The sequence below is a fragment of the Wolbachia endosymbiont of Bemisia tabaci genome, from assembly GCF_003999585.1.
GTDB lineage: Bacteria > Pseudomonadota > Alphaproteobacteria > Rickettsiales > Anaplasmataceae > Wolbachia.
Map to the genome: position 1 here is coordinate 638,994 of NZ_CP016430.1, position 112,845 is coordinate 751,838.

A 112,845-nucleotide genomic window follows, 5' to 3' on the forward strand; every position below is an offset into this window, starting at 1 on the left:
GTATCAGAGATCCTTTTTCTTTTTATCGTGAACTAAAAGGTTCATTAGCCATTTTTATAAAGCTCACTTTCAAAATATTTATTAACTGTATATTCTACTAATACACTGAACATTCCTATTATTGGAATAAAAAATAATATACCTATAAATCCAAAATATGAGGTGCATATGACAACTCCTAAAATAATGATAGTTGGATGTATATGAACTTTTTTTCCTATTAATAAAGGCACTAATATGCTTGAGTCTATTAATTGACCAACACTAAATAATAGCAAGACAGCAGTACTTTCAAACCATCCACTAAATTGAGTAATGGCGCTCAAAAATCCGATAATAGTGTATAATAATGGCCCTATATAGGGTATAAATGTTAATGTTCCTGATAAAATTCCAATAGCTACAGAATGCTTCAGCCCAATTATGCTAAGGCCCACGGAGTAAAAGATCATCATGACTATACATACGTTTAACTGTCCCTTTAGGTAATTAGATATAATGAAATCTACTTTGGAAAAATAACCTGCAGCTTTTTCTCTGTAAAGAATGGGAATTAGTTTATTAACCTTTTCTACAATTGCAGGCCAATCACGTAATACATAAAAAAACACCGCAAGCGTAATAGCTATTAATGATACCATGTAAATCAAATTAAAGCTTGAATTTAGCACTTGAATTATAAGATTACTGCCCATGCTAAGAGCATTTATAAAATAAGATACATAATCACTGTAATTTTCTACTAGATTTTTAGACAAGTGATCAAATAAACTATCTTCAGTTTTTATATTAAGAAATTCTAGCACAGAAGGAATCACTTTAAGCTTTAATGAAGGTATCTTATTCACTAAGAAATTTAATATTAAAGTAATTTGAAAATATATAATAGGTAAAACAAATGTGATAACTAATATAAAAGCTATCAATAAGGTAAGTATTATAAAAACTACAGAACATGAACGTGGTATTCTATATTTTTCAAACTTGGTTACTAGCGGGTTAAATAGATGTGCAACAAAAACGGATATTAGACACGGAACAATCATAGGACGCATCAAAAATAATGCTCCTATTATAAAAAGTAGTACACAACAAATAGTTATATGACGTTTTTGCATGTGTTCAGAATAGTTAATTTACCGAAAAATATACAGTTTTTTGTAAGTATTATCTATTCATTATTTTATTAGGCATGAGATCAGCCAAATTTTCACTCAATTGCCAACTAGATAAAACTCCGTTATGCGGGTTATCTGTAAAGCCTCTCAGATTAACGATCTTAATCGAATTTCTATTTAACAATAGATCATCTACTGCCTTTGCCAATTGTACAGGATATGGTATTAAGGTGTCTCTTTCATGGTTAATGACTACTATTGGTATATTATCATTTTGTAGCTTTTGTATATTGCTTACTATATCAAAATCTAAATTTAGGACCTTAAGCATCTTTTTCAATAAGCATGAGGGCAGTACACTTAAAATTTTTGCTTGAGGAATTGGAAAATGCTTTATTGCATTATGAAAAGAGCTGAAAGTGCTAGTAAAAATAACGCCTCTAAGTTTAATATTTTTATCTGTAAAATATTTTAATACTTCTGATGCAACTGCTCCTCCAAAGGAATGGCCGAAAAGTATGATGTTTTCAGGTTTTACACCCTTGTCCATTAATTCATTGATTTTTTTTATCGAAGACTGAGATAAGCTTTTATTCTTATTTATAAATGGAATCATGAGTATTGATATAGACAAAAAAGTGCAAATCAAAGCTGCTAATATTGCTGAATTCGCTGTCCTAGACGTCATTGGGTTGGTAAATAATATCAGAGCGGGTGATAATATCGATATTCCTAAAAATAAGAAACTAGCTATTGCGTAAGTTATATAGTTTTGAAATGCAATTGGGTATTTATATGCATGAGTGTAGAAATTAGACCTATGGAGATATGTAGATCTATCTTGTATATACCTGGACGCATTTTTATAATTATCACCTATTCCATGAAAAAATATAAGATGTATCTCATTTTCTTTATTATACTTAGCAACGTGCATTATTTCCCTCTAGCATATATTACACCTAGTAAAAGAATATTCTTTTTGAGAATTGGATCAAACTTTTTTAAAATGCTAGATAACTTGTATTAACAACGAAAATGATAAGCATGTACACTAACAGACTTGAGGAATACAAGATAGCAGCATTAATAGTTGCAGCAGGAGTAGGCAGTAGATGCAATGCCAAAATCCCTAAACAGTATATAAAACTGGCAGGTAAGTCTGTTTTATTTCACACAATTAGAAAATTCTTAGCTAATCAGTACATAAGTTACATAAGAGTGGTAGTAAATGAAAGTCAAAAAGATTTCTATAAAGAAGTTACGTCATCAACTATAGATACTAAATTGCTGAGTCCAGTATGTGGAGAAAAAAGCAGGCAGAGTTCAGTTAAACTTGGACTGGAGAGTTTGCAAAAGATCAATCCAGATTTTGTTATTATACATGATGCTTGTAGGCCTTTTGTATCAAATATTCTAATAAATAACTTGATTGAATCTATGATTAATGGTCAATATACAGGAGTAGTTCCAGCAATAGAAGTCGAGGATACTATATCATTGGTGAGTAATGATTTCGTTGAATCTACGATTTCAAGAGAAAAACTTAGAGCCATACAAACCCCTCAAATTTTTAATTTCAGAGAATTATTATCGTGCCATCAGTCAGTCAAAGAATTTACTGATGATTCATCACTAATGGTGGAGCATAAAAAACATGTTGCGATTATTGAAGGTGAGAAAAAGAATTTTAAGTTAACTACAAAAGAGGATATCAATATGGCAAAACTTCTCTTTGGAGAGCCAAAATTCCGTGTCGGAACCGGTTATGATATACATAAATTTGTTAAAATTCAAAATGATGCTAAGAGCTTTATAAAAATTTGCGGTGTGGAAATTGAGCATAATATGGCAATAGAGGCACATTCCGATGGTGATGTTGCAATACATGCAATCGTTGATGCAATACTCGGGGCACTAGGATGTGGCGATATAGGAGAACATTTTCCTCCTAATTCCTCTAAATGGAAGGATTGCAATTCATCTCATTTTCTTGACTTTGCTGCTAAAAAAGCACAGGAAAAAGGATATAGCGTGTCTAATTTAGATATTACTATAGTTTGTGAAGAGCCTAAAATATCGCCTTACAAAGCAGGAATGAAGGAATTCATATCAAAAATATTAGAAATTAATGGTGAATTCGTAAATATCAAAGCAACCACAGCGGAAAAATTAGGTTATATTGGAAGAAATGAGGGAATAGCAACGTATGCTTCTGTGCTATTGCGTGCAAATTTTTATTGAAGGTAGAAACGAAATAACTTACTTGACAAACTCCACCATTTCACTTCCATTGCAAGGAAAGTGGGAAGGTTTGTCAAGAAATTTCTATGAGCTACTTTCGACATTAATGGCTGATTCAAGTCTTCTATTCAAAATTTTCAATATAAAATCCAATTCATTTGAGTTGTTATAACGTATCATGACTTTACCCTTAGAATTACTGTCATTAATTTTGATCTTTAAACCAAGCTGAGAAGATATAGCTCCTTCTAATGCTACCATATCTTGATTTTTAGTACAATTATGCTCTTTTCGGTCGTTATTTTGTTGTAAGTCTTTTATCAATTTTTCAGTTTGTCTAACGCTCAGGCCCTGAGAAACTATTCTTTCTGAAATACTTTCCGCATTTTCAACATTAATCAATGCTCTTGCATGACCCATAGACAATTTTTTCTCGTTGATCATTGTTTTTACTCCATTAGGGAGTGACAGCATTCGTATCATATTGGTTATGTGACTGCGGCTTTTACCTAAAGTTAAGGCTAATTCTTCGTGTGTATAGGAGAATTCATCTATTAGTTTTCTGTACGCCTCACCTTCTTCTATTGGATTAATATCTTGCCTCTGTATGTTTTCAATTATCGATACTTCTAAGCATTCCTTGTCATTTAAATCTTTTATGATAACCGGCACACTATCAAGATTTATGACCTTACTTGCTCGCCAACGACGTTCCCCTGCTACTATTTCATAACCTTCATTATTTGGATCTTTGCGCACCACAACAGGTTGTATTATACCATTTTTCTCTATCGAACCTGCAAGTTCTTTTAATGACTCCTCATCAAAATATTTTCTCGGCTGAAATTTGCTCGGGTGTAGTAATGAAATAGGTAACCGATCTTCTTTATTACCATAATTATCGCCTATGAGGCCAGCAAGACCTCTACCTAAGCGCCTATTGTCCTTCACGCTGCACCCTCACTTATCAGCTTTTTCTCTTTACAGATGCTCATGTGTTTCTTTAAAATTTCTTTTGCCAAACTTATATATGCTTGTGCACCAGGACACTTAAGATCATATACAATAGCAGGTTTTCCATGAGAAGGCGCTTCTGATAACCGTACATTACGTGGAATAATGGTCTCATACAAGGGGATAATAGTTTTATATACTTTATCATTTAAATATTGGCAAATATCATTTTTGATCTGCTCACTAAGTTTGTTGCGTCTGTCATACATTGTGAGCAATATTCCTTCTATTAACAGGAAAGGGTTTAGGTTATTTCTTTTTATCAGCTCTACAGTCTTAACTAAATGGCTCAATCCTTCCAGAGCGAAAAATTCACACTGAAGAGGAACAATAATCGAGTCAGCAGCGGTCAGAGCATTGATAGTAAGCAGACCAAGTGATGGAGGACAATCGATAATTATGTACTCATAATTATTAAGTACTTTCTCTAGCGTATCTTTTAGTACGAATTTTCCCTGCTCAAGTTGTGATAGCTCAATTTCTGCAGCTGATAAGTCAACCACTGATGAAATCAGTGATAGATTTGGAATTTCCTTTATATTGAAAATTGCCGATTCCACCAATTCACTTTCGCTGCTCAGCAGTATTTTATATATATTTTTTTCTTCCCTGCTACGATAAGAAATCCCAAGTCCTGTACTAGCATTTCCTTGAGGGTCAAGATCTACCAGTAAAGTACTTTTTCCCACAGCAGCAAAGGCTGTTGATAAATTTATACTAGTTGTAGTCTTACCAACTCCACCCTTTTGATTTACTATTGCAATGATCTTGCTCACGCCTTTTATCTTATGTATAAAATAACTCTATTGTATATATGCAAGAAATTTTTGCATTAGAAAAATTTTTTTGTTGCCAATCATGCTCAAAGTAAACTGCCTTTTTTTGTCTTGTGTAACACACTTTGGACCTTATTTCCTAACTCATTCAGAGTAAATGGTTTGGGTAAAAAATGGAAGTCTTCTATATTGATTTCATTGCTCTTTAAAAAAGCATCCTCTGCATACCCAGAAATAAAAATAACTTTGATGTTTGGCCTATGTATCAATGTTTCTTTAACTATTTCTGGACCACTTACCTCTGGCATGATTACATCAGTGATTATTAGATCTATGTGTTGATTTTTTTTTCTAATGATCTCTAGTGCCTCGCTACCTATACTCGCTTCTATTACATTAAATCCTTTTCTTGTAAGAGCCTTAGCAGTAAATTCCCTTACTGAATCTTCATCTTCAATTAATAAAATTATACCATTACCTTTAATCTCTACCGGTTTCTCTATTTCTTTACTATCTTCCTCTTCATCATTTTCATCCGATATGTAAACTATGGGCAAAAATATGCTAAATCTAGTTCCATGATTCACTTTGCTAGCAACATAGATGTATCCTTCGGTTTGTTTAATAATGCCATATACAGTAGAGAGGCCAAGACCTGTACCAGAAGTAATATCTTTGGTAGAAAAAAATGGATCAAATGCCTTTTCAATTATATCACTCGTCATTCCACATCCAGTATCAATCACTTCAATCACAACATAATTCCCATGTTCAATCGTTTCCTTATCTGGAGAAAACATATCCTGAGGTGTAGAATTTAATGAATCAACCTTTTGATTAAAGGTTCGTATAGTTAACTTTCCTCCCTTTTCCATAGCAGCACCAGCATTAACTGCTAAGTTAAGCATAACTTGCTCTAATTGTCCTTGGTCAGCCCTAACAGCACCCAAATCGCTACCATAATAAATATTAAATTTTATATTTTCACCTATTAATCTTTTGATCATTTCATAAAGATTAGCTATCGTACCATTTACATTAATAATCTTTGGCTGCAAAGTCTGTCTTCTTGAAAAAGCAAGCAGTTGTCTTACTAAATTTGACCCACGTTTTGCATTTTGCTGTATCTGTATTATATCTCCAAAAGATGGATCGCTAGCTGAGTGCTGGAGTAAAAGCAAATCACAAAATCCTATTATTCCGGTTAATATATTATTGAAATCATGTGCAATACCACCTGCTAACTGCCCTATAGCTTGCACCTTTTGATAATGCTCAAGTTTTATCTCTAGTTTTTTACGTTCAGTATTATCAATAAAATAACAAAGTATGAACATCACTTTATTATGAAGAAACTTATTAAAATATATTTTCATGTTATTACCGCCATTGAGCTGCACATCAAAGGACGCATTATTTATCCTATTACTTGAAAAATATTCACGCACTTTCATATGATAATCATCTGATATCAATGCAAAGATAGAACCATTATTTGACCCCGCAAGTTTTACTAATGCTATATTTTTTTTTATAAAATTGCCATTTATGTCGCATTGTGCAATAGCAATTGACGAATTTGTAAAACAAGGGTGTAGTTGATAATCAACAATATTTGATTCAGTTGGTGTTATAAAGCCGTGTATATAGCTATGATTGTATTTATCGCAAAATATAGCAGTACTCATATAAGCCTTAAATGGAGCACCGCTTATAGTAAAAAACATAATTTCATTTTTGGTTATTGTATCGTCATACTTAGATTGAGATATAAAATCATTGATTGAGCTACCTTTTTCTAATTTTTTTAGTTCAAACATGTCTAAAAATCTTTTATTTACAGATAAGATACCTCCTTTTGTATTTGCAACGTAAGTTGCTATATTGTGTTTCTCTATCAACTCTTCATATACCTGCTCTTTATTTACCTGTGTTGCCTTCAGTACAAAATACCCATTCGGTCTTGCTATTGGGGCTAATGATAAATTTAAAGTCTTATTACTATTTATAGCAATTTGTGGATTATCCGGTATTGGTTCAGAGAGCAAAAGAAAGTTAGATATTCTACTCTTCTTGCTTAAGGAAATGCATACTTTTACAGAAGTATTATTTCTTAACGCATGATAGAGTGATTTTCTGTCTTTTTCTGAAACATCTCCTGCTTCAAGAATTTTATCTAGCGTAACATCATCGTTTATGTGATCTTTAAACCTTTCGTAGAACCTCGCATCAGCATAAATAATACCCTCATCTTTATGTAAAATGAGACAAAACTCTGTATTATGATTCAGCGCATTTGCAAATATTGCATTTTGAAACTCTATGATATTAAGTAGATACTTGTAACGTTTTATACTATATACCACAAAGAGAGTCATTAGAGTACTAATTAATAAATTAATCTCTATATTAACATGCTGACTATATACATTAGAAAAATAGAGTACTGATATTGCTAGTGGAGGTAAGAGCATAATGACTGCCATCACAATAATTGACATCCCATAATTTCTTAGTATGAAGTCAACTCTGTTCTCTTTTTTGTTATCTATGTATCTTTTACTCATTATTATTGTTTGGCATCCTTGCACATATAAAAATATTCTACTATATTGATTTAATTATTATAGATTTATTAACGTCCTTGATGGGTAGTTACTATCCCAATCTAATTAAGTCCTGTGAACATAGAGTACAATAATATTAATAAGCCAATAGAAGGGATTATGGAAAAACAAAAGACACAAGCATTTGAATGGTTCTGTGCACTGAGAAACAAGATCACCGAATCTTTCTTATCAATTGAGGTACAGTCATTCACAGAACCAAAAATCGAAAAAAGAAAGTGGAACCGACCAGGTGGAGGAAGTGGTGAATCTACAATTATCTTTGGTAATATTTTTGAAAAAGTTGGAGTAAACGTTTCAAGAGTATACGGAAAGCTCGAAGACTCAGCCATTAATGAAATTCCTGGTGCAAGTGAAAGCAATGGAGAGTTTTGGGCAAGCGGTATATCTTTAGTATCTCACATGCAATCTCCCCTTATCCCTGCAGCACATATGAACACAAGGTTGATATATACCTCAAAACAATGGTTTGGTGGAGGAATGGACTTTACTCCAATTTATAAGGATGAGGGAGATTGCAAGTATATTCACGAATCAATTAAAGCAACTTGCGATGAGTTCAACATCGAATATTATCCGAAATTTAAAAAGCAATGTGATGATTACTTTTTTTTACAACATAGAAAAGAGCCACGTGGTATTGGTGGAATTTTTTATGACAATCTAACTTCTGGCAACTGGAAAAACGATTTTGAGTTCACAAAAGCAGTAGGTGAAGCCTTTTTAGAAATTTACTTACACATCATACACAAACATATGCAAAAATCTTGGACAAAAGAACAACGAGAAGAACAATTGATAAAACGTGGCAGATATGTGGAGTTCAATCTTCTTTATGATCGTGGTACAAGGTTTGGTTTAATGACTAATGGTAACCCCGATGCAGTTATGATGTCGATGCCGCCTCTTGTCAAGTGGGTGTGAAAAGCGGTTATTAATATAAAATAAATCGTTATAGTTTAAAATTGTACCACAATGGTGGGCTTTTATATAGAGGGGTACAATCATGGGTATAGTAGATAGTTTTTTAATTAAATCCGCTAGAAATAGCAATATAAGAGGCGTGAGGCTAGCTTTAAGTCTTCATAATATAGTAAACAGCTTTGAAAAACTCTTTTCTAGAATTAATCCTTTTAGGAACAAGGGGTCATTTGACTTGAATAATGATCAAACTTTAAATCTAGCTTTAGAGTATGCAGTAACAAATCTTGATCATAATGTAATGACGTTACTTATTAGTGCTGGAGCAAATATTAATGAAATAAATAATAGTATAGGAAATGTAATCCTTCAATACAAAATAGCATCAGAAGCGATGCAGTACGGAGATAAGGACAGTCTCAAAGATCGTAAAGAAAAATGTTGTTTAGTGCTTGGTGAGCTAATAAAAAAAGAAAGAAAAGAAATATTGGAGATTTTGAAACAAACGGAAAGTTGTGACAAGCTTAAAGAGGAAGTAGAGATAAAATTTAAGGCCAACTCACCTAAAAAACCTCCTAGGATTTTTGAGCATGATGATATTTTACTTTTAAAAGAGCCCATTTATGATGAGGTATATGACGCTAAGGTTAGTAACTCATTAGAAGAGTTGAGCGTATCGGAAGAATCCATTTATGCTGAAGTATATGATTTGCATAAAAGATCTACTGAAAATTTATCATTGAAAGATAGTGGTTGTTCTAGTATATCAGGAGAACCTGTTTATGAAGATGTAGATGATTTCTCAGAGCAAAAAAAGCCCACTAGCTTAAATCATAAAGAGCAACCAGAGCCTATTTATGCTAAGGTAGATTTATCGAAAAAGAGATCAGAAAGACAAGCAAAACATATAAAAGATAATTCTGGGACTTATCATGGATTAGTGCAGGATAAAGTGAATAATTTGCAAGTAAAACTAAATGAGCAAAGTGCTAATAAGCCAGCGAGTCAGCAAATCAAGACCAAGGCTGGCTTTAACGTAAAGGAAATAAGGCAAAATTTTGAGCGTAGAGATTCTGGATACGATTCTGGCTATGATTCAGATACAAAAGTTGAACAAAAATTAGAATTAGGATCTAAAGCTCCTAAATCTGAGATAGGTTCAGTAAGCATTGAACATGGGGTAATAGGAGGCTATCGATATAAAATCACTGATATATCACTCTAACTGTGTGATTCAAAATAATTGGATTGACTTTATATGTATAATCGATATAACTCAATTAGATTCAAGTCGACTCTTTCGTCTAGTGGTTAGGACACCACCCTTTCACGGTGGTAACACGGGTTCAAATCCCGTAAGAGTCACTCAAACAGAATGAAAATAACTAAAGTTTTGAATGAAAAAAATTAGGCTTTATGTTGAAGAAGCTTTATCACAAAATGTAAGTTTGGCGCTTCATCCACGACAAAGTCACTATATTTACAATGTAATGCGGCTTAAGAAGCATGATAACCTCTATCTTTTTAATGGAAAGGATGGAGAATGGTTAGGAGAAGTAGTGAATATATCAAGTAAATCGACAAAAATTATAATAAAAGAACGCACTAAACAACAACAACATGAAAAAAATCTATATTTGTATTGTGCTCTGGTAAAAAGCGGCGCCTTAAGCAACATAGTAAGACAAGCAACTGAAATGGGAGTAACCTGCATTCAATTTATTTCAACAGAACGTACAGTAGTAAAAAACATTAACCTAAGTAGAGCGAAATTACAGGCAATTGAAGCTGCGGAACAATCCGGTAGGACAAGTATACCACAGATTTTTCTTCCTATTAATTTTTGTGAATTATCCGATTCTCAGAATAAAAATTTTGTTTTGTGTGATGAAACAGGTGAAGGACAACCTCCTAATAAAGTTCTAAAAGGCAAGAAAAACGTTGCTATTATTGTTGGCCCCGAAGGTGGTTTTTCATCTTGCGAACTTGATTCTGCCAATAAATTTTGTCAGAAACTGAGTCTAGGAAAAAGAATTTTGAGAGTTGATACTGCTGTAGTTGCTGCATTAACCTTCACCAATTGGTATAGCTAGATTTTTTAATATGGCTAGTGCAACTTGACACTCTATATAAAGAAATCTGCATTATATTTTTCCTAAAAGAAATAAATGAAACTTGCATTTTTCCGAACTATCGATACTCTTAGTAAAGAAGTCGGGGCGTAGCGCAGCCTGGTAGCGCATTTGGTTTGGGACCAAAGGGTCGGGAGTTCAAATCTCTCCGCCCCGAGATTAGAAAAATTACAAGAGCACTGTAACCTAAGAGCAATTTTTATCAGCAAGTAAATGATTGACAGCAGAATGAAGCTTTTTTCATATGAATCACTGCATATCATATTCTATCGCTCAAGTTTATAAAATAATTGACAATGTTAATTTTCTAATTTATAAATGGATTTTGAAGTGATTACCGAAGGAGGTGTAGAGTTTGATTGAAGTATCAGTCCATTATGGTGATGTAGATAGAGCTCTTCCAGTGTTGAAAAAAATAATTCAAAAGGAAGGAAGAGGGCTCAAAATGAAAAAAAAATATCACGAAAAGAAATCAGAGAAAACAGCTAAAAAAAAAGCTGAAGCAAGGAAAAAGAGGTATCAGCAAGAATGCAGAAGACAGCGTTATGGTTGGTAGTTTTTACTAAGGTTAATAATTAGTTATCTTATGAATATTCACGAATATCAAGCAAAGGAAATTTTACACGAGTTTAATGTCCCGGTACCAAAGGGTTTTGTTGCTACATCTGCAGAAGGAGTAGAAACTCAAATAAATCAACTAAAATCTGATGTGTTTGTGGTTAAAGCTCAAATTCATGCAGGTGGTAGGGGTAAGGCTGGTGGCGTAAAGCTAGCAAAGTCAGTTGAAGAAACTCAACAGTTTGTAGAGGACATGATTGGTATGACTTTAGTTACTCATCAAACAGGGCCAAGCGGACAGCAGGTAAAGAGAGTATACATTGAAGAAGGTTCAAGCATTAAAAAAGAGTACTATTTGAGTCTAGTAGTCGATCCAAAGCTTAGCAGGCTAGTATTTATATTTTCTTCAGAAGGTGGAATGGATATCGAAGAAGTGGCAAAAAATTCTCCTACAAAAATTGTGAAGTTTGATATTGACCCTGCTACTGGTTTTACAAGTCTTGATAACAATAAGCTTTGCAATAGCTTTAATCTGAGTTCAGAACAAATAGGAAAGGTAACGAATATTGCAAAAAATATATATGATGCGTTTATTACAACTGATGCGAGCCAGATAGAAATTAATCCACTAGTTGAAACGAATGCTGGAGGTTTTATTGCACTTGATGCTAAAATTAATTTTGATGACAATGCTCTATACCGTCATTCAGAAATCGTGAGCCTACGTGATTACGATGAAGAAGTCAAAGAAGAAATAGAAGCTTCAAAGCATGGTCTCAGTTATATAAAAATGGATGGCAATATTGGTTGCATGGTGAACGGTGCAGGTCTTGCTATGGCAACAATGGATATAATAAAGTACTATGGAGCAGAGCCTGCTAACTTTCTAGATGTTGGTGGTGGAGCAAGTAAGGAAACTGTCACTGAAGCATTTAAAATTATATTATCTGATAGTAATGTACAAGGGATTTTGGTTAATATATTTGGCGGTATAATGCGTTGTGATATCATTGCAAATGGAATAGTTGAAGCTGCAAAAGAAATAGATATTAAGGTCCCTTTAGTGGTTAGATTATCAGGCACTAACTCCAAAGAGGGAAAAAGAATTTTAGAAGAGTCGGGATTAAATATTATTGCTGCAGATGAGCTAGATGAAGCCGCGCAAAAGATAGTAAAAGAGGTAAAGTAAAGCATGTCCGTTTTAGTAAATAAAGATACAAGGTTAATATGCCAGGGTTTTACTGGTGCACAAGGTACGTTCCATTCAGAACAAGCTATTGACTACGGAACGAAAATGGTTGGCGGTGTAACTCCTGGAAAGGGTGATAGCACTCACCTTAATTTACCAGTTTTTAATACTGTAGCAGAAGCTAGAGAAAAAACTGATGCGAATGCTACTGTGATATATGTACCTGCTAAATTTGCAGCTGATGCAATACTTGAAGCAATAGATGCAGAGATAGAATTAATAGTTTGCATCACAGAGGGCATTCCTATACTTGACATGGTAAAGGTAAAGCACGCTCTCGCTGGTTCAAACAGTCGATTGATTGGCCCAAACTGTCCAGGGGTTATTACACCCGAAGAATGCAAAATAGGAATTATGCCAGGACATATTCACAAACGTGGACATATAGGAATTATGTCTCGCTCTGGAACTTTAACTTATGAAGCGGTAGCACAAACAACCGCTGTTGGTCTTGGTCAGTCAACATGTATAGGAATTGGAGGCGATCCTGTTCATGGCATGACGTTTGTTGATTGTATGGAGTTGTTTTTAAAAGATGATGACACTCATGGTATTGTAGTTATTGGTGAAATAGGTGGAAACGAAGAAGAAGATGTATCACATTTTATAAAGGCGGAAAAAACTAAAAAACCAATTATTGGATTTGTAGCAGGCCAAACAGCACCTCCAGGAAGACGTATGGGACACGCTGGAGCTATTATTTCTTCAAGTGGAGGAAGTGCTGGTGCGAAGTTAGAAGTTATGAAGAGTGCTGGAATTGCAATTGCAGAAACTCCTGCGGTGATTGGTAAAAAAGTTTTGGAAGTAATGAGTCGGTGCTTGTCCTAGATCATAAAAATCCTATATCGCCAGTCATAAATATATTTCCTGACCACTCAATCAGTAACTTACCTCCTGGTAAATTTACTGAAGTTTGTTTAGTAGCCAAACACTTACGAAGTACAGATGCAACAAATGCCGCACAAGCTGCACTACCACATGAAGCAGTAATACCTGTTCCTCTTTCCCAAACTCTTAAGTTTATTTCTCCAGATTTTTCTATTTTTGCAATACTAACATTTGTTTTCTGAGGAAATAATTCGTGATTTTCTAGCTTTGGTCCTAAATTCTGCAATGGTATTTCGCTTATGTTATCAACAAAAAAAACTATATGAGGGTTACCAATATTTACTGCAACTGGCTCTTTCAGCATTTCAACCTCTATAGGTAGATAAAGGGAATCGTATTCACAAGAAAGAGGAATTTCATTCCATTTAAGCAGTGGTTTACCCATATTGACCTTTATTGATTTATCACCTACTTTAAAACATTCTAAGATACGATTATTTATCAGCTCAATAGTGATATATTCAGTACCTTTTTCTAACATTATCAAATATCCAACACAGCGTGCTGCGTTTCCACACATTTCAGCTCGACTACCGTCAGCATTGTAGATATGCATAAAGCAGTTTGCAGCATTAGACATTGTTATAATTATCACTTGATCACAACTGCCTTGATCAGCAATTTGTCTATAATTCCAGTCTAAATTCTTTGCTGAACGTGAGTCTATGATAACAAAACTATTGCCAGTACCGTGCATCTTTACAAACGGGATCTTGTCTGTTAGGTTACTTACCATTATAGCAAAATTATATAAGTGAAAATTTTTCTTCTAATTACAGCTGTTTTGTATTCTATAGTTTTCTGTAATGTGAGTGCTAAGTCAATACCGGAGAACAGCAAAATGCTCTTTTGGCAAACTGGAGTTAGAAAGGGAGCAAATGTTTTCAATAGAAAAGTTGATAGTGACTTAATCAAAGCAGCAAAGGAATACAAAATTGGTTTTATTCGTCTTGCTCCTGACAAATTTGAAACTACGCAACGTGACTTCCTCTTAGGTAATGCAGACAGTTATCAGGGCCTGATTCTCAAAGACCTGAAAGTTCTGAAAGATGTTTTAGATGCTTTTCATCAACAAAAAATACCAGTAGTGTTAACGATGCTTAGCTTACCTGGATCTAGGTGGAAGCAAAATAATAACGATAAAGATGATTTACGTTTATGGTCAGATCAAGCTTTTCAAAAACAAGCAGCAAAATTTTGGCAAGATCTTGCGAAAGAGCTTAAAGATCATCCTGCTATTGTTGGATATAATATCTTAAATGAACCACATCCAGAAAGGCTTTATAATACTGCAGATTCGGCTATTTATAACGTAGAACAAAGCAAAGTTCAGAAGAATCTATTTGGCTTTTATAGCAGCGTGGTAAACAGTGTCCGCCAAGTTGACTCAGAGACCCCAATAATACTTGATAGCAGCAGTTATGATGACTCTAATACTTTTAACAAATTTGAACCAGTTGATGATTCTAATATTCTTTATTCTTTTCACATGTATGAGCCCTTTGCTTATACAAATTTAAAATTAAACCAGGATAACTTTGCCTATCCTGGACATGTTCAATCTTTTGATGGAAAAAAAGTAGAGTATTGGAATAAAGATAAGTTAAAATTATATATAGAACCTGTAAAAATTTTCCAAGAGAAGTATAATATACCAGATTATCAGATCCTTGCTGGAGAGTTTGGCGGACATCGCTGTTCAAAAGGATTAGAGCACTATTTTCGAGATCTTACTTCTATTTTTAATGAATATAATTGGCACTTTGCTGTTTATGGCTTTCGAGAAGATATGTGGGATGGAATGGATTATGAATTGGGAAGTAAAAAGCTTTCATGAAAAGATTGGCAAGCAATTGAAGAGGGTAGGATGGAAAAAATTATTTGCCAGATAATCTAATTTTTAAGATATTAAAAAAAGAATGGTCAAGTCAGCTCGCTGGCCATTCGTCATAAAAAAATATTTCTTCTATTGGCTTTCTGTTCTTTTCTTTAACTTCGGCACCTTCTTCCTCGTAACCAACCGCTATCACTGACATTACATTAAAATCATCAGGTACATTAAACCTCTCTATTATTTTGTCTTTGTCAAATCCGCCCATCTGATGAGCCATTAAGCCTATAGCTGTAGCCTGTAGCATAAGTGCGTAATTTGCTGCACCAGTATCATGCTTAGCCCAAAAATTTCCCCCTTTGTCTGGCTTTCGGAAATTTTTAGCACTTAAAGATATGATTAACACTTGTACATCTTTTGCCCACTTTTGATTAGATTCATCAAGGCAATCGAACAATTTTTTCCATGCGCTTTGATTGTTCTGTTTGTTGCATATCACATATCGCCAAGGTTCATCACCAAAACACGAGGATGTTAGCCTTACAGCTTCTATTAAAATATCCATTTTTTTTTGAGATATTGCTTTTGTAGGATCGTATGAACGTCCACTGTGTCTTGCTTTCATCAACGATAATAGATCTTGTTTACTCATCATTTTTAAATAGTGCATAAATAATTCATTGTAGCGCAATATGAGCAAAATTTAAATTGCAAAACCTCTTATACACATATATTACATTTAGTAAGTTATTTCTATTGGGAAGATATGTTTATAACACAATCAAGCAGTAAGTCAACACTGGTTGAAATATTGTCTTGGGTTTTACTTTTATTCTTGATGGCTCAAATAAGCGTACCGTTGCAGCCTGTGCCTATCACATTGCAAACTTTAGGAGTAATGCTCATTGGGCTTAAATTTAACCGCAGAACAGCATTCTATTCTGTGCTTACATATCTATCACTTGGTGCAGCAGGATTTCCTGTTTTTGCGAATTTTTCTGGTGGTTATCACATTTTTCTTGGACCAACAGGTGGATATTTAATTGGCTGTTTAGCTGCTGTTATGGTAATGAACAAAGTAAATGAATTACTGAACTCTAAATATAAATCATTTGTGTGTAATTCTTTAAGTTGTCTGGCCGGTACAGCTGTAATCTTTATTTGTGGTGTTAGTTGGCTTTCTGTTTACTTTGGTCTGGAACGAGCAATAATGGTAGGTGTTTTACCATTTATCCTTCCTGGTTTGGTAAAAATTTTTCTACTTGTAGCAGCTTTGCAATATTTGAAAAAATGATAAAATTTCGTCCTCATCATTTCATGTGCACTCTTGCATTTCAAGGATATGGGTATTCTCAGGGTTTTGTAGAAAATTACAAAAAGATAGCAAGTAAAGTAATTAATGATCCTAATACTAAAATCGAAGTAGTTGATAATCTTGACACTATTTGCAGTGTTTGCCCAAACCAGACTAAACAAGGTAAATGTACCACACAAGCTAAAGTTTTAGAGCTAGATAGAAGGCATATGGAAATTTTAAGAATGAAAATTGGCGAGATTTTAACCTGGAATGAAGCAGTAAAAAGAATTAGAAAGAAAATGTCTTTAGAGAAATTTGACTACGCATGTGAGGAGTGTAATTGGCAACCATATGGAATGTGTAGAAGTGCTCTTTTAACTCATTCTAAATAGTATCTGCCAATTAATAATATCTTTATTATTATATTAGATAAGTAATGTAGCATTTATGAATTTGTAATGTGTTGCGTATAGTTCAAAGAAATAAGATTTACTGGTTACGCGCTGCAGCCAATGCCACAACACTAGGATCTATGTTTGTCTGCATGTTAATTTGCGTTGTGATTTTATGGAGGTCTTCTGTTACCTATGCTAGTGAAAATTTGGAGATACAGAAGGTCTTTGATAGTGTTGTCAAGCATATAAAAGCTGATAAAAAATATAAAGATCTTGATGTTATCGAGAGAAAAAGTGACAAATTTAATATCAAAATTTCGCAGAATTCTGGCAAGAATTTTGACATATACTCTATTTTAAAAAAAGCAAAAGATTCCTTTGAGTTAGGAGATAGTGAAACAGCTACTTCTCTCCTCAATCAGATTATCGCAAAATTTCCTTATCATGAAAGTGCTTTAATTGGACTAGGGAATATCTATTACGCTAACAAAGAATTTAAAAAAGCTGTAGAGATTTACACAAGACTGTTAAAAGAATATCCTAGCAACCCTTATGTATTAAAGAACTTTCTGACGATAATCTCACAATATGATCCTAATTTAGCATTGAGTGAAATGTTGAAATTGTATGATACACTCAGAAATAGCGCCCCTTTATCAGCAAATTTAGGTTTGATCTATATGAAAAAAGGGGATTACGTAAAAGCTAAAGAATATATGAAAGCAGCAATTTCTTTAGATCAAAACAATATTTTTTATACCTATAATTTAGCTGTTATTCTAGATAAGCTCTCAGATTTTAAAAATGCCACAGCATGTTATTCAAAATTGTTGAACATGTCAAAAAATGCAAGTGAAAGAATACCTTTATACAAGGTAGCAGCAAGACTAAAATTTATACAACTCCATAGTGCGCACCCAGCGATTCCATAAGAGTTGATTGTATCGCTATTTTTGTTTACAACAACAACATTGAACTATAGAATTATATCTAGAGGGGCAATTAGCTCAGCTGGTAGAGCATCTCGTTTACACCGAGGAGGTCGGCAGTTCAAGTCTGTCATTGCCCATTAGCCTAGTTGAATATTAATATTACAATTATTTCAATCAAAGTATAGAAAATGCAAGACAACATAGTACCAGTTTCAATAGTGAAAGAGCTAGAAGATTCTTATCTCTCCTATGCAATGAGTGTGATCATAAGTCGAGCTATACCTGATGTGCGAGATGGATTTAAACCTGTTCATAGGCGCATATTATACGCAATGTCGAGGGCTGGGTTCGATGCCGGTAAACCGTATAAAAAAGCAGCTCGTATAGTCGGGGATGTAATGGGAAAATATCACCCACATGGTGACATGGCTATCTATGACTCCTTGGTCAGGATGGCTCAAGATTTTTCTCTTCTTTTACCGCTTATCGATGGGCAAGGTAACTTTGGTTCAATAGATGGAGATCCGCCAGCTTCAATGCGATATACAGAAGCAAGGCTCCACAGAGTATCGCATTTTTTACTGAATGATATTGATGAAGATACAGTTGACTTCAGATCAAACTACGATGGAAATGAAACAGAGCCTGTTGTATTGCCTGCAGAATTTCCGAATCTATTGGTAAATGGTGCAAGCGGTGTTGCAGTTGGTATGGCAACCAATATTCCTTCTCACAACCTTGGAGAAATAATAGATGCTTGTATGTTATATATAGATAATCCTGAAGTTACTTTGGATGAGTTACTTGAAGTGATGCCAGGACCGGATTTCCCAACTGGAGGAACGATTCTTGGAAGGTCTGGAATAAGATCAGCATTTGCAACGGGTCGTGGATCAATTGTTGTGCAAGGCAAGACTCACATGGAAGACCTGCCACAAGATAGGCAAGCAATAGTGATTGATGAAATACCTTACCAGGTAAATAAAGTAAAATTAATTGAGAAGATAGGTGAGCTTGTAAAAGAAAAAAGAATTGATGGCATAACAGAAATTAGGGATGAGTCTGATAAGTCTGGTATTAGAGTAGTAATTGACCTCAGAAGAAATGCTGAAGCAAGTTTTATACTTAATCAAATATTGGGACTCACTCCACTAAGAAGTAGTTTTAGTGTTAACACTTTAGTCCTCAACAACAACAGGCCTGCTTTGATGTCGTTGAAAGAAATTATAGCTGCTTTTATTGATTTTAGAAAAGAAGTATTAATCAGGAGAACAGAGTTTCGTCTAAGAAAAACGAGGGAAAAAGCTCATATATATATAGGGCTCTACATTGCGGTCCTCAGCATAGATGAAGTGATAAAAATCATCCGTGGTGCAAAAGATCCTGCGGAAGCAAGTAGAGAACTTTTAAATAAAGAATGGAAAACTTCAGCTGAGATAAGCACAATTATTGGATTAATCTCAGACAGCACGAGCTTTTTGAAAGACGGAGTGTATAGATTAACTGAGCTGCAAACGAAAGCTATTCTTGACATGAAATTGCAACGTTTAACAGGCCTTGAAAAAGACAAATTAGAAGCTGAGCTAAGTTCAATGATTAACCTGATAAAAGAATATATCGCTTTTCTTGGTTCAGTAGAGAAGTTGATGAAAGAAATAAAAAACAATCTACAAGAAATAAAGAACAGATTTACTGTGCCGCGAAAAACTTCAATAGAAGAATCAGATATGGACATCGAAGCTGAAGATCTAATTCCACAAGAGGATATGGTAGTGACTGTAACTATGAATGGTTACATCAAACGTGTGAAACTCTCTCATTATAAAACCCAGCATCGTGGTGGAAAGGGAAAGCTAGGACAGGGATTAAAAGAGGAGGACGTAATTACAAAATTATTTGTTGGAAATACCCACACTAGTCTTTTATTCTTTTCTAATACTGGTCGAGTTTACAGATTAAAGGTTTATAAACTACCTCTTGCAGAACCAACTGCACGTGGAAGAGCACTTGTTAATATATTTCCGCTTAGCGATGGTGAAACAATAACTAACATTATGCCGCTTCCAAGTGAGAATGACGAAAATCAAAATATAGTTTTTGTTACTGCTCATGGGAACATAAGGCGTAACTCCTTAGCGGATTTTCACTATATTCCAAGCAATGGAAAAATAGCAATAAAGCTCGACGAAGGGGATAAGTTAATATCAGTTAAAGTATGTAGCGAAATTGATCATGTTCTACTTTCAACAACACTTGGAAAAAGCATCAGATTTGTTGTAAGCGATGTGCGTCAATTTAAGAGTCGTAATTCAGATGGCGTAAGAGGTATCAAACTTGCAAAAAATGACAGTGTGATATCCATGACCATACTAAACGGCATAGGTATTGTAACAGAAACAAAGGAGCTTTACTTAAGAGTTCCGCTTGCAAAAAGGGTGGAAGCTGTAACCAACAACTCAATTGATTCTAAATTGGAAAAAACTTTGAATGATTTAGGAATAGATAACAAACTGTTCTTAAAACTTGCAATGAATGAGGAGTTCATATTAACTATTACTGAAAATGGCTTTGGTAAAAGAACTTCTGCATACGAGTATAGGGTAACAAATAGAGGTGGTGTTGGTATTACAAATATCCTTACTACCGATAGAAACGGTAATGTTGTTGCTAGCTTTCCAGTTGAACAGGGTGATAATATTATGCTTATTACAGATAAAGGAAAGTTAATTCGTATTTCAGTAAATGATATCAGAATTGCAGGACGTAGCACTCAAGGAGTCACTCTGTTTAAAACAGAGAGTAGAGAAAAGGTGGTGTCAGTAGCGAAAATTGAGGATCCTGATTCCACTGAAGATAGTATTTCCGAAATTGAAAACTCTGTTTCTTCTTAACTGTATAGCAAAGATTAAGCAAATAGTGCAAATTTCTATTGATTAATCTATAGTATTTAAATTAAAATATATATCTATGTTCAAGTAGAGATTGATGGATAAGAAGTTAACTAAAAATAAAAAATCATTGACGAATGAGAAGAGTAAAAAAACATCTCTTGTTAAAGATTTTGCCAAAAATAAGAGTAGAAGAGATTTTATCATATTAACTACGTGTTCCATGGCAGGTATAGGAGCTGCAAGCGGTCTTTGGCCATTGGTTAAGTCTATGAATCCTTCTGCTGAGGTTTTAGCGATGTCTACGGTTGAGGTTAATCTATCTGATATTCAAGAAGGACAAGGAAAAAAGGTAAAATGGCAAGGTAAGCCAGTATTTATCCGTAAGCGCACAAAACAAGAGATTGAGGCTGCAAGAGACATAGATGTAGAAAATTTGAGAGATCCTGAATCAGATGAAAAAAGAGTATACAAAGGGAAAGATGAATGGTTAATTATGATTGGAATATGCACCCATCTTGGATGTGTACCAGTTGATCACGCTACAAAGGACGGCAACGGTTGGTTCTGCCCTTGTCACGGTTCATACTATGACACGTCAGGCCGAGTAATTGGAGGTCCCGCACCAAAAAATATGGTTATACCTGACTACTTTTTTCCAAGTGAAAATGTTGTAGTAATTGGCAAGAAGGCTTAACGGATTTGCACAATTAAGGTAGCGAAATATTGTATTTCAAGAAGCACACTGTCTTCGTGGGTAAAGCTTCAATTAAAAAAACCTGCATTTTACCAAGATTTTGAGTTATATATCTGTACCAACTCTTTATTATTGCTCGATGTATCGTTACTGTAGATATTTTCTTTGGCCATATTTTTGATAATTCTTATAAAATCATTATTATTACTATAACATATCAGGATGAGTTGGTGCTTTCCAGTCATCTATGTTATCACCACTAATTATTCCTATTTTTAATTTTTTAACTTCTTTTTTTTTACGTTGTTAAAACTTTCTTTCAAAATTCCAATATTATCCCTATTATCCGTAACTAGACCTTCAACCCTATCTATGTCATTAAACCATAGATCCATACTTTCTTGATTATCCTTCAACACGATATTCAATTCAGGAACAAATGTATCGTTTAAATCTTTAACTAATTTATCTAGAATTGTATGGACATAACCAACCGACACATTCTTTTCTTTATTGCTCTCAGAAGATTCAGGCTTAATTTTAACCTGTATGTCGTCTATTATTACTGCTAGAGTTAGCTTCGCCTATTTTACTTAATAATTCAAAGTCTTTTCCTGCTGCCTTCATACTGTAATCGCTCGTATTAACTCCTATAAAAATTAAAATTTTGAAACTAACTAGCTACATTGAAATGGTATTTAGAGACTGATATCAGTCCCTACCTTTTTTCTTATATGAATTCAGTATCAGCATATACAGACTGTGATTCCCATTCCACATCCTCAGCACCTACTGCTTGTTCGTTTTTGTTAAGTTTCTCCAACAGATTATCAGGTACATCATAAAACATACTATTTGCTATCTCCTGTGTTTCCTCTTCGCTACAAGCTACTATGTTCTTTTGCAACGCTTTATCGTAAAGTGAATCGATAATACTTCCTTCTCTATCTGAGAAATAGTATTTACCACTTTCGTCTCGCGTTACGTATTTATACAATACAGGTTGTGCAAGGAATTGTGGTCTACCATATTTAAAGCCTTCGTATTCTATATTAGTTACTACGTTTACTAGCTGATCATTAAGGTATATAAGAGAATTATCAGTGGCATCTTGTTTATACCGGATATTAGCTTCCAGACTTTGTCCCGATTCATTAAGACAAATATAAACTCTGTCATGAAATTGACACAAGTTTACGTTGAGCGTTAGCACCTCTATACTTTCATCATTCAGCGGTATAAAAGCAAGTTTAGCAATTTTGTATGGTTTACTCACATCAGCATTATCTCTGCCAGAAAAAGAGCTTTCTAAACAAACATTTTTGCTTGCATGGCATACCATTCCTTCTCTTACTACAAGAGATTTTCCGGGTACCATCTTAAAAATCTTTTTTTCTCCACTCATAAGTATTATCCAATAAATTTAATTATAACTATTCTAGCATTTATTGATTAATTTTTTATTGAATTGATATATATCGAGATTAATATAACAAACATTATACTTCTTGTATAATCTAAAAAAAACAACAATATAATACAAACAATCACAATTGCGGATTAACCAACAGCTCTCTTGGATAACTATATTAAAGGTTACAATATACCAAAGATAAAATAGTAGGTACAATGAGGTTTAAAAAAATAAGCAGGTTGGGAGATGTTGGCTAAAAGAAGTTAAGAAAAAAGCTAGAATTCGTTTTAGCCCTTATCTACATTTCAGTTCCACCAACAGTTATCGAATCGACCTTAAGTGTTGGCTGACCAACTCCAACAGACACATTTTGTCCGTCTTTTGAGCACGTACCAACACCAGGATCTAACTTTAGATCATTACCAATCATTGATACTTTTTTCAACACTGTTGGCCCATCACCAATTAGTGTTGCTCCTTTCACTGGCTGTGTAATTTTACCATTTTCTATTAGGTAAGCTTCTGAAGATGAGAAAACAAATTTTCCTGATGTTATATCAACTTGTCCACCACCAAAATTTACTGCATATAGGCCTCTTTTTACACTGGATATTATTTCTTCTGGTGCATATTTTCCTGCCAACATATAGGTGTTTGTCATGCGTGGCATAGTAACTTCTTTGTAACTTTCTCTTCTACCATTACCAGTTGGATTTACACCCATAAGTTTAGCGTTCATATGATCTTGCATATATCCTTTTAGAATTCCATCTTCTATAAGCACATTATAGCCAGGTAAAGTACCCTCATCGTCTATGCTAATAGAACCACGCAAATTAGGTAGAGTTCCATCATCAACTACAGTAATGTTACTGGCTGCCACCTGTTTACCCATAGAATTTGAAAATGCCGAGATTCCTTTACGGTTAAAATCGCCCTCAAGTCCATGACCTACAGCTTCATGCAATAATATCCCTGGCCAACCTGAACCTAAAACAACTGTCATCTCTCCAGCCGGAGCTGGAATTGCCTCAAGATTTACCAGCGCTTGCTCTAACGCTTGGTTTGCAACTTCTTTCCACTTCTTCTCAGAAACAAATTTATTATAAGATTCTCTTCCACCATGCCCTGCAGAACCTTTCTCCGCTCGGCCATTTTTCTCTACGATGACTAGTACATTAAAACGTACCAAAGGCCTAATATCGCTTAACCTGTGATCATCTTTTATTATTTGTACAACTTGCCACTCTCCATTTAGAGTTATTTTTACCTGCTTCACGCAATTATTCTTCGACCTTACATACTCATTAACCTCATTAAGTAGTTTAATCTTTGAGCTCAGGTCCATTTCATTTATGGGATTAATCGTTGAATACAGGCTTTTTGCCTCCTCATTTAAGTTTACTGAATTTGTTTTGCTTAAAGATGCTGAACTTTTTACCATGGAAGCAGCTTTACTAATTTCTTTTTCGCTAATCTCAGAAGAGCAAACAAAAGACGTACTATCTTCACAAAAAGACCTTAGACCAAATCCTCTTCTGGTATTCAAATCCATATGTTTTAATATATTATCATCAAAAATTAGGGATTCTGATTGGCAAAACTCTAAAAATAGCTCACCACCATCACTATTGCTCAAAGCGTTGTTGACTATTTTATATACATTATTAATATTAACATTGTTCTGAGCAAAAAATATTCGATCTAGATTTGGCATTACTTTTGAGCTAAAAACTATTTGAGTATATTATTTTATTTTAACATAGTAAATCACAAAAAGCCCGGGTGGTGGAATTGGTAGACGCGCTAGCTTCAGGTGCTAGTAACTTTTTAAGTTGTGGAAGTTCAAGTCTTCTCTCGGGCACTCTATATTAATTTTTGAGTTAATTAATGCTATAATATAACATATTTACTATACTTAAGTTTATGAGTTGCGACAAAGAGAGGCTTGTTTACAGAAAGAAAATAAGAACTTATTCAAAACGCTTAGTTACTGCACTATCTATTGCTTCTTTGAGTGGGTACATAGCAGCATTAGCCCTAAATATTTCTTCCTTAAGCTTGTATTTTACTATTGTCAGCACTATACTAAGTGCACTTTCGCTTGCTTTAAATATATGGTCATTAACTGATCATTTCAGGCAGCGTGACCTTAATAAGCAACTCGATACTTCTCGGCAAGAGAAATTAATGAAGATCTACCTCGACATTAAATCTAACGTTTCATTTTTAATAGGAGGAATAATATATATATTGCCTCTCGAATCTCCTATTATTCCTTTCATTTCTACTGCTTTTTTTATTCTAGGTTGTACCTTTATGGCAGCCAATTTCATTCGAACTATGATTAGTCAGCCGCAAATAGATGAAACCAAAACCTCAAAGCTAGTGAACATTCAATCTGCAATAGCTCCCTGTATTATTACATGTTAATAAGTTAGCTTATTTAACTTGACAAATTACGCCACCCCCCTTACTATGATAGTGAGAGTATTTATCCTTGTTTTTAATCTCTGCAGATTTAACAACAAAATCCAGTAAAAAACTCAGGTATATATTGGCAGATTACATAAAATTATAGCGGCTGCATGTCTTTTTTATTTTTTCTACATTCAGCCAAAACACGCTTATTTTAAGCGTTAGCACATTATTACAACGCCAGTTTAAATTATTATAGGGTCAAAACTCGCTATACGGGGGTTCTTTTGTCTTTTTTTACTTAGTAAATTTCTTAATATTTGTAGCTAAAGTAATTCAGCGTGGGACACACAACCGCACTAACGTTTATTTTTGAAGGTACTATTTATATAGTAGATGGTCACTGGAATCCAGCTTTTTCATAATCATCAAAACATTGATTACTTTTATACTTGTAAATTTAACTAGATCCCAGTGTCTAGCACTGGGATGACAGCATTATAAAGGAATCAATGTCAGATACTTGAATGACATCACTATAAAGTAGATTCCTGTGCTGAAATAGAGGCTACTTAAGTGACAAGATAGATAGAATTGGCATGAATTGGATTTGAGTAACTCAAATGACCAATGAAAACTGTAACCCTAAACATTATTATGCACTAAATGATAATTTTCATACACTTGTCATGGTAGTCGTGAAAGAAATAATTCATACAATAAGCATGAATGAAATAATTGACATGATTTGGAAATTTATATATTATAAAGTATTAATAGTTAGTTAATTTGTAGGTGTAATATGGCTAGAAATATTTTGAATGAAAATGAGTACCACGCTTTAAAGCAGTTGTTTTTAACATTTGATATTCAAAAGGAGGATGTGGTAAATTCTGATATTGAGAATATTAAGAAAAAGTTTAGTAAACAATATCGTGAATTATCGTTAAAATATCACCCAGATAAAAATCCAGGCAATAAAGAAGCAGAGGAGCAATTTAAGGTTATTGCACAAAATAAACCATTTTTTGAAGAATTTGTAATAGAGCCGTTGGAGAAGGGTTTAAACAAAAGGAACAATTTAATGAAAGAATTACGTGGTAAGTTATGGAACCATAGTTATAAGGAATTGCAAAAATATCTAGATGATAAGAGTAGAAATAGAGCCTTGAATAAGCAGCATTCAATTAACAATAATATAATTGCTTATTCAAAATATTCTTCTTATTCAAATCCCTTAGGAAGTATTTTAGTATCCTTCACATCCATTGCATTTTTTATAAGCAATGGTGTTACCTATAATGTCCCCTTAGCAGTAGGTTTTTTTGCTCCTTTTTGTTAGCAAATTTGTTTTGAGTTCAGCTATCGCGAGCATTTATATTAGAAATGGAAAAGAGTTTAATAAGCAGACTAATATTCTATTATTGTTTAACTTTGACCAAGAATGCAAAGATTTTTCAGAAAGCGATAGAACTAAATTAAAGTGGCTAAAAAATTCACTTATTTTGAGCAACATAATCTGTACATCTTTAATGTTTTCCGGTGTGGGATTAGATTTAGTTGCCAACGGCTTTGGTATAACTAACTCTATGATGTTATCCGGATTATTACTTTCATTACCATTCACGCTTTTAATTGTTACTTCACCTATTTTAAATGCTGCAAGTGAGTATACTTTCAAAAAGACAGTCATAAATTCAATTGAGGAGCAATTTAAAGGTAGTGATCCACTTTTAGAACAGCTAAATAGTACCATAAATCCCGATAGTGTTCACGCTTATGGAAGAGAGCAAGTTGTGTAATGCGTTTATTGTCCTTGGGTGAATTGATAGCTATTCTCCATACTCAAATCTCTGGCTAAAAATAACGAGCCACAGATTAGTATGGTTTTGACGTTTTGAATAGAGGCTTTCAATATGTGATTTGATATCGCATCGCCGATTGATTCACATTCAATAGCGTTTATTCCTATATTATTAGCTCCTTCTCTGATTAAATCTGTACTTGTTGCTTTAGGTTCAGATTTAACACAAACTGCGCATAGTAGTTTGATGTATGGCTTTAAGTGCTCTAAGAACTCTGCCACATTTCTATTGCGAGTGATACCAAAGATCATATAAACACCTTCAGGAAAATTGTCTCTTACCCACTTAGCTAACACTCTGGCACCATCATTGTTGTGCGCGCCATCTAGAAATAATTGCCAATCTTTTGGTAATAAAGAAATTAAATTACCTTCTTTTATAGACTCTAGCCGCGCAGGCCAATAAGTGCTCTGTAAACCTGAAGCAATGTCCTCTTCTCCAATATCAAATCCATATTTTCCACTTAAAATGCTACATGCTGCAATAGCATTTCCTGCATTGATTATTTGGTGATCACCCTTTAAAGATGGCAAAGAAAATTCTATTGATTGAATAGTCGATTGAAAGACCATTTTGTTATTCTGTTTTTCGCAATTCCATTCAAGTCCTCCTCTATACAGAGGAGATTTCTTATTTATTGCATGATGTTCTAATGTGTTCATTATAGATTTTTCTTGTGGTGCTATTACGCAAGGAACATTAGGTTTCATTATTCCAGCCTTTTCACCTGCTATGGTTTCTATGGTAGGACCAAGATATTCTGTATGGTCAAGGGCAATGGAAGTGATGATCGTTAGGATCGGATTATCTATAACATTTGTTGCATCAAGCCTTCCACCCAGACCCACTTCAACTAAAGTAATATCAGCTTTATGACGAGAAAAAGCTAAGAAAGCTGCAATTGTTGTGGCCTCAAATAGAGTGATAGGTTGTTCCGCAACTATTATACGGCATTCTTCCAGTGAGTTGTGTAATTCACTATCATCGACATCAGTGCCTGCAACAACTATTCTCTCATTAAAATTCACTAAATGTGGAGAGGTGTACGTATGAACTTTATACCCTGCTGCTTGCATTATATATCTTATAAACGATAGCGTTGATCCTTTGCCATTAGTGCCAGCTATGTGAATTATTGGCGGTATTTTTTTCTCGGGATTACCCAATTTATTTAGAAAGCTTTTTATGCGATCAAGAGAAAAATCCTTTGGCCTACTGCCAATCGGCTTAGGCCAATGAGGCATGTATATCATAAATTATTGTTACGTTTTAATTCATCTATTACACTTGCCATGCCATTCGTGTCGATCTTTTCACTAAATTGAGAACGTTGATTAATAGCAATACTTATTCCACTCATTACAACATCGTTTATTAAGAAAGAACTGTCACTTTTAGTAACCTTAAAGTCAATATTTGTAAATTCCTCATCACCATAAGAAAATCTTGTTCCTATCAGACAAGTTTCATCGTCAACTGCTTTTGTACTCATTATAATCATTTCACTATTATTTATGTATTTATACAAAATTTTAGCGCACAAACGCGCGAGATATACTTCATATTCTTTTAGAAACTCTTCTTTTTCTTTCTGAGTAGATAAATTCCAATATTTCCCTATTACAAATCGAGATATTTCTTTGAGGTTAACATTATTCTGAATGATCTTCCGAAGCTTTTCGTGTATATGTTCTGAATTTTTTCTATTCCCTTTCATAGACGTATTATCTACTTGCTGCTTCATGGCAAGCACAAAAGTTCTGTGACCTATACAACTCGCGTAAGCACTTGAGGATATTAAAATAAAAATGGTTAAGAGCTTAATAACATTCATAAGATATATTTATTAGCTATGATACTTAAAATGCAAAATTTAACAAAGGCAAAATAATAGTCGCTAGCTCTAACATACCTATAGACATACTCTATATAAATAATCTATAATTAATAGGGGTCTGTGCTATACGTTGTGAGTTAAGTTAAATTTCCCGAGCGATAATTTCTGATCAAGGGGATTGCCTCTGTTAATTTCATTGAAATTAGTATGTGATACCCACCTTAACTTTAGGTCTCAGGAATCTACTAAGACTGACGGTAGATATGGATCCCATTTTTATTATTCAGGTTTATGTTACACCAATATAAAGAACAAGGTGTTTTTTTCTGTTCATCTCGTGAGATATTTCAAGTTGTAATTGACGTTGAGAAGTATCCTGATTTTGTTCCTTGGTGCAAAGCTGTTCATATAAAAGAAAAAACTGATAGCCAAATGACTGTGGATCTCCTTGCAGCTTTTCATGGCATTAAAGGAAGTTACACATCAGAAGTGACCTCCCTTGCTCCAAATGGAATAAATGAAAGTTGGATAAAAGCTGTGTCCTCAAATGGAATATTTAAACATTTATACAACGAGTGGAAATTCACTTCTATGAACGAAAGTAAAACTATGGTAGAGTTCTATATAGAGTTTGAATTTAAATCCAACTTGTTTTCCACTTTATTAAACTCAGTGTATAAATACACACAAAGCAGAATAATTGCTGCATTCAAAGATAGAGTAGAAAGCGTTACCGAGAAAAAGTTATCTTGACATTATTCATATAAATGCATTATTTTTTTTAATAAGTTAAGTGTTTCTATTGTAATGATCTTTAGATTATTGTTTTTACTAATTTTTATAAGTGTTAGTTCTTATGCAGCTATTGAACAAAACTTACCCAACACTCAAAAAACTGATGAAATAACACCAAAAGAACTACTGTCGCTATTGACTGATGATAAATTATTAGGAGACCGAAAAGCGCCAATTTTAGTGATAGAATATGCTTCGCTCACTTGTTATCACTGTTCTCTTTTTCATAAGAAAGTTTTTCCTAAAATCAAAGAGAAGTACATAGATACAGGTAAGATGTTATACATATTCCGTCATTTTCCTCTAGATTACAGAGGATTAAAAGCTGCAATGCTAAGTTATTGTTATGAAAAAGAAGAAGACTATTTTAATTTTAACAAAGCTGTGTTTAATGCAATAGAATCGTGGAACTACTCTAATTTTAGTGATTTAACTATACTACAAAAAATTGCTGCACTAAGCAATTTGAAGCAAGATGTATTTAACCAATGCATTAATGATAAAAAGATGATGGACAAAATTATAAATGATAAATCACTTGCAATTAATAAGCTTGATATCACAGCTACTCCTGTATTCATTATCAAGCTTAACGATGACAAATCATACGTAGAGAATGGTAAAGTCAAACATGAAGGATATAGAGAGCTGGAGTACTTCACTAATGTAATAGATGAGTTATATGGAAAAGCTATAGTGAAGTAATAACACTGTAGCTTACCATATAAAAACCCTATGCTGAATCATTACTTTTTGATACTGTTTGTTGCTTTTTACGCTCAAACTCTCTTTTTTTACTGTGCCAAGCATAATAATACATAGCAATTTTATTCTCTATTAATACTATCGTTCCATCATAAAATTGGACCATATCCATAACTTTTTTCTGAGCTTCGTTAAAGCGTTCTTTGTACTTCTCGCGATAAGCTGGATTGTTCAGTAATTTCACTCCTTCATTATTATTAGACTTCTTGCTTAACGTTTCAACTTCGTTAGCAATGTTATAAGACATATAACCCCCTCTCATTGATTATAAAAATTACATTTTAAGAGAGATGTAAATAAACGATCCCTTAATTCTAGTATAACAATTGGTTATTATACTAGTTAACCATAGTAAAATATATAATAATCTTTGTCACTTAAAATTTTACTTTATAAAATAACAACTTAAAATAAAAAATTTTATTATTCTTAACTCTATTGTTATATTTATAAATCTTATATAGATTAAACCTCCTTAGTTTATATTATAAAACTTAATGCGTCATAACTTTAGCAGAAAATCGTTGTACATAAGAAGCTTATTTGCAAAAGAGTATAAAAAAATAGAAGAACATTGTACTCTTGATAAGAAACAACGTATTCAAATCACTCCTGAAGAAGGAAAATTATTAAATTTATTTATCAAAATCCATAAAGTTAAAAGCATAGTTGAAATTGGCACGTTATATGGTTATTCGTCAATTTGTATGGTAAAAGCTTTACCGAAAGATGGTCATATATATACAATAGAAAATAATCCTCAACACTCAAGAATAGCAAAAAAAAATTTTAGTGCTTTTAATCTAAGTGATAAAATTACTCTAATAGAAGGTGATGCACTGGAAAAAATTAATGAATTATCAGCAAAGGCACCATTTGACATGATATTCATCGATGCTGACAAAAGTAGTTATCCTAAGTATTTAGATTGGGCGGAGTCATACATTAAACAAGATGGGCTAATCGTTGCAGATAACACTCTATTATTTGATACAGTATTTTTAGAATCTCCTCCAAAAGAAGTATCAGAAAAGTCATGGCATGCTATGAGAGAGTTTAACGATAGATTGTCAGATGAAAAAAAATATTTCTCCATATTGATTCCTACTGACGAAGGAATGACTGTAGCTTTAAAACTAACGCAAGTTAAAAATCAAGGTCAGCGTAATGTCTAGGGGGAGTTAAGCCAAAAACTCTCTCTAATAATATTTCTCGAAAACAAGGCCTTGATTTAACAATGGAGTACCATTCTTTTAAAATCTTACTTTTTTCCCATGGGAAACTATTTACGTAGTCTATTATAGAAATATGTGATGCTAAAGTAATATCGGCTAAAGTGAACTTATCGGTTGCAAGCCAAACGTTCTTGTTAATTAAGTGTTCGATGTATTCCATATGGCAAGGCAGGTTATGCTGAGCTGCATGAAGAAATCTAGAGTCAGGGCTGCGGTTAGTAATTACTTTTTCATTCATAATATACTTAGTAACTTCATTGTAAAATTTGCTATCGAACCAATTGATTAAAGCGCGTATTTTAGACTTAATAATAGTTGATGAACCAAGTAATTTGACGTCACTATTGTAAGTCTCTTCTATATATTCACAAATGGCATTACTATCCGCTATTACAAAGTTATTATCTATTAATACTGGTACTTGTCCGATTGGATTGATCTCCATGAATTCATTCCGCTTTTCCCATGGATTTTCATATACCAAATCACAACTCAGCTTTTTTTCCTTGAGAAGAGCTCTAACTTTTCGTGAAAACGGACAAAGAGGAAAATGATATAAAATCATAATATTCCTCTTTTGTTATTCCAATACCTATATGTTGTCATTCCAGTACGTGACATTGGAATCCAGCTTATTTCATTATGGACATTACTTTTAACATATATTCCTAGAATCCATTGTCCATTGTGTAATTTCCAAATATTTTTATACTTGGATCCCAGTACAACTGTACGAACATTGTAGTTTGAGAGCAATCCCCACCGGAAGGGTGTCATTTCAGTGATTGACACTGGAATCCAGTTCTTATTATACAACAGCCTAATGTATTCATTTAAAATTAAGTTTTCTGGATCCCAGTGTCTGGGTACTGGGATGACAGAAGAAGAGTATTTTAGGTAACAGCTGTTTACTCCAAAGTAATGTTGTAAAAGGTCTAACATATAAATTATAAGACTAATATAGAATATACCTTGCTAAAAAAAAAAAAAAGTATAACCTTTTATAAGGTATGCAGGCAAAAATTCTGTAACTTGGTCAGGTCAGAAATGAAGCAACCATATCAGAATCTTTTTGGGTTGCATACCTATTTGTACTATTTGTTTTATTCTAGGCTATGAACATAGCATTAAAATATCGTCCTAATAGCTTTAAAGATTTAGTAGGTCAAGATATATTGGTGCGTATAATAAAAAATGCTTTTACTCTCAACAAAATTCCACAATCTATACTGCTTTCTGGTAGCAGTGGAATTGGTAAAACCACCACTGCAAGAATAATAGCTTTATGCTTGAACTGCTCATTGGGGCCAACTTTTGAACCTTGTGGATCATGTACAAGTTGTCTGGCAATAAAAAATTCAAGCCATCCAGATGTGGTTGAAATCGATGCGGCAAGTCACACTAGTGTTGAGGATGTTAGAGCGATCTTGGGAGATATTTGCTATTTACCAATAAGTTCTAAATTTAAAGTTTACATTATAGATGAAGTACACATGTTATCCAGTAATGCATTTAATGCATTACTTAAAACTCTAGAAGAACCACCATCTAGCGTAAAGTTTATTCTAGCAACTACAGAAATAAAAAAGATACCAATAACTATTGTTGCACGTTGTCAAAGGTTTGACTTACATAACATTCCTTCAGCTAAGATAATGGAGCGTTTAAATGATATTGCACAAAAAGAAAATTATTTTATTGAAAAAGAAGCATCGGAATTAATTGCGCACCACTGTAGCAATTCAATGCGTAACGCTTTATTTCTGATGAATCAAGCAGTGCTATATAGCAAAGATGGTACAATATCCACTCAAAGTGTTACAGACATACTTGGTCTAGTAGATAGAAACGTTATATTTGATCTACTGGAAGCAGTATTAGACAGTGATTTACAGAAGGCTTTGTTAGCATTCGACAATGTGGTAAAAACAGCAAATCCGCTCAATATTTTTGAAGATCTACTGCAAACAATCCAGTTAATATGCCGTTTTTTAATTACAAAAGAGATTGATACAGAATATGAGAAGAGCAGAGTAAAAGATTTGAGTGCAAAAAAGTCTTTAATATTTTTTTCGAGATTGTGGAGGGTGCTGCTTAAGGGTATTCAAGATATAAAGGTTTCAACATGCAATGAAATTGCCGCTGAAATGATATTAATTAGCCTTTGTTATCTTTCTGATTTGCCTTCTCCGGAACAGGTGATCAAAAAAATTCTTTCACAGAATGTAGAGCAAGGAAATAGACAGGGCAGACCTGTTGCACCTTCCCCCTCTGTCATCCAAGTAGCTGACTACTCGGATCCAAAAAAATATGTGGAAAAACCCCACTCTGTCATCCCAGTGCGTGACACTGAGATCCATGTAAAAAATAAACAACAAAATTACGATTTTGATAAGATTTTGCAACTATTAAGGCGGAGTAACCAAATTTATCTTTACAAACAACTGTGTAGTAATCTAAAATTAATAGATTGTAAATTTGGGTATTTAAAATTAAAAGCTGTATCTAACTTGAACAGTAATTTTTGTAATGACTTGAAAAGTTACTTAAATCAAGCTACTAATCAGGAGTGGGTTATTATAGTTGATACGAGTTATATGAATAGGGAAGTGAGTAATTTAAATTATGCACCTGTAGTTAAGGATATATTAAATACGTTTAAAGGTGCAAAGGTAGTTAATATAGAAAATAAGGAGTAGGTTGTGGATTTCAGTCAAATAATGAAGCAAGCACAAGAAATGCAAAAAAAGCTTGCGGAAGCCCAAGAAAAATATATTGGAAAAGAGTTTCAAGGTATTTCTGGTGGTGGCAAAGTTTCTGTATTAGTGGAAGTTATAAAAATAGGTGGCTATAAAGCTAAAAAGGTAAACATAGACTTAGAGCTTATGAGAAATGAAGAAAAAGACATAGTAGAAGATTTAGTGACAGCAGCGTTTAATGATGCCATTAAAAAAGCAGAAGAAGATATGGCAAATGCAACCTCTGATCTTGCAGGTATGATGGGGTTACCACCTGGATTTAAACTTCCTTTTTAAATTTACTACTGAAGTTTGCCTTAATGCGGTAACTAAGTGTTTTCCTTTTATACTAGTACTTCCATGAAGTACATTCATATTACTGCATGAATATGCAGCAATTCACAATGATGAATGCAGATCAGAAGATAAAAAGACATTAGTGAAATAGGTGTCAGAAGATCAAGAGTAAAAAAAGTAGAGTAACTCTATTTATTAATTAATAAAATCTTTGTATTTTCCTAAAAGTTAGTTAAGATACAGAAGGTTTTGTGTTATTAAGTTAGCACTTGACTTAACTTTAGTTATTATTTAGACTGCTAAAGTGGAATTTTAATTTTTTTAACGAGGGCAATTATGCATTATAAAAAGTTTTTTTCGGCAGCTGCTTTAGTGACGTTGCTAAGCCTATCAAACTCTGCTTTTTCATCAGATCCTATTGGTCCAATAAGTGATGAAGAAACTAGCTACTACGTTCGTTTACAATACAACGGTGAAATTTTACCTTTTTATACAAAAGTTGATGGTATTACAAATGCAACAGGTAAAGAAAAGGATAGTCCCTTAACAAGATCTTTTATAGCTGGTGGTGGTGCATTTGGTTATAAAATGGATGACATTAGAGTTGATGTTGAAGGGCTTTACTCACAATTGGCTAAAGATACAGCTGTAGTAAATACTTCTGAAACAAATGTTGCAGACAGTTTAACAGCATTTTCAGGATTGGTTAACGTTTATTACGATATAGCGATTGAAGATATGCCTATCACTCCATACGTTGGTGTTGGTGTTGGTGCAGCATATATCAGCAATCCTTCAAAAGCTGATGCAGTTAAAGATCAAAAAGGATTTGGTTTTGCTTATCAAGCAAAAGCTGGTGTTAGTTATGATGTAACTCCAGAAATCAAACTCTTTGCTGGAGCTCGTTACTTCGGTTCTTATGGTGCTAGTTTTGATAAGGCAACTAAGGATGATACTGGTATCAAAAATGTTGTTTACAGCACTGTTGGTGCAGAAGCTGGAGTAGCGTTTAATTTCTAGTCTATCTTTGTCTTATTATCCCAGTGGGTTTTTCTTGTCATTCAAGTAGTATGACACTGGGATCTAGAAAAAAGAAATGTGAATTCCAGTGTTTGAGCACTGGAATAACACATTATTTATTTAATGTAGTTTTTATCGTTACACGCTGGCAACTTTAATTCTACATTTAGGTAGCTGTTGTTAAGATCTCAACTAGATATAAAGTTATGCTTTTTTAATTAAAGCTTGAATTTTTTACTGAAAATCAATATATTATATGTATAGAGTTTTAATTTAAGTTATTATGTTGACCCCAGTAGCAAATTTATGTGTTAATAGTAGCACTAATCTCATGCAATATATTGCTGAAGTGCGAAAATTTCCTATGCTTTCCCAAGAAGAGGAAGTGCGATTAGCAAAAAATTGGCAAGAATACCAGGATATTTCTTCTGCTCACAGGTTGATTACTAGCCATTTGAATTTGGTAGTAAAAATTGCAATGAAATTTAAGAATTACGGTCTATTGTTGATGGACCTGGTCATGGAAGGAAATATGGGTTTAATGCATGCAGTAAAAAAGTTCAATCCTGATTTAGGGTTTCGTTTTTCAACTTATGCAGTATGGTGGATTGAAGCTTCAATGAAAGACTTTATATTAAAATCTTGGTCACTTGTAAAAATAGGTACAACGCAAGCACAAAGGAGATTGTTTTTTAGTTTACGTAAAATAAAAAAAAGAATTTTACAATACACAAACAGAGAAACTTTGAGTAAAGAAGAAATAAAAGCAATATCAAATGAGCTTTCTGTATCTGAAGAAGATGTTGTACAGATGAGCTATCGTCTGGCTTGTAAGGATCAGTCGTTAAATAATTGTATAAAAATAGGTGATGACTCTAAAAAGGAGTTACAAGATATGATTCCGTGTAATTTAGTTAGTCAAGAAGTAGCTTACCAGAATCATGAAGAAAAGGCATTAAAAGAAACAATCTTAAGCAATGCATTAGCAAGTCTTAATGAAAGATCATCAAGGGACATTTTTATTAACAGATATTTGTCTGAGAATACTCAGACTTTGGATGAGCTTAGCAAAAAATATTGTGTTTCAAGAGAAAGAATAAGACAGCTGGCTGAGCAAGCGATGAGTAAGGTAAAACAACATATAAAATCAGAGAGTTTGAAATTTGGTTTGCATGCGTAGTCTTTTCGTATTTCTAATATTTCTTTCAATAGACACTCTTGCATCGGTTAGTAATGTACAACTGAGCGAAAAATATAAAGACTGGTTTGTTTATACTGCATTGGAAGATGGTGAAAAAGTGTGTTATATTGTATCTCATCCTAAGAAAAAAAGTGAACATTATACAGCCGATCGCAAGCCGTATGTAATGGTCAGTTACGTTGATAAAAAAGCAGATGAGGTGAGCGTCACTTCTGGCTTTCAGTATAATAATGAGCCTGTAGTTCTCAATATCGATAAAAAAATTAAATATCAATTGCCAATAATACAGGGAAGTCTTGCGTGGACAGATGATACAAAAATGGACCAAGATTTGATTCTAAAAATGAAGCAGGGATTATCAATGGTAGTTAATGGAAAAGTAAAAACAGCAAATGTTGATGATACTTATTCCTTGCTTGGGTTTCAAAAAGCTTACCAAAAAATGCACGACTTATGCCATACAAAGTAAATTATTGATCACTAAAGTATAAGATAGGCTGTTTTGTCTCTCAGACAAAAATATGGATATCACTTTACATAGAATATGAATATCATTTAAAATATATTTTTGAGAATTAATATGTCAAAAATTGTAGATATAGGAATCAAAGAACAAAGTTCTGTGTGTGAACAAATGCGTTTTAGTGTAAGTCGTGCAAGTCTTTTAAATACGCTATCCAGAGTGAGCGGGGTGGTTGAAAGGCGCAACGCGATAGATGTTTTAGCGTGTATAAATATCAAAGCACAACATGGCAGCATAAAGCTAAAGGCTACCGATCTTGACATTTCAATATTTGCCTCACTTACTGCAAATGTATCAGCAGAAGGAGAAGTGAAAATCTCAGCACATACTTTACATGACATAGTGAAAAAATTGCCAACTAATTTGGATGTCAATTTCGAAATGAATAATCAAGGAAAATTATTGATATCCTGTGGAAATGCAAATTTTTCTTTACCGAACGTAGTTTCAAATAACTTCCCTGTTCTTGAAGAAGGTGATCATCAATACGATTTCACTCTACTAAGTGCAGATTTGGTAGACTTGTTGACTAAAACGAAGTTTGCTGTGTCGCTGGATGATACAAGGTATAATTTAAACGGGATATATCTGCATACAGATGAGCAATTTCTGTACTGCGTTGCAACTGATGGCCACCGTTTATCATGTATAAAAAGGCCTAAACCTGAAGATATCAACGGCGAATTTGGGGTGATCATTCCACGTAAAACTATCATGGAATTATTGAAAGTATTGGGTGATTGTAATGAGATTAATATAAAGCTTTCAGATAGAAAAATCAAATTTACATGTGGTGAATATGTTCTAATATCAAAATTGATAGATGGGACTTTTCCAGATTACAAAGCTGTCATTCCAACGTCTCAAGATAAACAAATGATTGTTGAGAGTAGTAAGCTTGCTAGCGTTATAGATCGGGTTTCTGTTGTTGTGTCCGATAAAATAAAATCCATTAAATTTTCATTGCAAAAGAATTTATTAACTCTGCATTCAAACTCTCAAGAGTGTAGTGATGCAACTGAGTCTATAGAGGTGGATTACGATGGAGCTCTTATGGAAGTAGGATTTAATTCTCGTTATTTGCTTGATGCTTTATCTTGTATAAAAAACAAATGTAAGGTCAGCTTATCAGATGGTAATAGCGCTACAATTATCACTGATGAAGATGATCCAAGTGCACTATATATAGTAATGCCAATGAGGACTTAAGCTAGTAATCTATCTTTACTAAGTATAAGCCGTGAGACGGCGCAGTGACCCCAGCGGCGTTTCTTTTACATTGACTTAATATGTTTAGCATTTCTTGTGGATTAGTTCTATTTTCTCCAAATTCAACTAAAGTACCAACAATAATCCTCACCTGTTTATGTAAAAAGGAAATCGCAGATATTTTTATGTATATGTGACTTCCGTTTTGTACTATATCAATATCATCGATTGTTCTGACCGGATTTGTAGCTTGACAATCTTTTGAGCGAAAGCTTGAAAGATTATGTTTTCCAAGCAGGTGTCTAGCAGCTTCACGCATGATGTTTACGTCAAGTGGGTTAAATACTTGCCACACATAACCAGTTTCGAGAGCTGCAGGAGCGTAGCGATTAATTATTCTATATTCATAATATCTTTTTTTTGCTGAAAATCGTGCATGAAATGCATCATCTACAGCTTCTGCACTAAGCACAACTATAGGAATCGCTTTTAGGTGATAGTTTATTCCATTTCTTATTCTGTAAAGCTCAAATTGCCTTTCCATATTGAAATGAGCAACTTGCCCTAAAGCATGAACCCCTGTGTCAGTTCTGCCACCACAATGCAAAGAGACTCTCTCGCCACTGAAATTAAATATAGCGTTTTCTATGGTTTCCTGAATTGAGTTAGCAGAGTGTTGTTGCTTTTGCCAGCCAGAGAAACCACTACCATTGTATTCTATCGTTATTTTGTATCGCACTACAAAGTCTATCTATCTTAATATAATTTAGTTCACTAACGTTCTTCGTTATTAAAAAACCCTTGGCAGATTGTTTGCGTTCAATTACCATGGAAGTTATATAAGTTAATAAATGATCCATGGCGGCACATAATCCAGAAGAAAGAAATAATGATAAGCAAAAAGCACTAGATAATGCAATAAGTCAAATTGAAAAAGCATTCGGTAAAGGTGCAATAATGAAGCTAAAGCAAAACCCTGTAGAAAAAATAGACACGATATCTACAGGGTCGATTGCACTTGATTCAGCTCTGGGTGTTGGGGGATTGCCAAAAGGACGTATAATTGAGATATTTGGCCCTGAGAGTTCTGGTAAAACTACTCTTGCTTTGCATGTAATTGCTGAAGCACAGAAAAAAGGAGGATTATGTGCATTTATCGATGCGGAGCACGCACTGGATGTTATATATGCTCGTAAACTTGGAGTAAACACCGATGATTTGGTGATTTCACAACCAGACACTGGGGAACAAGCGTTACATATCGTTGAGTATTTAGTATGTTCTGGTGCAGTTGATGTGATAGTCATTGACTCTGTTGCAGCATTAACTCCAAGAGCTGAAATTGAAGGAGATATGGGCGACCAGCACATGGGACTACAAGCAAGACTTCTAAGTCATGGGCTACGAAAGCTCACCTCTGCAGTTTCAAAAGCAAACTGTATATTGATATTTATTAACCAAATTCGTATGAAAATAGGAGTAGTATATGGAAATCCTGAAACTACCACCGGTGGGAATGCGTTAAAATTCTATACTTCTATAAGACTTGATATAAGAAAAGTTGGTGCGATAAAGGATAAGGAGAATATTACGGGTAATGAAACGAGAGTTAAAGTTGTAAAAAATAAAGTTGCTCCTCCGTTTAGAGAGGCAAAATTTGATATAATGTACAATGAAGGCATATCAAAACTTGGAGAAATAATAGATATAGGAGCAAAACTTAATGTGCTTGAAAAGGCAGGTGCTTATTATTCATATAACAATACACGTCTTGGACAAGGAAGAGAAAATGTAAAAAGCTACCTCAAGGCAAACAAAGAAATTGCAAATGAAATAGAAACAAAAATCAGAGATTTATTTAAAAATCACGATGATTCTATTGCAATAGAAGAGGAACGCGAACAACTTCTAGAAGAATCAGTATTCTAATCTAAATTAGTTTGTATTGGGCAGTATTCGTTTGCTATACTAAAGTTTCACTCTCAATTGAGTTGATGAAAGCTGTGTTATCTCCTTGTAGCATCAGGTGTATATTTTTTGCTATTTTTTCCACTAAGAGGATAACATTATCAAAATTTTCAAATTTTGATAATACATAATCTGCTAAGCTTTTCTGACCTTCAGGTCTACCCACTCCAAATCTCAAACGCCAATAATCGTTACCAATAAAGCTATCTATAGACTTCAGTCCATTATGTCCAGCAGAGCTACCACCTTTTTTTACTTTTATTCTTCCAAATTTTAAGTCAGCATCATCATGTATGACAACAATATTGTCTAGCGATAATTTGTAAAAATTTTTTATTTTTGCAATAGGAATACCTGAATTATTCATAAATGAAGAAGGCTTTATTAGCATAACTTTATTATTATTAATTATGCCTGAGGTTATCAAGTAATCAGCTTTCTTAGAAAATGACTGAAAATTCCAATACTTGCAAATTGCGTCAATAACTATGAAGCCAATATTATGGTGAGTTAATTCATATTTACTACCAGGATTACCAAGCCCAGCTATTAAATGCACTACTCCTCTGTTTTTGTTTGAGACTCTTCAACATCACTATCAGCAGCAGAAATTGTCACAATGGTAAAATTTTCTTCCTCATGAGCTACAAATTTAACACCTTCTGGCAATTTTACATCATTGATATGTATAGACTGACCAATCATTTTGCCAGACAAATCAATTTCTATGACTTGAGGTATTTTCTCAGGAGAGCATTTGACAGTAATAGAACGACACAAAACATTAAGCACTCCACCTAATTTGATTCCTGGTGATTTACTTTCATTGATGAATGATAAAGGTATATCTATTTTAATTTCACTACCTTTATCAACAAACTGAAAATCAACATGTTGCACAGTATCCTTTACTACATGCCATTGAATATCACGAACAAGAGCATATTCTTTTTTCCCTGAAATATCTAGTTCTATTAAATGTGCAGAAAGAGCACCTGATTTATATTGTTTAGTAAATTCCTTTGCAGACAATGTCAAATTTACGTTATCATGCCCTTTACCATATATAACTGCAGGTATACTTCCTTTTTCCCTCAGAGCCTGCATCGCTTTCTTTTTTTTTACGTCACGTAACTCTGCATTAATTGTTACCATTTCTTGCTGTGCCATCGATTACTCCTATTCAGCTAATCCTTTTTATATAATTTAATAATATAACATAAAAATATTTATTTCAAACTTCATTCTTTCACAGTAATTTTTTGTGAAAAAATTTATTTAGATATATACTTAAGATCACTTAGTAAGAGCTATGAGTACTGACGATAAATTAGTTTTTAAGATTTATAAGCCAACAAAAACTGCAACACAATCTGGCTTAGGTAATACAAAATTCTGGTACCTAAAAATTGAGCCTTGTTCTTACTATATTGAACCTTTGATGGGATGGGTTGGCTCAAAAGATCCCCAAAAACAGATTTTATTAAAGTTTGATTCTCTTGAAAAAGCAATATCTTACGCAAAGAAACACAACACAAAGTACACAATTGAAATGCCAAAAGATGTTAAAAGACTGCCAAAATCTTATGCAAATAATTTTATACTAAAGTAAATTTTATTGTAGTATGTTTACCTAAAAGCTTAAATCTAAGAACATATCTTGAAAGGACTTAAGTGGTTAAGCATATATTAAAGAGTTCTTGCAGTAAGGAGAGCACGCTCATACGTCAAGCAAATAATGTTTACCTAAAATTCTTTGACATTCGCAGCTTTCTTGGCAATCATATCCCATTTTCAGTAAACAGTGATTCTTCTATATATTAGAAAAATTTTTATTTTAATTAGCGTTAAACAATAGGCGCCTATTGGTTTTTAGCTAAAGTAAAAGTCAAATATCTGGAATTCTGGACATAAAATCCTCCTGTGTAAAAAAGATTAGAAAAAAATGCAGTGCACATACGACAGAGATTAAGTATACGTGTATACACTGAAGAAGACACACTACATTTTTAATGAGTTTGATTGTTTAATAGAAAAAGTCTGCAGACAAAGATAGATTTTGAGCTCTTAAAATATCTCTAATTGTAATTATAATCAGATTTGAAATATGCGCAAGCAATTTTTCATGTTAATATTTCAAATTAGGCCTCTTGCATAACTATATTAAAGGTTACCACTCCCTCATTATATATTTTATTGCATTAATAATTGTTATCTTCCCTTGTGCAACATTTGGCCTTGTCACTGACATCACTCGTTACCCTCCTATTTTTTGCTTACCTCATCTTATTTTTTTCCCTTTCAAGATAGGTTCTAATTGTTATTCTGGGTTTTAAGTTGTGCTAACACACTACAGAGAGTCGAATCTGGCTAGCTAGTATCAAAGGGTTATTTTTTAGGTATTTCTCCGTAAGACTGCAAGTTTTTTTAGATTACTCAAATAACTCCATTCTGCTTGTAGAACTTTTATGTTGCTTTGTACTAAATCAATTTTACGTTTTGTTTGTGTTAGCTATTTATTTAGTGATTGGACATATAATTTTACTTAAAATAGTCCTACAATACTAAGAAAAAACACAATCATTGAAATGATACAGAAGGTCCTCATGATAGCCTTTGTATAGCTCTGAGTTTTGCTGAACGCGCGCGTGGATTTACATTTATTTCTTCTGAACTTGCTTTGATCACTTTTTTATTTAAAAGGGAGAATGTTTTAGTAGATCCTGGTTCACATAAATCTTTAAAAACAGTTTTGACTATACGATCTTCTAAAGAATGAAAAGTAACTACAATTAATTTGCCGTTCTCACTTAAAATCTCAGATGCAGCTTTAATACCCTTTTCAAGCTCTCCTAGCTCATCATTTACCCATATTCTGATTGCCTGAAATGTCCTAGTTGCAGGGTCAATCTTGCTTTTTCCACGAAACACTACAGAACGTACGATATCCGCAAGTTCAAATGTAGTTTTGATAATTTTCTTCTTCCGTGCATTTACTATCGCTCTTGCGATTCTGCGGGAATGACGCTCACCCCCATAATTATATATAGTGTTCGCAATCTCTTCTTCACGTAAAGCGTTAACAAACGTCGAAGCATTCATATGAGAATAGTTATCCATGCTCATGTTAAGTGGGCCATCACGTAGAAATGAGAATCCTCTATCTCCATTATCAAGCTGCATAGATGAAACTCCAACGTCGAAAACTATTCCATCGATACCTTTAATACTATTACTATCTAACAAATTTTTAATATTACTAAATTTCTCAATAAATAGACTTATTCTATCAGGGTATTTAACGTTCAGATCATCATAAAATTTGGTAACTGTTTCATCCCTATCAATTGCATACACTTTGCAATCAGCGGATTCCAATATTGCTTTGCTATATCCTCCAGCTCCAAACGTGGCATCCACATATATACCACCACTGTGTGGTGCCAATTGAAATAGCATCTCTTTTAACAAAACTGGAGTATGTGTCATATCAAGAGACTTTGTGCACTTAAATTAAACTCGCCAAAAAATATATGGAAATATATAGGTATAGTATAAGAATATTTAAATATAATCAACGATATAAAAATTTAATAAGATAATATTATTAATATAACATTTACATAATTCACGTTTGAAAAAGTAAGTAATATTACTATAATATCAAACAAATTACGGAAGATTTCGTGCAACAAATAACAAAAGTAATACTATCAAGTTTAATTTGTAACACTTTGTTGTGGTATGATCACATGCTTTTCAGCCATCTAATAAGCATAATCGGAGATGTGTTTTTTCCATCAGACGACAAATTAGTCAGCATACTTAAAGCTTTTGGAGTGTTTGCAGTGGGTTTCTTAATAAGACCAATTGGTGCTGCTATATTTGGCCACATTGGAGATAAATATGGAAGAAGGATTGCTCTATTTCTCTCTATCATATTGATGACTCTATCAACCGTACTTATTGCATTTGTTCCAGGCTATCAGAACATTGGGGTACTCGCATCAGTACTGGTGGTATGTTTAAGATTATTGCAGGGTATATCTCTTGGAGGAGAGGCAGGAAATGCCCCATTTTTAATAGAGCATGCTCCTAAAAATAAAAGAGGATTCTTTAGCAGTATTGAAGTATTGAGCGCAATTCTTGGCTCAATATTAAGTCTTATAGTGGTGCTTATATGCAAAAAAGTATCCGATTTTGAATCTTGGGGATGGAGATTGCCTTTTATTTTCAGTTTTGTAATAGGATTAATCAGTATATATATGAGATATATACTCGATGAAAGCCCAGAATATAAAAAGCAGGAAAAGCCACATGAATTACCGTTAAAAGAACTGTTAAATGGCTATAAAAAACCTTTTCTAATATCAATCGGAATTGACATAGTTGAGAATGCATCTCTTTACATATATTTAGTGTTTTTTAATCTACTTGCATCAACAATAAACACTCACTTTAATCACGCAGTAGAAATATTGAATCAGGTTGCACTTGGAGGATTGACTATACTATTTGCAATACTTTCTGATAAGGTAGGGAGAGAAAGAGTCATGAAATTTGCATTTGTGACTTTTATAGTAGTAAGTTATCCAGTTTTTTCAATGATACTAAGTGGTAATAATTTGCTCACCATAATGGCGCACGTTCTTTTTATAATCCCAATAGCTGCTTCTCTTGGTCCTGTTAGCGCGTTTATGTGTGAATTATTCCCAATAAAGGTACGATACAGTGGATTTGGTTTATCAAGAAATATAGCTTCGGGATTTTTTGGTGGTCTTGCACCATTTATATGCACAACTATTATCAAAGTTACAGGACAAGGAACTTTAGCAAGTTTTTACATGATTTTCTGTGCACTAATTGGGTTAGTTGCTATATCACAAGTTAAGAGTTAGATTTTTTCAAAAACCAAGTGTTTAAAAAATCTAATCATAAGGTGGAAAATACCAATTTTTAGGTGATAGTGTAAATATTTCAACTCCATCTTTTGTGACTCCAAGCGTATGCTCAAACTGTGCAGAAAGTGAAAGATCACGTGTTGTCACTGTCCAGCCATCTAGCTTGCTGAGCAGAGTTTCATGTTTTCCAGCATTGATCATTGGTTCTACCGTAAAAAACATGCCTTCTTTTAAGATAAGATCCTCACCTTCATCATAAAAATGTACTACATTTGGTGGTGCATGAAAAACCTTTCCTATGCCATGTCCACAATAATTGCGTACGATAGAATATCCAAAATCTTCAATATATTTTTCTATAGTAAATCCTATTTCATTTAACTTATTGCCAGGCTTAACTTGTTTTATCGCTTCCATTAGCGCATTGTAATAAGTAGCATTACACAAACGCTTTGCTTTTATTGAGGGTTTACCAGCCCAAAACATGCGACTTGTGTCACCATACCAGCCATTTAAAATCACTGTAACGTCAATATTTAAAATATCTCCATCTTTAAGAGGTTTATCATCAGGAATACCATGACATACAACAGCATTTTTCGAAGTACAAATTGATTTCGGATATCCCTTATAATTCAGTGGTGCTGGAATTGCACCTGCATTGATTATAAAATCATGACATAGATCATTTAATTTATTAGTTGTTACGCCTACTTTGACGTGTGGTGCAATAAAATCAAGGGTTTCAGCTGCAAGCCTGCCAGCTTTACGCATAAAGTCAAAATCTTCTTGTGAATGTATAGTTATGTTCATGTTTCTTACGTTTTTATTGTAATTTTCTGCTTCTCTTACGGATACATCAGTGTAATAATACTATAAAAATAAGCTCCTAGATCAAGCCATTTGTATATTAAGAGATAAAGACAAAAATCTAGACTGTGACTTTTGACTTAACCCAATGGTATAACTTACTTATTTTGCCATCGTGACCAAGCATTCCAGAATTATTTCTATAAAAGGTGTCAACTATTAGCTTTATAGAGCCTAAAGCAGCAGAAAATACAGGATTTTTGTCGTATTCGCCATCAAGACCACTACAAGATTCAGGGCATCCGATACGGACTTGTTTATTGAATATATAGCTTGCAATTTCTTTCATGCTTGTGAGTTGACTGGTTCCACCTGTGATCACTACTTTATTAATTGGATCTTTCTGTTCTTGAAATTGTTCTCTTATCAGCTCAAGTATTTCCTCAATCCTTGGTCTTATGATGTTAACAAGTTCGGACTTGAGTACTCGAGTCGGTTCATCATTTTCATTGTTTTGCACTGTAATATATTCATTTTCATCTATTGAAGTTACAATAGTGCTACCGTATAGTATTTTTATGCGTTCAGCATGCTCTATACTTGTGCATAGTCCATAAGCTATATCTCGGGTAATGTGAATGCCACCAATTGGAATGCTGCTTGTGTACACAAGTTTTCCTCTCTTAAAAATTCCAATTGCAGTGCATCCACCTCCTATGTCAACAACGGCAGTTCCTAGCTCTTTTTCATCTTTACTTAGACAGGCAAGGCCTGCAGAATATGCAGAAGCAACACAACCAGCCATACTTATCCCACTATTATTAGTTATACAATTTTCGATATTGGTAAGCGCTGGACGCGAAGCAGTGACAACATTAACATCAGCAGATAATCTTTTTCCATATAATCCACTGACTTCCTTTATGTCAGTCATATCATCTAAGTGATATTTCAGTGGTATATTGTGAATGATGACATTTTCTTCGATATATTTCTCAAATGTCTGAAAGACTACACGTTTTATGTCTCGGTCTGAAATTTCGTGATTAGCTGCAATTATTTCGTTATGTACGTTAAAAGATGAGATTCCACCACATCCAGCCACATTCACATATATCTGGTCTATAGTCTCTTCTGATACTTGTTCAGCTAAACCTACAGTTGATGAAATAGAGTAACTTGCATGCTTTGCGTCAGTTATTGATCCACCATTTATACCTTCTGCACTTTTATAACCCGTTCCTATTATTTTATAGCTAAAATTGCTATTGATTTTAACAATGAGACAGATAATTTTTGTTGTACCCACGTCTAAAACAGCAAAAACATTCTGCTTTGGTTTTGTTATTACTGCAGAGTACATTGGTTGACCTTATGATGCGATTCCATTTAAATTGTAGCTTCCCTGAATGAATTTATATTTCTATCATAAATGTAGCAACATTTTAATATACCTAGACAAAAAGAAAAATAAAACACAGAATTACAATTTTTATGTCTAAGTTACCAATTGTAATTGCCCCTGACGAAAGATTAACTACATGCGCCAGTGAAGTAATAGATATAACCGATAAAATTAAAGAATTAGTAAACGACATGTTCGAAACTATGTACGATGCAGAAGGTCTTGGTCTTGCTGCAGTACAAGTTGGAGTGCTGAAGAGAATTTTTGTCATGGACGTTCAGCCAGAAAAGGCTGGAGATGAGCTAGCAGGGTATGACTCAGTTGGCAAGTTTTGTATGATTAACCCTGAAATTAAGGAATTATCTGATGAACAAGTCATTATGAGTGAAGGATGTCTTTCAATTCCGGAGCAAAGCCATGAAATCAAGCGTCCAAAATATTTAACTGTAAAATATAAAAACTTAAATAACGAAGAACAGACGCTAAAAGCTAGTGGTTGGCTTGCAAGGTGTATTCAGCATGAATTGGATCACTTAAATGGTATATTATACATTAGACACTTATCTAAGTTGAAGTATGATTTGGCTATGAAAAAAGCACAAAAGGTTAAGAGACACTATGAGCAATGAAGATCTAGAATTGTTGAAGTTCTATCATGAAGTGGGAGTTGATTGCACACTAACTGAAAGTGAAGAGGAAAAAAAAATGGAAAATGAGAGAGCTGTACAGTCTTCTGTCATCGAGCAGAAAAAAGCCCATGTTCCCAAGTGACTGGATCATTGAAGCAAGGAAGCTTGCAAGTGAATGTAGTAGTGTAGACGAACTAAGAAGTGCAGTTAAGTCATTTGAGGGTTGTGAAATAAAAAAAACTGCAACTAATACTGTTTTTTCTGATGGTAATCCGAATGCAAAAATCATGCTTATTGGTGAAGCACCAGGAGCAAATGAAGACCTGAAAGGCATACCATTTTGTGGTGCAAGCGGAATGCTGCTCGATAAGATGCTCGGTGCAATTAATCTGGACCGCACTAAGGTATATATAAGCAATGCGGTATTTTGGCGTCCACCTGGTAACAGAAAGCCAACTGATCTGGAGCTTGATATGTGCAGACCATTTGTTGAGAAGCACATTGCTCTTATTTTACCACAAATTCTGATTTTTGTTGGAGGAATTGCATGTTATAGCCTTCTTGATAACACAAAGACTATATCGAACTTGCGTGGCAGATTTCATACTTATACTAACCAATATTTATCTCATTCAATTACTACAGCCGCTATATTTCATCCAGCTTATCTACTTCGTCAACCAACACAAAAACGCTTAGCTTGGGAAGATTTGAAGAAGATTAGGGAATATCTTGATAATACCAATAACTACACGGATATTTAGATTACTATTCGTTATCATCTTAGTACCGGCTAATTGAATTAAATATTGAAAAATCTACTAAACAGAGAAAAAGGCAAAAGAAAATCTATCAGCTACTACCTGTTTTTTTAATTGGCGTTTTTTATTGTATTAAATCCTTTGATAAGCGCATTTTAGCTTATGTGGGTAAAAGTTTTATAAAGACATAGAGTACACATAGTGCAAAAAATTAAATATCAAGTATATTGAGCTTTTTGTCGTTTTATCTGCACAGACTGAAGATAAATAATATATCTTCACCCTTATTTTAAGGAGAATGGCGAAGTCTGTCAAGTAACTCTTGCCATTGCTATAGCTGCTTGAGTTTCTGTAATCACAATGTTGGTGCAATGCACGCATGGAATTTTATTTACTCTATAATATGTTGGTTTATAGTAGTACTAATGCAGAAATAAAGGGAGGAGACATTGGAAAGCAATATAAAAAAATTGAAAGGAAATTTTTTAGAACAAGCAATTAGAGTAAATCATGCTGGCGAATATGGAGCCATTTGTATTTATTCTGGTCAAAAATTTATTCTTAAAAAATCTTCCATAATTGATAAAATAATTGAAATGGAGGAGCAGGAAAAAAAACATTTCCACTATTTTAATGAGAAAATCAAGGAGCAAAGAGTTCGTCCTACTGTTTTGTTGCCAATTTGGCGTGCTTTAGGGGTGTCACTTGGTGTTGTAACTTCTATTATGGGTAAAAAAGCCGCTATGGCTTGCACTGCTGCAGTTGAAGAAGTGATCGGAGAGCACTACAAGGAGCAAGTCTTACATTTAGAAGATGGGGAATTAAGAGAAACCATAAGTAAGTTTCGTGATGAGGAGTTAGAACACAGAGATATTGCAATTCAGCACAATGCCGAAAGCGCACTTGGCTACAACGTTTTATCTTTGTTCATAAAAGCAAGCTGCAAAGCTGCTATTTACCTCTCTAAATTGATTTAATCAATCACTATTTGACAACCAATCACATTTGCCTTTAGTTCTTGTGCTAATTACTGCCCCATATCCTCTACTCCAATCGAATGCGTATGAATGTTTATAATTAATTTCTTAATTATTATCCTAAAAATACATTAATTTAATTCCCTATTAGAGTTTTCTTGTTGTTGTAAACATATTTGCATAAGACTAGTAGATAGAACGTTTTTAATAGTCTGAGTTAACTCCTCAGGAATATTTTCAAAACTCTTGCCCATAACTTCTAAAACACTTTTCCCCTATATAAGATAATTCCCTCCAAAGCTTGATTTGTTTTCTAACTTGCTAAACCTTATTTTGCTTTTCTCATCAATTTCTACTACCATTTTGTTACCATCTTTCCGTAGATAAATACTAATCTCTCCTATTTTAGTAGTAAAAAATATTTCAATACCACCTTTTAAGATATCTGTGTAATTTCTTTTTCCATCTTCTGTAATTTCAACTTTTACTATACTTTCCTCAATCTGAAATATGCCAACTTCTAAATCCTTAGCTTTTTCATTATTTAAAGTTCTTGCAGTTTCAACAATACTACCTTGTGGATATTGAATGTAAAAATATTTATTATCTACTTCTACTTCGAGGTCATATTCATCAATTTGCTTATTATCTTTTTTCACAATACCTTCATATGCTATACTCTCTAGCATTTTTTTCTTACTCTTACATTGTTCGTTAAGATCATTTAAATAATTAGAGTCATAGTACCCGACTTCAATATCGCTATAAAAAGATAATCCTTTTTCTATCCCACCTTTTAACACTAAATTACGAGTGATCTTTTGTATGATATTTTTTGTAGTTGAATTGTGTGGATTTGCATGAAAGCGATTAATTAATTCTTCCATTTTTTCAAATATAAAATTTGTTACAGTCTTATTATCCTTACCGTAATATGAGTTTAATCTTATTCCTTGATTTAAATAACCCTCTATTATGCGTTCCATGTACTTTAAAACGCTTTCTTGCTCATCGTGTTCTGTTATACTCTTTATCATCTCATCACAAAATTTTTTAACTAGAATTTGTTCATCTGTAGTCAATGGTATTTGCAATTTCGTAGAAGATGGGTCTCGCTCAAAAAGATAAATTATTGACAATTCCTCTGCTCTTTTAATAAATTCATAACTCCTTAGATATTCTGTAACGTTTTTGTTTTTTGCGTACCTTTTCTTGGTTAAATCGATATGCCTATCTTTACGACTTATAGTCGGTAATTTTGGATTTGATGAACTACTCTAGTTGACTATTGAAGAAGCTGTTAGAGAACTGTTCAGGCTCTAAAATAAGATTACACTTGCTTCTCTAATACTAAATCTCCTCCTTGGTCACGATATTCAAGCACCTGATTAGCAATAGTGCCATTATTAATTAATTTTTGTGCAATTTCTTCAGGACTTGCATCTCTACCTTTATCACCTTTAGACCCAGTATCTCCTTTGTCACCTTTAGAACCTATCTTTCCTTTCTCACCCATATCACCTTTTATTCCCATGGCTCCGTCTAATCCTTTAGGACCAATATCTCCTTTTAATCCGTTTATACCGGGCTCACCCTTGTTACCTGTAAGACCTTGTGTACCATTGAAGCCCCTCAGACCTGGCTCTCCTTTGTCACCTTTAGAGCCAGTATCTCCTTTGTCACCTTTTGGACCTTGTGCACCTGGCAATCCATCTGTTCCGGTATCTCCTTTATCACCTTTAGACCCAGTATCTCCTTTGGGACCTTTTATCTTCCCTGGATTTTGTCTCAACTCTTCTGCTATTCCTTCATGTAAGACAGGATCATTTACTAGCACTTTTTTATCTTGATCATTTTTTGCTTCTAGTACTGCTTTTCCTATTTCACCTACTTTTTGAGTATCAAAGAACTGATGAACAATATTTTCAACTATTGTTTTTGCTGCATTCACATCGCCTTTTAATTTGGCAAACTCAAGCAAATACTCAACTAATTTTTCCTTGTCTATTTCTTGCTTCACGATTTCTAGAGCCTTTGGCTGCTTATTTAAATCACTATGAAGCAGAAGATACTTAGCAAGTGCCCAATCGCTCACCTTATCTTTTATAAGATTGTTAGCTTCTATCTCGCTCATACTGCTTCTATCAACAAGTAGTTTAGCAAGCTTTTCTGCAAATTTTTCATATTTTTGGAAGGCTATAGGATCGGGATTATTTTTCTTTGTGGCATCGCTTGTTATCTTACTCACAGTATCTTTTATAATGTTTTTTGCTTCCTCTAAAGAAAGTTTACTTACTACTCCTTCAGTAAGTTTTGCTACATCAATTTTATTCACAAGTTCCTGCGAATTAAGATTAATTTTACCGGCAATCTGAGTTGCAAGATTTTCACCTTTGATACCATTTGCGTTAAGAACTGCTGCTCCTAGCTCAGCTTTTTTACTGGTAACTAATTCAGTTGCAATTTCTATAGCACTTGAGGCATCTCCCTTCTCACCTTTTGAGCCTTGAGAACCAGGCTTACCCTGAGAACCAGATTCTCCCTTATCGCCTTTTGGACCCAAATGGCCTGGCTCACCTTGAGGACCAGGCGCTCCATCGAAGCCTCTATCACCTTTTTGTCCCCTTTCACCTGGCTCACCTTTAGGACCTTGTACACCAGTACGTTCTAATCTCTCTATTCTGCGTTTTAAAAGTTCAATTTCTGTTTCTAAATTTATATGTTCTTGAATATTCACATCAACCTCCAAAAAGTTATCAAAATTTTCTAAGTTATAATAATAAGGATATGGACCTGGTCTATTGTCGTGCTCATACCCAAAAGAATTAGGGTTAAAATTATAAAAATTTTTACATGTGCTATTTTCATACGATATGCAACCAACATAGCTATTGCCTAACTTTTTTACTGCGAAATAGGTATCTTGTGCTTTCAAGCTCTCCATTTCATGAAAAGGGAATAACTGGAATATATTGTCTATACGAATAAATAATGAAAGGATATCATTCAATATGCCAACTTTTCCACCAGTTAAATGATATACCTGAGCGCTCCTATATAATTTGTATATATTTCTTGATTCTTTAAACAAATAGTCTCCTATTTTTATTTTGAGTCTTTTATCAGGTGAACTTTTAAGATCTTCCAAAATAAGACTGACATTTTCGCTACTAATTATGTCTTTTGGATCTATTAAAACCTTCCTGTTTTCTATCAGTTCATAATAAATACTACAGCTTTCATGATTATATGCTTTAACATAGGAACCATTTGTGTAACCATGAGGTATACGATCAATAGTATCTATCATAGTATCTTTGCCATCATAGTAATAATAATAAGGTTGATCAGAGGTAGTAACTAAAGCGAATTTGTAATCATTTCTTACGCTTTCTAGCTTTAGTTGTAGCTCTTCAAATAAGTCTTTTAGTGTACTTGCCACGTCATGCTTGAAATCTAAAATTTTAAAACTCAGACCAATATTGTTGTCGATGATAATGTAAGATACACTAGGCAGGCTAAATGTTGTTTTGTTATTTAATCTTATTTGTGCAGGTACCCTACGACCAGTTCTATTATTACAATCGTTTTGCGGAATATCTTCCTTTTCTAGCTTAAAACGCATCTCCACCTCCCTTTGCGATTAGATATAGTTAATTTATGGGTATTAATTATTGATTAATAATGATGATAAGTAAATATGATTATGCTTTATACTAATTTAATTATAAACTAGTTTGTGAAAGAAAGTTATTTTTTTACAACTGAGCATAAAAATGCTTTATATTATCGAATTTCTTACCACTCCAGCTATTTCATCTTATAGATGATATCGTTCCAGTGCTTGATACTGAAATCTAGTTCTTCCATAATCTCGTTGGGAACGTTTTCAGTATAGGGATAAATTTTATTAATCTACAGGAATAACCTCACCCTCAGGATAAAGAAGCTAGTTAAATTTGTCAAGCAATTTTTTCATGACCAGCTAGATAAATAGCTACTTCTTCAATTTGATTGAAGTAAAAAACTGGTTTCCATTGCGGTAAATAAGCAACATTACTGAATCTTTGCCGTCTTTTTTTACTGCTGAATCAATTTGTTTTTGAAAATCATTAGTATTTTCAATATCGATTCCATCTAGTTGAATAATTATATCACCTTTCTTAATAACACGTAGTGTAGAATTACTACTACTATCTACACTAGTAACTACTATACCCTTTGTGGGTGCATTATTTTTTAGTTCTTTTGGCAAATTTGAAACGGTTAAACCACTTATATAACTAGATGTTGATTTATTTTCTTCTTGATTATTACCTGAATCATCATTTGTAGATTCCTCGATTGCAACCTTGATATTGACTTCTTTACCTTTTCTAAGTAACTTAACCTGTACTTTCTTTCCGGGCTCAGTTCGTGAAACCATATGAGGTAATTGCGTCGTTCTATCAATTTTTTTGCCGTCAAACTCTAATAGTATATCACCTACTTTGATTCCTCCTTTCTCTGCAGGACTGCCCTTTACTACGCTTGCAACTAATGCACCTTTGATATCTTTTAAACCCAAGGATTCAGCAAATTCTTTTGTTATAGGCTGAACTTGCACGCCAAGCCAACCATGTTTTATTTTTTTACCACTTTTTAATGTGTCAATAATTGAAATAGCTAGATTAGATGGTATAGCAAAGCCTATACCCACGTTACCGCCAGACTCAGATGGGGAATAAATAGCAGTATTAATGCCTATAACTTTTCCATTTAGATGAAATAGTGGTCCCCCTGAGTTACCTCTATTAATTGCAGCATCAGTTTGAATAAATTCATTCATAGTACCAATACTAATGTCTCTAGATCTTGCAGACACAATTCCTGTACTTACAGAGCCACCCAAACCAAAAGGGTTGCCTATTGCAATAACTGTATCACCAACTCTTGCTTTATCAGAATTACCAAATTCAACAAAAGGAAGATCTTTATCAGAATTAATCTTAAGCACAGCAAGATCAGTTTTTGCATCATAGCCTAAAACTTCTGCTTTGAAATAAGTATTATCGTTCATAGTAACTGTAATATCTTGGGCATTTTTAATAACGTGATAGTTGGTTACTATGGTTCCACTTTTATCTATAATAAATCCAGACCCAAGTAACGTCACTTCTCTATTAATGCTAGGAGCTCTATCAAAAAATTGATCAAAATGCTCGAAAAATTCTCTAAAGTCATCAAAGAAATTATTTCTTGGCGTAAAGGGAATTTTAGTTCTACTGTTATTTTCTTGCTTAACTATTTGCTCACTTGAAATATTTACAACTGCGGGAATAAGTTCTTCCACTATATCAGCAAGCCCTTTATTACAACTACATACAGGATCTGCAACTGTTTTTACAAACAGATTAGCATATGAAGAAAATGAAATTAAAAAATATGCAAATATAGATAAAATAAATGCTTTACTTTTCATAAACTATTTCCATCCCTTGTTCAAAATATCTAAGAAATTATTATTTGGTGAAAGCACAAATTTAGTATTACCCTCAGCAAATGATTTATTGTAAGCTTTCATAGAGCGATAAAAGTTAAAGAACTCTTCATCAGCCTTAAATGCCTCATTATAGATTCTAGTTGCTTCAGCATAACCACGGCCTCTTATTTCATGTGATTCTTTTACTGCACTAGAGACAATTCCCCTTTTTAATTTATCAGCTTTTGATCTAATTTCTTGTCCAGCTTGTTCTCCTTCTGCTCTAATTTCTTTTGCTTCCTTTTCCCTTTCAGTTTGCATGCGGCGAAATATTGCAGAACTATTTTCTTCTGGTAGATCTGCTCTCTTAATTCTTACATCTATTATTTCTATGCCAAATTTTCCAGCTTCAGAATAAACTCCACGTTGAATTAATTGCATAACTTCTGATCTCTTTTCATTCAATAAACTAATTAATGAAAATCTTCCTATATTCTCCCTTATGTGAGCTTCTATGACAGGATATAATCTTCTAACTAGCCCTGATTCATTTTTCACAGTTTGATAAAAAGTGATAGGATCTATTATTTTATATTTTGCATAAGCATCTACTATAATACGCTTTTGATCTGCAGTTATCACTTCCCTTGGAGTTTTATCAGGACTTAGATCTAAAATTCTCTTATCAAGAAATTCTACGTTATTTATAAATGGTAGCTTAAAATATAAACCACTCTCCCTAACATCTTTTACGACTTTACCAAGTTGTATAACTATCGCTTGTTTTGTTGTTTCTTGAACAACAAAGATTGAATTAGATAATGCAATCAATAATGCAACAAATAGAAAAGCAAAAACAATTTTAATATTACTACTCATGACTATTTTCCTAGATTTGTAAGAGGTAAATAAGAGAACATACCTTTTAGATCGTCTGTTATAACAAATTTATCTACCTTGCTAAAAATATTTTCCATAGTTTCAAGATAAATACGATTCTTAACAAGAGAAGGATTTTGTCTATATTCTTCATGAAGAGATAAAAAGCGATTTGCATTACCTTTCGCTTCATTTATTATTTCGTTCTCATATGCTTCTGCATCTAACTTTATCTTTATTGCCTCACCTTTTGCACGAGGTATAATATCATTACTGTAAGCATATGCTTCGTTTATAGTACGCTCCTTATCTGCACGAGCACTTTGTACATCCCTAAATGAGCTAATCACTTTTTCTGGTGGGTCAATTTTTTTCATTTGAACAGATAAAATTTCTATACCCATTTGATATCCATCAAGAATCTGTTGCAATAAAATTTTAGTATCTCTGGAGATTTCAGCCCTACCTTGACCTTCGAGTGCAAAAGAGATCGTATTTTTACCTATTATTTCTCTCATAGCACTTTCAGCAGCATTTTTAACGCTGAAACCAGGTTTATAATCCCGCACTTTGAATAAATAATCTTTGGCATCTCTAACTCTCCATTGGACCTCAAAGTTAACGTTGACTATGTTCTCATCTCCGGTGAGCATCACTCCTTCACCACGATCTGTATCTCGCCCATAAGAGCTGCTTATGCCAATTTCTTCACGATTTACTTCTTTAACATTCACTTTAAAAACCTTACCAACAGGGTAGGGAAAGTGATAACGCAAACCAGATGTTTCTGTATTGGAATATTTGCCAAAAGTAAGTTCTATACCTTCCTCACTCGGATGGACAATATAGAAACCAGTACAAAAATAAAACAACAAAACAATGAAAATGATGAAATAAGGTTTTTTCCCTCTATTTCTGGTTAAACCATTAAAAAAGCATCTTACATCAGACACAGCTTTACTTAAAATATCTTCATTACTTGGACCTGACGGTTTCTTTCCAAGATTCCAAGGATTACGCTCATCCATAAAAATTATTAATTGTATAACTAATACGCTGATATTACTTAATCTTATCGAAAAATGCAAAACTATTTTGTTTGCAAATTGAAACGAAGAATATTATCATACACTTTCTTTTCTCTATATAGTACGGTTGATTCTATAGAATTTTCTGGCTTTTTTTAAACTCTTTATTGTCGTTTTTGATAAGTATTTTTAGTTGTATATTAATTATTAACATAAAAGACAATGCCTGAGATTTAGGAAACTTAATTTTAATCAAGTAGCTGCGTAATAAATCATTGTCAAGTGATGGAATGACATTATCTACTATGCAAATTACATGCAAATTGCAATGTTCAAACAATTGTGTATCTGAGTTTTGAGATGACGAAACTAGGGTTGTATAATCTATACATATTTGTGATAACTTCTCACCTTCGCTCAAATAACTTTTCAATATCGCTTAATTTCATTTCTATATAGGTTGGCCTTCCGTGATTACATTGTCCAGAATAAGGTGTCTTTTCCATTTGCCTCAATAATTCATTCATCTCCTCCAATTTCATCTTTCTGCCTGCTCTTATTGATCCATAACAAGCAATTGTGGCTAGTATTTTATTCACCTTATCCTCTATAGGTAATATATCTTCTATTTCTGTTAGTCTATCCACTATATCAATGAGCATTCTCTTTGTGTCTACTGTTCCTAAGATTGCAGGCACTTCTTTTACTATGATCTTATTTTCTGATTTAATTTCAATCTCAAAACCCATCTCAAAAAGTTTATCTTTATAAGTTTTAATCATCTCCATTCCAGCTTGATTTTTGATTTCAACCATTTCAGGCAAAAGAAGTTTTTGTCTTTTTATACTTGATTTCTCCTTTAAGCACTCGTATACTAGTCTTTCATGGGCTGCATGCTGATCTACTATAATTAGTTTGTCTCTTACCTCGGCAATAATATAAGTATTGTAGATTTGACAGTGTGCAAACCCAAGTGGATAGTCCCTTATTAGATCGGTTTGTTTCTTTTCCAAAATTGTAGTTTCCGCTCGCGGAGGAGATTTTTGCATACCAGTATAATCAAACGATTTTGAATGTTCTGATAAGCTTTTTGTCTCTATATTTGGAGAAGTAAATTCTCTCATTAACTGGTTTTCAAAAGGATCAGACCTTCTTCCATAAAATTCATTTTTAAGACTAGACCTACTAAAAGGATCTGATGATAGATGATTCCTTGTTATCTCAGTCTGGCTCACCACAGTTTCTGCAAGATCTATTCTCTTTGATAATACTTTTATTAGCCCTCTTCTCACTATTTCATATATTAGCCTCTTGTTCTGAAACCTTACCTCTGATTTATTTGGATGCACATTTACATCAACTTGATCATACGGTATCTCTAAGTGTAGCGCTGCAAAAGGATATCTATTGCTTGGAATAAGGTCGTGATACGCATAACGAATTGCACCAATAAGTAGATTATCTTTAATTGGTCTACCATTAACAAATGTATAGATCTGAGTTGAATTGCTACGATTGACAGTAGGTTTACAGATGTATCCTGTAAGTCTAATGCCATCTTCTTCTTCACTAATTTGCAAAGAGTTTTCATGAAATTCTTCTTCTATTTCGCATAGCCTGCTAAATAATGAGGTCTGCTTAGCATACTTAAGAAGCTTCTTATTATCGGAGATGAGAGTAAACTCAATTCCATAATTGATCATTGCTAAGTTGTTTACAATATTAACAATGCTTTGTGTTTCTGCCCTTTCGGTTTTGAGAAATTTTAGTCTATTTGGTGTGGCAAAAAATAAATCTCGTACTTCAATATATGTTCCTATCGATAAAGGATAAGGAATAAGCTCTCCTATTTTTTCTCCCCCCTCATACCTTATAGACCATGCTTGATCTGCTTTGCTTGCCTTAGATGATAATTTTATTCTGCTTACTGCTGCAATTGAAGGCAAAGCTTCTCCTCTAAAGCCAAGATGCTTGATCTCTATCAATTCACTGTCACTCAATTTTGAAGTAGCATGGCGCATAAACGCAAGTTCTAAATCATCCTTTTTTACTCCGCTACCATCATCGATCACAGTAATGAGGTTACGCCCACCACTTTCTATTCTAATTTCTATCTCTGAGCTTTTTGCATCTATTGCATTTTCCACTAATTCCTTTACCACACTTTCAGGCCTTTCTATTACCTCTCTTGCTGCTATACGATTTATGGTTTTTGTATCTAAAAGAACTATTGCCATAAGCTTATTGTAATATTGGTTTCTCTTTTACCGCTTCAGTCTGCTTCTCTCTCCATTTTTTTAATCTATCTGCAATTTTACTGTTAGAAATCGATAATATAGATGCAGCAGTGATAGCGGCATTGCATGCTCCACTCTCTCCTATGGACATTGTTGCAACTGGAACACCCTTTGGCATCTGCACTATGGATAAAAGACTATCTAGCCCACTTAGCTGTTTACTGTATACAGGGACGCCGATAACAGGTAAACAAGTAAGCGATGCAACCATACCAGGTAAATGAGCTGCTCCTCCTGCACCAGCTATAATAACCTTAAAGCCTTTTTCTTGAGCAGATTTAGCAAAACTGAAGAGTCTTTCAGGCGTTCTATGCGCGGATATTATAAATACATCATGTGAAATTTCCAATTCTTTTAATAAATTAACAGCATGAACCATAGTGCTATAATCTGACTGGCTTCCCATAATTACAGCAACATCTTTTTTCATTTTTTCTGTATTAGACATGATTTCATTTACTAACCAAATAGTATTTCAGAAGCAACAAATATTTAAATTACGAATATGATATAGCATTCTCACTAGATAGAAACTTTAAAAATTGAAATGAATCTCTATATTAAAATATAGAGGTATAAATTTCGGATATAAGGGTCTATTCATAATCTTTTTAGAAGCAAAGCAGTGGAAGCAAGAAGACGATTTGTAAGCTAGTATTGAATTTTGCTTATCACAATTGTCTACACTTTTCTATAAGAGTATTAGAGACTTACCTTTTGACAATACGGCAAAGATCTCGACAGTTACATCCTTTTATTGTCCCAAATTTGGGAGAAAAACCCTGGACCATCCTTTCAAGAATATAATTTTAAGGTGAAAAATTTGAAAGAATGTGGAATATTATAGAAAAAGTAGTCACTCTGTATATATATCACATAGTGTGGATAACAAAATATCGATATCCAGTATTAGTTGGAGATATTGGGCAGAAAACTAAAGAAGTTGTACAAGAAGTATGTAGAGATAATCAAGTAGAGAGGTAGAGTTGCGTCAACATGTATACGTTTCTATACCCCCATACTTAAGTATTAGTAAGTTAGTGCAGTTAATAAAAGGAAAAAGTTCCAGAAAAATCCAACAAAACTTTCCAGAGCTGAGAAAAAGATACTGGGTTATGGGTAGTAGGCTACTTTGTCAGGATTAGCGGAAACGTAACTGACGAAATGATAAAAAATTATATTGAAAATCACTCTAAAAAAGAAGATAAATTTGGTGACTTTCAAGTCGAATGTTAGCATTCTATGCTCTCTCTCAATCTTTGGATTTCAATCCATAGTGGTTGAATTGTTTCTTTGCAACTACTTTTTTATATATGTTTCAAAACACTTTCTTTACTTTCGCTATGTTTTTTACTTCATTTATTAAAATAATCTTGCCATTTTGAAAACATTGTTGATTCACTGGAGGCCACTTTTAGGACCTGTAACACTATGAAAATATATCCTAAATCTTCTTGATTTTGTTTCTTTCTACAGAACTCTACTCAGTTTTTCTCCTACTCATCTTGCTCTGTTTTCATAATTTACATACTCTATCTCCTGCTTTATTCCTTTCTTTGAGATCATGTACAGTTTCTAAAACGAGTTTGTAAAATGATTATTTCTGTGTTTTAAACTTTGCAATTTCAACTTATTCTCTTTGAATAGTGAATTTTTTACAAAATAATAGTTTGAAATTACTAGTATGTTGATAAAAATTATAGTCAATTTAAAATTTTGAGTATCAGTATGTCATTATAGTTATTGACAAATTATATAGTATTAATATATTGGTATATTAAATATTATATTATAATATTTAATAAAGCTAGTTGGTATGTGAGAGTAAAAGTTATGGAAACAATATCATTAAACAATCTGGATAGTGAAGCAATAAAAAAAAATTTGCTGGGTATAATAAGTAAAATTATAGGAAAAAATACTTGGACTCAAGCTTGTGCGGCTGAGAAACTTGGTATTGATCAACCAAAGGTGTCACAAATTAAAAGTGGTAAGATAAGTGGTTTTTCTTTAGAGAGACTGTTAGGTTTTTTGAAAAAGCTTGATCATGAAATAACAATTACAATAACAGAAAATCAGTCAGTAAAAGCTAAAGAAGAAAAAGTAGAATGTAGAATTGGACCTCAATAGATCCGAAGTTGACATCTTATTTCTTGTGATATAGTATAAAGTTTATCAAGGTAGTATTTTATGGTTGAATCTATTGTAGAAAAGTGTGTAGAACAGGTACACAACCGTTTTAAATTGGTTCTGCTAGCAAGTCAAAGAACGCATGATTTGAGTACAGGGGCAAGCTATCCCGTTGAAATGGTTAAGTTTAAAGATCATAAGGATACGATAGTTTCTTTATATGAAATAGCAGAAAAGAAGGTGAATACTCATGAGTTATTTAACCTTTTGGTGAAAAGGTGCAAGGAGCACATGAAAGGAAACACAGATAATGCTTATATTAATAGTCCAAGTAAGCTAGCAAATTTGTTAAATTTTTCTGATCATCAACTTAACACAAGTCTGTATGTAAGTCAAGAAAGCTACGATGATGAAATAGATGATCAGGATAGTGGTGAAGAAGTACCAATTTAGAAATCTGCAGAGGTTATAATAGCTTATAAATGATTACTATTGCTATCTATGCGCTTTTATTCTGTATGAGTGTAATGTTATGTTGTATAGTGTTTAGGTCAAGTGATGTATACAATAAGGTTTTAGCATTCAATAATTTATCAACACAGGTAGTTTTACTCATAGCAGCAATATCAATTATTCTGAATGATTTTTTTTTAATTGATATAGCATTACTATATGCTAGCATCAGCTTTATATCAACTATAGCGCTAATGAGATTAATGTTGTTTTGATAATTTATGGTAGCATCCATTCTCATATTTTTAGGTATTTGTTTAATAGTCATTTCAAGCCTAGGAGTAGTAGTATTTCCTGATTTCTATACTAGACTACATGCTGCAGGTATTGCAGATTCTAGTGGCGCAATGTTGTTGTTGATTGGTTTTGCTTGGCAAAATGAATTTTCAATCAATACTATTAAAGTTATATTATTGATTTTTATAATATGGATAGCCAATTCAACTAACAGTTATATTTTAGCGCGTACTTATTGTAAAAGTAAAGACTATTAAAGAAGGTTAAGATGCTAGAAATATTGAATCTAATATTACTTTTGCTGTTACTCACGGTTACAGTTTTTATAGTTCTTTCGAAACATTTGGTTGTAAGTGCTGTTCTAATGTGTGTATTTAGTTCACTTATTGCACTTATGTACTTGATTATGAATGCGCCAGATGTTGCAATTACTGAAGCTTCTGTTGGTGCAGGATTGAGCACAGTCTTTACGTTTGCAGCACTCTCTTTGGTAAAGAATTACAAAGCAAATTTATCTCATAGCCCCACAACAATTTTTTTTATGTTATTTTTGACTGCATGTTTATCATACTTTATTATTCAATTACCAGATTTTGGCAGTCATAATGCTCCAATTCACTTGCACGTTGCTCCTTATTATTTAGAAAATACTGAAAAAGCTATTGGTATCCCTAATATAGTGACAGCTGTTTTAGCAAGCTTTCGTGGCTATGACACATTTGGAGAAACTATAGTAGTTTTTACTGCTGCACTTTGTATAATGTTAATATTAGAAGAGAAAGAAAGTGATTAAAGATCCGGTATTAAGTGCAGTAACATTTTTGATGATACCTTTTATCATTTTGTTTGGTTTATACATACAGTTTCATGGTGACTATACTCCAGGTGGAGGTTTTCAGGCGGGAATAATTATTGCTTCTGGGATAATATTATATTCTATGTTATTTGATATACCTACAACTTTAAAAGCGATACCTTACTCTATTATCAAATTTACTAACGTACTAGGTATTTTAACCTATGGAGGAGCTGGTATTATAACAGTTTTATTTGGCCAAAATTTTTTATCCTATAGTATATTGTCAGCTGATAGTAGAACAGGTCAGAAATTGGGTATTTTCTTAGTGGAGCTGGGTGTATTGCTTACCGTCTCTTCTTCCATGTTGATCATATATATAAATTTTGCTCGCAAGAAAAAACAATGACTCTATATAATTATGTAGGCATTGCTATATTAATGGTGCTAGGTTTCTATATCATTGTAAATGATAAAAACTTAATCAAAAAAATGATGGGATTAAGTGTCTTACAAGCATCTGTTTTGTTGTTTTACATATCTTTGGGGTATGTAAAAAGTTCTTTACCTCCTATATTGACTTCAAATTTTCACTTATATACCAATCCTATACCTCACGTCTTAATGCTTACTGCTATAGTGGTTGGAATTGCAACATTTTCAGTTGGATTGTCTATAATAGTAAGAATGGAGAGATTAGTTGATTAAGAAGAGTGTGAATAAATTGAAAGTATCTTAAACTATATGAAGTAGCAAGTAACTATAAATTAAGAATAAAACTATAAGCTTGCTAATTGTAAGTTTATTTGATAAATAAGAAATAAAATTATAAACTGTAAAGGTAATGATGTCAACTATTAATAGTACGGAAGATAGGAAAAAGATCATCAAAGATCTTGTAACCAAAAGTATAAGAAAGGGCGGTTTTATCACTTTTGATGATATAAATGATAAGTTGTCAGATGAAAGTTTTCCACCTGATTTTATAGATGATACTATAGCTTTATTGCAAGACTCTGGAATTAACATACTCGAAAGTAGTGAAGATGAGGAAGAAGCTCCTTCTAATGATGATGGTAATAAGCTTGATGATGAGACATCGTTGAATACTACTACAACTTTAGTGCAAAATGATGATCCAGTAAGGATTTATTTACAAGATATGAGCTCTGTAAAGCTTTTGTCACGAGCAGATGAAATTAAGATAGCAAAAAAAATTGAATCTGAAAAGCATAACATGTTACGTGCAATAATTGAAACATCAGTGGCATTCAACATGATCAAAACATGGCGTGATGATTTAAGTGGTGGAACTTTTTTACTGAGAGAAATTATAAATCTGGATGCAATTTATAACTCTGATTTCAATATGGTAGACAAAGAAGAAAGTGAAGCTGAACATGTTAGAGATTGTGTTAATGATGAGGAAAAAGGTAATGATGAAAAGGGAAATGAGAGTGAAGACATAAGTTCAGCTAACTTAAATATTTCTGTTCTTGAAATGGAAAGTGATTTATTGCCAAAGGTTATCACGGCATTGGATGAGATCATTGCTTTAACAAATGAAGCGTTGGTATTGAAAAAAAATTCTAAAGATTTCTCTAATGAGCTAGAAAATTTATATAATCAAATATGGTCTGTAGCATTACAAATTCAGTTTAGTGATGTTGCTATTACCAGAATTACACAAAAACTTTACGAAATAAATAGACTAATCACGTTTGAAGAAGCTAATCTTATTACTGAAGCTAGAAAGTACGATATTGATAGAGAAAGTTTTTATAATGTTTATGATGATGTGCTTTTAGAGCACGAGTTTAGTGAAATAAGTTTTCTCAAGATTAATGAAAATCAATCTCTTTTTACAGGTGAATTAAAAAATAAATTCTTAAGGTTTATAAGCGATAGCTATGAGTATATAGCTAGTGCCTTAAGCAATATTAAGAGTTATGTACAAGGAGATAAAGTTCAGGAGTTTAAGAAGCTAATCAAGAGAATACAGAAACATGAACAAGAAGTCTCTCAAGCAAAGCAAGAAATGATTAAGGCTAATTTAAGGCTGGTGGTTTCGATTGCTAAAAAGTATTCAAAAAGAGGTCTTGATCTGCTTGATTTGATACAAGAAGGTAATATTGGTCTTATGAAGGCTGTGGATAAGTTTGATTACAAACGTGGGTATAAATTTTCGACTTATGGTACTTGGTGGGTAAAACAATCAATCACTAGGGCAATACCTGAACAGTCTAAAGTAGTTAGAATACCAGTACATATGGTGGAAATTATCAGTAAAATCAACAAAGCATTAAGAAAGATGACTCATGGAATGGGTAGAGAGCCTACATTAGAGGAATTGAGTATAGAATTGGCGATGCCGCTAGAAAGAATACGCAAAGTTATGAAGATAGCAAGAGATCCGGTAAGTCTTGAAGCTCCAACAGGAAAGGATGATAGTAGTACCTTCGGTGATTGTATAGAAGATAAGCGAGTTTCTAAACCAGAGGATGCTGCAATACTTGCCGACTTGCGTGGCATTACGACCAATGTTCTTGCAACTTTAACACCAAAAGAAGAAAGAATTCTAAGGATGCGCTTTGGCCTTGGTAAAGATGGAAAGGAGCATACCTTAGAAGAAGTAGGAAAAATTTTTAATGTTACACGTGAAAGAATTAGGCAAATAGAGGCAAAAGCACTACGTAAGTTGAAACATCCAAGCCGTGCTAAAAAACTTAGAGGTTTCTTTTAAGGTAGAAGAGCTGCTCAAAAAATAGGTAAAATTCAGCCAAAGTTCTATAATTTTACCCTATTTTTCTTTTTTTATAGGCTTCATAGAGCAGTATGATTAGATATTGAATGTTATGGCAAATAAAAATAATAACTCTGATTCAAAGTGTAAAAATTTTTGTGTTCTGGGTGATAGTTTATCTGATGATGGTGTAATTATTGAAATTTTAATAACTTCTCCTTTGTAAGAAACGTGAAACTTAATGCCCCTTTATTATTAAGGAGGATTTTTAGCAATGGCCTTACTGTTGTTGAATATGTAGCAAAATATTTAGGTTGAGAAGAATTTAATTCATCATGGAGATGCTCATTTTTTGATCGATACTATGAACAGCAAAATCATAACTATGCGATTTTATATGCAACAGCATCTGAAATTCTTAGCCCTATTTTTTCTTGTTTCCTCAATAAATTTCGTTTAGTTAATCAGTTAAACGCAGTAATTAAACATCATCCAGACGTAGGTAAAGGAGATTTTATTTTTCATTATAATCGAGGAAATAATATTATGGGTGCCACTGCTTATAACAATGTTAAAGCAGAAAAAGTATTGAAATAAAGCGGTTAGTGAAATGTGTAATGAATTTGGTTCTAAATGAATATGGTGTAAAGCATGTGATTGTTGCAAATGTGACTGAGGTTGGTTTGATACTAGCTTTAATAAAGACGAAAAGCAAGAGAGCTGGCTGCAAAGCTTACACAGAGTTTCAATACAAAATTAGCTAATGATTTAGATTATATGAAGAAAGGTGCAGATCTTGAAATAAAAGCATTCGATCTTAACTCTCAAATGAAAAGTATGCTTTGTAAATATAAGAGCAAAGGGTTAAATGATCGAGATGCATACTTATCAAACATCGTAGACCAGTTTGGGGGAGGGTGATTTGGAAAAAGTATAAAGATACTCTTGTTGATATTTAAAGGAAGGCTTGATACTTACTATAATTCTGGATGCAGCGCAGAAATACTAAAGGATTATTTCTTTTTTGATTATTTTTATCCAACGGCAGAACCTTATTGTGAAGTTGGTAATGAAATGTATGAGTTGATAAAAAATTAGATTTTTTTTAAACATCTTTACGGTTTGTAGTAACTATCTGCGTAGCTGAATGGTAAAGGGAGGGGAGTAAACAAAGTAATCTAAAATATAGAGAAAATACAACGGTGCTTGATACATAGCTATTGCGATTTTATCCTCTTTTTGTCATTTTAGTGCTAAAATGACATTCTGCTAGTGAAGTTTATTCTTTGATATATTAACTATAAATATAGAGAAATCTTACTAAATAAAAAGGTAAAAGGAACCTCTGAGTAGTGAATTTTGACTCTATATTACTGTAAGTGGTGCTGTAATAATGTTCTAACAAGCGCGACTTGGCTGAGTATAGAAAAAATTTAAAAACCGCTATAATTTTACGTAATCTACCAATAAACACCTAAGTTTTTACTGGATTCTGTGATTGATCCTACAGTCAAAAACAAATTTTGAGTCATAAATACTTTTAGTGCCATAATAAAATAGGTAGGTTTGTCAAGTAAAGTTCTTTATTTAATCAGATGCGCTGCCAAATTGTTATGCAAGCAAGTTTTTTAGTTTTCGTATATCCGAAGTAATTCTTGTGCATTGGCCTTGATTAGAGTCGGACATTCTCTATCATTTAATAATGAATACAATATTTCAATTGCACCTTTAATGTCGTTACTGTGTATCTTTACTACAGCGATAGCTTCTTGGCTTGAATAAGGATACACTGCACTTGATTCTAAATTATCAATTTTATCTTTATTTATTTTTTCACCGTTGGAGTGAAGTAAGCTCATTACCTCTAAGTATTGTGCTAACTCACGCAAGACATTAGGAGCATCTTTATCATCTGCCAAATCATTATAAATAATAGATGCTGTGTCTGTTGGCATTGAATCTGAGATATGATTGAATGCGTGTTCAAAATTTGCTAAATATCCCCAATTTGAATCTATTTCTTCTAACAGCGGCTTACTATCCTTTTTTAAGAATAATACTCTGTAAAATTTGTCACCTGCAGTTATAGATTGTTTTGTGTTATCAATGTTGCGCAATAAGTATAATGTGATGCCAACTAACGTTGGTGCGAGTGCAAGCAGAAAGATGTATTTTTTCATGGTAATATTCCAAATAGTTATATATTTATACATTAATGCTTTTGATTTGCAAAAACATATTGACATAGTGATTATATCATATGATAATACTCTTAAAGTTGTTTGAATAGTTGGAGATTAGAATATTTCTAAAGTAGAAATAAAGACAGCAGTATTAAGCTAAATTATTTTTGTCGGATTTATCCGATGTACCCTCAATCTTTTATAGGTTGAGGTCTAAATTTGAGAGTTTGATCCTGGCTCAGAATGAACGCTGGCGGCAAGCCTAACACATGCAAGTCGAACGGGGTTATATTGTAGCTTGCTATGGTATAACTTAGTGGCAGACGGGTGAGTAATGTATAGGAATCTACCTAGTAGTACGGAATAATTGTTGGAAACGGCAACTAATACCGTATACGCCCTACGGGGGAAAAATTTATTGCTATTAGATGAGCCTATATTAGATTAGCTAGTTGGTGGAGTAATAGCCTACCAAGGCAATGATCTATAGCTGATCTGAGAGGATGATCAGCCACACTGGAACTGAGATACGGTCCAGACTCCTACGGGAGGCAGCAGTGGGGAATATTGGACAATGGGCGAAAGCCTGATCCAGCTATGCCGCATGAGTGAAGAAGGCCTTTGGGTTGTAAAGCTCTTTTAGTGAGGAAGATAATGACGGTACTCACAGAAGAAGTCCTGGCTAACTCCGTGCCAGCAGCCGCGGTAATACGGAGAGGGCTAGCGTTATTCGGAATTATTGGGCGTAAAGGGCGCGTAGGCTGATTAATAAGTTAAAAGTGAAATCCCGAGGCTTAACCTTGGAATTGCTTTTAAAACTATTAATCTAGAGATTGAAAGAGGATAGAAGAATTCCTGATGTAGAGGTAAAATTCGTAAATATTAGGAGGAACACCAGTGGCGAAGGCGTCTATCTGGTTCAAATCTGACGCTGAGGCGCGAAGGCGTGGGGAGCAAACAGGATTAGATACCCTGGTAGTCCACGCTATAAACGATGAATGTTAAATATGGGAAGTTTACTTTCTGTATTACAGCTAACGCGTTAAACATTCCGCCTGGGGACTACGGTCGCAAGATTAAAACTCAAAGGAATTGACGGGGACCCGCACAAGCGGTGGAGCATGTGGTTTAATTCGATGCAACGCGAAAAACCTTACCACTTCTTGACATGGAAATCATACCTATTCGAAGGGATAGGGTCGGTTTAGCCGGATTTTACACAAGTGTTGCATGGCTGTCGTCAGCTCGTGTCGTGAGATGTTGGGTTAAGTCCCGCAACGAGCGCAACCCTCATCCTTAGTTGCCATCAGGTAATGCTGGGTACTTTAAGGAAACTGCCAGTGATAAGCTGGAGGAAGGTGGGGATGATGTCAAGTCATCATGGCCTTTATGGAGTGGGCTACACACGTGCTACAATGGTGTCTACAATGGGTTGCAAGGTGCGCAAGCCTAAGCTAATCCCTAAAAGACATCTCAGTTCGGATTGTACTCTGCAACTCGAGTACATGAAGTTGGAATCGCTAGTAATCGTGGATCAGCATGCCACGGTGAATACGTTCTCGGGTCTTGTACACACTGCCCGTCACGCCATGGGAATTGGTTTCACTCGAAGTTAATGGCCTAACCGCAAGGAAGGAGTTATTTAAAGTGGGATCAGTGACTGGGGTGAAGTCGTAACAAGGTAGCAGTAGGGGAATCTGCAGCTGGATTACCTCCTTAGGCTTTGTACGTAATTCACCATTTTAAATAATAGTGTCATTATGTACTATACTGCTGTCTTTACTTCTACTTTATTTTTTAATTTCTTGATAACGAAATTTTATGAGTAATAGGCCTCTTTCCCCATATTTACAAATATATAAAGTACAAGTTACTAGTTTTTTTTCTACTATGCATAGATTGACTGGTATCTTGCTATTTCTTTTATTAATCATACTTTCTTGGTATTTTATATTATATGTTTACTCCCCTAAGTTAATTATAGTAAGGTGCTTAAATGCATTATTGTTCACTCCTGTTGCTAAATTAGCTTATATCTTATGCTTTGTAAGCTTTATGTATCATTTTCTTAATGGTATTCGTCATTTATTGTGGGATGCTGGGCTTAATTTAGAAATTGCTAGTGTTTTAAAAAGTGCTATGTTACTAACAATAATGCTATTTCTTTCTACTATGGCTTTTTTATTTATATTTATATGAGTCAATCTGTAAATTCAGTACATCATTGGTGGATCCAGCGTGTTTCTGCGGTAATTTTGTTATTTTTATTTCCTTGGTTTATTTACTCATTTTCTTGCACATTTTATGTTGATAGCCCTTTATCTTTTAATGAAAGATTATTTCAGGCTATTAATCATCCACTAGAGCTTTTGTTTTTTATTATACTGGTGTTTTGCATTTTTTGGCATGCAGTTCTTGGAATGCAGGTAGTGTGTGAAGATTATATAGACAGCGTACCTCTGAGGATTTTTACAATTACATGCATAAAATACTTATCAAGTATTACTTATATAGTCCTTGCTTTTACGGCTTTTTTCTTTTATAGGCATGTTTTCTTGTAAAATTGCTAGTTTTGTGTTAATATATTATTAGTTTACTAATTTTATTATTGAACTATAGCGATTTTGGTTCTCCAATATGTTCGGAGTGTTAAAAAAAGCAGTAACAGATTTTACACTTAAAGCAAAAGGTTTATTTGCTTCATCTGAATCTCAAATTTATGTCAAGGATCTTAGAAAGGTAATGACATATACAGATGGAAGAAAATGCAAATATCCAAAGAATTACGATAAGATTGTAAAATCTGGGAAAGTTGTAGAAGTAGATAGTAATGGTAAGACATATAAACTTTTGTATGGCAAGAAAATTTTTGAATTAGCTCTTGTCAAGGAAACGGATGATAGGTCCTATTTTACCATTGACTTTTTAGTTAATCGGGAAAAAAACAAGGATGTTAAGCATTATGATGGCTACTATAAACCATTTGAGTTTTCAAAAATCGATCTTGAAAAACATATTCCAATTTTTGAAGCTAAAAGAACTAATGATCCTAATGGTCGGTTTGAATTAACTCACTCTTCTGTGCTAATGAAAAAGGTAAAAAATGGAGAGGGTAAAGTTCAGGGGGTTGTTGATGAAAAGGGAAGAAATGGAGAATTACTATACACTAGTAATGATAAAAAATTAAGCACTAATTTTTCAGAAATTAGAGATCAAAATGGTAGTCTAGAGCTAGATAAAAGTCTTATATCTGTTCCTATTGTTTTTGCTGCGGGTTTAGCTAAGATTTGCGCTAAACTGCTAACCTTTATTCCTATGAAATTAGGGGAGAATTTGATAGGCAGACAAAATCCAATTGCAAAATCTTTTGGTTATCTTTTTTTCACTCCTGCAGTGGCAGTAAAAAATTTAGTGAATATGGGAGTTACCATACTTAAGGCTCCAATTTTATTGTTTGTAGCAAATGAGAAAAAGTATGGTGATGCTTATCTTACTATGTGGAAACACCAATTGAAAGAATGTTGGAAAGAAGTAAAAAGCGACTTTAATGTTGTTACAAATGGGGAAAGGCCAAAGCCGAAGCAGAAGGATCATAAGCCACTTAGCATAGCGGGTACATGGAAAGAGCTTAACGCTAAAAAATCAGATATTGAAAAAAACTTAGAGAAGGGGTTGAGCAAAAATAGTGAAAGTATAGATAAATCTAGAGAACTAGGTGTTGGAGAAAGCTTAAAGGAAAAGTTGCAAAACAAAGTTAATGAAGAAATAGCTGGGTTTAGAAATAAAAAGAGCGGCAATATTTATGTTGAGAAATTACAAAATGAGAGGAATTCACAGAAAGGGCAAGGCGCTACACACCCTCATTAGCCATTACTTTAAATTGATACTCACCCTCTATTTAATCATTTTACAACAAAAACTTGCAGTATAAGATATTAATCAAATAATTAATATCTTAACTATATGCGCCCTGTAATACTATGTGGTGGTAGTGGCAGCAGACTTTGGCCTCTATCTAAGCCAAAGCAATTTCAGAAAATATTTAGTCAGAATACTATGTTTCACAACACTTTGTTGAGGCTAAAAGGCGATTATATGCCACCCATCATTACCACAAATATACAATATGAGTCATTATTGATGCAGGAATTACATTCATTACAAGAATGTAAAGTAGTTTTTGAACCAGTTAAAATTGGGACAGCGGCAGCAACACTAATTGCTGTGCTTCTCTGCGATAGGAACGAGACAATCTTAGTTCTGCCTTCAGACCATTTTATAGGTGATTTGAATAGTTTTTATGTTTCTATTGAGAAAGCGTCTAAGCTAGCCTCTGAAACTGACTCTATAGTCACTTTTGGGGTAAAGCCTCATGAATTCAATTCTGAATACGGCTATATAAATGCAGTATATGGTCAGAAAGAAAAATGTCATATAGTAAAAGATTTTACAGAAAAACCCGAGCGTAAGGTAAGTAACGATCATTATTGGAACTCTGGAATATTTGTGTTTAGAGCAAAACGCTATATAGATGAGATAAAAAAAATTGCTCCGATTCTCTATAATTTATGTTGTGAAAGTATGAAGCATTTTGTATCACGAGAGAGATTTCTGTATTTAGAACAGCAAAATTGTGCAGGAATGGGTGATACATCTATTGATCACCTAGTGATAGAAAAAGCAGAAAATATTGTAATGATAGAAGCCAATTTCGATTGGATGGATGTTGGCACTTGGGGTTCAGTTTTAGAGTTAAGTAAGAGGTTTAATAAGAATTTTGAGTCGTTTCAAGCTGTAACCAAAGGAAGAGAGCCAGTTTTGATGACAGAAAATGATGCAAAAAATTTACTAGGTAGAGTTTATAAACGGCCAAGTAAGAGCCTAATGTTGTTCATTAATAAAGTTAAGGAAGTAAAGCCAATAAGGAAAGAGATTAAGCCATGGGGATTTTATAGTGTAGTTTTAATGGGCAAGGATTTTCTTATAAAATACCTTTTTATAAATCCACTGAGCCGCACTTCTAAGCAATTTCACCACTATAGAGATGAGTACCATATAATACTATCAGGGGTTGGATATGTTAGTTTAGATGACAAAACATATGCTATAACAAAAAATCATGTAGTAGAGATTCCAAGGAAGGTGTTTCATAAAATTGAGAATAAAAGTACAAGATTTCCTCTTGAGATAGTTGAGTTTCAGGTAGGAAAGTTTTTATCTGATAATGATATAGTAAGATTGGACGATATATATGGAAGGTCTTAATATAGAATATTGAATATATTCTATAAGCTTGCTAAATTTAGACAACCTAATTTGAGGTAAAGGAAAAATTACAGTTATATGAAGCATAAAAAGTATGATATTTAAATCTTAGTATAATGTCTATTGCCTTTGAATTTACTATGGCTATTCGCTATTTGCGAGCAAAGAATTCTAGATTTTGCTCTATAATGGCCTTGTTTTCTATTATTGGTATTGCTCTTGGAGTTGCAACGCTAATAGTAGTAATGTCTGTAATGAATGGGTTCAGAGCAAAGCTGCTCGACTCTGTACTTGGCATTAATGGTCATATTAATGTTTACTTTGATAGAAGCATAAATTCAGATTACCACGCAGTGTTAAAATCTATTGAGAAAATCCCAGGTGTATTAAAAGCTACTTCTATGACCAATGATCAAGTGATCGTTGCATCAAATGGTGGAATTGTGGGTAGCGTAGTCCGTGGTGTGTCAACTAAAGACTTACTTAATAATACTACCGTTAAGAATAATGTAATTATGGGTAACGTGGAAAAATTCGATGAAGGTATCATAATAGGGGCAAGATTAGCAGAAGCTTTGAATATTGATTATGGTGATAACATTATGCTTATATCAACTGAAGGATTTGACGCACTGTCTGGTGAAATACCAAAAATGAAAGAATATAAAGTTGTAGCAGTATTTGATATGGGTATGTTTGAGTACGACAATACCTTGATGTATATGCCCATGAAATCAGCTCAGGCTTTTTTTAATTATAAAGATAGTGTGAGAAATATAATAGAAGTGTTTGTAGATGATATTGCTATGGCTAATAAGCTAGCAAACGCTATAGCAAAAGAAACAGGAATGAGAGCTGAAAGTTGGCAATCTCAGCAAAGCCATTATGTTAATGCTTTAAAAACTGAAAGAAATGTGATGTTTTTAATTCTTACTTTGATTATAGTTGTGGCAGCATTCAATATTGTTTCAAGTTTGATGATGATAGTGCAAGAAAAGAAATCCGCAATTGCAATTATGCGTACGTTTGGTGCAACAAGTGGAAGCATTATGTGCATATTTTGTGCTTGTGGGCTATTAATTGGTTTTGCAGGAACTTGTCTTGGCTCTATTATAGGGGTTGTTTTTTCTCTCAATATTGAAAATATTAGAGTATTTTTAGAAAACATTACCAACATCAAGCTGTTTGATCCCATGATATACTTTTTTTCAAGTTTGCCAGTGATATTAGTCTCTCAAGATGTAGTGAACATTTCTGCGCTTGCATTGTTCTTATCATTTTTAGCGACAATTCCTCCTGCATTGCAGGCAGCTGCGCAAGATCCAGCGGAGATATTACGTTATGAATGATACTCGAAAAAAATGCATAGGTTGGTTCTTAATTATATTGTTATTTGTTAGCCATATTGCAATAATAAATAACATAATATTTTTTAAAATAAACCAACAAGAAAGTGAAGGCAGTATGAATGTTTTAACGGAAAAGATAGATGAACTTAGAACGTTGCTTGAAGTGAATCAATCTAGGGTAGAGAAAAGGATATTTGACTTAAAGAGAAATCTGCACACTCAATGTGAGCAAGGTGATGGTAGTTTAAGGCATAAGAACCTCGCAAAGTTGCTGCTACTTGTGATTAAGATGAAGAATTCGTTATTGCGAGAAGCCAAGTTTGATAATCATATAAATTCAATAAAGCCTTTGATATCAGAGCTTGACGATCCAGAGATAGAAAATGCAGTAAATGAATTGGAAAATTTGAAAGAGGTAGATACTTTACGCGGGTTGAAATTGTCTTTTGAGAAGAACATGACTGTTATTAACTACAATAAAAGTAACTTGTTTAAAAAAATCATTTCAAATTGGATAAAGATAGATGATCGTAGTGATCCACTCAGGTTAAAGCTTGCGGAAATTGAAGAATTAATAAGCGATAATGATTGGCAGAGCATAGCCACCGCAATAAGTGACTTAACATACCCAGAATTCAAACCATGGCTTAATAAATTGAATGATTTTATTGTAGCTTTCAAGAATACTTCAATAATATATCGTCACTTATTACAATACATCTCATGATTTATTTTATAATTTTTGCTTTTTCGTTTTTATTTGGCATATGGATCAAGGTAAGTGGTGAAGTAATAAAATTGGAATTAGGCAATTACACTATAAGTATTGATCTATATTTCGTTATTCTTGCTTGCGTAGTCTTATTATTTTTATTGATTGCAGTTGCACGTTTTTGTTCTTCTATTTCATCAACATTTGCTAACATAAAAAATAGAAGAAGAAGTAGGGAAGAATTGCTTCTCTTTGAAGCTTTCTTTAGCTTAGACTTAGGTAATATAGAGAACACCAATAAGCTAATTAAAAATCTAAATGAAGAAAGTGATAAATTATCTTTAGTAAAGCTCTTTAATTCAGGTAAAACGGGAAATTACAGCTTTTTCAGCCATAATTTAACGAGTATTGCAAGTAAAAATCGCAACTTAGCTCTACTTCTGATAAATAAACTGATTATTCACCTAAAGCAAGAAAGGTTAGTCTTTCAAAAATTTATAGAATATTGCTCTAGTTCAATTAATGATAAAATTTTGTCTATTCCCTTTCAAATAGAGCATTGTATATTGCAAGAAGATTGGATAAATGCAATTTCAAAGTTAAAGGAAGCTATCAAATTCAATATTTTTCTTCCCTTTGATCGTAAAAAGATGTTAGCGGTTTTTTATTGCGCTTTAGCAAAGCAATACGAAAGTAAAGGAAGTTTTTACAAAGCTATAGATTATTTAGCTAAAGCACAAAGTTATTATGCAACTTTTCAGCCCGTCAATTATTTAAAGGCAGAATTATATATCAAGCTTGAAAAAATCAGAAAAGCTTCCACAGTATTAGAGGAAGAGTATAGAGTAAATCCTACTCCTCAATCAGCTAGAATGTATATCAAGTTAAATAATAAAGGCGCTGAAAGACTATATAACTTACGCCCTGATTATTATTTTAGTTATTGCTTGCTTGCTTTGTCTTCAATTAGCTTAGGGAAATATGATCTTGCAAGTCAGCATTTAGATATTGCTATGAAAAAAGCTAATTACATATCAATCTACCTTGTTATGGTACAGCTCAAGATTATGCTGCAAGAGTATGATCAAGCAATTTATTGGTTAAACAGGATGGACTCAGAAGCTGTGCCTGATCCAGGTTGGAAATGTGCTGATTGTAATAAAGAGCTAAAGCAATGGGATTATAAGTGCTCAAGTTGCAATAGTCTTAATTGTATTTACCTTATATTATAAGACTCCATAAGGTGTGATACTTTTACATCGAGATTGCTTTAATATAATCTTTATCTCAAAACAGTAAATCTGTGAGTTTCTTAGTTAGGTTTGACTCCAATGTCAAAAAAACTTGTTTTTAGGCATTACCAGTTATATATTTTAATAAATTAGAATTATATACAAAATGAAGAGCTTAAAGGAATTATCCTTAAGAATTAAGAATATTAAATCTGTGCAGAAAACCACGAAAATAATGCAAATGGTTTCTGCAGCAAAATTATTACAAAGCCAAAAGAAATTATCAAATTCAAAATTGCATATATCTAAGCTGCATAGCATTATTTCTTCACTAGCGCTATCAGCGGATCAAGAGTTACTAGCAAGAATTCTAAATATCAATAATGAAGATTCTTTCCTAGTATTTATTATTGCATCTGATCGTGGTTTATGTGGCAGCTTTAACTCCTCTGTTGTTAAATTCAGTCAGGAGCATATAAACAAATTAATTGCAAATGATAAGAAAGTAGACATTGTTTTTTTTGGTAAGAAAGCTTTTGAGACAGGCAAAAATAGATTTAATTCTAAAAATATCTTGAAGGTTGAAAATAGTAAGGGAATCACACTAAAGCGTGTGGAAGCCTTGGTTAGTGATATGGATCTAAGTAAATACAATAAAGTTAAGGTTTTTTACAGTAAATTCTATAATACCTTCATGCAAAAGCCAATATTAGAAACAATAAAACCATGGAGTAAAGACTCATTATTAATTGATAATTCTGTAGTTAGTCCTCTAACAGATTACAGCTATGAGTATGAACCACAAAATATTGAGTTTATTTTAAAATCTTTGACTCAAGATTATGTTACAGCTGCTCTTTATTCTGCTTTACTTGAAAGTGCAGCAAGTGAAAATAGTGCTAGGATGGTTGCTATGGAATCAGCAAACAGAAATACAAAAGAAATGCTAAATAAACTAGCATTACTTTATAATCGTTCTCGTCAAGCAGCAATTACAACTGATTTGATTGAAGTTATAGGTGGTGCAGAATCTTTATAGAAACTCAAGGAATGAAAAATGAATATATTAAATATTGCAGCAGATATCACTAAACTAATAAAAAAGCAGAATCAAGACGCAGAAGTTACAATATATGAAACTAATAAGACCTCGGTTTCTCAGCGTCTATCAAAAATTGAACAAATATCACAATCTAGAAACTGTACTGTCGGAATTAGAGCTATAGCAGGTAAGAACAAAGCTGCGTATATTTCCACAAACGATTTGAATAATCTTAGTAGTGCAGTGAGCCAAGTGGTGGAAATGGCAAAGAATGCCCAGGAAGATCCTTATATTAGTTTTGCTGTAGATGGCAGTAATTATATCTCTTCTGCAGATTTAAATATCTCAGATAATAATGTTGTAACAATTGATAAATTAAAAGAAATTGCTGAAGCTACAGAAAATTCAGCTCTTGCACATAAAAATATTATTAATTCCGAAGGAGCTTCATCTTCACATACTTCAGTAAATACAGTATTATCAACCGTTTCTGGTTTTGTTGGTTCATTTAGTAAGTCAACTTTTGTTAATCAGGTTTCTGTTGTTGCTGGAGAAAAGAGTGAAATGAAAATAGGCTATGATTACGATGTAGCATGCAACTTCAGTGATTTAAAAACACCGGAGTCAATAGGGAAAGAAGCAGCAAAAAGAGCAATAGATCAATTGGATTCATGTACAATCAGGACAGGCAAATTTCCGGTTGTTTTTGAAAAAAGAGCAGCAAAAGAGCTAGTAAAGAGCTTTGCTTCTGCCATAAATGGTAGCAATATTGTAAATAATAGCTCTTTTTTGAGAAATAGTTTAAATACTCAAATTTTTAATACTGAGATTAGCATTATTGATGACCCATTGTTACCAAGGGGTATAACATCAAGACCGTTTGACGGAGAAGGAATAATGAGCAGAAGAAATGAATTTGTAAAAAATGGAGTACTGCAAAATTGGATTTTAGATCTATATTCGGCTAGGAAATTAAACTTGGAAACGACCGCAAATGCAACTCGTGCAAGTAATGCTTCAATTATTCCTTCAGCTAGTAATTTCTATTTCAAAAATGGTAATAGATCATTTAAGGAATTAATTGAGGAAGTAAAAGAAGGAATATATGTAACTGATTTATTTGGTTTTGGTGTTAATTTAATCAATGGCGATTATAGTCAAGGTGCATGCGGATTTTTTATAGAAAATGGTAAAATAACGTATCCAATACACGAGATTACTGTTGCCGACAATTTGAAAAATATGTTTAGCAATTTAGTTGTTGCAAATGACCTAACTTTCTGTGGGCAGTTTAATTCACCAACGATTAAAGTTAGCGAAATGACAGTAGCAGGTTCACTTAGTGATTAAAAATTTTAGTTGCATTAAGTACAATAACTGTGTACTATTACTATGTAATGTTAAGAATAGACTATGGAGTATAGAAGTTTAGTTGCAATAACTAAGCTTAAAGCATTCTAAATCGTAATTTCAAAGTTTTTCAATCACATTAATAATATTAGTTAGTAGTTTAGGAGTTATCCATATGGAATTTGGTAATATAAAATGGTTTAATGTTGAAAAAGGCTATGGTTTCATCAAGCCAGAAGGTAAAGGTGAGGACGTTTTTGTACATGTTAGTACATTAGAACGTTCAGGGATAAGACCTGATGCACTTCGAGGAGAAGATAAAAAGAAAGGAATGAAAGGGGAAAGAGTAAGTTATGAGCTTAAAGAAGAGCGTGGTAGGAACGGAGAAGATAAAAAGTCTGCAATAAATTTAAGATTGGAAGATTAGTCTTTATGAGGTTTTTAATAGAATTAATTAATATATTGTGAATAATTTCCATGAAATGGGTCTTCCAGCTTCTCTTATACAAGCTTTAGATAAAAATAATCTTTTTGTCCCGACCCCAATTCAAATACAATCGATTCCTTTAGCTCTGCAAGGTAAAGATATTCTTGGGTCTGCTCAAACGGGCACTGGAAAGACTTTAGCATTTGCTATTCCATTGATTGCTAAATTGCTGAATGAGACTAACGCTGGCTCAGGTTTAGTCATCGTGCCAACCAGAGAGCTTGCGTGTCAGGTAACAAGTGAAATAAGAAAACTTCTATTTCAAAATTCTGCACTAAGAGTCGCTTTGTTGATTGGAGGTGAGCCTATTTTTAGGCAGCTAAATCAGCTTCAGAAAAAACCACAAATCATAATAGGTACTCCTGGTCGTATTATAGATCATATTGAGCGTAAAGCTTTGATTACTCGCAATGTCAGCACTCTTGTGCTTGATGAAACGGATCGTATGTTTGATATGGGCTTTGGAATTCAAATTGAAGGGATCATGAAATATCTGCCAAAAATACGTCAGACTCTTATGTTTTCTGCAACTCTTCCTAGTGATATAGTAAAACTTACTGAGAAGTACCTTAATCAGCCAGAGCGTGTTTCTGTTGATTGTCAGGCTACAACTTCTGCAAAAATTAAGCAAGAAATTGTTTATGCATCAGAATCAGAAAAATATGGAAAACTTGTTACACAATTATGTCAGCGCAAAGGATCGATCATTATTTTTGTCAAAACAAAGCGAGGAGCGGATCAGCTAGCTGATAAATTGCACAAAGATGACTATAGCGCTTTGGCAATTCATGGTGATTTAAGGCAGCACAAGCGTGAAAGAGTCATTAATTCTTTTCGTCGTGGCCGCAATCAAATCATGGTTGCAACAGATGTTGCTTCTCGCGGCCTTGATATTCCGCACATTCAACATGTTATCAATTATGATGTACCACAATCGCAAGCTGATTATGTTCATCGTATAGGTAGAACTGCACGTGCGGGAGCTGAAGGATTTGCATTATCTTTTGTTACACCTCAAGATAAGAGAAGACTGCCTGCACTAGCAGATAAAGAAGGAGAGCCAAATTTTGATTGTAGTATGCAATCTCAAAAACGTAACAGCAAAAAGATCCTTAAAAGGCCAAGTACGTTAAAGGCTAAATACGGTAGAAAAAAGATCAATGTATTTAAGAAGAAAAGCAGAGTACTAGAAAAAGCGTATTAATGTACTTAACTATTCTTCTATTCTTTAAAAGCTCCAGTAAGCTTGCTGCAAAGTGAAGTGATTGGAGGATGGTAGAAAGAATATGTAGCTAGCCTAAATTAGATTTACCTACAATTTGATAATCTTAATTTTGCTGCTTATAACGTTTTGAGATTATCACAACGGTATAATGTTAGGCTGTGTGGACTATAATCTGTAGCTTAATTCAATTTGGCTACAACGAGCTGCTAGATTTCAGTTTTTTTAATAATTGTGTGCTACTAATTATATATAAATTTACACTTTTAAAGAGAATAGATGATTTCTAAAAATTTAGAGGCAAGTTTAAATAGAGCGTTACAGATTGCTTCTGATTGTAAGCTTAAATATGCAAAAGTGGAACATTTGTTGCTAGCATTAACCAAAGATGTGGATGTAAATTATGTTTTATCAAGATGTAACATCAGAGCTGGTGAAATCATAAATATAGATAATATTATATTAAGGAATGATCATGGTAATAATACAAAAGGTTTTTTACAAGACAACTCCGAATTAACTGTCAATAAAGTTGAGCCTGATGTGCTATTTCAACGCATAATACATAAAGCCATGATACGAGCTCATCGTCTGGGAAGAAAAGAAATAAATGGAGCAAGTATTCTATTAGAGATTCTGTCTGAGCAAGATTTATACATTGAAGAGCTATTACGTAAACAGAATGCAAAGGATTCTAATTTGATTTATAACATATCCAATATAAAATATTCAGGTGATATAGAGGAATATGTAACTAATCGCAAGATAAAACTTGATAAGAATAACGATATCTCTACTGTAGCAAATAAAGGTGAATTATTAAAAGATGAAGAAGTTCTACAAAATTATTGTAGAAATTTAAATGATTATGCAAGAAGCAAAAAAATAGATTATGTCATTGGTCGTGATTATGAATTAAATCGCACTATAGAAATCTTACTAAGACGCAGAAAAAATAACCCTTTATATGTCGGAGAACCAGGTGTTGGTAAAACAACAATAGTTGAAGGCTTGGTATTGAAAATTATTGAAGGTAGTGTTCCGAGTGCACTGAGATCCAGCATAATTTATGCTTTGGATTTAGGATCACTTCTTGCAGGAACACGCTATAGAGGTGACTTCGAAGAGAGAATAAAGTCTATAATAAAAGTAATTGAGGCAAAACCTGGCGCTATTCTTTTCATTGATGAAATACACACTATTATTGGAGCAGGTTCAACAAGTGGCAGCTTTCTTGATGCTGGCAATCTGCTCAAACCTGCACTTGCAAGAGGTGCGTTGCGTTGTATAGGTGCAACTACATATAGAGAATATAGCAATAGCTTTGAAAAGGATAAAGCATTAGCAAGGAGGTTTCAAAAAATTAATGTAAAAGAGTCTTCTATTAATGATACAGTAAAGATACTAGATGGTATAAAGCATTACTATGAAAGGTATCATGGAGTATATTACACGAAACATGCCATTAAATCTGCAGCTGAACTTTCACACAAGTATATTACTGGGCGAATATTACCTGATAAAGCAGTTGATGTTATAGATGAAGCAGGGGCATATTGTAAGTTACAAAAAAACAGGCGAAAAGTTATAAACAGTAGAGACATTAAGAGTACTATCGCTAGGATTACAAACGTACCTTGCGGGTTTGATGATATGCAAAGAGTAAAATCTTTGAAAGAAAATCTCAATAGGGCCATTTTTGGTCAAGAGCAAGCGATAGAGTTTCTCGTTAATTCTATTAAAATTGCTAAATCTGGTCTGAGAAGTTACAATAAACCCTTGGCAAAGTATCTTTTTGCAGGTCCAACTGGTGTAGGTAAGACTGAGCTTGCGAAGCAACTAGCACAAAATATGGGTATGAACCTTATTCGGTTTGATATGTCTGAGTATATGGAACCTCACACAATATCTAGAATGATTGGTTCCCCTCCTGGATATGTGGGTTACGACCAAGGTGGATTGCTTACAGAATCTGTATCTAATAATCAATATAGCGTAGTACTTCTTGATGAAATTGAGAAAGCTCATAGTGATATTTATAATATATTACTACAAGTCATGGATTATGGATGTGTTACAGACACTTACGGACGTAAGGTTAATTTTTCCAATACGATTTTAATTATGACAACCAATGCAGGGGCATTTGAACGTAACAAAAGTTCTATTGGCTTTGGGTATAAAAACTTTAACATCAGTGACAGCGAAAAAGCAATGGAACGGGTTTTTAGCCCTGAATTTCGTAATCGTCTTGATGCAGTCATTTCCTTTTCTGATTTGGATACGGATGTCATTTTGCACATTGTGGATAAATTTATTCAGGAATTGAAAAAACAACTTATGCAAAAGGGCATAAGCTGCTCAGTGGAAGAAGAAGTAAAGTCTTATCTTGCGCAAACAGGTTATAGTAAAGAAATGGGAGCACGTCCAATAGAGAGGCTAATTGAAAAAGAGATAAAAAGTCATTTGGCTGAAGAAATACTGAATCGTCGATTAATTAAAGGAAAGAAATTAAGGATTTATATTGGTAAACACGGAATTGCTTTTGATATAGTTTAAATTCTTGCTTGAGTATTAAATTTGTAGTATAGTCACTATCTTTTAATGAGGCTATAGTAGCAAGTTTAACCAGAAATCAATATTACAGTAATCAAGATTTACGGAATTTACTTTCAAGGCTGGGAATAGAAGCGGAAGAAGTAATAAGCCAGGAGTTTGATGATGTACTTAAGTTAGTTGAGCGGCGCTTTAGAAAAGTTTCATTAAAATGTCACCCTGATAAAGTAATAGGAGAGAAAGAAAAAAAAGTATCTGAAGAAAAGTTTAAAAAACTTAGTGCAGATAAAGATAAGCTAGAGAAATATCTTAACGACTTAAAAGCAGCTGGCATATCTATAACATTACAGCGAGAAGTGCAGGAAAAACAAAGGAGAATCAATGAGATTCTATTGCGTAGAGAGAAAGCTGTAAATAGAGCATGTTTATTTTTTATATTAGCAAATGTGGTACTTGGTCCGTCGCCTCAAGTCAAATATTGCTTATCACAACTTGCTAACAGTGGCAAAGTGCAAAATATTGCTTATAAATTTTATGCATTCAGCATCGGAGTTTGGCCATGGTTATTTATTATATCCTTTTGTAGTATTATCTATGTAGCAAGTAAACAAAGAGGCTCACAAGAAGGAAATCTAGATAGGTTAAATAGGGGATACAATTTACTTATTGCTGCTGATAATTATGTGATATGTATAGCAGCAGCGTTTGCTGTGTGCAGTTTAGCGTCGGAAATTGCACAAAATGGCTGGCCTGTTCAATATGGAATGGTGCTTATGGCTAATTTAGTATTAGATTTATTACTTATTGCTTTACTTAGAACTTTTACGAAAGCTTCTGAATTATATAGTGAGCACTGCATCAAGCATTTATACGAAGAAGATGCAGAATTTAGCTACAAGGAAAAGTTTGCATGGTATGACTATAAATTAGTGCTTATGTCGCTCATTCTTCCTATTGTTAAAATGTATTTTGAAGATTTAATTCAAGAAAAACCACAACAGCACACCACCGATCCTAAAGTTACACCTTTAAATATAGGTGTAGGAGCAAGAGTATAAAAAGGTCTTTGCTTCAACTATAGTTTTTGCTACACTTTAAGTAAATTTGAAGATATTAATGAGTGAAGAAGTAAAACAAATCCTAAGTTATTACGAAAGTGAAAATCCTGGAGTAAAAGCAAATCTTGCTCGTATTCTTATGCATGGAAAACTTAGTGGAATTGGCAAGTTAGTAATTCTTCCTGTAGATCAAGGATTTGAGCATGGGCCAATAAAAAGTTTTGAAGTTAATCCTGATGCTTACGATCCGCATTATCATTTTCAGTTTGCAGTTGATTCAGGAGTAAGCGCATATGCTGCTCCGCTTGGTATGATCGAAGCTGGTGCTTCAACTTATGCTGGAATGCTACCACTTATTTTGAAGCTTAATAGTGCTAACTCCTTGCACTCGAAAAACTTAACTTCTGATCAAGCAATAACTGCTTCTGTAAAAGATGCGCTGCGTTTGGGTTGCGTAGCTGTTGGGTTTACTATATATCCTGGTTCTGCTAAGTGCTTCGATATGATGGAAGAAGCTCGCGAAATTATAGCTGAGGCTAAGTCTTGCGGCCTTGCCGTAGTGCTATGGTCTTATCCACGCGGTGAAGGAATTTCCAAAGAAGGCGAAACAGCAGTTGATGTTATTGCCTATGCTGCGCACATAGCAGCTTTACTTGGCGCTAATATAATCAAAGTAAAACTTCCAATTAACTATTTGGAAAGGGAGAAAATAGAAACAGAAAATATTGAGTCATTATCTAAAAGAATTGAATATGTTAAAAGATCTTGTTTTGCAGGGAAAAGAATAGTAGTTTTTTCTGGTGGCGAGTCGAAATCAGTGAATGACATATGCAACGAAGCGAAAGAAATTAAGCAAGGCGGTGGTAATGGTTCAATTATCGGGCGTAACACTTTTCAAAGAAAAAAAGAGGATGCTTTATCTATGCTAAAAGATATAATTAATATCTACGCATAAAAAAACGGCTGGGTGGCAGAATGGCTTATGCGGAGGACTGCAAATCCTTTTATACCGGTTCAATTCCGGTCCCGGCCTCTTACTCCAATTAGATCGTTTTTTCTTCTGAAATTTTAACAAGAAGTGTGGCTTTTAATGAAATATTTAAAAAAATAAGATACTATATTCAAAATATAAGCAGTAAAATGCCAAAGAGATTAACGGAAGTTTTATTATTGATTGGTTTGCCCTTCTTGCTTACCAGTTGCACTTTTCACTATTTATTAAAGAGCTCGTATACTCATCTTGCACCAGAAAAGTACCCTTCATCCAACAAACAGCCGGTTTACGTCGGTACAGCTTACAGTGCACAGACTATATATAATGCGTTATTTAATGACTTTCTGTTAATAGGTAAGTCATCATTCACAGCCAAACATGGGCGTGCTAGTCAATATGTTAATTATGGAAGAGAAGTTGGAGCAGATGTGATAATTGTATCATTTCAAAATATGCAAAAGGATAAAGAGCATTTTAGCATCACAGAAAAACTATTATGGGACACAAGCTTAACAACATTTCATACAAGGACCATTATAAACTTTGATCAGGACGTACTCTTTCTAAAAAAGGTAGGTGATGCAAAAGCTCCATGGGAATATGTCAAAGGAGAGTTCAAGCTTCACGAAAAAGACGATACTGATCCATATCTAGGGAATTGGGTAGGGTATAGAATATGCAAGATTGCAATATCTTCTTCAGAAGATGAATACTTAGGATTTGTAAATGAAGATAATTGTAAAGAAAAATCTGGAATAAATAAGATGCTTGCTTGGAAAAATGGGGATGTAAGGTTGCGGATTAATAAACAATCAAAACAGGGATTTTATTTAAATCGAAATAAGATTCCTATACTAATAAAATCTCAAATTAACAAATTTGGCTACCTCGAATTAGTAGATAAAAATACTGATCAAGTTCTGGTTTCCCTTCAGAAAAATTAGTTTTTACTACTCATAGAAACTATATACTTACTATTTTGATAAACCTCAAGCTTTCTAAGTTATTCTTGTTGCATGGTAAAAAATAAACTAAAAATAAGCAAAGTGTTTTACAAAATGATATTACGTAATTTATTGTTTTTACTGCCGCCTGAAATCGCTCACTCCTTGGTAATAACGGCGTTAAAAAAGATGCCCTGTAGGAAACCTATAGAACTACCTAAGTCTTTAAATGTAAACTTTTTTGGTAATAAAATTAGGAGTCCTGTAGGTCTTGCTGCAGGTTTTGATAAAAATGCGGAAGTTGTAAAGCCGATGCTCTCATTTGGTTTTGGATTTATTGAGGCTGGTACTGTAACTAAATATCCCCAATATGGAAACAAAAAACCGAGAATTTTTCGATTAATTAAAGATGAAGGAATAATTAATAGATTGGGATTCAATAATAAAGGAGTAGACTATTTTCTTAAACAGATAAGTAAAACTAAACTTGGTGATTGTATTTTTGGTATAAATATAGGAAGAAACAGTACATCAAAGGACCAAATCAGCGATTATGTTGACTTAATAAAGATAGTATATGGAAAGAGCAATTATATAGTACTGAACATCTCATCCCCAAACACACCTAACTTGCGCGATTTGCACAATAAACAAGAATTATCCAAATTGTTGAAATCTATCACTCTAACCCGGAAATCAATCGATAGCTCTGAATCCATACCGATAATATTAAAAATTTCTCCAGATATAGATCAGCAAACAAAAGAAAATGTCGCTGAGCTTACACTAGAATATAAAATTGATGGCTTAATAGTAAGCAACACTACGATAAGTCGAGATTCTTACTATAATGAGAGTGGTGGGTTGAGCGGCAGGCCATTATTTCAACTTTCAACCGAGTTATTGAGTGATATGTACAAGCTTACTAAGAGCAGGATTCTATTGATAGGATGTGGGGGAGTTTCAAGTGGTATTGACGCATATGAAAAAATAAAGGCAGGAGCCTCTTTAGTACAACTGTACACTGCTCTTGTATACCAGGGGCATCAAGTTGTGAACAAAATCAATCTGGAGCTTGCAGAATTGGTAAAAAGAGATGGATTTAGTAACATTACTGAAGCAGTGGGTTGTATACATTAATTTTGGAAGTTATTGATATTGTTTTAGTAAAGTAGAGCTAACTTTTTAGTGTAAAGGTATGATAGGGAGTGCTTTTCTTTTGAATGATGAACATGAAAGTTTTGAACGATATAATATCTAAAGTTATTAATTATAAATTTACAGATCATGCAATATTAGAAGAGGCATTAACCCATCCAAGCGTAAATAAAAGGAGTAGCGAAGACCAGATCGTAAGCTACGAAAGGCTAGAGTTTTTGGGCGATAGTATTTTGAACATGGTTGTATCTGCTATGCTGTTTAAAATGTTTCCTGAAGAAAAAGAAGGAGCATTGGCAAAAAGAAAAACGGATCTAGTTTGTGGCAGTACCATTGCTAATGTTGCTAAAGAAATAGAGTTAGGTAACTTTATCATAATGAATAATAGTGAACGTTGCAACGGAGGAAAATGTAACTTGAAAAATTTAGAAAATTCGCTTGAGGCACTAATAGGTGCAATTTATATTGACGGTGGACTTGAGAGTGTTGAAAAATTTATTATCCAACATTGGGAAAAGCTAGCTAAAGACATCCTCGATCCTCCTCAAGATCCTAAAACTTCACTGCAAGAATGGACTCAGAGAAATAAATTACCTTTACCAAAGTATGAGCTTGTAAAACAAACTGGACCAGCACACAATCCTGAATTTACTATATCAGTTTGCATAGAGAGTTATGACAAAGTTTCTGCATGCGCTCCTAGTAAGAAAATTGCTGAACAAAAAGCTGCTGAGTTGATCCTAGAAAAAATTAAAAAAACGACTTAGTTTAATCAAAATAGCCGTTAGCATAAATTTAAAGTAAGCTAAGCTCTTTAGTTCAGCTTACATATTTTTTTATCTCAGCCAGAATCTTATCAGATTGACTTTCATCTGAATTTAAATCAGCTACAAAGTGTGTGACATATTTTCCTTCAGGGCCGATAAGGTATATTATTGAAGAATGGTTAATTTCCTCTTCTCCACCTACTTTACTTGCATATACTTTATACTTTGCAACTACTTCATCTATTTTTTGTCTTTCACCAGTTAGCATTTGTATTCTATGGTCAAATTGCTGCTGAAATTCTTTAAGCCTTTCTATGTTATCGCGCTCAGGATCAACTGTGATAAAAAATGTTTGTATCTTATTGTCAGTTTTCTTATCTAACTTTGCAAGTGTTTCTGAAATTATTCCGAGGTTCATAGGGCAAATTCTTTTGCATGAGGAAAATCCGAAAAAAATCATCATATACTTATTTTTAAAATCACTACTGCGTACTGTTTGTCCGTCTTGATTAATCAAAGAAAAATCCCCACCTATTTTAATTTCTGTATCTTGTGAAACAAATATGCCTTGCTTGGTAAAATAACAATAACCTAAGAAGATAGCTGCTACTATTATTAATAAACCAGACAATAACCTTATGAATTTTACCATTAAAGCGTTTCCAATAAAATTAAATCATATCTTGATTAGCTGATTGATTCAACATATTCCTTCCAAAGTGGATTGTTAATTTTATCTAACAATTTCTTATGCTCATCAATTTCTTCGCTGCTTGGTGAATGTTCTCTGCGAGCTAAATTTCGCACTTTATGCTGAATAAACGTAGAGCTATTGTCCTGATCACATTTACTATTAAACAAAAAGGTTTGCAATCCTCCTGTAAGCTCAACGTAGACCTTTGCAAGCAATTGAGCATCAACTAATGCTCCGTGCAACTCTCTACCTTCCAGCGATATGTCAAAACGTTTACATAATGCATTTAAGGAAGCAGGTGATCCTACAAACTTTTTTCTTGCAAGTGGTAATGTATCTAGCACTCTATCTGAGGAAATTAACCCAGCATTTAACTTGCCTAACTCCATATTAAGGAACTTAACATCGAATTCAGCATTATGAATCACCAAAATGTCATTAGATATGAAGTCGAGAAATTCAAATGCAACATCTGAAAATAGTGGTTTATCCTCTAAAAACTCCTCACTAATACCATGAATCTTAAATGAGTGGTAAGGTACATCTCTTTCTGGATTAAGATATCGATGAAATGTTTTACCTGTTGGAACACGATTAATTAGTTCTACACATCCTATCTCGATAATTCGATGGCCAGATCCAGTATCAAGACCAGTAGTTTCAGTATCAAGTACTATTTCTCGCAACCTACTTTCCATCAGTGTAATTAATCTTATTTGTCATTTGTTGTTAAATTTTTATCAGTACTTGCCTTCTTATAGTTAATAGAAACAAGCATCCAAGTTGGGTCTGATGAATTAATATTTTTTTTGAATTGCCATACATCCTCAACTTTGTTAATAGTAGACATACTACCTGATATGACGTCCCCTTCATTATTCTTAACAAAGTTAATTTGCTCTGAAAGGAAATATACTGCAATAAATGCTACATTTTTCACTAACTTTATTTCTAAGATTTTTTGTGAAACGATAGAAACAATTATAGACTCATGTGTCTCTTTACGATGTTTAATCTTATCCACAAAACTGTTATACAAGTCTTTGTCCAGAAGGGGTTTTAATTGAGGTAAATTTCCTTGGTTAAAATATTTTATTATTAATTCAAAAGCTATGCTTGAACCTTCTATAAAATTGGAAATAGAGAACTCTCTGTTTTTTTGTAATATTTGTTCATAAATAGCTTCTATTGAACTTTTGTCATTGCTATAAGTATAATCTTCGATATTTTCTACCACATCCTCTTTACTTTGACTTACATGCAATACACCTGTTAGCTTTTTTAGATTGAGACTGGCTGATCTTCCTAAAGAGTTATATAAGCGTGAAAAAATAAACGCCGCTAGTAAAGCATATATTACAAGCTCTATCATGGTAACTTAACTCCTTTTGATATATAAAGTATCTAAATATTATTAATTATTGATAAAAATATGTTTTTCATATTAACCTATAGTTAGGTTTACTATTCGTTTGTAAATAGATATATTATATAAGAAAGTATTAAAAATCTCAACTTAATTAATAAAGGAGACGTAAGAAATGTCACAACACAAAATGAAAATTCATGGTCAATATGTCAAAGATTTTTCGTTTGAGAATCCAAATTCGCCATTCCTTTCTTCTAGTAAAGCTCCCGATATTAATGTAATGGTTAATATTAATTCAGCAAAATTAGAAGGAACAGAAAATAAAAAAGGAATAAGTGAAGAAAAGCCTTTTCATGAAATTACTTTGCATATAGAAGCCAAAGCAACGGTAAAAGATGAAGATGTAAAAGATGATATAGCTTTCATTTGCGAGGTAAAGTATTGCGGTATTTTTTCAATAGAAAACTTTACAGAGCTAAGTGAAGAAGAGGTGAGACAAGCTTTATTTATTGGTGGACCTACTTTTCTTTTCCCTTTTGCAAGAGAAATAATTGCAAGAACTACAAGTAGTGGTGGGTTTCCTCCACTTATGCTAGATCCTATAGATTTTGAAACTATGTATCAGCAGCAAAGTCAACAACAAAAAAGTAGCGCTAGTAATTCCAATTTTAACTAATACAGGATGAACAATTCTTTAAATGCGAAGACGACTTTAAATATTGATGGAAGGTTATATAACTACTTTAACCTAAGTAACGCTGGTAAATTCTTAGGAGTAAATTTAACCAAATTGCCTTGTTCACTTAAGGTATTGCTTGAAAATTTATTGCGCAACGAAGATGGAGTAAGCGTTAAATTAGATGACATAAAGATATTAGCAAATTGTGTCAAGAAACACATTAATCACGAAATTAGCTACAAGCCAGCAAGGGTTTTGATGCAGGATTTCACAGGAGTTCCTGCTGTCGTTGACTTAGCTTCAATGCGTAATTATGTGAAGAAAAACGGAGGTAACCCAAGCAAAATAAATCCATCTGTACCTGTTGATCTTGTGATCGATCACTCTGTTCAAGTAGATAGTTACGGAAGCACTTCTGCATTTGGTAAAAACGTTGCACTGGAAGTAAAAAGAAATTTGGAGAGATATCAATTCTTAAAATGGGGAGAGTCATCCTTCATAAATTTTAGAGTAGTGCCACCAGGTACTGGAATTTGCCACCAAGTGAATCTTGAATATTTAGCGCAAGTTGTATGTAATGATAGTGGAGTTCTATATCCAGATACCTTGGTCGGTACAGATAGTCACACTACTATGGTAAATGGTTTATCGGTTCTTGGTTGGGGTGTTGGTGGAATAGAAGCTGAGTCTGTGATGCTTGGTCAACCAATTAGTATGGTAATTCCAGAAGTAGTAGGATTTAAATTAATAGGAAGACTTTCAGAGGGAGTAACAGCAACTGATCTAGTGCTAACGATTACTAATATCCTGAGAACAAAAGGCGTTGTTGGCAGATTTGTGGAATTTCATGGTGATGGCTTAGATTGTTTATCTTTGGCAGATAGAGCAACCATAGCTAATATGGCCCCAGAATATGGTGCAACTTGTGGATTCTTTCCAATTGATCAGAAGACACTAGATTATTTAAACTTAACCGGAAGGCAAAATGAGTTGGTTAAATTAGTTGAAATCTATGCAAAAGAACAAGGACTGTGGCGTAGTAATGACGAATTAGCATTTTCTGATACATTGGAACTTAATTTATCGAGTGTGAAGCCAGTAATGGCCGGTCCAAAAAGACCGCAAGATAAGGTTTTTCTTTCACAAGTGGCAGAATCCTTTTCTAAATCGTTTCCAGTTAATGAGTCAAAGGAAGGCGATAAACTCCAAGATGGAAGTGTAGTTATTGCAGCAATAACAAGCTGCACTAATACTTCAAACCCAAGTGTAATGATTGCTGCTGGACTTGTAGCGCGTAATGCAGTAACCCTTGGCTTAAAATCAAAGCCTTGGGTTAAAACTTCTCTTGCTCCAGGGTCACAAGTTGTAACAGAATATTTAGAAAAGTCAGAGTTACAGGAAGATCTAAATGCTTTGGGTTTTAATTTGGTTGGGTATGGCTGTACAACTTGTATTGGAAACTCCGGTCCGCTTAATGAAGATATAGAAAGTGATATTAAGGATAAAAACTTGACTGTTGCAGCAGTTTTATCCGGTAATCGTAACTTTGAAGGAAGAATCCATCCTTTAGTCAAAGCGAATTACTTGGCATCTCCGCCACTTGTTGTTGTGTATGCACTTGCAGGTACTGTACAAATTGACCTGACAAAAGATCCTATATGCAAAGATAAGAATGGAAGTGATGTTTATCTCAAAGATATATGGCCAACAGATAGTGAAGTTGAGAGCTGTGTTAAAAGTGTTGTGACACGTGAAATGTTCATACAAAAGTATAAGGATGTTTTTTCTGGTGATGAGTATTGGCAAAAGATAAAGTGTGAGAAAAGTGAAATCTACAACTGGGATGCGAAAAGTACTTATATACAAAACCCTCCTTATTTTGATAATTTATTGACTGGCAATGATAAAAGCAACATTTTTGATATAAAGGATGCACGAATACTCTCGATGTTTGGCGATAGCGTGACTACTGACCACATTTCTCCTGCTGGGAATATTGCTTCAAATAATAGTCTTGCAGGCATATATTTAAAAGGTTTTGGAGTTGAACCGCAAGATTTCAATTCATATGGATCTCGCCGCGGTAACCACAACGTAATGATGCGTGGAACCTTTACTAATATCAGAATAAGAAATGAAATGGTGAACACTGAGGGTGGCTATACAAAACATATTCCTTCTCAAGAAACTATGTCAATTTTTGATGCAGCAATGCAATATAAAAGAGAAGCTGTTCCATTAGTTGTCATTGCAGGAAAAGAATATGGTACAGGTTCAAGTAGGGATTGGGCAGCAAAGGGTACTGCATTACTGGGAATTAAAGCTGTGATTGCAGAAAGTTTTGAACGCATACATAGGTCCAATTTGGTCGGTATGGGTGTTCTTCCACTTGCATTTCAGGATGGAGTAACGAGAAAGATATTTGATGGTAGTGAGATAGTGAGCATGAAAGGTGAAGTAGTACCAAATGGAAATCTAGAATGTATCATTAAAAGAAAGGATGATTCAGAGCAATCCATTCAACTCAAGTACTGTGTACAAACTGCAACTGAGGTTAAGTACTTGATGAGTGGTGGAGTGTTGAGCTATATACTTGCGCAGTCCTTTTGAGCTATCACAGTCATTAACTAGGTTTTTGAATCGATTCTGGCTCTTTATTTAAATAATAATTTATTCGATGCAAAGTTATGATATAATCTTACCTTACATATGATAAAGGGTGTTTTGTAGATAATTATGATCAGTTCTATACAAGAACCTAACGCATTACGAAAACGATTGCAGGCATTTTATTGTGCTGATGAAAAAAGTCACGTACGTTATCTTGTAGAAAAATCAGAACTTTCGGCTGATTCAAAAAACATAGTTTACAATATTGCAAAACAAATTGTCGAAAAGATTAGAGGTAGTAAATTAGGCATTATAGATTCTTTTATACAGCAGTACTCACTTTCTAACGACGAAGGAGTAGCGCTAATGTGTCTTGCTGAATCATTACTTAGAATACCAGACGATTACACAATAGATGAATTGATAAAAGATAAAATTGCCAACCAAGAATGGAATAAACACTTGAGGCGTTCCTCTTCATTGTTTGTTAATGCTTCTACATGGAGTTTAATTATAGGAAGCAGTATATTAAGAAACAATGAAGAGGATTCAAAATTCTATCACATAATTTCCAGGTTATTGAAAAATTTAGGAGAGCCAATAATCCGCAAAGCGGTGAAACAAGCAATATCCATTCTTGGCAAGCATTTTATTGTTGGAGAAACTATAGAAAAAGCATTGGAAAGTGTGAAATCAGATGACTACAGTAAGTATTTATGCTCTTTTGATATGCTTGGTGAATCTGCTTGCACAGTTGAGGATGCGGAAGAGTATTTTAATTTATACATGCATGCAATAAAAGCCATAGGTGAATCTGCTGACATAAATGATTGCTTTAAATCTCAGGGGGTTTCAATCAAATTGTCTTCACTGCACTCACGTTATGAATTTAGCCAATTTGGTAATATAGCTGAAGAGCTGAGAGCTAAGGTGTTGGAGCTTTGCCATGAAGCAAAAAAATATAACATTTCATTATGTATAGATGCAGAAGAATCAGAAAGACTTGAGATGTCATTAGTTTTATTTGAGCAATTGCGTCTTGATGAATCACTTTCTGAGTGGGAAGGGCTTGGTCTAGCTGTGCAAGCGTATCAAAAACGTGCTTTGTCTGTTCTTGATTTTGTTGAAGATGTTGCCATTCGATCAAAGCATAAGGTTATGGTGAGACTTGTGAAAGGAGCATATTGGGACTCAGAAATCAAGCGCACACAAGAATTAGGGTTAATTGGTTATCCAGTGTTTACTAGAAAAAGCTACACGGATGTATGCTACCTTGCCTGCGCGCAGAAACTTTTAAGCAAAGCAAGTCACTTTTATCCATGCTTTGGAACTCATAATGCTTATACTTTTGCTACTATAATAGAGCTTGCTGATAAAAATCATCCTGGATTTGAGTTTCAGCGCTTACATGGAATGGGTAAAAGCTTGTATGATTATGCAATGTCAGAACTTGCAACAAGCATCAATTGTCGTATATATGCACCAGTTGGTAAACATAGTGATTTATTGCCATATCTTATTAGGCGCCTTCTTGAAAATGGAGCTAATAGCTCGTTTGTCAATCAAGTAAATGATTCTGACGTTAAAATTGAAGAATTAGTCTCAGATCCATTAGAAAAAGTAAAAAGCTTAGAATATGAGCCTCATCCAAGCATTCCGTTGCCAAGAGATATTTTTGGAGAGGAAAGAAAAAACTCCTTGGGGATGGATATTAGCGATTCAATTACAGTTTCGCAATTCGCAAATGATATAAGAGAATTTAGTGAAAAGAAATGGCAGGTTGGCCCTATAATTGATGGAGAGTCGCTTTTTGACAGTGCGAAATTTACTGAAGTAGTCAATCCTGCACATTTGGAAAATGTAATTGGAGAGGCGTCAAGCACAACAAGTGATCAAGCTTTAAATGCTCTTAAAATAGCAGATATTGCTTTTACTGAATGGCAGAATGTTTCAGCAGAAGAACGTGCTAAGCACCTTGAAAGAGCTGCGGATTTGCTTGAAGAAAGAATGAAAGAATTAATTTACATTCTAATAGTGGAAGCAGGAAAAATTTTGTCCGATGCAATAGCAGAAGTAAGAGAGGCAATCGACTTTTTGCGTTATTATGCAGTGATAGCAAAAAATAAACTGAATGACTGGAAAAAATTGCCAGGTCCAACAGGTGAAGATAACTTCATCTTTTTTGAAGGCAGAGGAGTTTTCTTGTGCATATCACCATGGAATTTTCCACTTGCTATCTTCATTGGACAGATTTCAGCTGCGCTTGCAGCAGGTAATGCAGTGCTGGCAAAGCCGGCAGAACAAACACCAATTATTGCCTATGAAGCCATTAAGATACTACATGAAGCTGGGATACCAAAGAATGTATTGCATCTTGTTCCAGGAGATGGTCAATATTTAGGTAAAATATTAGTGCCAGATAATAGAATTTCCGGTGTAGCTTTTACTGGTTCAACACAAACTGCTCAAACAATTAATCGAATGCTTGCTAGCAGAGATGGTCCTATTGTGCCACTTATCGCTGAAACTGGTGGATTAAATGCTATGATTGTTGATAGCTCTGCTCTTTTAGAGCAAGTGACTACGGATGTTTTGCTTTCTGCATTTCGGAGTAGCGGTCAACGCTGCTCCGCGCTTAGAGTGCTATTTATTCAAGAAGATATAGCAGAAAAACAGATAAAAATGATATGCGATGCGACTCAAGAATTAAAGATTGGTGATCCAATACAACTGAGCACGGATATTGGGCCAATAATTGACAAAGTATCTATTGATATGCTGACTAAACATACGGAGAAAATGTCAAGGGACAAAGATTCAAACCTTCTTTCCAAGGTCCCTATGGGTACAAATTCTTATAATGGTTATTTCTTTCCTCCGTACATTTATGAGATACAAAAAATTTCGCAATTAAAGCAAGAAGTGTTTGGGCCTATTTTACATATCATACGTTTTAATAAGTCGCAGTTAAATGAAGTTATAAGTGATATAAACAATACAGGATATGGACTTACGTTTTCTTTGCAAAGCCGTGTACAAAGTAAGATCGATTTAATAAGCAAGAAAATATCAGTTGGAAATGTATACATCAATCGCAATCAAATAGGTGCAGCAGTTGGAATGCAACCATTTGGCGGTAGAGGACTGTCAGGTACCGGACCAAAAGCTGGTGGTCCTAATTATCTGCAACGTTTTTCTATAGAAAAGGTTGTAAGTGTCAACACTACAGCATGTGGCGGTAACATTACACTTGCGTGTTTGGATTGATTTGCAATTTCTAAATTGGAAGTCCGTGCAGTTGTGTATGCAGTACTAAAGCCTAAAACTCATACACTGAAAGGATAGTTGTGATTCTAAGGAGGATTCAAAGAAAGTCTTGTCTTTAATAAAAGAAAAAGGTTGCTATAATTCTGATAAAAGCACTATAAACAAAATGAATGTAAAAAATATCTTATTAGCGTTTTTAGTACAATTTATATTTGATTTGTCATTATTTGCGGCTGATCCTATTTTGCTTAATTGTATTGAAACTCCAGGGATTTATGATCTTGAAACAAGGCCAAAAAGCTTTAACTCTTCAAATAATTTAAGAAGAAAACCTGGCTCTCCAAATAATTCAGCAGGAGAATTAATAAATGTAGTGGGTAGAGTTACTGATGTAAATTGCTTACCGATACAAAATGCTGTGGTTTCTATATGGCACACAGACTCACTTGGCATGAGCTATTATGATGAAAATGTGGAGCTTGATCCAAATTTTGCTGGATCAGGAAGATTTGTAGTAAATAACCTTGGCTATTATAATTTTATTACAATAGTACCAGGTAAAATTGGTGATAGGGCTCCACACATCAACTTTTTGGTCCAACATCCAGATTTTCCAGAATTCACAACACAAATGTTTTTTGCTGATCATAATTGCGATAACTGTGATGATCTTCTTCTTGGTAATCTTATTGAGAGTGGACTTGCAAGCCTTCTGATAGCACCATTTACTTATAATGATCAGGCCATGAAGACCTACACATTTAATATAACCCTAGGTGGGCATAACAAATTTTCTGATAAAAGATAAAGCCCTCCTTGCATATCAGGGGAGTTCATATTAGTCTTAAGCGCTGTTGTACTTAAAATGTATATGAAAAATATCTTACTAATGTTTTTACTATGTTTTATGTGCAGCTTACAATTATTTGCAACGGAGATGTCAACGATGAAGATAACAATTTCTAAAGCTTTACCTGATTTTGAAACGCTAGTGGTAGGTTTGTTTGAGGGTGATAAGCTCATAACTAATGTTCTACAAGATAAGCAAGCTATAGATAACATCAAGAAATTTAGTGGTTTTAATGGAGGTTTTGGTGAATTTTTCTCCGTTACTTCATCAGAGGGAAAAAATATTATAGTTGCTGGTCTTGGAATGAGAGATGAATGGGATGAAAGCAAAGGATTAAATATTGGTGGTAAAATATATTGTGAGCTAAGCAGATTAAGAATCAAGCGAGCAGCTATTTCAATCGAGGGCAGTACAGCAAATGTTGCATATGGAGCATTTCTGCGCAGTTTCAAGTTTAATAAGTACAAAACTAAAAAGGATGAAAAAATTACAGAAGTAGAGGAAATTACATTATTAGTAAAAGATGAACAGTTAAGTAGCATTGAAAAATCATTTGAGCGTTTAAAACACGAAGGTGAAGGTATTTTTCTTGCACGTGCTTTTACTACTGAGCCACCTAATATTTTATATCCAGAGTCTTACGCTAATCGTATAAAAGCTGAACTTACTAAACTTGGTCTTGAGGTTGAAGTGCTTGATAAAAAGCAAATGGAAGAGAAAAAAATGGGAGCCCTGCTTGGAGTAGCACAAGGAAGTAGTAAAGAGCCAAAGTTAGTGGTGATAAAATGGAATGGGGCTTCTCAAGAACAAAAACCAATAGCTTTTATAGGCAAGGGTATAACGTTTGACACTGGTGGAGTGTCACTTAAACCCTCACGCGGTATGGAATCAATGAAATATGACATGGCAGGTTCTGCTACTGTAGTTGGAGTGATGCGTACTCTAGCTGGGCGAAAAGCAAAAGTAAATGCAATTGGTGTGGTTGCACTTGCAGAAAATGCAGTGGATGGTAATGCTCAAAGACCGAGCGATGTAGTCACTTCAATGTCTGGACAAACAATAGAAATATTAAATACCGATGCAGAGGGAAGACTAATACTTGCGGATGCTTTATGGTATACACAAGATAGATTTGCACCGAAATTTATGATTGATCTTGCAACTTTAACTGGTGCTATAGTGGTTGCACTGGGAAATAATGAATATGCTGGTCTTTTTTCAAATAACGATGAATTAGCGAATCATCTGATTGATTCAGGAAATGAAGTAAATGAGAAATTATGGCGCTTTCCTATGAATGAAACTTATAACAAAATTATTGATTCGCCGATTGCTGATGTGCAAAATATAGCTCCTGCAGGTTCTGGTGGAGATAGTATAATGGCTGCACAGTTTCTACAGCGTTTTGTAAACGACACTTGTTGGGCACATTTAGACATTGCAGGCACTGCTTGGCACGAAAAAGGCACTGATATTTCTCCAAGAGGGGCAGTAGGTTTTGGTGTAAGGTTGCTAAATAAGTTGGTTGAGAAGTACTATGAGATTAATAATTAAGGATCTTTGTATTGAGTTTATAGCTTAATTTACGGCTACATGAATGTCTATTTATAAGACGTAGAAAATGATATCATCAAAGTAACTTACATTTTCTTTTTTGGGGATTCTAAAGTTACACACTTGAGCAGCATCAAGAGAAAGTATTTTGTTCAAATGATGATTGTAATGATGGACTATTAAAACTTTAAAGCTATTTGGTATTGACGGTATATACTTAAATGTTAGAATAAAATAGGAAGTTTTTAGGATTTTATATGGCAGCAGGCGGAAAAGCGAAAACAGCTAGTAAAAATAACCCTACTCAGCGTAAGAAAGCAGAACAAAAAATGTATAAGGATAAACCGGTAAAGCCGGTTAGATATATAGACCGTGATTCACGTATGAACTATATGTCTGCTCAATACGATAACGGCAATCTAGTTGAAGATGAGGTAAGCGGCAATCCTATAAAGTGGGAAGCTATATAGTAGTTGTGGTTAAAGTTACTATTAATTCTAAGGAATGTGAAGTAGAGCATGGGCTCACTATAATTCAAGCTTGTGAAGTTGTGGGCGTTGAAGTTCCGCGGTTTTGTTATCATGAGCGTTTAGCAATTGCTGGTAACTGCAGAATGTGTTTGGTTGAAGTTGAGGGTGGCCCTCCAAAACCAGTAGCTTCTTGTGCAATGCCAGTTGCAGAGGGTATGGTTATTCATACCGATACTCCCAAGGTAAAAAAGGCGCGTGAAGGTGTACTTGAGTTTTTGCTAATAAACCACCCGCTTGATTGCCCAATTATTTGTGATCAAGGTGGTGAGTGCGATTTGCAAGATATAACAATGGCTTATGGGAAAGGAATAAGCAGACTTGATGAGAATAAAAGAGCTGTGCCAAAAAAACATTTTGGTCCGCTGATTGAAACTGCAACAATGAATAGATGCATTCATTGTACTCGATGTGTTAGATTTTTGTCCGATGTTGCAGGTACAAATGAACTTGGAGGAATTGGAAGGGGAGAAAATATAGAGATTAGTACTTACATAAAAAGGCATATTAGCTCTGAATTATCTGGGAATATTATAGATCTTTGCCCGGTGGGAGCTTTAACTTCAAAGCCCTATTCTTTTACAGCGCGTCCATGGGAGCTATTACATTGTGAAACTATAGATGTGCTAGATGCTGTGGGAAGTAATATTAGAAGAGTTGATTATCGCGGTCCTGAAGTGATGAGAATATTGCCAAGGCTTAATGAAGAAGTGAACGAAGAATGGATATCAGACAAAACTCGCTTTGCTTACGATGGACTCAAAGTACAACGCCTCGATCGACCTTATATAAAAAAAGAGGGCAAATTAATTCCAGTTGATTGGAATGAAGCATTGGCTTTTGCTGCAAAGAAACTAAAGAGTACGAAATCAAACAAAATAGCTGCAATTGCAGGTGATTTAGCAGATTGTGAGTCTATGCTTCTACTCAAAGAAGTGATGCAGAAGCTTGGTTCGGGGAATATAGACTGCAGGCAAGATGGTGTAAATCTTATATCAAGTAATCGTGGATCTTATGTGTTCAATACCACTATTCAGGGTATAGAAAGTGCAGATTTATGCTTGCTAATCAATACGAATCCAAGGATAGAAGCACCAATCATTAATGCAAGATTGAGAAAGAGATATTTACAAGGCAATTTTCCTATTGCAAGCATTGGCCCTAACGTTGAGTATTTATACCATGTTGAGAGGTTAGGCAATAACCCAAATATCTTAGACGAAATAGCAAAAGGAAATCATAAATTTTGCAAGCTGTTGAGTGTTGCCTCAAATCCTATGCTCATCATCGGTCAAGATTCATTAGTAAGAGATGATTCTGAATCAATTTTAGCGCTAACTGGCAAAATTGCAGAAAAATATTTAACATGACCAGAGATGACTGGAATGGCTTTAACGTACTACATAAGGCTGCAGCAAGGGTTGGTGGACTCGATATTGGATTTGTTCCTAAAAAAGATGGAAAAGATATTAGTCAAATACTAAAGCAAGCAGAAAGTGGTGAGGTGGAAGTTGTTTATCTTCTTGGCGCAGATGAAATTGATACATCAAAATTAGAAAATACATTTGTAATTTATCAAGGCCACCATGGTGATAGGGGAGCACATATAGCAGATGTCATTCTACCTGGAGCTGCATACACAGAAAAATATGCAACTTATGTAAATACTGAAGGGCGAGTACAGAGAACAAATTTAGCTGTTTTTCCTCCTGGTGAAGCAAAGGAAGATTGGTTGATTATTAAAAATTTATCCCAATATTTGGGCCTTTCCTTGTTATATGATAGTTTATTTGATGTGAGAAAAAAATTAGATACTATCGGTCCACAGTTTAGAAGTGTTGATCAAGTGGTAAAAAATACATGGGTACCAATCAGCAATGGTAAAATAAATTTAAGTAATACGCCTTTTACTTTAAAGGAGTGTAATTTTTATATGACAGACTCAATAGGTCGTGCTTCAAAAATAATGGCAGATTGTACTAAGGATTTTTATGAACACTCTACTTAATATTTTATTTATTCTAACACCATTATTACTAATAACTCTGGTATATTTTCAACGAAAATTAAACTCTATATTTTTGTGTAAAGAACAAAATAGATTAGAAAAACAGTTCGTTTATAAGCTAGTTGATTTTATCAATGATATTATTGTACTATTTACGGAAGGATATGTATGGATGGCAATAACATTTATTATAGTTACCGAGGGAAGAGGGAATTATTTGCCTCTCACAATGATCTTAATTATGATGTCACTAGTGTCATTCATATGCATATCATTTTACTATTCTATTAAGCTAAATGCTGTACAGAAAAGTGTTGTCCTATTGATTTCAATAGGGACATTGTCCTTTGTGTCTAGAGCATTTGCTGTATTTTTTATTGCCACAATTATGAACTATTTTTTTGATTTAGGGTTGCATGTACTTGATATTTGATATTCTTTTTCTTCTTATTCCACTTTTGCTTTCAGTAGCATATTTAGTGTACTTTGAGCGTAAAGTTATTGGTGCAATTCAACTAAGGCATGGTCCAAGTGTAGTAGGGCCATTTGGGCTACTACAGCCATTTGCAGATGCTATCAAATTGATAATTAAAGAGCCGATAATACCATTTAGAGCAAACACCATACTGTTTATTATGGCTCCAATGCTCACCTTTATTTTAGCATTAATTTCCTGGGCAGTTATACCGTTTGGAGCTGAAATAACTACAGAAAATGGACAGCAGGTAATAATCCCTAAGGTAATATCAAATATTAATGTTGGAGTGCTTTATGTGCTAGCTATATCCTCTTTGGGAATATATGGCATTATTATTGCAGGCTGGTCTAGTAATTCTAATTATGCATTTCTTGGCGCTATAAGGTCAGCTGCTCAAATGATTTCATATGAAGTTTCAATAGGTCTAATAGTTGCTACAGTTGTTATTACAACTGGCACATTAAATCTTGGAGAGATGGTGGTAGCGAAACATAATATGCCATTTTGGATTGATTTATTACTAATGCCTATAGGAATAATATTTTTTATTTCTTTGCTTGCCGAAACTAATCGTCACCCATTTGACTTACCAGAAGCTGAAGCAGAGCTCGTCTCTGGGTATAACGTCGAGTATTCATCAATGCCTTTTGCTCTCTTTTTCTTGGGAGAATATGCAAATATGATTTTAGCAAGCGCTATGATGACAATATTCTTTCTAGGAGGGTGGTATCCTCCATTAGAGCTTAGTTTGCTGTATAAAATTCCTAGTTTAATCTGGTTTGTTTTGAAGATAGTTGTACTTTTGTTCATATTTGTTTGGATTAGAGCTACAATACCTCGTTATCGTTATGATCAATTAATGCGTCTTGGTTGGAAAGTATTTTTGCCAATATCGGTACTTTGGGTTATACTCATTTCAGGAGTGTTGCTTTTTACTGGGAATTTGCCTGGATCCAATGTTTAATTTCCCAAATACAAGGTTAAGGCGTAGGCGCTCAGGCAAGTGGATTCGCAATTTAACAAGTGAAAGCACTTTATCAGTAAATGATTTGATTTTTCCCTTATTTGTTCATGACGGAGAAGAAACAATTGAGCCAATTTCTGGCTTAACTGATATCAAATGTTATTCAATAGATGGATTACTTTCTATAATTCAGAAAGCTAAGGACTCGGGGATTAATGCTGTTGCAATTTTTCCTGTAGTTGATAGTAAACTAAAATCTGAAAACGCCAAGGAAGCGTACAATCCTGACAATTTAATCTGTAAAGCAATTTGTGCTGTAAAATCAAATGTACCGGATATTGGCATTATTGCAGACATTGCACTAGACCCATACACTACTCACGGTCATGATGGCATTTTAAAAAGCAGTAGGATAGATGTAGAAAATGACGAGACTGTGTCAGCATTATGTAAGCAAGCACTTGTTTTAGCAAAAGCAGGATGCGATATAGTTGCTCCTTCTGATATGATGGATGGCAGGATAGGAAAAATAAGAAAAACATTGGATGATAATAACTTTCAGAATGTGTCAATATTGTCCTATGCAGTAAAGTACTGTTCTAGCTTCTATGCGCCATTCAGGCAAGTTGTCGGTTCGTGCGCATCATCAAATTTCATCGACAAAAGTGGTTATCAAATGGATTATAGAAATGCACGTGAAGCAATCTGCGAAATCGAAATGGATATAGATGAAGGTGCAGATTTTATTATGATAAAGCCAGGTATGCCATACTTAGATGTAATAAAAATAGCAAATGAAAAGTTCAATTTTCCGATTTTTGCTTACCAAGTAAGCGGCGAATACGCAATGATAAAAGCTGCAGCAAATAATGGATGGTTGGATTATAACAGAGTGATTTATGAGTCCTTAATTGGTTTTAAACGTGCAGGTGCAAGTGCAATATTTACCTATGCTGCACTTGATGTTGCAAAAAATTTGGTATCTACTTAGCAGTCTGAAACATCTAAGTAGGTAGCTGGCTGAAGTGACTTGACAAACCTTCCCACTTTCCTTATCATATCAATAAGAGTATTTATCCTTGTTTTTAATCTCTGCAGATTTAACAACAAAAATTCAGTAAAAAACTCAGGTATATATTGGCAGATTACATAAAATTATAGCGGCTGCATGTCTTTTTTATTTTTTCTACATTCAGCCAAAACACGCTTATTTTAAGCGTTAGCACATTATTATAATGCCAATTTACATTATTATAGGGTCAAAACTCACTACTAGGGGATTCTTTTGCCTTTTTCTCGCTTGGTAAATTTTTTAATATTTATAGTTAAAGCTTCAGGCCAGCACTTGATGCTGGAATGGCTTTGTTGCACAGCTCTTCGGATAGTGGGTAATGTATAATAAATTCATGAAGCTATATCAAACTTAGCCATGCCTATTTCAGTAAATTTGTTAAGCAAATAACACTTGAGTAGCAGTTCCTTCTCACGATTAATCTCAGATTTATTCCTAAAACTAAATCCAAATATTTGCTTCAGTCGCGAGAAAAAACTTTCTATATAAGATCTCTTCCAATTAGATCGTTTTTAACTATTTGCCTTTTTTCTATGCAAGAAGTGTATTGATAAGTCCATTACAATTCAGTATTGTGAAAAATATAAGTCAAGTGTTAGTTAGGACATGGGGATTTTTTTTCAATTTTTGGGTAAGATGCTAGGCAAGGTTTTTCCTGCCAAAATAGTAAGCTCTTTTTTAGGAGTAGGATATTTACCGGGTTGGCAGCATTATTGGTCTTCTTTTCTAATATTATTTATTACCGACATTATATTAATGCTTACATACGGAGGTGATTTTATACTATATAAAATGCCGAATTCAGGCATAGTTGTAGCTGCTATTTTTACCAAGCTAGCAATAGTTATGTTAGTGCTGCAATTAGTTGGCATATCTATTTTTCATACTCAAGATCCTTCAGCCAGCAGTGATGAGAATATAGTAATACAAATAGCATCAGGACAGGTGATGACTGTTGCGTTTTCGATGCCGGCAATAATGTCAATTTATTATATTGTAAGTAAATTCTATTTAAGTATATGCAAGGCAATACTTCAATGTCCATTTTGGTTTAATGATCTTATGCATTTGTTCTTTTTCTTTATAATACCTTATTTATTTTTTAATATTGTAGAAGTAATAAAACCATGGCCGATAAGTACGATACAGCTTAGTTATAACAATGCAATATCAATCACATTTGAAGGGATTTTTCATGTGTTTTATGCAGTGATTTTATTGTACTTGACTGCATTTATATTCTGCGATCTGACTATGCATGATGCGATTGTTTTAAACAAAAGCATATTTGAGTATGTAAAAGAAAGTTCAATAGCCTTGAGTGACTATTTTCATGGCACTATTAAAAAAATAAGTATAGAATAGTACTTATTTGCTTATGTATTCAGTTTAAAAGATATACAGTTTGCGTGAATCTACAGGATATAATAAAGGGATTACAAGATTTTTGGGCAGATGAAGGGTGTACTATACTTCATCCATATACGTCTGAAGTTGGAGCTGGAACACTACATCCTGCAACAATCATGTCAGCGATTGACGAAAAATCAACAAAAATTGCATATCTGCAACCAGTAATCAGACCTGCAGACGGACGCTATGGTGACAACCCTAATCGTTTATATCAGCATCATCAATACCAAGTTATAATAAAACCATCTGGCAGCAATTTGCAAGATATTTACTTAAATAGCTTAAAAGCTCTTGGTGTATCGACAAAAGAATATGATATTAAGTTTATTGAAGATGATTGGGAAAACCCAAGTGTTGGCGCATCCGGTCTTGGTTGGGAGGTTACATGCAACGGAATGGAAGTAACACAACTTACTTATATACAGCAAGTGGGAGGTATTGACTGCAGAATAATTCCTGGTGAAGTAGCATATGGGTTAGAGCGTTTAGCAATGTGCATACAGGGTGTAGATAATGTTTACGACATAATGTGGAACGATAATGGTGTAACTTATGGAGATATTTTCAAACAAAGAGAGCGAGAGTTTTCTTACCTGGCACTTGATTATTATGATACTAAAGTAGTACAACAGCAGTTTGAGGATACAGAAAAACTGTGTAAATTCCTTGTTGAAAAAGAATTGCCGATAGCAGCTTATGACCAATGTATTAAAACGAGCCATCTACTTAATCTACTTGATGCAAGAGGTGTGCTTGGTGTGAATGAACGTACAGCCTATATTGGTAGAGTGAGAGAGTTAACAAAAAAATGCTGTGAATTATATAGAGCAAAGTAGAATATGTTGTCACAATTATTGTTTGAATGTCTTTCAGAAGAAATTCCATCAAGAATGCAGAATTCATCTGCAGCTCAGGTTAAGAGCTATATCACTAATGCTTTTAGTAAAAATAATGTGAAATTTGCATCTATAGAAGTTTATGTGACTGCACGTCGCATTGCTCTTTTTATTGATGGCATAAGTGCTTTAGAGCTAAAAGATTCTAACAATGAAATTAAAGGACCAAGAGTTAATGCACCGAAAAGTGCTATCGAAGGTTTTTTGAGAAAAAATCGGAAAGGTGAAGAAGATTTACTCATTCGCAAAGTAAATGATGAAGATTTTTACTTCATTAAGAGAGAAAGCTGCTTATTTAACATCAACGGGTTTCTCAAAAATCAACTGGAGGAAATGCTAAAAAACTTTTCTTGGCCAAAGAGTATGAGATGGAGTGAAAGAAAAGAGAGATGGGTTAGGCCAATTAAAAATATTCTATGTATTTTAAATGACGAAATAATACCTATATCTTTTGCAGGGGTTACAGCATGCAACGTGACGTATGGTCATAGGTTTCTTTCAGGTGATGCAGTACTTACTGTTAAAACGCCCAAAGACTATTTTGAATTGTTAGAAAAAAATAATGTCATTCTCCAGTTGGACAAAAGAAAGCAATTTATACTAGATCAGATTAATAAGTTTACAAAAGAGGAGAACTTACAACTTGAAAAAAATGATTATTTACTTAATGAATTGGCAGGGCTTATAGAGTGGCCAATAGTATTATTTGGTAAAGTAAAATCATCAGAATTACCGAAGAAAGTAATACTTAGTATAATTAATACGCAGCAAAAGTATCTTGCTTTAAGTGATGGACAGAAAATTTCACATTTTGTTACTGTTGTAAATGTTAACAATAATGAAGTTGTCAAAGGCCATGAAAGAATATTAGAAGCACGTCTTGCTGATGCCCAGTTTTTGATATCTCAAGACAAGAAGGAAAACCTAGATTACTATGTCAAAAAATTGAGCTCTATTTCATTTCATGCTTCGCTCGGTAGCGTAGAAGAAAAAGTGAAGCGTATTATTACTCTGTCAAAGTATGTAGCGATATTTATTCCACATGCTTCACTAATTAAAGTTGAACGTGCTGCATATTTAGCAAAGGCAGATCTTGCAACGTTGATAGTGAAAGAATTTCCGGGATTGCAAGGAGTAATGAGTGGATACTACGCTTCTTATTTTCAAGAGGATAAAGAAGTAGTGGAAGCTATAACTGAGCACTATAAGCCAATTGGATCGGACCAAGAATGCCCTAGATCTCCTACTGCGATTGCTGTAGCTATTGCAGACAAAATGGATAGTTTGGTTGGCTTAATTGCAGCAGGTGAGAAAATCTCTGGTTCGTATGATCAGTTTGGTTTGCGGAGAATGACAATTGGTATAATTAGAACAATACTTGAAAATAATTTGCATATTCCAATTAGATTGCTGATAGATAAGTCAGTATCTTTATGTTCAAGGCTTCTATTGAATAAAAATATAACTCCAGTTGATAAGCCAAGTGAAAAACAAATTTTAGAACTAGTATTTAAATTCTGCTTAGAAAGGTTCAAGATTATTTTAAAAAATAGAAATATAAGGCAAGATGTTGTAGATTCAATACTATATAAAGTCGATATTAATGATCTGCTGAAAGCGGAAAAGCAAACTGTGATATTGGATCGTTATCTTAGTACAAAAGAAGGTGAACAGGTTCTAAGCACTTATAAAAGAGCCAGTAACATGATGAGCAAAGTGAGAAAAAGTGATGGCACTACTTATAATGCATCTTACAGTAAGAAGTTTTTGATTGAAGATGAGGAGATTGCGCTATCAAATTGTGCTATAGATGCTTGTAAAAACATAAAACAAGCGATAGAAAATAACGACTTTAATACAGCGCTTGATGAACTTGCTCGTTTTGCTTCATTTATCAATCAATTTATGGACAGTGTAAAGATTAACTGTGATTCTAATGAGCTTAGAATAAACAGGTTATCTTTGCTTGCAAATGTTGTTTCTACCTTTCATTTAGTAGCAGAGTTTAACCTTATACAGGTTAAACAATTGATAAATGCTCAGGCAATATAAGGAACAAATCAAATCATCTCCACAATCCTGTGGCGTTTATAAGATGATTGGAGATAAGAGTAAGGTTTTATACATTGGTAAAGCAAAAAACTTGAAGTCGAGATTATCTGACTACCTTCAATTCGAAAACCTTTCTGAACGAATCAGAGTAATGATCTCACAGGTTATTAAGGTTGAAATATTCATCACTGAGAATGAAATCGAAGCATTGCTTCTTGAAGCACAGTTAATAAAATCGTTAAAACCATCTTATAATATTTTGCTTAGGGATGGAAAATCTTATCCTTATATAACAATTTCTAAGCATGATTATCCAAGAATAGCGAAATATAGAGGTAAGTTTAAGAAGAATGAGTTTCATTACTACGGCCCTTTTCCATCTGCTGCTGCTGTTAAGAACACTATATTATCATTGCAAAAAGCTTTTCTCTTAAGAGTATGTTCAGATCAATATTTCTCTTCAACAAAAAGACCATGTCTTGAGTATCAAGTTAAGCGCTGTTCAGCACCATGCGTAGATAAAATTACAAAAGATGATTACTGCAAATCAGTAAAACAAGCACAAGATACTCTGCTAGGAAGGAATAAAGAAGTGCAAAGACAGCTATTTTCTACAATGGAAAAGTGCAGTAGGGAGATGAACTACGAGCTTGCTGCTGTCTATAGAGATCGATTGAAATTTCTTCAGCAGATTCAAATGCAGCCAATGGATTTTTCTTTTGAAGAAGATGCAGATTTCTTTAGCGTTGTACGTGAGGCAGACTTAGCATGCATTGGTGTACTATCTTTCAGAGATAAAGGTAACTATGGAAGCATTCCTTACTTCATTGAGAATTGTAGTGATCATTCAAATGATGAAATTTTATCCACCTTTTTGGTCAATTTGTATAATCCAGTTAACACACCACCAGCGCAAATTTACGTTCCCGATTTTATTAAGGATAAGGAAATTATAGAACAAGCACTGTATGCTCTTACTCAAAAATCAATAAAAGTTTTGTATGCGAAAAATAGTAAAGAGCGTGATTTGTTGAATTTTATTTACAATAATTCTAAGCATAGCCTAGAGCAGAAGCTTACTGATTATAGAAATAACCTAGAAAAGCTCGAAGAGCTTAGGAAGATTTTCTTGTTACCAAATATTCCAAAGCGTATCGAGGTTTATGATAATAGCCATATATCTGGGAATCAACAAGTTGGTGTGATGATTGTTGCAGGGCAGGAAGGTTTTTTAAAAAGTGAATACAAAAAATTTACTATAAAAGAAGAAATTTCAGGTGATGACTATAAAATGATGAGAGAAGTGCTGACTAGACGTTTCTCTGGCAATATAAAAGATATAATCCCTGATTTTTTACTGATTGATGGCGGTCCAGGACATGTTTCCATAGTGCAGAATGTATTGGAAATATTGAATATAAAAGTTCCTTTTGCTTGTATGGCAAAGGGTCATGATCGTAATGCAGGAAATGAAAGATTTTATGTGCCGAGCAGAGAAGAATTTACTCTAGCAAGTGACAGCAAGGTCATGCTTTATTTACAATTGCTACGTAATGAAGCTCACCGCTTTGCAATAACTTCGCATAGAAAAAAACGCGATAAACAGTTTTTTGCCTCACAATTAAGCAAAATATCTGGTGTTGGCAGTAAAAGAAAGAAGGCACTCATGTCTCATTTTGGCTCGGTAGAAAACATAAGCAAAGCTTCTCTAGCTGAAATTCAAAACGTACCTGGAATTAGTAAAGGTTTAGCAGAAATCATTCTTCAACACGTGAATTCTAAGAAAGGTACTCCTAAATAGGTACTCTAAAATTAACCTTTATTTCTTCTTAATAAGACATAAAAAGCTCCTTTGCCACCATGTTTTTTTATGGCTTGCTGATAGTATAAGATCATATTTCGAACTTTTGTGTCATTCAACCACTTATTTAAGCTATTCTTTATAGTGTCTATTTTATCTGTACTATTACCATGCCCCGTAATTACCAATAAACATCTATTCCGTACTTGATAATTTTTGACAATAAAATCTATCAATTTACAATAAGCATTATCTATACTATAGCCGTGCAAATCGAGTTTATCGCTTATAAAATATTTGCCCCTATCGATCTTTAATTTTGTATTGTAGTCAAGACAAAATGATGAATCACCATTATCAGTATTAAGAAAATTTTCTTGTAAACTAGAGGCACCTTTATCAATCATAGATTTTATATCTACTTTGTGATCAACTTTCAAAGTAACTTTTCCACATTCTATTGGCTTAACATTTTTTTGCCAATCTAACTCATCATCTGACATAAATTCATTAATTGAACTGCATAATTTTACAACAATATATAAACACAGTAAAATATTGCTTATTCTATAAAAAACTGATTTTCAATAATGAGATGAAATCATCAAAAGCTAATGAAAACTGTTGGATATATGGAAAGCACACTTGTATTTCAGCATTAAGAAACAAAAATAGGCGGTGTATAGAACTGTTAGTAACAGAAAATTTCTACAGAGAATTTGAGAAAGAAATTAAACAATGTGCAGATAGTAAGGGCATTAAACCTCGACTGGTAGAGAACAAAATGTTCAATGATGTTTTACCCAAAGGTGTAAATCACCAAGGAATTGCTTTAAAAGTTGCTCCTATTTTTCACAGCTTAAATATCGAAGAAATAGCTGAAAAAAACTCTACTATAGTCATTTTAGATCAAATTACTGATACACACAATATAGGATCGATTTTAAGAACCTCAGCTTGTTTCAACATTGATGCACTGGTTTTACCACATCACCATTCACCGAGCGAAAATGCATCTATCGCAAAAGCAGCAAGTGGAGCACTGGATATTGTCCCTCTAATATACGTTACAAACATAGTAAAGACGATGGAGTCTTTAAAAAAGATAGGCTACTGGTGTTATGGGTTTGATTGCAATGCAAAGGAAAATATAGATGAAATAAAGAATTTTGGACAAAAAAGAGTAATTGTTTTTGGTTCTGAAGAGAAAGGAATGCGGAGACTAGTTAAAGAAAATTGTGATTATGTTTTAAAAATCCCAATGTCAAACGTAATTGATAGTCTAAATGTTTCAAACGCAGCAGCAATAGGACTATATTCCATTTACATTAAAACAAAAATCACTGAAAATTAGTTGCAATGAAAAATATACTTCTTGCCTGTTATCAAGACCGTTGGAATCTAGAAAAAAGAATGCCATTTTAGCTTCACATGCACAGCTGGAAGATGTCATCCCAGTGCGTGACACTGGGATCCAGTTAAATTTGCGAGTATAAAAGTAATGTTAAAATATAACGTTTCTTATGATGATGGGAAAAATGGATGCCAGTGTCTGGGCACTGGCATGACATCTTCCTACAGAATAATGTTCGTACAGCTGTGTATCACATGCTGGAATGACAACAGTAAATGACATCGTACTATGTCATTCACCAGCACTTACATTACCAATCCCAAGAAAGAGGTGAACTTGAATCTTGTGGAATTGCAAAATTCGATTGTTCTTGTGAAATTATATCTTGTACAGCGCCTTTGAAAATTGGATCACTAGAGCTGAGTATAGTGCTTTTAGAGTCCTCTTGTGACATTACACCTTGTACAGCACCTTTGAAAATTGGATCACTAGAGCTGAGTATAGTTTTTTTAGAGTCCT

The 112,845-nt window shown here is 33.8% G+C and carries 102 protein-coding genes, 5 tRNA genes, 1 rRNA gene, 2 other RNA genes and 8 pseudogenes; 82 read left to right on the top strand and 36 right to left on the bottom strand.

The genetic code is table 11. The features are described from left to right. Positions 1 to 44 precede the first annotated feature (44 nt). Both BBB02_RS03015 and BBB02_RS06410 read right to left on the bottom strand, forming a co-directional pair. The gene (locus BBB02_RS03015) at positions 45 to 1,118 is read right to left on the bottom strand and encodes an AI-2E family transporter (protein WP_127463933.1); all 1,074 of its coding nucleotides are present in this window, start codon (positions 1,116 to 1,118) and stop codon (positions 45 to 47) included. 49 nt (positions 1,119 to 1,167) lie between these two features. Beyond that, positions 1,168 to 2,055 carry an alpha/beta hydrolase family protein gene (locus tag BBB02_RS06410; RefSeq protein ID WP_245970192.1) on the bottom strand — a complete coding sequence of 296 codons (888 nt, stop codon included), beginning with the start codon at positions 2,053 to 2,055 and terminating at the stop codon, positions 1,168 to 1,170. Positions 2,056 to 2,156: 101 nt separating this feature from the next. Here BBB02_RS06410 and BBB02_RS03025 point away from each other — a divergent pair, with 101 nt between their 5' ends. Further along, on the top strand, positions 2,157 to 3,362 hold the full coding sequence (locus tag BBB02_RS03025) for a bifunctional 2-C-methyl-D-erythritol 4-phosphate cytidylyltransferase/2-C-methyl-D-erythritol 2,4-cyclodiphosphate synthase (protein ID WP_127463935.1): 1,206 nt from the start codon (positions 2,157 to 2,159) through the stop codon (positions 3,360 to 3,362). 84 nt (positions 3,363 to 3,446) lie between these two features. Here BBB02_RS03025 and BBB02_RS03030 read toward each other — a convergent pair whose 3' ends face one another. From BBB02_RS03030 to BBB02_RS03040, 3 genes are all read right to left on the bottom strand, one after another. After that, on the bottom strand, positions 3,447 to 4,313 hold the full coding sequence (locus tag BBB02_RS03030) for a ParB/RepB/Spo0J family partition protein (protein WP_127463936.1): 867 nt from the start codon (positions 4,311 to 4,313) through the stop codon (positions 3,447 to 3,449). Further along, a complete protein-coding gene (locus BBB02_RS03035) occupies positions 4,310 to 5,152 on the bottom strand; it encodes a ParA family protein (protein WP_127463937.1) in 843 nt (280 codons plus the stop codon). Before BBB02_RS03035 ends, BBB02_RS03030 begins: the two co-directional genes overlap by 4 nt. 86 nt (positions 5,153 to 5,238) lie before the next feature. Then, complete coding sequence (locus tag BBB02_RS03040; protein WP_127463938.1) at positions 5,239 to 7,719, bottom strand: response regulator; 2,481 nt, start codon at positions 7,717 to 7,719, stop codon at positions 5,239 to 5,241. Positions 7,720 to 7,878: 159 nt separating this feature from the next. On the opposite strand from BBB02_RS03040, the gene hemF reads away from it, so the two are divergent. The 8 genes from hemF to sucD all read left to right on the top strand — a co-directional run bounded on the left by hemF (position 7,879) and on the right by sucD (position 13,467). Continuing rightward, complete coding sequence (gene hemF / locus BBB02_RS03045) at positions 7,879 to 8,703, top strand: oxygen-dependent coproporphyrinogen oxidase (RefSeq protein ID WP_127464300.1); 825 nt, start codon at positions 7,879 to 7,881, stop codon at positions 8,701 to 8,703. Positions 8,704 to 8,785: 82 nt separating this feature from the next. Next, complete coding sequence (locus BBB02_RS03055) at positions 8,786 to 9,925, top strand: hypothetical protein (RefSeq protein ID WP_179948518.1); 1,140 nt, start codon at positions 8,786 to 8,788, stop codon at positions 9,923 to 9,925. Between the two features lie 68 nt (positions 9,926 to 9,993). Further along, positions 9,994 to 10,065 (top strand) — tRNA-Glu (locus tag BBB02_RS03060). A 32-nt stretch (positions 10,066 to 10,097) separates the two neighbouring features. After that, on the top strand, positions 10,098 to 10,793 hold the full coding sequence (locus tag BBB02_RS03065) for a 16S rRNA (uracil(1498)-N(3))-methyltransferase (protein ID WP_127463939.1): 696 nt from the start codon (positions 10,098 to 10,100) through the stop codon (positions 10,791 to 10,793). A gap of 122 nt (positions 10,794 to 10,915) precedes the next feature. After that, positions 10,916 to 10,989, top strand: a tRNA-Pro gene (locus tag BBB02_RS03070). A 198-nt stretch (positions 10,990 to 11,187) separates the two neighbouring features. After that, positions 11,188 to 11,388 (top strand): 30S ribosomal protein S21, encoded by a 201-nt coding sequence (gene rpsU / locus BBB02_RS03075; RefSeq protein WP_015588134.1) that lies wholly within the window; start codon positions 11,188 to 11,190, stop codon positions 11,386 to 11,388. Between the two features lie 30 nt (positions 11,389 to 11,418). Then, positions 11,419 to 12,579: an ADP-forming succinate--CoA ligase subunit beta gene (gene sucC, locus BBB02_RS03080; RefSeq protein WP_127463940.1), complete on the top strand. Its 1,161-nt coding sequence runs from the start codon at positions 11,419 to 11,421 to the stop codon at positions 12,577 to 12,579. Positions 12,580 to 12,582: 3 nt separating this feature from the next. After that, complete coding sequence (gene sucD, locus BBB02_RS03085) at positions 12,583 to 13,467, top strand: succinate--CoA ligase subunit alpha (RefSeq protein ID WP_127463941.1); 885 nt, start codon at positions 12,583 to 12,585, stop codon at positions 13,465 to 13,467. Position 13,468: 1 nt separating this feature from the next. On the opposite strand, the gene dapF is transcribed toward sucD, so the two are convergent. Continuing rightward, positions 13,469 to 14,263, bottom strand: coding sequence for a diaminopimelate epimerase (dapF, locus tag BBB02_RS03090; RefSeq protein WP_127463942.1), 795 nt, complete (start codon positions 14,261 to 14,263; stop codon positions 13,469 to 13,471). Positions 14,264 to 14,335: 72 nt separating this feature from the next. Here dapF and BBB02_RS03095 point away from each other — a divergent pair, with 72 nt between their 5' ends. After that, entirely contained in the window at positions 14,336 to 15,364 is a 1,029-nt protein-coding gene (locus BBB02_RS03095; RefSeq protein WP_245970051.1) for a glycoside hydrolase family 5 protein, read from the top strand. A gap of 91 nt (positions 15,365 to 15,455) precedes the next feature. Here the strand turns inward: BBB02_RS03095 and BBB02_RS03100 are convergent, their stop codons facing one another. Then, the gene (locus BBB02_RS03100; protein WP_127463943.1) at positions 15,456 to 16,028 is read right to left on the bottom strand and encodes a nitroreductase family protein; all 573 of its coding nucleotides are present in this window, start codon (positions 16,026 to 16,028) and stop codon (positions 15,456 to 15,458) included. 96 nt (positions 16,029 to 16,124) lie between these two features. Between BBB02_RS03100 and BBB02_RS03105 the strand changes: the two genes are divergently transcribed. From BBB02_RS03105 to petA, 6 genes are all read left to right on the top strand, one after another. Next, complete coding sequence (locus BBB02_RS03105; RefSeq protein ID WP_127463944.1) at positions 16,125 to 16,652, top strand: biotin transporter BioY; 528 nt, start codon at positions 16,125 to 16,127, stop codon at positions 16,650 to 16,652. Further along, entirely contained in the window at positions 16,649 to 17,047 is a 399-nt protein-coding gene (locus tag BBB02_RS03110) for a DUF1284 domain-containing protein (protein WP_127463945.1), read from the top strand. Before BBB02_RS03105 ends, BBB02_RS03110 begins: the two co-directional genes overlap by 4 nt. Before the next feature lie 68 nt (positions 17,048 to 17,115). After that, the gene (locus BBB02_RS03115; protein WP_010403952.1) at positions 17,116 to 17,982 is read left to right on the top strand and encodes a tetratricopeptide repeat protein; all 867 of its coding nucleotides are present in this window, start codon (positions 17,116 to 17,118) and stop codon (positions 17,980 to 17,982) included. A 64-nt stretch (positions 17,983 to 18,046) separates the two neighbouring features. After that, positions 18,047 to 18,119, top strand: a tRNA-Val gene (locus BBB02_RS03120). A gap of 51 nt (positions 18,120 to 18,170) precedes the next feature. Continuing rightward, complete coding sequence (gene gyrA / locus BBB02_RS03125) at positions 18,171 to 20,873, top strand: DNA topoisomerase (ATP-hydrolyzing) subunit A (RefSeq protein ID WP_127463946.1); 2,703 nt, start codon at positions 18,171 to 18,173, stop codon at positions 20,871 to 20,873. Between the two features lie 94 nt (positions 20,874 to 20,967). Beyond that, the gene (petA, locus tag BBB02_RS03130; protein ID WP_127463947.1) at positions 20,968 to 21,567 is read left to right on the top strand and encodes a ubiquinol-cytochrome c reductase iron-sulfur subunit; all 600 of its coding nucleotides are present in this window, start codon (positions 20,968 to 20,970) and stop codon (positions 21,565 to 21,567) included. Positions 21,568 to 21,842: 275 nt separating this feature from the next. Here petA and BBB02_RS03135 read toward each other — a convergent pair whose 3' ends face one another. The 3 genes from BBB02_RS03135 to tldD all read right to left on the bottom strand — a co-directional run bounded on the left by BBB02_RS03135 (position 21,843) and on the right by tldD (position 24,698). Further along, entirely contained in the window at positions 21,843 to 22,067 is a 225-nt protein-coding gene (locus BBB02_RS03135; protein WP_127463948.1) for a hypothetical protein, read from the bottom strand. A gap of 230 nt (positions 22,068 to 22,297) precedes the next feature. After that, positions 22,298 to 22,972, bottom strand: a complete 675-nt coding sequence (locus BBB02_RS03140; RefSeq protein WP_127463949.1) for a hypothetical protein — start codon at positions 22,970 to 22,972, stop codon at positions 22,298 to 22,300. Positions 22,973 to 23,279: 307 nt separating this feature from the next. Then, entirely contained in the window at positions 23,280 to 24,698 is a 1,419-nt protein-coding gene (tldD, locus tag BBB02_RS03145; protein ID WP_127463950.1) for a metalloprotease TldD, read from the bottom strand. Positions 24,699 to 24,760: 62 nt separating this feature from the next. Here tldD and BBB02_RS03150 point away from each other — a divergent pair. The 4 genes and pseudogenes from BBB02_RS03150 to BBB02_RS06420 all read left to right on the top strand — a co-directional run bounded on the left by BBB02_RS03150 (position 24,761) and on the right by BBB02_RS06420 (position 27,201). Further along, positions 24,761 to 24,845, top strand: a tRNA-Leu gene (locus tag BBB02_RS03150). 62 nt (positions 24,846 to 24,907) lie between these two features. Beyond that, positions 24,908 to 25,414 carry a hypothetical protein gene (locus BBB02_RS03155; RefSeq protein ID WP_127463951.1) on the top strand — a complete coding sequence of 169 codons (507 nt, stop codon included), beginning with the start codon at positions 24,908 to 24,910 and terminating at the stop codon, positions 25,412 to 25,414. A gap of 853 nt (positions 25,415 to 26,267) precedes the next feature. Next, positions 26,268 to 26,408 (top strand): annotated as a pseudogene (locus BBB02_RS06725) (DnaJ domain-containing protein); the annotation flags it as partial. Between the two features lie 343 nt (positions 26,409 to 26,751). Further along, the gene (locus BBB02_RS06420; RefSeq protein WP_245970054.1) at positions 26,752 to 27,201 is read left to right on the top strand and encodes a hypothetical protein; all 450 of its coding nucleotides are present in this window, start codon (positions 26,752 to 26,754) and stop codon (positions 27,199 to 27,201) included. A 5-nt stretch (positions 27,202 to 27,206) separates the two neighbouring features. Here BBB02_RS06420 and BBB02_RS03165 read toward each other — a convergent pair whose 3' ends face one another. Further along, entirely contained in the window at positions 27,207 to 28,517 is a 1,311-nt protein-coding gene (locus tag BBB02_RS03165) for a bifunctional folylpolyglutamate synthase/dihydrofolate synthase (RefSeq protein WP_127463952.1), read from the bottom strand. Then, positions 28,514 to 29,098 (bottom strand): MlaC/ttg2D family ABC transporter substrate-binding protein, encoded by a 585-nt coding sequence (locus tag BBB02_RS03170; RefSeq protein WP_179947083.1) that lies wholly within the window; start codon positions 29,096 to 29,098, stop codon positions 28,514 to 28,516. The genes BBB02_RS03165 and BBB02_RS03170 overlap by 4 nt, the downstream gene beginning before the upstream one ends. A gap of 115 nt (positions 29,099 to 29,213) precedes the next feature. Between BBB02_RS03170 and ssrS the strand changes: the two genes are divergently transcribed. The 3 genes from ssrS to BBB02_RS03185 all read left to right on the top strand — a co-directional run bounded on the left by ssrS (position 29,214) and on the right by BBB02_RS03185 (position 30,601). Beyond that, positions 29,214 to 29,375: non-coding RNA, 6S RNA (gene ssrS / locus BBB02_RS03175), on the top strand. Positions 29,376 to 29,392: 17 nt separating this feature from the next. Next, positions 29,393 to 29,854: a type II toxin-antitoxin system RatA family toxin gene (locus BBB02_RS03180; protein ID WP_127463953.1), complete on the top strand. Its 462-nt coding sequence runs from the start codon at positions 29,393 to 29,395 to the stop codon at positions 29,852 to 29,854. Between the two features lie 54 nt (positions 29,855 to 29,908). Beyond that, positions 29,909 to 30,601 (top strand): thioredoxin domain-containing protein, encoded by a 693-nt coding sequence (locus BBB02_RS03185; protein WP_127463954.1) that lies wholly within the window; start codon positions 29,909 to 29,911, stop codon positions 30,599 to 30,601. Between the two features lie 28 nt (positions 30,602 to 30,629). Here the strand turns inward: BBB02_RS03185 and BBB02_RS03190 are convergent, their stop codons facing one another. Further along, positions 30,630 to 30,908, bottom strand: a complete 279-nt coding sequence (locus tag BBB02_RS03190) for a DUF2671 domain-containing protein (protein ID WP_017532317.1) — start codon at positions 30,906 to 30,908, stop codon at positions 30,630 to 30,632. 250 nt (positions 30,909 to 31,158) lie between these two features. Between BBB02_RS03190 and BBB02_RS03195 the strand changes: the two genes are divergently transcribed. Further along, the gene (locus BBB02_RS03195) at positions 31,159 to 31,836 is read left to right on the top strand and encodes an O-methyltransferase (protein WP_006013497.1); all 678 of its coding nucleotides are present in this window, start codon (positions 31,159 to 31,161) and stop codon (positions 31,834 to 31,836) included. Here BBB02_RS03195 and BBB02_RS03200 read toward each other — a convergent pair. After that, positions 31,808 to 32,461: a glutathione S-transferase family protein gene (locus tag BBB02_RS03200; protein ID WP_006013494.1), complete on the bottom strand. Its 654-nt coding sequence runs from the start codon at positions 32,459 to 32,461 to the stop codon at positions 31,808 to 31,810. The two genes, BBB02_RS03195 and BBB02_RS03200, sit on opposite strands and share 29 nt — an antisense overlap. Before the next feature lie 203 nt (positions 32,462 to 32,664). After that, positions 32,665 to 32,787: pseudogene (locus BBB02_RS06770) on the bottom strand (WPE palindromic element domain-containing protein); the annotation flags it as partial. Positions 32,788 to 32,896: 109 nt separating this feature from the next. Between BBB02_RS06770 and ffs the strand changes: the two are divergent. The 7 genes from ffs to dnaN all read left to right on the top strand — a co-directional run bounded on the left by ffs (position 32,897) and on the right by dnaN (position 38,884). Continuing rightward, positions 32,897 to 32,995: signal recognition particle sRNA small type (ffs, locus tag BBB02_RS03210), an RNA gene on the top strand. A gap of 16 nt (positions 32,996 to 33,011) precedes the next feature. Further along, complete coding sequence (gene dnaX / locus BBB02_RS03215) at positions 33,012 to 34,595, top strand: DNA polymerase III subunit gamma/tau (RefSeq protein ID WP_127463956.1); 1,584 nt, start codon at positions 33,012 to 33,014, stop codon at positions 34,593 to 34,595. A 21-nt stretch (positions 34,596 to 34,616) separates the two neighbouring features. After that, positions 34,617 to 34,931 carry a YbaB/EbfC family nucleoid-associated protein gene (locus BBB02_RS03220; protein WP_006013488.1) on the top strand — a complete coding sequence of 105 codons (315 nt, stop codon included), beginning with the start codon at positions 34,617 to 34,619 and terminating at the stop codon, positions 34,929 to 34,931. A gap of 336 nt (positions 34,932 to 35,267) precedes the next feature. Further along, complete coding sequence (locus BBB02_RS03225) at positions 35,268 to 35,951, top strand: P44/Msp2 family outer membrane protein (RefSeq protein ID WP_127463957.1); 684 nt, start codon at positions 35,268 to 35,270, stop codon at positions 35,949 to 35,951. A gap of 283 nt (positions 35,952 to 36,234) precedes the next feature. Then, positions 36,235 to 37,131: an RNA polymerase factor sigma-32 gene (locus BBB02_RS03230; protein ID WP_127463958.1), complete on the top strand. Its 897-nt coding sequence runs from the start codon at positions 36,235 to 36,237 to the stop codon at positions 37,129 to 37,131. After that, positions 37,124 to 37,621 (top strand): invasion associated locus B family protein, encoded by a 498-nt coding sequence (locus BBB02_RS03235; protein WP_019078627.1) that lies wholly within the window; start codon positions 37,124 to 37,126, stop codon positions 37,619 to 37,621. Before BBB02_RS03230 ends, BBB02_RS03235 begins: the two co-directional genes overlap by 8 nt. A gap of 111 nt (positions 37,622 to 37,732) precedes the next feature. Then, entirely contained in the window at positions 37,733 to 38,884 is a 1,152-nt protein-coding gene (dnaN, locus tag BBB02_RS03240) for a DNA polymerase III subunit beta (protein ID WP_127463959.1), read from the top strand. Between the two features lies 1 nt (position 38,885). Here dnaN and truA read toward each other — a convergent pair whose 3' ends face one another. After that, complete coding sequence (gene truA / locus BBB02_RS03245; protein ID WP_127463960.1) at positions 38,886 to 39,623, bottom strand: tRNA pseudouridine(38-40) synthase TruA; 738 nt, start codon at positions 39,621 to 39,623, stop codon at positions 38,886 to 38,888. Between the two features lie 119 nt (positions 39,624 to 39,742). Here truA and recA point away from each other — a divergent pair, with 119 nt between their 5' ends. Beyond that, entirely contained in the window at positions 39,743 to 40,813 is a 1,071-nt protein-coding gene (gene recA / locus BBB02_RS03250) for a recombinase RecA (RefSeq protein ID WP_127463961.1), read from the top strand. Positions 40,814 to 40,847: 34 nt separating this feature from the next. Here recA and pth read toward each other — a convergent pair whose 3' ends face one another. Together pth and BBB02_RS03260 are read right to left on the bottom strand one after the other, a co-directional pair. After that, complete coding sequence (gene pth, locus BBB02_RS03255) at positions 40,848 to 41,411, bottom strand: aminoacyl-tRNA hydrolase (protein ID WP_127463962.1); 564 nt, start codon at positions 41,409 to 41,411, stop codon at positions 40,848 to 40,850. Further along, positions 41,411 to 42,022 carry a 50S ribosomal protein L25/general stress protein Ctc gene (locus BBB02_RS03260; RefSeq protein WP_127463963.1) on the bottom strand — a complete coding sequence of 204 codons (612 nt, stop codon included), beginning with the start codon at positions 42,020 to 42,022 and terminating at the stop codon, positions 41,411 to 41,413. Before BBB02_RS03260 ends, pth begins: the two co-directional genes overlap by 1 nt. Before the next feature lie 142 nt (positions 42,023 to 42,164). Here BBB02_RS03260 and BBB02_RS03265 point away from each other — a divergent pair, with 142 nt between their 5' ends. Continuing rightward, positions 42,165 to 42,464, top strand: coding sequence for an ETC complex I subunit (locus BBB02_RS03265; protein ID WP_127463964.1), 300 nt, complete (start codon positions 42,165 to 42,167; stop codon positions 42,462 to 42,464). Between the two features lie 992 nt (positions 42,465 to 43,456). Here BBB02_RS03265 and rsmH read toward each other — a convergent pair. Beyond that, positions 43,457 to 44,341 (bottom strand): 16S rRNA (cytosine(1402)-N(4))-methyltransferase RsmH, encoded by an 885-nt coding sequence (gene rsmH, locus BBB02_RS03275; RefSeq protein WP_127463965.1) that lies wholly within the window; start codon positions 44,339 to 44,341, stop codon positions 43,457 to 43,459. Between the two features lie 197 nt (positions 44,342 to 44,538). Here rsmH and BBB02_RS03280 point away from each other — a divergent pair, with 197 nt between their 5' ends. Continuing rightward, entirely contained in the window at positions 44,539 to 45,750 is a 1,212-nt protein-coding gene (locus BBB02_RS03280) for an MFS transporter (RefSeq protein WP_127463966.1), read from the top strand. A gap of 30 nt (positions 45,751 to 45,780) precedes the next feature. Here BBB02_RS03280 and map read toward each other — a convergent pair whose 3' ends face one another. Together map and ftsA are read right to left on the bottom strand one after the other, a co-directional pair. Continuing rightward, the gene (gene map / locus BBB02_RS03285; protein WP_127463967.1) at positions 45,781 to 46,566 is read right to left on the bottom strand and encodes a type I methionyl aminopeptidase; all 786 of its coding nucleotides are present in this window, start codon (positions 46,564 to 46,566) and stop codon (positions 45,781 to 45,783) included. 118 nt (positions 46,567 to 46,684) lie between these two features. Next, positions 46,685 to 47,926, bottom strand: a complete 1,242-nt coding sequence (ftsA, locus tag BBB02_RS03290; protein WP_127463968.1) for a cell division protein FtsA — start codon at positions 47,924 to 47,926, stop codon at positions 46,685 to 46,687. 131 nt (positions 47,927 to 48,057) lie between these two features. Between ftsA and def the strand changes: the two genes are divergently transcribed. From def to BBB02_RS03305, 3 genes and pseudogenes are all read left to right on the top strand, one after another. Then, on the top strand, positions 48,058 to 48,597 hold the full coding sequence (gene def / locus BBB02_RS03295) for a peptide deformylase (protein ID WP_127463969.1): 540 nt from the start codon (positions 48,058 to 48,060) through the stop codon (positions 48,595 to 48,597). Then, positions 48,587 to 49,361 (top strand): annotated as a pseudogene (locus BBB02_RS03300) (uracil-DNA glycosylase). Before def ends, BBB02_RS03300 begins: the two are co-directional and overlap by 11 nt. Positions 49,362 to 49,807: 446 nt before the next feature. Continuing rightward, entirely contained in the window at positions 49,808 to 50,335 is a 528-nt protein-coding gene (locus BBB02_RS03305) for a demethoxyubiquinone hydroxylase family protein (RefSeq protein ID WP_063630917.1), read from the top strand. Positions 50,336 to 50,610: 275 nt separating this feature from the next. Here BBB02_RS03305 and BBB02_RS03310 read toward each other — a convergent pair whose 3' ends face one another. From BBB02_RS03310 to purE, 8 genes and pseudogenes are all read right to left on the bottom strand, one after another. Next, positions 50,611 to 51,474 carry a hypothetical protein gene (locus BBB02_RS03310; protein ID WP_245970055.1) on the bottom strand — a complete coding sequence of 288 codons (864 nt, stop codon included), beginning with the start codon at positions 51,472 to 51,474 and terminating at the stop codon, positions 50,611 to 50,613. 191 nt (positions 51,475 to 51,665) lie between these two features. Further along, positions 51,666 to 53,960 carry a collagen-like protein gene (locus BBB02_RS03315; protein ID WP_245970056.1) on the bottom strand — a complete coding sequence of 765 codons (2,295 nt, stop codon included), beginning with the start codon at positions 53,958 to 53,960 and terminating at the stop codon, positions 51,666 to 51,668. A gap of 372 nt (positions 53,961 to 54,332) precedes the next feature. Further along, complete coding sequence (locus BBB02_RS03320) at positions 54,333 to 55,796, bottom strand: DegQ family serine endoprotease (RefSeq protein ID WP_127463970.1); 1,464 nt, start codon at positions 55,794 to 55,796, stop codon at positions 54,333 to 54,335. Between the two features lie 3 nt (positions 55,797 to 55,799). Beyond that, positions 55,800 to 56,675, bottom strand: a complete 876-nt coding sequence (gene hflC / locus BBB02_RS03325) for a protease modulator HflC (protein WP_127463971.1) — start codon at positions 56,673 to 56,675, stop codon at positions 55,800 to 55,802. Between the two features lie 2 nt (positions 56,676 to 56,677). Then, a complete protein-coding gene (gene hflK, locus BBB02_RS03330; RefSeq protein WP_127463972.1) occupies positions 56,678 to 57,703 on the bottom strand; it encodes an FtsH protease activity modulator HflK in 1,026 nt (341 codons plus the stop codon). 133 nt (positions 57,704 to 57,836) lie between these two features. Continuing rightward, a complete protein-coding gene (locus tag BBB02_RS03335) occupies positions 57,837 to 58,136 on the bottom strand; it encodes a hypothetical protein (RefSeq protein WP_127463973.1) in 300 nt (99 codons plus the stop codon). 37 nt (positions 58,137 to 58,173) lie between these two features. After that, positions 58,174 to 59,940: pseudogene (gene mutL, locus BBB02_RS03340) on the bottom strand (DNA mismatch repair endonuclease MutL); the annotation flags it as partial. A gap of 4 nt (positions 59,941 to 59,944) precedes the next feature. Beyond that, positions 59,945 to 60,448 (bottom strand): 5-(carboxyamino)imidazole ribonucleotide mutase, encoded by a 504-nt coding sequence (gene purE / locus BBB02_RS03345; RefSeq protein WP_127463975.1) that lies wholly within the window; start codon positions 60,446 to 60,448, stop codon positions 59,945 to 59,947. Between the two features lie 385 nt (positions 60,449 to 60,833). Here purE and tnpA point away from each other — a divergent pair. The 11 genes and pseudogenes from tnpA to BBB02_RS03405 all read left to right on the top strand — a co-directional run bounded on the left by tnpA (position 60,834) and on the right by BBB02_RS03405 (position 67,517). Beyond that, positions 60,834 to 61,236 (top strand): annotated as a pseudogene (gene tnpA, locus BBB02_RS03350) (IS200/IS605 family transposase). A 597-nt stretch (positions 61,237 to 61,833) separates the two neighbouring features. Further along, positions 61,834 to 62,130 carry a helix-turn-helix domain-containing protein gene (locus BBB02_RS03355; protein WP_127463976.1) on the top strand — a complete coding sequence of 99 codons (297 nt, stop codon included), beginning with the start codon at positions 61,834 to 61,836 and terminating at the stop codon, positions 62,128 to 62,130. Positions 62,131 to 62,190: 60 nt separating this feature from the next. Further along, positions 62,191 to 62,583 carry a DNA-directed RNA polymerase subunit omega gene (gene rpoZ, locus BBB02_RS03360; protein WP_127463977.1) on the top strand — a complete coding sequence of 131 codons (393 nt, stop codon included), beginning with the start codon at positions 62,191 to 62,193 and terminating at the stop codon, positions 62,581 to 62,583. A 29-nt stretch (positions 62,584 to 62,612) separates the two neighbouring features. Then, positions 62,613 to 62,858 (top strand): monovalent cation/H+ antiporter complex subunit F, encoded by a 246-nt coding sequence (locus BBB02_RS03365; RefSeq protein ID WP_127463978.1) that lies wholly within the window; start codon positions 62,613 to 62,615, stop codon positions 62,856 to 62,858. A gap of 6 nt (positions 62,859 to 62,864) precedes the next feature. Next, positions 62,865 to 63,137, top strand: coding sequence for a monovalent cation/H(+) antiporter subunit G (locus tag BBB02_RS03370; protein WP_108784389.1), 273 nt, complete (start codon positions 62,865 to 62,867; stop codon positions 63,135 to 63,137). An 11-nt stretch (positions 63,138 to 63,148) separates the two neighbouring features. Beyond that, the gene (locus BBB02_RS03375) at positions 63,149 to 63,673 is read left to right on the top strand and encodes a DUF4040 domain-containing protein (RefSeq protein ID WP_127463979.1); all 525 of its coding nucleotides are present in this window, start codon (positions 63,149 to 63,151) and stop codon (positions 63,671 to 63,673) included. Next, positions 63,666 to 64,085 (top strand): Na(+)/H(+) antiporter subunit B, encoded by a 420-nt coding sequence (locus BBB02_RS03380; protein WP_010404274.1) that lies wholly within the window; start codon positions 63,666 to 63,668, stop codon positions 64,083 to 64,085. Before BBB02_RS03375 ends, BBB02_RS03380 begins: the two co-directional genes overlap by 8 nt. Further along, complete coding sequence (locus BBB02_RS03385; protein WP_108784391.1) at positions 64,082 to 64,384, top strand: cation:proton antiporter subunit C; 303 nt, start codon at positions 64,082 to 64,084, stop codon at positions 64,382 to 64,384. Before BBB02_RS03380 ends, BBB02_RS03385 begins: the two co-directional genes overlap by 4 nt. A gap of 139 nt (positions 64,385 to 64,523) precedes the next feature. Continuing rightward, on the top strand, positions 64,524 to 66,419 hold the full coding sequence (gene rpoD, locus BBB02_RS03390) for an RNA polymerase sigma factor RpoD (protein WP_127463980.1): 1,896 nt from the start codon (positions 64,524 to 64,526) through the stop codon (positions 66,417 to 66,419). A gap of 777 nt (positions 66,420 to 67,196) precedes the next feature. After that, the gene (locus BBB02_RS03400; RefSeq protein WP_127463982.1) at positions 67,197 to 67,340 is read left to right on the top strand and encodes a GDSL family lipase; all 144 of its coding nucleotides are present in this window, start codon (positions 67,197 to 67,199) and stop codon (positions 67,338 to 67,340) included. A gap of 24 nt (positions 67,341 to 67,364) precedes the next feature. After that, positions 67,365 to 67,517 (top strand): GDSL family lipase, encoded by a 153-nt coding sequence (locus BBB02_RS03405; protein WP_127463983.1) that lies wholly within the window; start codon positions 67,365 to 67,367, stop codon positions 67,515 to 67,517. A 530-nt stretch (positions 67,518 to 68,047) separates the two neighbouring features. On the opposite strand, the gene BBB02_RS03410 is transcribed toward BBB02_RS03405, so the two are convergent. Continuing rightward, positions 68,048 to 68,665: a hypothetical protein gene (locus BBB02_RS03410; protein WP_127463984.1), complete on the bottom strand. Its 618-nt coding sequence runs from the start codon at positions 68,663 to 68,665 to the stop codon at positions 68,048 to 68,050. A 152-nt stretch (positions 68,666 to 68,817) separates the two neighbouring features. Here BBB02_RS03410 and BBB02_RS03415 point away from each other — a divergent pair. The 19 genes from BBB02_RS03415 (at position 68,818) to rnc (ending at position 88,738) form a co-directional block, all read left to right on the top strand. Beyond that, positions 68,818 to 70,321 (top strand): 16S ribosomal RNA (locus BBB02_RS03415). A gap of 102 nt (positions 70,322 to 70,423) precedes the next feature. After that, the gene (gene sdhC, locus BBB02_RS03420; protein WP_127463985.1) at positions 70,424 to 70,801 is read left to right on the top strand and encodes a succinate dehydrogenase, cytochrome b556 subunit; all 378 of its coding nucleotides are present in this window, start codon (positions 70,424 to 70,426) and stop codon (positions 70,799 to 70,801) included. Beyond that, positions 70,798 to 71,163, top strand: coding sequence for a succinate dehydrogenase, hydrophobic membrane anchor protein (gene sdhD / locus BBB02_RS03425; RefSeq protein ID WP_127463986.1), 366 nt, complete (start codon positions 70,798 to 70,800; stop codon positions 71,161 to 71,163). The genes sdhC and sdhD overlap by 4 nt, the downstream gene beginning before the upstream one ends. Positions 71,164 to 71,239: 76 nt before the next feature. After that, a complete protein-coding gene (locus BBB02_RS03430) occupies positions 71,240 to 72,469 on the top strand; it encodes a hypothetical protein (protein WP_127463987.1) in 1,230 nt (409 codons plus the stop codon). A 96-nt stretch (positions 72,470 to 72,565) separates the two neighbouring features. Further along, positions 72,566 to 73,867: a sugar phosphate nucleotidyltransferase gene (locus BBB02_RS03435; RefSeq protein ID WP_127463988.1), complete on the top strand. Its 1,302-nt coding sequence runs from the start codon at positions 72,566 to 72,568 to the stop codon at positions 73,865 to 73,867. Positions 73,868 to 73,983: 116 nt separating this feature from the next. After that, positions 73,984 to 75,216: a lipoprotein-releasing ABC transporter permease subunit gene (locus BBB02_RS03440; RefSeq protein ID WP_127463989.1), complete on the top strand. Its 1,233-nt coding sequence runs from the start codon at positions 73,984 to 73,986 to the stop codon at positions 75,214 to 75,216. Beyond that, entirely contained in the window at positions 75,209 to 75,943 is a 735-nt protein-coding gene (locus BBB02_RS03445) for a hypothetical protein (RefSeq protein WP_127463990.1), read from the top strand. The genes BBB02_RS03440 and BBB02_RS03445 overlap by 8 nt, the downstream gene beginning before the upstream one ends. After that, positions 75,940 to 77,160 carry a tetratricopeptide repeat protein gene (locus BBB02_RS03450; RefSeq protein WP_127463991.1) on the top strand — a complete coding sequence of 407 codons (1,221 nt, stop codon included), beginning with the start codon at positions 75,940 to 75,942 and terminating at the stop codon, positions 77,158 to 77,160. Before BBB02_RS03445 ends, BBB02_RS03450 begins: the two co-directional genes overlap by 4 nt. Positions 77,161 to 77,326: 166 nt before the next feature. After that, positions 77,327 to 78,199, top strand: coding sequence for an ATP synthase F1 subunit gamma (atpG, locus tag BBB02_RS03455; RefSeq protein ID WP_127463992.1), 873 nt, complete (start codon positions 77,327 to 77,329; stop codon positions 78,197 to 78,199). An 18-nt stretch (positions 78,200 to 78,217) separates the two neighbouring features. After that, complete coding sequence (locus BBB02_RS03460) at positions 78,218 to 79,552, top strand: TldD/PmbA family protein (protein WP_127463993.1); 1,335 nt, start codon at positions 78,218 to 78,220, stop codon at positions 79,550 to 79,552. Between the two features lie 175 nt (positions 79,553 to 79,727). Continuing rightward, the gene (locus BBB02_RS03465) at positions 79,728 to 79,979 is read left to right on the top strand and encodes a cold-shock protein (protein ID WP_006015726.1); all 252 of its coding nucleotides are present in this window, start codon (positions 79,728 to 79,730) and stop codon (positions 79,977 to 79,979) included. A gap of 37 nt (positions 79,980 to 80,016) precedes the next feature. Then, positions 80,017 to 81,243, top strand: coding sequence for a DEAD/DEAH box helicase (locus BBB02_RS03470; RefSeq protein WP_127463994.1), 1,227 nt, complete (start codon positions 80,017 to 80,019; stop codon positions 81,241 to 81,243). A gap of 297 nt (positions 81,244 to 81,540) precedes the next feature. Further along, entirely contained in the window at positions 81,541 to 83,820 is a 2,280-nt protein-coding gene (locus BBB02_RS03475; RefSeq protein ID WP_127463995.1) for an AAA family ATPase, read from the top strand. Positions 83,821 to 84,173: 353 nt separating this feature from the next. After that, a complete protein-coding gene (locus tag BBB02_RS03480) occupies positions 84,174 to 84,875 on the top strand; it encodes a hypothetical protein (protein ID WP_245970057.1) in 702 nt (233 codons plus the stop codon). 58 nt (positions 84,876 to 84,933) lie between these two features. Then, positions 84,934 to 85,830: a class I fructose-bisphosphate aldolase gene (locus tag BBB02_RS03485; RefSeq protein WP_127463997.1), complete on the top strand. Its 897-nt coding sequence runs from the start codon at positions 84,934 to 84,936 to the stop codon at positions 85,828 to 85,830. Positions 85,831 to 85,836: 6 nt separating this feature from the next. After that, positions 85,837 to 85,908, top strand: a tRNA-Cys gene (locus BBB02_RS03490). A 107-nt stretch (positions 85,909 to 86,015) separates the two neighbouring features. Beyond that, complete coding sequence (locus tag BBB02_RS03495) at positions 86,016 to 86,813, top strand: hypothetical protein (RefSeq protein WP_006015735.1); 798 nt, start codon at positions 86,016 to 86,018, stop codon at positions 86,811 to 86,813. Between the two features lie 72 nt (positions 86,814 to 86,885). Then, positions 86,886 to 87,953, top strand: a complete 1,068-nt coding sequence (locus tag BBB02_RS03500; RefSeq protein WP_127463998.1) for a quinone-dependent dihydroorotate dehydrogenase — start codon at positions 86,886 to 86,888, stop codon at positions 87,951 to 87,953. Positions 87,954 to 88,045: 92 nt separating this feature from the next. Beyond that, a complete protein-coding gene (rnc, locus tag BBB02_RS03505; protein ID WP_127464302.1) occupies positions 88,046 to 88,738 on the top strand; it encodes a ribonuclease III in 693 nt (230 codons plus the stop codon). Between the two features lie 52 nt (positions 88,739 to 88,790). On the opposite strand, the gene BBB02_RS03510 is transcribed toward rnc, so the two are convergent. Genes BBB02_RS03510 through BBB02_RS03520 form a run of 3 tightly spaced genes read right to left on the bottom strand, consistent with a single transcriptional unit; the run spans position 88,791 to position 90,804 of the window. Beyond that, positions 88,791 to 89,390 (bottom strand): SCO family protein, encoded by a 600-nt coding sequence (locus BBB02_RS03510; RefSeq protein WP_127463999.1) that lies wholly within the window; start codon positions 89,388 to 89,390, stop codon positions 88,791 to 88,793. A gap of 35 nt (positions 89,391 to 89,425) precedes the next feature. Then, entirely contained in the window at positions 89,426 to 90,130 is a 705-nt protein-coding gene (gene dnaQ / locus BBB02_RS03515) for a DNA polymerase III subunit epsilon (RefSeq protein ID WP_063630940.1), read from the bottom strand. 14 nt (positions 90,131 to 90,144) lie between these two features. Continuing rightward, positions 90,145 to 90,804 carry a Tim44/TimA family putative adaptor protein gene (locus tag BBB02_RS03520; protein ID WP_127464000.1) on the bottom strand — a complete coding sequence of 220 codons (660 nt, stop codon included), beginning with the start codon at positions 90,802 to 90,804 and terminating at the stop codon, positions 90,145 to 90,147. 169 nt (positions 90,805 to 90,973) lie between these two features. Here BBB02_RS03520 and secB point away from each other — a divergent pair, with 169 nt between their 5' ends. The 10 genes and pseudogenes from secB to hemB all read left to right on the top strand — a co-directional run bounded on the left by secB (position 90,974) and on the right by hemB (position 104,729). Further along, positions 90,974 to 91,477 carry a protein-export chaperone SecB gene (secB, locus tag BBB02_RS03525; protein ID WP_127464001.1) on the top strand — a complete coding sequence of 168 codons (504 nt, stop codon included), beginning with the start codon at positions 90,974 to 90,976 and terminating at the stop codon, positions 91,475 to 91,477. A gap of 6 nt (positions 91,478 to 91,483) precedes the next feature. Continuing rightward, positions 91,484 to 94,090 (top strand): aconitate hydratase AcnA, encoded by a 2,607-nt coding sequence (gene acnA / locus BBB02_RS03530; RefSeq protein ID WP_127464002.1) that lies wholly within the window; start codon positions 91,484 to 91,486, stop codon positions 94,088 to 94,090. A gap of 126 nt (positions 94,091 to 94,216) precedes the next feature. Beyond that, the gene (putA, locus tag BBB02_RS03535) at positions 94,217 to 97,357 is read left to right on the top strand and encodes a bifunctional proline dehydrogenase/L-glutamate gamma-semialdehyde dehydrogenase PutA (RefSeq protein WP_127464003.1); all 3,141 of its coding nucleotides are present in this window, start codon (positions 94,217 to 94,219) and stop codon (positions 97,355 to 97,357) included. Positions 97,358 to 97,523: 166 nt separating this feature from the next. After that, positions 97,524 to 98,165 (top strand): protocatechuate 3,4-dioxygenase, encoded by a 642-nt coding sequence (locus tag BBB02_RS03540; RefSeq protein ID WP_127464303.1) that lies wholly within the window; start codon positions 97,524 to 97,526, stop codon positions 98,163 to 98,165. 138 nt (positions 98,166 to 98,303) lie between these two features. Next, positions 98,304 to 99,761 (top strand): leucyl aminopeptidase, encoded by a 1,458-nt coding sequence (locus BBB02_RS03545; RefSeq protein ID WP_245970197.1) that lies wholly within the window; start codon positions 98,304 to 98,306, stop codon positions 99,759 to 99,761. 257 nt (positions 99,762 to 100,018) lie between these two features. Continuing rightward, a complete protein-coding gene (locus tag BBB02_RS03550) occupies positions 100,019 to 100,231 on the top strand; it encodes a hypothetical protein (RefSeq protein ID WP_038199679.1) in 213 nt (70 codons plus the stop codon). Positions 100,232 to 100,236: 5 nt separating this feature from the next. Then, a pseudogene (nuoG, locus tag BBB02_RS03555) lies at positions 100,237 to 102,296 on the top strand (NADH-quinone oxidoreductase subunit NuoG). Then, positions 102,280 to 102,729: a hypothetical protein gene (locus BBB02_RS03560; RefSeq protein ID WP_063630945.1), complete on the top strand. Its 450-nt coding sequence runs from the start codon at positions 102,280 to 102,282 to the stop codon at positions 102,727 to 102,729. Before nuoG ends, BBB02_RS03560 begins: the two are co-directional and overlap by 17 nt. Next, the gene (nuoH, locus tag BBB02_RS03565) at positions 102,713 to 103,738 is read left to right on the top strand and encodes an NADH-quinone oxidoreductase subunit NuoH (RefSeq protein WP_127464004.1); all 1,026 of its coding nucleotides are present in this window, start codon (positions 102,713 to 102,715) and stop codon (positions 103,736 to 103,738) included. The genes BBB02_RS03560 and nuoH overlap by 17 nt, the downstream gene beginning before the upstream one ends. Then, positions 103,731 to 104,729, top strand: coding sequence for a porphobilinogen synthase (hemB, locus tag BBB02_RS03570; protein WP_127464005.1), 999 nt, complete (start codon positions 103,731 to 103,733; stop codon positions 104,727 to 104,729). Before nuoH ends, hemB begins: the two co-directional genes overlap by 8 nt. Before the next feature lie 413 nt (positions 104,730 to 105,142). Here the strand turns inward: hemB and BBB02_RS06830 are convergent. Then, positions 105,143 to 105,307: pseudogene (locus BBB02_RS06830) on the bottom strand (IS5 family transposase); the annotation flags it as partial. Positions 105,308 to 105,416: 109 nt separating this feature from the next. Between BBB02_RS06830 and BBB02_RS03580 the strand changes: the two are divergent. The 4 genes from BBB02_RS03580 to uvrC are packed head-to-tail and all read left to right on the top strand — an operon-like array spanning position 105,417 to position 110,972. After that, positions 105,417 to 106,175, top strand: a complete 759-nt coding sequence (locus tag BBB02_RS03580; protein WP_007302495.1) for a hypothetical protein — start codon at positions 105,417 to 105,419, stop codon at positions 106,173 to 106,175. A gap of 44 nt (positions 106,176 to 106,219) precedes the next feature. After that, the gene (locus tag BBB02_RS03585; RefSeq protein WP_127464006.1) at positions 106,220 to 107,059 is read left to right on the top strand and encodes a glycine--tRNA ligase subunit alpha; all 840 of its coding nucleotides are present in this window, start codon (positions 106,220 to 106,222) and stop codon (positions 107,057 to 107,059) included. Positions 107,060 to 107,062: 3 nt separating this feature from the next. Further along, entirely contained in the window at positions 107,063 to 109,171 is a 2,109-nt protein-coding gene (gene glyS, locus BBB02_RS03590; RefSeq protein WP_127464007.1) for a glycine--tRNA ligase subunit beta, read from the top strand. Beyond that, on the top strand, positions 109,155 to 110,972 hold the full coding sequence (uvrC, locus tag BBB02_RS03595) for an excinuclease ABC subunit UvrC (RefSeq protein WP_127464008.1): 1,818 nt from the start codon (positions 109,155 to 109,157) through the stop codon (positions 110,970 to 110,972). The genes glyS and uvrC overlap by 17 nt, the downstream gene beginning before the upstream one ends. A gap of 11 nt (positions 110,973 to 110,983) precedes the next feature. On the opposite strand, the gene BBB02_RS03600 is transcribed toward uvrC, so the two are convergent. Continuing rightward, the gene (locus tag BBB02_RS03600; protein WP_127464009.1) at positions 110,984 to 111,475 is read right to left on the bottom strand and encodes a Smr/MutS family protein; all 492 of its coding nucleotides are present in this window, start codon (positions 111,473 to 111,475) and stop codon (positions 110,984 to 110,986) included. Between the two features lie 92 nt (positions 111,476 to 111,567). On the opposite strand from BBB02_RS03600, the gene rlmB reads away from it, so the two are divergent. Further along, positions 111,568 to 112,326 (top strand): 23S rRNA (guanosine(2251)-2'-O)-methyltransferase RlmB, encoded by a 759-nt coding sequence (gene rlmB, locus BBB02_RS03605; protein ID WP_127464010.1) that lies wholly within the window; start codon positions 111,568 to 111,570, stop codon positions 112,324 to 112,326. Between the two features lie 310 nt (positions 112,327 to 112,636). Here the strand turns inward: rlmB and BBB02_RS06125 are convergent. Next, positions 112,637 to 112,845 (bottom strand): annotated as a pseudogene (locus tag BBB02_RS06125) (hypothetical protein); the annotation flags it as partial.

Coding starts and splice junctions, on each gene's coding strand:
- uvrC (WP_127464008.1), top strand. CDS start 109,155: ATGCTCAGGCAATATAAGGAACAAATCAAATCATCTCCACAATCCTGT.
- purE (WP_127463975.1), bottom strand. CDS start 60,448: ATGTCTAATACAGAAAAAATGAAAAAAGATGTTGCTGTAATTATGGGA.
- sucD (WP_127463941.1), top strand. CDS start 12,583: ATGTCCGTTTTAGTAAATAAAGATACAAGGTTAATATGCCAGGGTTTT.
- BBB02_RS03545 (WP_245970197.1), top strand. CDS start 98,304: ATGAAGATAACAATTTCTAAAGCTTTACCTGATTTTGAAACGCTAGTG.
- BBB02_RS03485 (WP_127463997.1), top strand. CDS start 84,934: ATGAGTGAAGAAGTAAAACAAATCCTAAGTTATTACGAAAGTGAAAAT.
- BBB02_RS03055 (WP_179948518.1), top strand. CDS start 8,786: ATGGGTATAGTAGATAGTTTTTTAATTAAATCCGCTAGAAATAGCAAT.
- gyrA (WP_127463946.1), top strand. CDS start 18,171: ATGCAAGACAACATAGTACCAGTTTCAATAGTGAAAGAGCTAGAAGAT.
- BBB02_RS03220 (WP_006013488.1), top strand. CDS start 34,617: ATGAAGCAAGCACAAGAAATGCAAAAAAAGCTTGCGGAAGCCCAAGAA.
- recA (WP_127463961.1), top strand. CDS start 39,743: ATGGCGGCACATAATCCAGAAGAAAGAAATAATGATAAGCAAAAAGCA.
- BBB02_RS03560 (WP_063630945.1), top strand. CDS start 102,280: ATGAACACTCTACTTAATATTTTATTTATTCTAACACCATTATTACTA.
- BBB02_RS03065 (WP_127463939.1), top strand. CDS start 10,098: ATGAAAAAAATTAGGCTTTATGTTGAAGAAGCTTTATCACAAAATGTA.
- BBB02_RS03140 (WP_127463949.1), bottom strand. CDS start 22,972: ATGAGTGGAGAAAAAAAGATTTTTAAGATGGTACCCGGAAAATCTCTT.
- rpoD (WP_127463980.1), top strand. CDS start 64,524: ATGTCAACTATTAATAGTACGGAAGATAGGAAAAAGATCATCAAAGAT.
- BBB02_RS06410 (WP_245970192.1), bottom strand. CDS start 2,055: ATGCACGTTGCTAAGTATAATAAAGAAAATGAGATACATCTTATATTT.
- BBB02_RS03185 (WP_127463954.1), top strand. CDS start 29,909: ATGATCTTTAGATTATTGTTTTTACTAATTTTTATAAGTGTTAGTTCT.
- sdhD (WP_127463986.1), top strand. CDS start 70,798: ATGAGTCAATCTGTAAATTCAGTACATCATTGGTGGATCCAGCGTGTT.
- BBB02_RS03260 (WP_127463963.1), bottom strand. CDS start 42,022: ATGGCACAGCAAGAAATGGTAACAATTAATGCAGAGTTACGTGACGTA.
- BBB02_RS03190 (WP_017532317.1), bottom strand. CDS start 30,908: ATGTCTTATAACATTGCTAACGAAGTTGAAACGTTAAGCAAGAAGTCT.
- BBB02_RS03600 (WP_127464009.1), bottom strand. CDS start 111,475: ATGTCAGATGATGAGTTAGATTGGCAAAAAAATGTTAAGCCAATAGAA.
- BBB02_RS03410 (WP_127463984.1), bottom strand. CDS start 68,665: ATGTCAATATGTTTTTGCAAATCAAAAGCATTAATGTATAAATATATA.
- BBB02_RS03400 (WP_127463982.1), top strand. CDS start 67,197: ATGAAGAAAGGTGCAGATCTTGAAATAAAAGCATTCGATCTTAACTCT.
- BBB02_RS03375 (WP_127463979.1), top strand. CDS start 63,149: ATGCTAGAAATATTGAATCTAATATTACTTTTGCTGTTACTCACGGTT.
- ftsA (WP_127463968.1), bottom strand. CDS start 47,926: ATGTACTCTGCAGTAATAACAAAACCAAAGCAGAATGTTTTTGCTGTT.
- BBB02_RS03385 (WP_108784391.1), top strand. CDS start 64,082: ATGACTCTATATAATTATGTAGGCATTGCTATATTAATGGTGCTAGGT.
- BBB02_RS03015 (WP_127463933.1), bottom strand. CDS start 1,118: ATGCAAAAACGTCATATAACTATTTGTTGTGTACTACTTTTTATAATA.
- BBB02_RS03170 (WP_179947083.1), bottom strand. CDS start 29,098: ATGAATGTTATTAAGCTCTTAACCATTTTTATTTTAATATCCTCAAGT.
- map (WP_127463967.1), bottom strand. CDS start 46,566: ATGAACATAACTATACATTCACAAGAAGATTTTGACTTTATGCGTAAA.
- rnc (WP_127464302.1), top strand. CDS start 88,046: ATGAAAGTTTTGAACGATATAATATCTAAAGTTATTAATTATAAATTT.
- dnaX (WP_127463956.1), top strand. CDS start 33,012: ATGAACATAGCATTAAAATATCGTCCTAATAGCTTTAAAGATTTAGTA.
- petA (WP_127463947.1), top strand. CDS start 20,968: ATGGATAAGAAGTTAACTAAAAATAAAAAATCATTGACGAATGAGAAG.
- glyS (WP_127464007.1), top strand. CDS start 107,063: ATGTTGTCACAATTATTGTTTGAATGTCTTTCAGAAGAAATTCCATCA.
- BBB02_RS03265 (WP_127463964.1), top strand. CDS start 42,165: ATGAGTACTGACGATAAATTAGTTTTTAAGATTTATAAGCCAACAAAA.
- BBB02_RS03195 (WP_006013497.1), top strand. CDS start 31,159: ATGCGTCATAACTTTAGCAGAAAATCGTTGTACATAAGAAGCTTATTT.
- BBB02_RS03110 (WP_127463945.1), top strand. CDS start 16,649: ATGATAAAATTTCGTCCTCATCATTTCATGTGCACTCTTGCATTTCAA.
- BBB02_RS03040 (WP_127463938.1), bottom strand. CDS start 7,719: ATGAGTAAAAGATACATAGATAACAAAAAAGAGAACAGAGTTGACTTC.
- BBB02_RS03460 (WP_127463993.1), top strand. CDS start 78,218: ATGAATATATTAAATATTGCAGCAGATATCACTAAACTAATAAAAAAG.
- hemF (WP_127464300.1), top strand. CDS start 7,879: ATGGAAAAACAAAAGACACAAGCATTTGAATGGTTCTGTGCACTGAGA.
- BBB02_RS03355 (WP_127463976.1), top strand. CDS start 61,834: ATGGAAACAATATCATTAAACAATCTGGATAGTGAAGCAATAAAAAAA.
- BBB02_RS03540 (WP_127464303.1), top strand. CDS start 97,524: ATGAATGTAAAAAATATCTTATTAGCGTTTTTAGTACAATTTATATTT.
- nuoH (WP_127464004.1), top strand. CDS start 102,713: ATGTACTTGATATTTGATATTCTTTTTCTTCTTATTCCACTTTTGCTT.
- BBB02_RS03445 (WP_127463990.1), top strand. CDS start 75,209: ATGAATGATACTCGAAAAAAATGCATAGGTTGGTTCTTAATTATATTG.
- BBB02_RS03230 (WP_127463958.1), top strand. CDS start 36,235: ATGTTGACCCCAGTAGCAAATTTATGTGTTAATAGTAGCACTAATCTC.
- BBB02_RS03315 (WP_245970056.1), bottom strand. CDS start 53,960: ATGCGTTTTAAGCTAGAAAAGGAAGATATTCCGCAAAACGATTGTAAT.
- putA (WP_127464003.1), top strand. CDS start 94,217: ATGATCAGTTCTATACAAGAACCTAACGCATTACGAAAACGATTGCAG.
- BBB02_RS03450 (WP_127463991.1), top strand. CDS start 75,940: ATGATTTATTTTATAATTTTTGCTTTTTCGTTTTTATTTGGCATATGG.
- rlmB (WP_127464010.1), top strand. CDS start 111,568: ATGAAATCATCAAAAGCTAATGAAAACTGTTGGATATATGGAAAGCAC.
- BBB02_RS03105 (WP_127463944.1), top strand. CDS start 16,125: ATGTTTATAACACAATCAAGCAGTAAGTCAACACTGGTTGAAATATTG.
- BBB02_RS03320 (WP_127463970.1), bottom strand. CDS start 55,796: ATGAAAAGTAAAGCATTTATTTTATCTATATTTGCATATTTTTTAATT.
- dnaN (WP_127463959.1), top strand. CDS start 37,733: ATGTCAAAAATTGTAGATATAGGAATCAAAGAACAAAGTTCTGTGTGT.
- BBB02_RS03580 (WP_007302495.1), top strand. CDS start 105,417: ATGGGGATTTTTTTTCAATTTTTGGGTAAGATGCTAGGCAAGGTTTTT.
- BBB02_RS03465 (WP_006015726.1), top strand. CDS start 79,728: ATGGAATTTGGTAATATAAAATGGTTTAATGTTGAAAAAGGCTATGGT.
- BBB02_RS03435 (WP_127463988.1), top strand. CDS start 72,566: ATGCGCCCTGTAATACTATGTGGTGGTAGTGGCAGCAGACTTTGGCCT.
- BBB02_RS03200 (WP_006013494.1), bottom strand. CDS start 32,461: ATGATTTTATATCATTTTCCTCTTTGTCCGTTTTCACGAAAAGTTAGA.
- BBB02_RS03100 (WP_127463943.1), bottom strand. CDS start 16,028: ATGCACTATTTAAAAATGATGAGTAAACAAGATCTATTATCGTTGATG.
- rpoZ (WP_127463977.1), top strand. CDS start 62,191: ATGGTTGAATCTATTGTAGAAAAGTGTGTAGAACAGGTACACAACCGT.
- sdhC (WP_127463985.1), top strand. CDS start 70,424: ATGAGTAATAGGCCTCTTTCCCCATATTTACAAATATATAAAGTACAA.
- BBB02_RS03550 (WP_038199679.1), top strand. CDS start 100,019: ATGGCAGCAGGCGGAAAAGCGAAAACAGCTAGTAAAAATAACCCTACT.
- rsmH (WP_127463965.1), bottom strand. CDS start 44,341: ATGACACATACTCCAGTTTTGTTAAAAGAGATGCTATTTCAATTGGCA.
- BBB02_RS03500 (WP_127463998.1), top strand. CDS start 86,886: ATGGTAAAAAATAAACTAAAAATAAGCAAAGTGTTTTACAAAATGATA.
- BBB02_RS03520 (WP_127464000.1), bottom strand. CDS start 90,804: ATGATAGAGCTTGTAATATATGCTTTACTAGCGGCGTTTATTTTTTCA.
- BBB02_RS03475 (WP_127463995.1), top strand. CDS start 81,541: ATGATTTCTAAAAATTTAGAGGCAAGTTTAAATAGAGCGTTACAGATT.
- BBB02_RS03440 (WP_127463989.1), top strand. CDS start 73,984: ATGTCTATTGCCTTTGAATTTACTATGGCTATTCGCTATTTGCGAGCA.
- BBB02_RS03365 (WP_127463978.1), top strand. CDS start 62,613: ATGATTACTATTGCTATCTATGCGCTTTTATTCTGTATGAGTGTAATG.
- BBB02_RS03025 (WP_127463935.1), top strand. CDS start 2,157: ATGATAAGCATGTACACTAACAGACTTGAGGAATACAAGATAGCAGCA.
- BBB02_RS03495 (WP_006015735.1), top strand. CDS start 86,016: ATGCCAAAGAGATTAACGGAAGTTTTATTATTGATTGGTTTGCCCTTC.
- hflC (WP_127463971.1), bottom strand. CDS start 56,675: ATGAGTAGTAATATTAAAATTGTTTTTGCTTTTCTATTTGTTGCATTA.
- dapF (WP_127463942.1), bottom strand. CDS start 14,263: ATGGTAAGTAACCTAACAGACAAGATCCCGTTTGTAAAGATGCACGGT.
- tldD (WP_127463950.1), bottom strand. CDS start 24,698: ATGCCAAATCTAGATCGAATATTTTTTGCTCAGAACAATGTTAATATT.
- atpG (WP_127463992.1), top strand. CDS start 77,327: ATGAAGAGCTTAAAGGAATTATCCTTAAGAATTAAGAATATTAAATCT.
- BBB02_RS03155 (WP_127463951.1), top strand. CDS start 24,908: ATGAGTTGCGACAAAGAGAGGCTTGTTTACAGAAAGAAAATAAGAACT.
- BBB02_RS03430 (WP_127463987.1), top strand. CDS start 71,240: ATGTTCGGAGTGTTAAAAAAAGCAGTAACAGATTTTACACTTAAAGCA.
- BBB02_RS03225 (WP_127463957.1), top strand. CDS start 35,268: ATGCATTATAAAAAGTTTTTTTCGGCAGCTGCTTTAGTGACGTTGCTA.
- BBB02_RS03510 (WP_127463999.1), bottom strand. CDS start 89,390: ATGGTAAAATTCATAAGGTTATTGTCTGGTTTATTAATAATAGTAGCA.
- BBB02_RS03165 (WP_127463952.1), bottom strand. CDS start 28,517: ATGATATACATGCCTCATTGGCCTAAGCCGATTGGCAGTAGGCCAAAG.
- sucC (WP_127463940.1), top strand. CDS start 11,419: ATGAATATTCACGAATATCAAGCAAAGGAAATTTTACACGAGTTTAAT.
- dnaQ (WP_063630940.1), bottom strand. CDS start 90,130: ATGGAAAGTAGGTTGCGAGAAATAGTACTTGATACTGAAACTACTGGT.
- hemB (WP_127464005.1), top strand. CDS start 103,731: ATGTTTAATTTCCCAAATACAAGGTTAAGGCGTAGGCGCTCAGGCAAG.
- BBB02_RS03180 (WP_127463953.1), top strand. CDS start 29,393: ATGTTACACCAATATAAAGAACAAGGTGTTTTTTTCTGTTCATCTCGT.
- def (WP_127463969.1), top strand. CDS start 48,058: ATGTCTAAGTTACCAATTGTAATTGCCCCTGACGAAAGATTAACTACA.
- hflK (WP_127463972.1), bottom strand. CDS start 57,703: ATGGATGAGCGTAATCCTTGGAATCTTGGAAAGAAACCGTCAGGTCCA.
- BBB02_RS03235 (WP_019078627.1), top strand. CDS start 37,124: ATGCGTAGTCTTTTCGTATTTCTAATATTTCTTTCAATAGACACTCTT.
- acnA (WP_127464002.1), top strand. CDS start 91,484: ATGAACAATTCTTTAAATGCGAAGACGACTTTAAATATTGATGGAAGG.
- BBB02_RS03370 (WP_108784389.1), top strand. CDS start 62,865: ATGGTAGCATCCATTCTCATATTTTTAGGTATTTGTTTAATAGTCATT.
- secB (WP_127464001.1), top strand. CDS start 90,974: ATGTCACAACACAAAATGAAAATTCATGGTCAATATGTCAAAGATTTT.